This is a genomic window from Micromonospora alfalfae, from assembly GCF_022230925.1.
GTDB classification, from domain to species: domain Bacteria; phylum Actinomycetota; class Actinomycetes; order Mycobacteriales; family Micromonosporaceae; genus Micromonospora; species Micromonospora alfalfae.
Genome location: NZ_JAKKFH010000019.1, coordinates 115344 through 220942, shown reverse-complemented (window position 1 = coordinate 220942; position 105599 = coordinate 115344). Strand labels below are relative to the sequence as shown.

General features: G+C 70.3%; 90 protein-coding genes and 2 pseudogenes (1 of these 92 only partly in view). 48 read left to right on the top strand and 44 right to left on the bottom strand.

Annotation, left to right across the window (positions count from 1 at the left end):
* Positions 1-1231: 1231 nt before the first annotated feature.
* Both MED01_RS17000 and MED01_RS16995 read right to left on the bottom strand, forming a co-directional pair.
* Positions 1232-3115, bottom strand: a complete 1884-nt coding sequence (locus tag MED01_RS17000) for a Xaa-Pro dipeptidyl-peptidase (RefSeq protein ID WP_238669544.1) — start codon at positions 3113-3115, stop codon at positions 1232-1234.
* A 124-nt stretch (positions 3116-3239) separates the two neighbouring features.
* Positions 3240-3776, bottom strand: coding sequence for a helix-turn-helix domain-containing protein (locus MED01_RS16995; RefSeq protein WP_238669543.1), 537 nt, complete (start codon positions 3774-3776; stop codon positions 3240-3242).
* A gap of 291 nt (positions 3777-4067) precedes the next feature.
* Between MED01_RS16995 and MED01_RS16990 the strand changes: the two genes are divergently transcribed.
* From MED01_RS16990 to MED01_RS16940, 11 genes are all read left to right on the top strand, one after another.
* Positions 4068-5672 (top strand): ABC transporter substrate-binding protein, encoded by a 1605-nt coding sequence (locus MED01_RS16990; RefSeq protein ID WP_238669542.1) that lies wholly within the window; start codon positions 4068-4070, stop codon positions 5670-5672.
* A 10-nt stretch (positions 5673-5682) separates the two neighbouring features.
* On the top strand, positions 5683-6768 hold the full coding sequence (locus MED01_RS16985) for an ABC transporter permease (RefSeq protein WP_238669541.1): 1086 nt from the start codon (positions 5683-5685) through the stop codon (positions 6766-6768).
* Positions 6765-7664: an ABC transporter permease gene (locus tag MED01_RS16980; protein ID WP_238669540.1), complete on the top strand. Its 900-nt coding sequence runs from the start codon at positions 6765-6767 to the stop codon at positions 7662-7664. The genes MED01_RS16985 and MED01_RS16980 overlap by 4 nt, the downstream gene beginning before the upstream one ends.
* Before the next feature lies 1 nt (position 7665).
* Positions 7666-8643, top strand: a complete 978-nt coding sequence (locus tag MED01_RS16975; protein WP_238669539.1) for an ABC transporter ATP-binding protein — start codon at positions 7666-7668, stop codon at positions 8641-8643.
* Complete coding sequence (locus MED01_RS16970; protein WP_238669538.1) at positions 8640-9611, top strand: ABC transporter ATP-binding protein; 972 nt, start codon at positions 8640-8642, stop codon at positions 9609-9611. Before MED01_RS16975 ends, MED01_RS16970 begins: the two co-directional genes overlap by 4 nt.
* 14 nt (positions 9612-9625) lie before the next feature.
* Positions 9626-10858, top strand: a complete 1233-nt coding sequence (locus tag MED01_RS16965) for an amidohydrolase family protein (RefSeq protein WP_238669537.1) — start codon at positions 9626-9628, stop codon at positions 10856-10858.
* Positions 10855-12540, top strand: a complete 1686-nt coding sequence (locus MED01_RS16960; protein ID WP_238669536.1) for a DUF885 domain-containing protein — start codon at positions 10855-10857, stop codon at positions 12538-12540. Before MED01_RS16965 ends, MED01_RS16960 begins: the two co-directional genes overlap by 4 nt.
* The gene (locus tag MED01_RS16955; protein WP_238669535.1) at positions 12537-12908 is read left to right on the top strand and encodes a nuclear transport factor 2 family protein; all 372 of its coding nucleotides are present in this window, start codon (positions 12537-12539) and stop codon (positions 12906-12908) included. The genes MED01_RS16960 and MED01_RS16955 overlap by 4 nt, the downstream gene beginning before the upstream one ends.
* Positions 12905-13231, top strand: coding sequence for a TIGR04076 family protein (locus tag MED01_RS16950; RefSeq protein WP_238669534.1), 327 nt, complete (start codon positions 12905-12907; stop codon positions 13229-13231). Before MED01_RS16955 ends, MED01_RS16950 begins: the two co-directional genes overlap by 4 nt.
* Positions 13228-14220, top strand: coding sequence for an LLM class flavin-dependent oxidoreductase (locus tag MED01_RS16945; protein ID WP_238669533.1), 993 nt, complete (start codon positions 13228-13230; stop codon positions 14218-14220). The genes MED01_RS16950 and MED01_RS16945 overlap by 4 nt, the downstream gene beginning before the upstream one ends.
* 101 nt (positions 14221-14321) lie before the next feature.
* Complete coding sequence (locus tag MED01_RS16940; protein WP_238669532.1) at positions 14322-17663, top strand: S8 family peptidase; 3342 nt, start codon at positions 14322-14324, stop codon at positions 17661-17663.
* 59 nt (positions 17664-17722) lie between these two features.
* On the opposite strand, the gene MED01_RS16935 is transcribed toward MED01_RS16940, so the two are convergent.
* The 5 genes from MED01_RS16935 to MED01_RS16915 form a co-directional block, all read right to left on the bottom strand.
* Positions 17723-18205 (bottom strand): DUF2231 domain-containing protein, encoded by a 483-nt coding sequence (locus MED01_RS16935; protein WP_238669531.1) that lies wholly within the window; start codon positions 18203-18205, stop codon positions 17723-17725.
* A gap of 117 nt (positions 18206-18322) precedes the next feature.
* Complete coding sequence (locus MED01_RS16930) at positions 18323-18958, bottom strand: LysE family translocator (protein ID WP_238669530.1); 636 nt, start codon at positions 18956-18958, stop codon at positions 18323-18325.
* A gap of 2 nt (positions 18959-18960) precedes the next feature.
* Entirely contained in the window at positions 18961-19710 is a 750-nt protein-coding gene (locus MED01_RS16925) for a metallophosphoesterase (RefSeq protein ID WP_238669529.1), read from the bottom strand.
* 89 nt (positions 19711-19799) lie between these two features.
* Positions 19800-20840, bottom strand: coding sequence for an SEC-C domain-containing protein (locus MED01_RS36135; RefSeq protein ID WP_238669528.1), 1041 nt, complete (start codon positions 20838-20840; stop codon positions 19800-19802).
* A gap of 92 nt (positions 20841-20932) precedes the next feature.
* Positions 20933-21763, bottom strand: a complete 831-nt coding sequence (locus tag MED01_RS16915) for an NAD(P)H-binding protein (protein ID WP_238669527.1) — start codon at positions 21761-21763, stop codon at positions 20933-20935.
* Between the two features lie 103 nt (positions 21764-21866).
* Between MED01_RS16915 and MED01_RS16910 the strand changes: the two genes are divergently transcribed.
* Together MED01_RS16910 and MED01_RS16905 are read left to right on the top strand one after the other, a co-directional pair.
* Positions 21867-22793, top strand: a complete 927-nt coding sequence (locus MED01_RS16910) for an AraC family transcriptional regulator (RefSeq protein ID WP_238669526.1) — start codon at positions 21867-21869, stop codon at positions 22791-22793.
* Positions 22794-22928: 135 nt separating this feature from the next.
* On the top strand, positions 22929-24998 hold the full coding sequence (locus MED01_RS16905) for a phosphocholine-specific phospholipase C (RefSeq protein ID WP_238669525.1): 2070 nt from the start codon (positions 22929-22931) through the stop codon (positions 24996-24998).
* A gap of 159 nt (positions 24999-25157) precedes the next feature.
* Here MED01_RS16905 and MED01_RS16900 read toward each other — a convergent pair whose 3' ends face one another.
* The 12 genes from MED01_RS16900 to MED01_RS16845 all read right to left on the bottom strand — a co-directional run bounded on the left by MED01_RS16900 (position 25158) and on the right by MED01_RS16845 (position 38393).
* Positions 25158-25994, bottom strand: coding sequence for an aldo/keto reductase (locus tag MED01_RS16900; RefSeq protein ID WP_238669524.1), 837 nt, complete (start codon positions 25992-25994; stop codon positions 25158-25160).
* A gap of 62 nt (positions 25995-26056) precedes the next feature.
* Positions 26057-27856: a glycoside hydrolase family 15 protein gene (locus tag MED01_RS16895; protein ID WP_238669523.1), complete on the bottom strand. Its 1800-nt coding sequence runs from the start codon at positions 27854-27856 to the stop codon at positions 26057-26059.
* 70 nt (positions 27857-27926) lie between these two features.
* Positions 27927-28403, bottom strand: a complete 477-nt coding sequence (locus tag MED01_RS16890) for a hypothetical protein (protein ID WP_238669522.1) — start codon at positions 28401-28403, stop codon at positions 27927-27929.
* Positions 28404-28646: 243 nt separating this feature from the next.
* Entirely contained in the window at positions 28647-29333 is a 687-nt protein-coding gene (locus MED01_RS16885; RefSeq protein WP_238669521.1) for a hypothetical protein, read from the bottom strand.
* A gap of 125 nt (positions 29334-29458) precedes the next feature.
* Positions 29459-30673, bottom strand: coding sequence for an exonuclease domain-containing protein (locus MED01_RS16880; protein WP_238669520.1), 1215 nt, complete (start codon positions 30671-30673; stop codon positions 29459-29461).
* 14 nt (positions 30674-30687) lie between these two features.
* On the bottom strand, positions 30688-31383 hold the full coding sequence (locus MED01_RS16875) for a DUF6218 family protein (RefSeq protein WP_238669519.1): 696 nt from the start codon (positions 31381-31383) through the stop codon (positions 30688-30690).
* A gap of 118 nt (positions 31384-31501) precedes the next feature.
* Positions 31502-31903 carry a hypothetical protein gene (locus MED01_RS16870; RefSeq protein WP_238669518.1) on the bottom strand — a complete coding sequence of 134 codons (402 nt, stop codon included), beginning with the start codon at positions 31901-31903 and terminating at the stop codon, positions 31502-31504.
* Positions 31900-34353 carry an AAA family ATPase gene (locus MED01_RS16865; RefSeq protein ID WP_238669517.1) on the bottom strand — a complete coding sequence of 818 codons (2454 nt, stop codon included), beginning with the start codon at positions 34351-34353 and terminating at the stop codon, positions 31900-31902. Before MED01_RS16865 ends, MED01_RS16870 begins: the two co-directional genes overlap by 4 nt.
* 92 nt (positions 34354-34445) lie before the next feature.
* Entirely contained in the window at positions 34446-35273 is an 828-nt protein-coding gene (locus MED01_RS36130) for a ribonuclease HI (RefSeq protein WP_238669516.1), read from the bottom strand.
* A gap of 38 nt (positions 35274-35311) precedes the next feature.
* The gene (locus tag MED01_RS16855; RefSeq protein ID WP_238669515.1) at positions 35312-35929 is read right to left on the bottom strand and encodes a hypothetical protein; all 618 of its coding nucleotides are present in this window, start codon (positions 35927-35929) and stop codon (positions 35312-35314) included.
* 51 nt (positions 35930-35980) lie between these two features.
* Positions 35981-37741, bottom strand: a complete 1761-nt coding sequence (locus MED01_RS16850) for a DUF6119 family protein (protein ID WP_238669514.1) — start codon at positions 37739-37741, stop codon at positions 35981-35983.
* Positions 37742-37841: 100 nt separating this feature from the next.
* Positions 37842-38393, bottom strand: coding sequence for a DUF4352 domain-containing protein (locus tag MED01_RS16845; RefSeq protein WP_238669513.1), 552 nt, complete (start codon positions 38391-38393; stop codon positions 37842-37844).
* 219 nt (positions 38394-38612) lie between these two features.
* On the opposite strand from MED01_RS16845, the gene MED01_RS16840 reads away from it, so the two are divergent.
* From MED01_RS16840 to MED01_RS16810, 7 genes are all read left to right on the top strand, one after another.
* Positions 38613-40748: an N-6 DNA methylase family protein gene (locus tag MED01_RS16840; RefSeq protein WP_238669512.1), complete on the top strand. Its 2136-nt coding sequence runs from the start codon at positions 38613-38615 to the stop codon at positions 40746-40748.
* 28 nt (positions 40749-40776) lie between these two features.
* On the top strand, positions 40777-42390 hold the full coding sequence (locus tag MED01_RS16835) for a class I SAM-dependent DNA methyltransferase (RefSeq protein ID WP_238669511.1): 1614 nt from the start codon (positions 40777-40779) through the stop codon (positions 42388-42390).
* Positions 42383-43648 (top strand): restriction endonuclease subunit S, encoded by a 1266-nt coding sequence (locus tag MED01_RS16830; protein WP_238669510.1) that lies wholly within the window; start codon positions 42383-42385, stop codon positions 43646-43648. Before MED01_RS16835 ends, MED01_RS16830 begins: the two co-directional genes overlap by 8 nt.
* Positions 43645-46854, top strand: coding sequence for a type I restriction endonuclease subunit R (locus MED01_RS16825; protein WP_238669509.1), 3210 nt, complete (start codon positions 43645-43647; stop codon positions 46852-46854). The genes MED01_RS16830 and MED01_RS16825 overlap by 4 nt, the downstream gene beginning before the upstream one ends.
* A gap of 114 nt (positions 46855-46968) precedes the next feature.
* Positions 46969-48108 carry a restriction system modified-DNA reader domain-containing protein gene (locus MED01_RS16820; RefSeq protein ID WP_238669508.1) on the top strand — a complete coding sequence of 380 codons (1140 nt, stop codon included), beginning with the start codon at positions 46969-46971 and terminating at the stop codon, positions 48106-48108.
* Between the two features lie 2 nt (positions 48109-48110).
* Entirely contained in the window at positions 48111-48806 is a 696-nt protein-coding gene (locus MED01_RS16815; protein ID WP_238669507.1) for a DUF6308 family protein, read from the top strand.
* The gene (locus MED01_RS16810; protein ID WP_238669506.1) at positions 48803-49339 is read left to right on the top strand and encodes a hypothetical protein; all 537 of its coding nucleotides are present in this window, start codon (positions 48803-48805) and stop codon (positions 49337-49339) included. Before MED01_RS16815 ends, MED01_RS16810 begins: the two co-directional genes overlap by 4 nt.
* 65 nt (positions 49340-49404) lie before the next feature.
* Here MED01_RS16810 and MED01_RS16805 read toward each other — a convergent pair whose 3' ends face one another.
* Positions 49405-49608, bottom strand: coding sequence for a DUF397 domain-containing protein (locus tag MED01_RS16805; RefSeq protein WP_238669505.1), 204 nt, complete (start codon positions 49606-49608; stop codon positions 49405-49407).
* A complete protein-coding gene (locus MED01_RS16800; protein WP_372493670.1) occupies positions 49601-50464 on the bottom strand; it encodes a helix-turn-helix domain-containing protein in 864 nt (287 codons plus the stop codon). Before MED01_RS16800 ends, MED01_RS16805 begins: the two co-directional genes overlap by 8 nt.
* 254 nt (positions 50465-50718) lie before the next feature.
* Between MED01_RS16800 and MED01_RS16795 the strand changes: the two genes are divergently transcribed.
* The gene (locus tag MED01_RS16795; RefSeq protein WP_238669504.1) at positions 50719-51021 is read left to right on the top strand and encodes a DivIVA domain-containing protein; all 303 of its coding nucleotides are present in this window, start codon (positions 50719-50721) and stop codon (positions 51019-51021) included.
* A complete protein-coding gene (locus MED01_RS16790; RefSeq protein ID WP_238669503.1) occupies positions 51018-51269 on the top strand; it encodes a hypothetical protein in 252 nt (83 codons plus the stop codon). Before MED01_RS16795 ends, MED01_RS16790 begins: the two co-directional genes overlap by 4 nt.
* Before the next feature lie 68 nt (positions 51270-51337).
* Here the strand turns inward: MED01_RS16790 and MED01_RS16785 are convergent, their stop codons facing one another.
* From MED01_RS16785 to MED01_RS16770, 4 genes are read right to left on the bottom strand one after another with little or no spacing between them, the layout of a single operon-like run.
* Positions 51338-51682 carry a hypothetical protein gene (locus tag MED01_RS16785; RefSeq protein WP_238669502.1) on the bottom strand — a complete coding sequence of 115 codons (345 nt, stop codon included), beginning with the start codon at positions 51680-51682 and terminating at the stop codon, positions 51338-51340.
* Entirely contained in the window at positions 51682-52875 is a 1194-nt protein-coding gene (locus MED01_RS36125; protein WP_238669501.1) for a WXG100-like domain-containing protein, read from the bottom strand. Before MED01_RS36125 ends, MED01_RS16785 begins: the two co-directional genes overlap by 1 nt.
* On the bottom strand, positions 52872-53192 hold the full coding sequence (locus tag MED01_RS16775) for a type VII secretion target (RefSeq protein WP_238669500.1): 321 nt from the start codon (positions 53190-53192) through the stop codon (positions 52872-52874). Before MED01_RS16775 ends, MED01_RS36125 begins: the two co-directional genes overlap by 4 nt.
* On the bottom strand, positions 53179-53577 hold the full coding sequence (locus MED01_RS16770) for a YbaB/EbfC family DNA-binding protein (RefSeq protein ID WP_238669499.1): 399 nt from the start codon (positions 53575-53577) through the stop codon (positions 53179-53181). The genes MED01_RS16775 and MED01_RS16770 overlap by 14 nt, the downstream gene beginning before the upstream one ends.
* 207 nt (positions 53578-53784) lie before the next feature.
* Here MED01_RS16770 and MED01_RS16765 point away from each other — a divergent pair, with 207 nt between their 5' ends.
* Positions 53785-55719: a Na+/H+ antiporter NhaA gene (locus MED01_RS16765; protein ID WP_238669498.1), complete on the top strand. Its 1935-nt coding sequence runs from the start codon at positions 53785-53787 to the stop codon at positions 55717-55719.
* Between the two features lie 483 nt (positions 55720-56202).
* Here the strand turns inward: MED01_RS16765 and MED01_RS16760 are convergent, their stop codons facing one another.
* Positions 56203-57603, bottom strand: coding sequence for an MFS transporter (locus MED01_RS16760; protein ID WP_238669497.1), 1401 nt, complete (start codon positions 57601-57603; stop codon positions 56203-56205).
* A 113-nt stretch (positions 57604-57716) separates the two neighbouring features.
* Between MED01_RS16760 and MED01_RS16755 the strand changes: the two genes are divergently transcribed.
* Together MED01_RS16755 and MED01_RS16750 are read left to right on the top strand one after the other, a co-directional pair.
* Positions 57717-58283, top strand: a complete 567-nt coding sequence (locus MED01_RS16755) for a TetR/AcrR family transcriptional regulator (protein WP_238669496.1) — start codon at positions 57717-57719, stop codon at positions 58281-58283.
* 161 nt (positions 58284-58444) lie between these two features.
* Positions 58445-62473 (top strand): discoidin domain-containing protein, encoded by a 4029-nt coding sequence (locus MED01_RS16750; protein ID WP_238669495.1) that lies wholly within the window; start codon positions 58445-58447, stop codon positions 62471-62473.
* A gap of 65 nt (positions 62474-62538) precedes the next feature.
* On the opposite strand, the gene MED01_RS16745 is transcribed toward MED01_RS16750, so the two are convergent.
* Complete coding sequence (locus MED01_RS16745) at positions 62539-63234, bottom strand: NAD(P)-dependent oxidoreductase (protein ID WP_238669494.1); 696 nt, start codon at positions 63232-63234, stop codon at positions 62539-62541.
* A 64-nt stretch (positions 63235-63298) separates the two neighbouring features.
* Between MED01_RS16745 and MED01_RS35760 the strand changes: the two genes are divergently transcribed.
* The 8 genes from MED01_RS35760 (at position 63299) to MED01_RS16700 (ending at position 72681) form a co-directional block, all read left to right on the top strand.
* Positions 63299-63880 (top strand): TetR/AcrR family transcriptional regulator, encoded by a 582-nt coding sequence (locus tag MED01_RS35760; RefSeq protein WP_308193492.1) that lies wholly within the window; start codon positions 63299-63301, stop codon positions 63878-63880.
* Between the two features lie 150 nt (positions 63881-64030).
* Positions 64031-65242, top strand: coding sequence for an MFS transporter (locus tag MED01_RS16730; RefSeq protein ID WP_238669493.1), 1212 nt, complete (start codon positions 64031-64033; stop codon positions 65240-65242).
* 117 nt (positions 65243-65359) lie between these two features.
* On the top strand, positions 65360-67036 hold the full coding sequence (locus tag MED01_RS16725) for an ABC transporter substrate-binding protein (protein ID WP_238669492.1): 1677 nt from the start codon (positions 65360-65362) through the stop codon (positions 67034-67036).
* 6 nt (positions 67037-67042) lie between these two features.
* On the top strand, positions 67043-67999 hold the full coding sequence (locus MED01_RS16720; protein ID WP_238669491.1) for an ABC transporter permease: 957 nt from the start codon (positions 67043-67045) through the stop codon (positions 67997-67999).
* Positions 67996-68883: an ABC transporter permease gene (locus MED01_RS16715; RefSeq protein ID WP_091399349.1), complete on the top strand. Its 888-nt coding sequence runs from the start codon at positions 67996-67998 to the stop codon at positions 68881-68883. Before MED01_RS16720 ends, MED01_RS16715 begins: the two co-directional genes overlap by 4 nt.
* Complete coding sequence (locus tag MED01_RS16710) at positions 68880-69896, top strand: ABC transporter ATP-binding protein (RefSeq protein ID WP_238669490.1); 1017 nt, start codon at positions 68880-68882, stop codon at positions 69894-69896. Before MED01_RS16715 ends, MED01_RS16710 begins: the two co-directional genes overlap by 4 nt.
* Positions 69893-70894 (top strand): ABC transporter ATP-binding protein, encoded by a 1002-nt coding sequence (locus tag MED01_RS16705; protein ID WP_112589347.1) that lies wholly within the window; start codon positions 69893-69895, stop codon positions 70892-70894. Before MED01_RS16710 ends, MED01_RS16705 begins: the two co-directional genes overlap by 4 nt.
* Positions 70891-72681, top strand: coding sequence for a gamma-glutamyltransferase family protein (locus tag MED01_RS16700; RefSeq protein ID WP_238669489.1), 1791 nt, complete (start codon positions 70891-70893; stop codon positions 72679-72681). The genes MED01_RS16705 and MED01_RS16700 overlap by 4 nt, the downstream gene beginning before the upstream one ends.
* Here the strand turns inward: MED01_RS16700 and MED01_RS16695 are convergent.
* Positions 72678-73358, bottom strand: coding sequence for a GntR family transcriptional regulator (locus MED01_RS16695; protein ID WP_238669488.1), 681 nt, complete (start codon positions 73356-73358; stop codon positions 72678-72680). The genes MED01_RS16700 and MED01_RS16695 overlap by 4 nt on opposite strands.
* A 70-nt stretch (positions 73359-73428) precedes the next feature.
* On the opposite strand from MED01_RS16695, the gene MED01_RS16690 reads away from it, so the two are divergent.
* Positions 73429-74145: a YoaK family protein gene (locus tag MED01_RS16690; protein WP_238669487.1), complete on the top strand. Its 717-nt coding sequence runs from the start codon at positions 73429-73431 to the stop codon at positions 74143-74145.
* Between the two features lie 3 nt (positions 74146-74148).
* On the opposite strand, the gene MED01_RS16685 is transcribed toward MED01_RS16690, so the two are convergent.
* Genes MED01_RS16685 through MED01_RS16670 form a run of 4 tightly spaced genes read right to left on the bottom strand, consistent with a single transcriptional unit; the run spans position 74149 to position 77394 of the window.
* Positions 74149-74775, bottom strand: a complete 627-nt coding sequence (locus tag MED01_RS16685; protein WP_238669486.1) for a response regulator transcription factor — start codon at positions 74773-74775, stop codon at positions 74149-74151.
* Positions 74772-76013: a sensor histidine kinase gene (locus tag MED01_RS16680; RefSeq protein ID WP_238669485.1), complete on the bottom strand. Its 1242-nt coding sequence runs from the start codon at positions 76011-76013 to the stop codon at positions 74772-74774. Before MED01_RS16680 ends, MED01_RS16685 begins: the two co-directional genes overlap by 4 nt.
* 5 nt (positions 76014-76018) lie before the next feature.
* Complete coding sequence (locus tag MED01_RS16675) at positions 76019-76471, bottom strand: ABA4-like family protein (protein ID WP_238669484.1); 453 nt, start codon at positions 76469-76471, stop codon at positions 76019-76021.
* The gene (locus MED01_RS16670) at positions 76468-77394 is read right to left on the bottom strand and encodes a hypothetical protein (RefSeq protein ID WP_238669483.1); all 927 of its coding nucleotides are present in this window, start codon (positions 77392-77394) and stop codon (positions 76468-76470) included. The genes MED01_RS16675 and MED01_RS16670 overlap by 4 nt, the downstream gene beginning before the upstream one ends.
* A gap of 166 nt (positions 77395-77560) precedes the next feature.
* On the opposite strand from MED01_RS16670, the gene MED01_RS16665 reads away from it, so the two are divergent.
* Complete coding sequence (locus tag MED01_RS16665; protein ID WP_238669482.1) at positions 77561-78310, top strand: DUF8817 family protein; 750 nt, start codon at positions 77561-77563, stop codon at positions 78308-78310.
* A 19-nt stretch (positions 78311-78329) separates the two neighbouring features.
* Here MED01_RS16665 and MED01_RS16660 read toward each other — a convergent pair whose 3' ends face one another.
* Entirely contained in the window at positions 78330-78968 is a 639-nt protein-coding gene (locus tag MED01_RS16660) for a TetR/AcrR family transcriptional regulator (RefSeq protein WP_238669481.1), read from the bottom strand.
* 61 nt (positions 78969-79029) lie between these two features.
* On the opposite strand from MED01_RS16660, the gene MED01_RS16655 reads away from it, so the two are divergent.
* Both MED01_RS16655 and MED01_RS16650 read left to right on the top strand, forming a co-directional pair.
* On the top strand, positions 79030-79698 hold the full coding sequence (locus MED01_RS16655) for a class I SAM-dependent methyltransferase (protein WP_238669480.1): 669 nt from the start codon (positions 79030-79032) through the stop codon (positions 79696-79698).
* 200 nt (positions 79699-79898) lie between these two features.
* A complete protein-coding gene (locus MED01_RS16650) occupies positions 79899-81071 on the top strand; it encodes a lactonase family protein (RefSeq protein ID WP_238669479.1) in 1173 nt (390 codons plus the stop codon).
* Between the two features lie 59 nt (positions 81072-81130).
* Here MED01_RS16650 and MED01_RS16645 read toward each other — a convergent pair whose 3' ends face one another.
* Complete coding sequence (locus MED01_RS16645; RefSeq protein ID WP_238669478.1) at positions 81131-81997, bottom strand: aldo/keto reductase; 867 nt, start codon at positions 81995-81997, stop codon at positions 81131-81133.
* 182 nt (positions 81998-82179) lie between these two features.
* Entirely contained in the window at positions 82180-82482 is a 303-nt protein-coding gene (locus MED01_RS16640; protein ID WP_238669477.1) for a helix-turn-helix domain-containing protein, read from the bottom strand.
* Between the two features lie 65 nt (positions 82483-82547).
* Between MED01_RS16640 and map the strand changes: the two genes are divergently transcribed.
* The 4 genes and pseudogenes from map (at position 82548) to MED01_RS16620 (ending at position 86967) form a co-directional block, all read left to right on the top strand.
* Positions 82548-83321 (top strand): type I methionyl aminopeptidase, encoded by a 774-nt coding sequence (gene map, locus MED01_RS16635; RefSeq protein WP_238669476.1) that lies wholly within the window; start codon positions 82548-82550, stop codon positions 83319-83321.
* Between the two features lie 185 nt (positions 83322-83506).
* Positions 83507-84199 (top strand): annotated as a pseudogene (locus tag MED01_RS16630) (CDP-alcohol phosphatidyltransferase family protein); the annotation flags it as partial.
* Between the two features lie 275 nt (positions 84200-84474).
* The gene (locus tag MED01_RS16625; RefSeq protein ID WP_238669475.1) at positions 84475-86130 is read left to right on the top strand and encodes a sulfatase-like hydrolase/transferase; all 1656 of its coding nucleotides are present in this window, start codon (positions 84475-84477) and stop codon (positions 86128-86130) included.
* 36 nt (positions 86131-86166) lie between these two features.
* Positions 86167-86967 (top strand): FkbM family methyltransferase, encoded by an 801-nt coding sequence (locus tag MED01_RS16620; RefSeq protein ID WP_238669474.1) that lies wholly within the window; start codon positions 86167-86169, stop codon positions 86965-86967.
* A gap of 12 nt (positions 86968-86979) precedes the next feature.
* Here MED01_RS16620 and MED01_RS16615 read toward each other — a convergent pair whose 3' ends face one another.
* Positions 86980-87423 carry an NUDIX hydrolase gene (locus MED01_RS16615; RefSeq protein WP_308193490.1) on the bottom strand — a complete coding sequence of 148 codons (444 nt, stop codon included), beginning with the start codon at positions 87421-87423 and terminating at the stop codon, positions 86980-86982.
* A 24-nt stretch (positions 87424-87447) separates the two neighbouring features.
* Here MED01_RS16615 and MED01_RS16610 point away from each other — a divergent pair, with 24 nt between their 5' ends.
* The 3 genes from MED01_RS16610 to MED01_RS16600 all read left to right on the top strand — a co-directional run bounded on the left by MED01_RS16610 (position 87448) and on the right by MED01_RS16600 (position 90540).
* Positions 87448-87867, top strand: a complete 420-nt coding sequence (locus MED01_RS16610; RefSeq protein ID WP_238669473.1) for an ASCH domain-containing protein — start codon at positions 87448-87450, stop codon at positions 87865-87867.
* Positions 87868-87937: 70 nt separating this feature from the next.
* Positions 87938-88702 (top strand): ABC transporter ATP-binding protein, encoded by a 765-nt coding sequence (locus MED01_RS16605; RefSeq protein ID WP_238669472.1) that lies wholly within the window; start codon positions 87938-87940, stop codon positions 88700-88702.
* Positions 88699-90540 carry a hypothetical protein gene (locus MED01_RS16600; RefSeq protein ID WP_238669471.1) on the top strand — a complete coding sequence of 614 codons (1842 nt, stop codon included), beginning with the start codon at positions 88699-88701 and terminating at the stop codon, positions 90538-90540. Before MED01_RS16605 ends, MED01_RS16600 begins: the two co-directional genes overlap by 4 nt.
* Before the next feature lie 9 nt (positions 90541-90549).
* On the opposite strand, the gene MED01_RS16595 is transcribed toward MED01_RS16600, so the two are convergent.
* Both MED01_RS16595 and MED01_RS16590 read right to left on the bottom strand, forming a co-directional pair.
* Positions 90550-91542 carry a hypothetical protein gene (locus MED01_RS16595; protein ID WP_238669470.1) on the bottom strand — a complete coding sequence of 331 codons (993 nt, stop codon included), beginning with the start codon at positions 91540-91542 and terminating at the stop codon, positions 90550-90552.
* Between the two features lie 76 nt (positions 91543-91618).
* The gene (locus MED01_RS16590) at positions 91619-92005 is read right to left on the bottom strand and encodes a permease-like cell division protein FtsX (protein ID WP_238669469.1); all 387 of its coding nucleotides are present in this window, start codon (positions 92003-92005) and stop codon (positions 91619-91621) included.
* 128 nt (positions 92006-92133) lie between these two features.
* On the opposite strand from MED01_RS16590, the gene MED01_RS16585 reads away from it, so the two are divergent.
* The 4 genes and pseudogenes from MED01_RS16585 to nrfD all read left to right on the top strand — a co-directional run bounded on the left by MED01_RS16585 (position 92134) and on the right by nrfD (position 98351).
* On the top strand, positions 92134-92919 hold the full coding sequence (locus MED01_RS16585) for a PrsW family intramembrane metalloprotease (protein WP_238669468.1): 786 nt from the start codon (positions 92134-92136) through the stop codon (positions 92917-92919).
* 148 nt (positions 92920-93067) lie between these two features.
* Positions 93068-96316 (top strand): annotated as a pseudogene (fdh, locus tag MED01_RS16580) (formate dehydrogenase); the annotation flags it as partial.
* 29 nt (positions 96317-96345) lie between these two features.
* Positions 96346-97389: a 4Fe-4S dicluster domain-containing protein gene (locus MED01_RS16575; RefSeq protein WP_238669467.1), complete on the top strand. Its 1044-nt coding sequence runs from the start codon at positions 96346-96348 to the stop codon at positions 97387-97389.
* Positions 97386-98351, top strand: coding sequence for an NrfD/PsrC family molybdoenzyme membrane anchor subunit (gene nrfD, locus MED01_RS16570; RefSeq protein ID WP_238669466.1), 966 nt, complete (start codon positions 97386-97388; stop codon positions 98349-98351). The genes MED01_RS16575 and nrfD overlap by 4 nt, the downstream gene beginning before the upstream one ends.
* Positions 98352-98438: 87 nt before the next feature.
* Here the strand turns inward: nrfD and MED01_RS16565 are convergent, their stop codons facing one another.
* The 6 genes from MED01_RS16565 to MED01_RS16540 all read right to left on the bottom strand — a co-directional run.
* The gene (locus MED01_RS16565; protein ID WP_238669549.1) at positions 98439-99998 is read right to left on the bottom strand and encodes an OFA family MFS transporter; all 1560 of its coding nucleotides are present in this window, start codon (positions 99996-99998) and stop codon (positions 98439-98441) included.
* Between the two features lie 404 nt (positions 99999-100402).
* Entirely contained in the window at positions 100403-101983 is a 1581-nt protein-coding gene (locus MED01_RS16560) for an MDR family MFS transporter (protein WP_238669465.1), read from the bottom strand.
* Between the two features lie 73 nt (positions 101984-102056).
* Positions 102057-102677: an acyl-CoA-like ligand-binding transcription factor gene (locus MED01_RS16555; protein WP_238669464.1), complete on the bottom strand. Its 621-nt coding sequence runs from the start codon at positions 102675-102677 to the stop codon at positions 102057-102059.
* Positions 102678-102718: 41 nt separating this feature from the next.
* The gene (locus MED01_RS16550; protein WP_238669463.1) at positions 102719-103579 is read right to left on the bottom strand and encodes an alpha/beta fold hydrolase; all 861 of its coding nucleotides are present in this window, start codon (positions 103577-103579) and stop codon (positions 102719-102721) included.
* Entirely contained in the window at positions 103576-104448 is an 873-nt protein-coding gene (locus MED01_RS16545; protein WP_238669462.1) for an SDR family oxidoreductase, read from the bottom strand. The genes MED01_RS16550 and MED01_RS16545 overlap by 4 nt, the downstream gene beginning before the upstream one ends.
* Positions 104438-105599 carry the 3' portion of a flavin-containing monooxygenase gene (locus MED01_RS16540; protein WP_238669461.1) on the bottom strand. The gene runs 332 nt beyond the window's last position, so the window shows 1162 of its 1494 coding nt (coding positions 333-1494); its start codon lies off the right edge, out of view; it ends in the stop codon at positions 104438-104440. Before MED01_RS16540 ends, MED01_RS16545 begins: the two co-directional genes overlap by 11 nt.

The window sequence follows — 105599 nt, the reverse complement described above, 5'->3', positions numbered from 1 at the left end:
AGGGGGTGGGCGTCGGGACAGGGTGTAACCGTTCGCGGTGGCAGGTCATTCCTGCCCGCGGGGTTGGCCGTTGTGGTGCTCGGCCGTGCGGGGGATGTAAACCGGGGCGGCCTGGCGGGTGTTCCCGGCGACTGTCATGCCCGGCGGCTGCCATGCCCGGCCGCTGTGGTGCTCGGCCGTGCGGGGGGTGTAACTGGGCCGGCCTGCGGGGTGTTCCCGGCAGGGAGTTCCTGGCTGCGGTTGCCGGCGGGGTCGCGGACCACGACCCGGGCTGTTGCGGTGGTCTGCCAGGTATAACGACCCGGCCCGGCCCACGATTCCGCCGCCGGGGTGGCCCCGACCACCCGACATTCACCCCGAACCCGACAAACCATCCACCCCACCACCCCTGGAGAACCCGACACGGTGGTCAGCGCAGGGATGATCCACTCGGGTTCCTGGAAGTCGCGGTGTCCCGCTGCCCGGGATGCCCCGACATCACGAAACCCGAGTGGATCATGCCCGCGTGCACGTTGTCCCCGGACCGGGATTGACCAACAGGTCGGCGCGTCGTGAGGTCGACCCTGATCGGGTTGCCGTGTGGGGCGGTAGGGCTGGTTGAGGTTGAGCGGCGTGTCGGGCCTGGTTGGGGTTGGCCGAGTGGTCCGGTCGCGTCTGGTCGGGGTTTCCGCGTCCTGTGGCCGGGCCTTGTCGAGGTTGCGGGTGGTGCGGTGGGCCCTGGTTGAGGTTGCCGCGTCGTTTGGTGCGGCCTGGCCCAGTGCGAACCCGGCGCAAGATCGTGCTTGATCCAGGAAACAGGGCCTTCCTCGTGCCACGAGACCACTAGATCAAGGATCGAGCACGACCTTGCGGACTTGGGGCAGGGCACCGGCAAGCTCGCTCGATCCCCGGCCTGAACGCCGTCGCGCGAGGAGGGCGGCTGTTCGTCAACGCGGGGCCAGCGTCGATCAAGGAGTTGTGGTGGGTGACAAGATGCTCAGTCGTGGCCAAACCGGGCACCACAACTCCATGATCGCCTCGACCGGGCAGGGCAGCAGGCGCGGGGGGCAGCCACGCGCGGGGGCAGCACCGGCGAGGCGGCGCTCGCGGGGCGGTGCGGGCGGGGGTGGTCCCGACGTGCGGGTGGGCAGGGCGCCGGCAAGCTCGCACGGCGCGGCCGGAGCGGTTCCGACGTGCGGGTGGGGCAGCCCGAACGCGTCGGACTGCCCCACCCGGGAGCGCACTGACGAGATCAGAACCCGAGTACGGTCCGTCCGCCGACCACCGGCAGTCGCAGTTCGCTGTCGTTCGGTGCGACCCGCAGCTCGGTGCCGCCCAACGGCAGGAGTGTGTACTCCTGGTCGCTGGAGAAGACGACAACGCCGATCCGGTGTCCCGCCGGGAAGATGTAGTCCTTCGGCTCCATGGTCCACCGGTAGTCGTACATTTTGCCCTGCTTGATCGGCTCGGTGCGCGCGGCGCTCTTGCGGTTCTGCGGATCCATCCACCCTCGCGTCACCACGGTCGGGGCGGCGGTCGACCCGGCCGGACCGTAGTCGACAAGGTACGCGGTGAGGTTCGCGTCCGGCTTGTTGTCGACAGCCATCCGCAGCCGCATCTCCGGACGCCCGGAGATGCGTACGCTCTGCGTCAGCTCGGGGGAGCGGTAGGCGAGTCGGTTGGCGCTCGCGGTGTCCGGATTGGACATCAGCGTGTCCGGGTGGATGGTCCGGCCCTCGTCGACGAAGCTCTGCTCGATCTTGGCCTTCGGCGGCTTGCCGGTGGTGAGCGCGCCGGGTGCCGTGGTGTCGGTGGCCGCGAAGCGCAGGCCGACCTGCCGTGCCGCCGGGTCGGGCCAGTTGGCGTACGTGGTGTAGGCGCGGTCCTCGCGCTGGAGCACCGCGGTCGGCTCGTCCATGATGCCGTTGCGGACGTTCCACAGCCAGAAGTCGAACCAGCGGTTCTCGGTCTGCTTGTACGTCCACGTCTGACCGCTGGGCAGGGTCACCGACGCGCTGCTGCCGGGGCCACCGTGGCCGCCCTGGTGCAGCCAGATCTTGCGGGGGACGTCGCGCTTGGCGAGTTGGTCCCACCAGCCGGCGAAGTGCTCGGTCTTCACGTTCCAGTCGTTGAGGCCGTGCACGACGAAGACGCTGGCCTTGACGTCGCGGGCGTCGAGGTAGTCGCGGTCCTGCCAGAACTTCGAGTAGTCGCCGGTGACCCGGTCCTGTTTCGCGGTGATCTCGGCGAGCTCGTCGGCGCACTGCCCCTCGGCGCGTGCCTGCCCGGCGGTGTACTGGGCCAGGATGTCGAGGTCCTCGCCCTGGAAGGTGCCGGGCGCGACGACGAGGCCGTTGGCCCGGTAGTAGTCGTACCAGCTGCTGATCGCGGAGACCGGCACGATGGTCTTGAGCCCCTTGACGCCCGTGGTGGCCACCTGGTTGGGCAGCGTCCCGTTGTAGGAGACACCGGTCATGCCGACCGCGCCGGTGGTCCAGCCGGCGGTGACCGGGGCGCCGTTCACGTCGTACGCCTTCGCCCGGCCGTTGAGCCAGTCGATGACCGCCTTGGTGCCGAGCGTCTCGGCCTGGTCTCCGCTGGTCGGGCAGCCGTCCGAGTCACCGGTGCCGACGCTCTGGCCGAGCACCACCGCGTACCCGCGGGGCACGTAGTAGTCGTCCAGCGAGCCGGGCAGGTTGGCTTTCGCCTGGGCCCGTTGTGCGCCGGCGTCGAGGGCGCGACGCCCGTTGCGGTCGGTCAGGCCGTTCTGCGGCAGGTCGTCGACCAGCACGCTCGGGTACGGCACGTCACCCCAGGTGCCCTTGCGGTACGGGCTGTGCTCGAAGATGACGGGCACCTTGAAGCCCTGCGTGGCGGTCTCCCGGGGGCGGGAGATGTCGATCGCCACCCGGTCGGGTCGACCGTCGTGGTCGGTGTCCACCGGGGTCTGGACGAACACCCGCTCCTCGATCGCGTCGGCGAGCGAGAACACCGGTTGGGTCATGCCGTCGCTGACCACGATGCCGGTGGGCGTGGTGGGCGTGGGCGGAGCCGCAGCCGCGGGTGGGGCTGCGCTGAGGACCAGGGCGCCGGACACGCCGACGCTCAGGAGTGCCAGATGACGGGGTCGACGCATGCGCGTCTCCCTTCGGTTGGGCTGGTTGCCGGGTAGGCACTGGCCAATCTCGAAGATCCATTCGTCGCCATGCTAGGTCCGCCGGGGCGTCCCGTCGATCCCATCGGTTGTCCACTGTGGTCGGTCAGGGAGTCGGTGGCGTCACCGCGATGATCAGGTGGGAGCGCTGGTCGCTGGCGTTGCGGTAGAGGTGCGCCAGGCGCGAGTCGAAGGTGACCGATTCACCGGCGGTGAGGGTGTACGACTCACCGCCGATCTCGGCGACGACCTCACCGGTGATGACGATCGCGCATTCGGTCGACGGGTGCGCCCACGGTTCGGCTGAGCTGGCGTCGCCGGGTGCGAGGTGGGCCTGGAGCACCTCCAGGTCGCCGCGGCCGGGGGTGAGTCGTTCGTAGGTGATCTGGCCGGGTGGCGCGGCCAGCCTGGTCCGGGCGCCGACGCGGCTGACGTGCACGGGTGGCGCTTCCGGTTCGGAGAACAGCTCCGCGATCGAGGTGTCGAAGACCTGGGCGAGCTTCCGCAGTGTGGAGAGGCTGGGGTCGGTGGCGCCGTTCTCGATCTGGCTGAGCAGGGCGGGGGACACGTCGGCGGCTGTGGCGAGCTGACGCAGCGTGAGGGAGTGCTGCTGACGCAGGTCGCGGAGGCGGTCACCGAGCATGGGTCCTCGTTCCAAATACAGTGTGGCTGAATCTTGATTGACCAAACTATACGGCCCTGTTTAGGATCACTAAACATCAGGCGGCAATGTTCAGTTCAAGCGAACAAGCCGCACCGAGGCGCGAACCGGACGTCTCCGCCCGGTCTACATCCAACCCCGAGACGACGCCCCCGAGAAGCCCGCGACGCCCGTCCTCCCATCGGCCCGGCCGACGCGTGGTGTCGCCCGCCGGGCGTCGCACGCCCCGCGGATCCCGCACAACGGGCCGCGCGATACGAAGGTAGGAACAGCATGTCGGTGTCTCCCCGCCGGCTCCTCGCCGGAGCGTCCGCTCTGGCGACGCTGGCCGTCCTCTCCGTCAGCGCCTGTAGCGCCGGCGGCAGTGGTGGAAACGCGAACGGTACGGCCAAGACCCTCACCGTGAACACCTCGTTCGTGCTCAAGACCCTCGACCCCGGCCGGGTCTACGAGGCAACCGGTCTGACCGCCGTGCACGCCCTCTACGACACCCTGCTCACCTTCAAGGGTTCGGACGTGAGTAAGCCGGTCCCCGCGCTGGCCGAGTCGTACCAGGCGTCGCCGGACGCCAAGACGTTCACCTTCAAGCTCCGGCAGGGCGTGACGTTCGCCGACGGCAGCCCGCTCACCGCCGACGACGTCGTCTTCTCGCTCAACCGGCTGAAGAACATCAAGGGCAGCCCCGCTGTCACCGTCAGCGGCCTGACCGTGACCAAGACCGACGACAGCACAGTCGTGGTCGCCTCGGCCACCCCGGACCCGAACATCCCGGTGGTGCTGTCGATGCCGTCGACAGCGGTGCTCAACTCCACTGTCGCCAAGGAGCACGGCGCTCGCGACGGCGCCGACGCCGCCCAGGGCGACACCGCGCAGCAGTACCTGGACACCAACTCCGTCGGCAGCGGCCCGTACGTGCTGAAGTCCTACGACCCCTCGTCGCAGGTGGTGTTGGAGGCCAACCCGAAGTACTGGGGCACGAAGCCGCAGTTCTCCCGGGTGGTGCTGCGCAACATGGACGTGCAGACCCAGAAGCTGACCATGCAGCGTGCCGAGGCAGCCGAGATCTCCCTGGACATCTCCGGCAAGCTCCTCGACGGACTGCCGGGCAGCCTGCAGACCTCCGGCGTGCAGGACACCGTCTACTTCCTGTTCCTCAACGCCGACCCGGGCGTCTCGGCGGTCACCTCGAACCCGAAGTTCAACCAGGCCCTGCGCGCCGCCATCGACTACCAGGGAATCGCCGCCCTGTACGGCAAGGGCGCAGCCCCCGGCGCCGGGCTGGTCGCACCCGCCTTCCCGGGCGCGCTGCCGGCCGGCGAGGAGTCCAAGCGGGACGTGGCCAGGGCCAAGGCGCTGCTCACCGAGGCCGGCCTGACCAACCCGACGGTGAAGTTCACCTACCCGGCCATCACCTACAAGGGCGTGGACCTCGGCACGGTGGCCACCAAGGTGCAGGGCGACGCCGCCGAGGCCGGCATCAAGCTGGAGCTCAACCCGCAGCCGCTGACCACGTTCCTCGACGAGATGCGCGGCGGGAAGTCGCCTCTCGGATTCACCCCGCAGAGCCTGAACTACCCGGTCGCCGACTCACTGATCAACAACATGGCACCGGGCCAGGCGACAGCGTTGCGCTCCGGCTGGACGGTCGAGCGGGCCGACCCGGCTGTGGTGGCCGCCGGCAGGAAGGTCACCGCGACCCTCGACCTGGCCGGTCGGGCCACCGCCATGCAGGAGTGGCAGCGGCTGATGAACGCGTCCTCGCCGTACCTCGTGCTGGCCAGCAACTCCTCCATCGTCGTGGCGACCACGGACCTGACCGGGGCGGACTACACCGCCGCCGGTTGGCAGGTGGACGTCGCAGCGGTCGGCCGCAAGTAGTCCCGACGACATGACGACAGTCAACGACGGTGAGCCGGGCGCGGTCGCCACGACCGCGTCCCGGCCCCGGGGGGCCCACCCGCTGCTGACCTTCCTGGCCAAACGGGTGGCGGTCACCGCCGGCCTGCTGCTCGGCGTCACGGTGGTGACGTTCGGTCTGGTCAACGTGGTCCCCGGTGACCCGGTCACCGCCAACCTCTCCGACCAGGCGCTCAACGACCCCGCCGCGGTGGCCGCGTTCCGCGAGAAGTGGGGCCTGGACCAGCCGCTCTGGGCCCAGTACCTGCACTACCTGGGCAACCTGCTGCACGGCGACCTGGGTCACTCCCAGCAGACCGGGCGGGCCGTCCTGGACGACCTGCTGCACTACGTGCCGGCGACCCTGGAACTGGCCCTGCCGAGCATGGTGCTGGCGCTGCTCATCGGCACGGGGGTCGGCATGCTCGCGGCGGTCCGCAACGGCCGGCTCACCGACCAACTGGTCCGGGTCGGCGCCCTGCTCGGGCTCTCCACCCCACCGTTCTGGCTGTCCCTGGTCGTGCTCTACGTCTTCTTCTACCAGCTCGGCCTGGCCCCCAGCGGCGGGCGACTCTCCACGGACTTCAGCCCGCCGCCCACCGTCACCGGCATGTACACGGTCGACGGGGCGCTCGCCGGGCAGTGGGACGTCGCCTGGGACGCCGCCCAGCACCTGTCCCTGCCGGTGCTGGTGCTGACCTCGCTGACGGTGGCGATGCTGGTCCGCTTCGTCCGCTCGGCGATGCTCGAGGTGCTCCAGCAGGACTACATCCGGGCCGCGTACGCCAAGGGTCTGCCGACCCGGGTGGTGCTGCGCCGGCACCTGCTGCGCGCCGGCCTCGTCCCGGTGGTCACCGTCTCCGGCCTGGCGTTCGCCTCGCTGCTCTCCGGGACGGTGCTTGTCGAGAGCATCTTCGGCTGGCCCGGCGTCGGCCAGTACGCGTACCGCAGCGCCACGGCGCTGGACCTGCCCGCGATCCTCGGCGTCAGCCTCTTCGTGGCACTGGTCTACACGCTGGTCAACCTGACCGTCGACCTGCTGTACGGGCTCATCGATCCGAGGATCCGGTTGTCATGACGACACTTGCAGACCCGAAGGCGGAGCGGGCCCTGGGCCGACGCCGCTGGCTTGGCCGACTGCGCGGCGGCTCGACCAGTCGACCGGTCTGGCGTCAGCCGATCACGGTGGTGGCGTTGACGATCCTCGGTGGATGGTTGCTGCTGGCGTTGCTCGCCGACGTTCTCGCACCGTACGACCCGCTGGCGCAGAGCCCTGACACGTACGCGTCGCCCTCCGGGGCGCACTGGTTCGGCACCGACTCCCTCGGGCGCGACATCTTCAGCCGGGTCGTCCACGGCGCCCGTCTGTCCATCCCGCTGGCCCTGGCCATCGTCTCGCTGGCCCTGCTGGTCGGCGGGCTGCTCGGGCTGGTCGCCGGGTACGTCGGCCGGTTCGTCGACGAGGCGCTGATGCGCCTGACCGACCTGGTGTTCGCGTTCCCGCAGATCATCCTGGCCATGGCGGTGACTGCGGCGTTCGGCCCGAACACCCGCAACGCCGTGCTGGCCCTGGTCATCGTGTCCTGGCCGGTCTATGCCCGGGTGATCCGCAGCGCCGTGCTGAGCATGCGCGGCGACGACTACCTCAACGCCGCCCGCCTGCTCGGTGTCGGGCCGATCCGGGCGTTGCGCCGCGACGTGCTGCCCAACAGCATCGGCCCGGCGATAGTGCTGGCCACCCTGGAGCTGGGCAACGCTGTGCTGCTGCTCGCCGCCCTGTCGTTTCTCGGCCTGGGCCCCCGCCCGCCGGCCGCCGAGTGGGGCTCGATGGTGGCCCTCGGCGCGCAGGACCTGTCGATGTGGTGGGTGAGCGTCTTTCCCGGCCTCGCCATCCTCACCGTGGTGATGGCGTTCAACGTGCTCGGTGACGCGCTGCGCGACCGGCTCGACCCCCGCTACACGAAGGGACGCTGAGGTGGCACCGCTACTCGACGTAGACTCCCTGGCCGTCACCCTGCCCTCACCGCGTGGCCCGCTGCCGATCCTGCACGACGTGTCGTTGACAGTCGACGAGGGTGAACTGGTCGGCATCGCGGGGGAGAGTGGCTGCGGCAAGAGCCTCACCGCGCAGACCCTGCTCGGGCTGCTGCCCCCGGGGGCGGCGGTCACCGGCTCGGCCCGGTACGCCGGCACCGAACTGCTGGGCCTGGACGCCCGGGGCTGGCAGCGGGTCCGTGGCGCCGGCATCGCCATGGTCTTCCAGGACCCGAGCGCGGCCCTGCACCCGATGCTCACCGTCGGGCGGCAACTGACCGAACACATGCGGGTGCACCTGCGGATGGACCGTCGCGCTGCCGGCCGCCGCGCTGTGGAGCTGCTCGACCAGGTCCGCATCCCGGACCCGGAGCGGGCGCTGCGGGCGTACCCGCACCAGTTCTCCGGCGGGATGCGGCAGCGGGTCGCCATCGCCATCGCGCTGGCCGCCCGGCCCCGACTGCTGATCGCCGACGAGCCGACGACCGCCCTCGACGTCACAGTGCAGGCCGGAATCCTCGCCCTGCTGGAACGGCTGCGCGCCGAGACCGGGCTGGCCGTCGCGTTCATCACCCACGACCTCGGGGTGCTCAGCGCCCTGACCACCCGTGGCTACATCTTCTACGCCGGGCGGGTCGTCGAGACCGGCCCGACGGGCAGCCTGCTCACCGCCCCCACCCACCCGTACACGGCCGCGTTGCTCGGCGCCCGACCGCACGGCACCCAGACCGGCGCGACGTTGCGGCCCATCCCGGGCGCGCCGCCGGCACCCGGCGAGGCGCCGCCGGGCTGCCCGTTCCAACCCCGATGCGGGTACGCCGAACCGTCCTGCGGCGAGGCCCCGCCCCCGCTCACCCCCGCCGGCGTCGACCGGTCGGTGGCCTGCGTGGTCCGTCCGCACCTGGAGGTGGCAGCGTGAACACCCCCGCCCGACTGTCCTTCACCGACGTCGAGGTCGAGTACCGCTCCCGAGGACGTGGGCGGGTACGGGCCGTCGCCGGGGTCAGCCTGGAGGTGTCGCCCGGCCAGATCGTCGGGCTGGTCGGTGAGTCCGGGTGCGGCAAATCCACACTGGCCCGCGCCGCGGTCGGGCTCAGCGCTCCGAGCGCCGGCACCGTCGAGTACGCCGGCCGACCGGTCACCCCGCTGGGCTGGCGGCCCCGATCCGGTGCCGAGGTCGGCCTCCAGATGGTCTTCCAGAACCCGTACGCCTCGCTGAACCCCCGGCGCACCATCGGCTCGCAACTCCTCGACGGCGTGCCGGCCGCGGTCACCGGGTCGGCCCGCCGGGCCCGGGTACATGAGCTGCTCGAACGGGTGGCCATGCCGACCAGCGCCGCCCAGCGGTATCCGCACCAGTTCTCCGGCGGTCAGCGGCAGCGTCTGGCGATTGCCCGCGCGCTCGCCCCGGAACCCCGGATGATCATCGCGGACGAGCCGGTCACCGCGCTGGACGCCTCGTCCCAGGCGCAGGTGGTCAACCTGCTCGTCGGGCTGGTCCGCGACCTGGACATGGGCATGCTCTTCATCTCCCACGACCTGGCGTTGGTGCACGAGATCGCCGACGTGACAGCCGTGATGTACCTGGGCCGGATCGTCGAGGCCGCACCCACCCGCGAGCTGTGGCGCGAACCCCGACACCCGTACACCCGGGCGTTGATCGACGCGGTGCCGCAGATCGGGCCCACCCCGCGCCTGCCCGCCATCCTCGCCGGGGAGGTGCCCGACCCGGCCAACGCGCCCACCGGGTGCCGTTTCCGGCCACGCTGCCCGCACGCGTTCGCCCCCTGCGGGGAACAGCCCCCCACAGTCGACCTGGGTGACCGCAGCGTCGCCTGCTGGCTCACCGACTCCGCAACGGCCCCGACCGTCGCGCGCTCACTCTGAGGACACCCATGCGCATGCCCACCGAACAGGTCCTGGTCAACCTCGCCCTCTACGACGGTGTCCAGGACGCCCTCCAGCCGGATCGCGGCATCTGGATCGACGCCGACGGGATGATCCGTGCCGTCGGTCAGGTCGACGACGTCCTCGCCGAGGCCGGTGCCGCCCGGGTGGTCGACCTGGGCGGCGAGCACGTCATGCCGGGTCTGACAAACATGCACGTCCACCTCTCGTTGGGGTTGCCCGGCCACCTCGCCGACACTGTGCACAGCTCCAACCTGGCCGAGTTGGTGCTGCTGATGGCCGACTCGGCCCGGCGCACCCTGCACTCCGGTGTCACCACCGCCCGCCTCGTCGGGGAGAGCCGGTACGCGGACTTCGCCCTGCGCAGGGGGATCGAGGCCGGCGCTGTCGACGGCCCGCGCATCTTCACCGCCGGGCACGCGCTCTGCTGCACCGGTGGGCACGGCTGGGACGCCGACGCCTTGGAGGCCGACGGCGCGGACGGGTTCCGGCGGGCCACCCGCGAACAGCTCCGCGCCGGCGCCGACCTGATCAAGGTCTGCATCTCCGGGGGGATCGCGGGCCAGCACGAGGCGATCGACACCCCGCAGTTGCTCGACGACGAGATGGCCGCTGTCATCCGCGTCGCGCACGACTGGGGGCGCAAGGTCACCGCGCACGCCGGCCCGGCCGACTCGGTCCGCCGCGCCGTCGAGCTGGGCCTCGACTGCGTCGAGCACGGGTACGAGCTGACCGACGACGTCACCCGACTGATGGCCGAGCGGGGTGTCTGGTACGTGCCGACGATAGTGGTGAGCCGCTGCGAGCAGTTCTTCCGCGATTCCGGGGTGCCCGGCTGGCTGATGGACCGGGCCCTCGCGGCCGGGCCCCGGCACTGGGAGAGCCTTCAGCACGCCATCCGCAACGGCGTGCCGATCGCGCTGGGCAGCGACATGCCCCCGCACGCCGGCTACGACGAGACCACGGCGACCATCCGCGAGCTGGAGTTCATGGTGGACGCGGGGATGCCCGTCGCCGACGCGCTCAAGGCCGCCACCACCCGCCCCGCGCAGTGGTTGGAACGTGCCGACACCCTCGGCACCGTCGAGGCCGGCAAGCATGCCGACCTGCTGGTGCTGCGCGACGACCCGACCCGCTCGGTCTCCGCGTTGCGCACCCTGCACGCGGTGATGAAGGGCGGTGTGGCGTACCGCGACGACCACGGCCGGCTCGGCGTGCCGCGATGAGCAGCATCACGCAGGTCGCCGACGGGTACCTCGACGCGCTCGCCGAGCTGGACCCGCAGGCGGCCGAGGCGGTGGGGCGTACCCCTCGATCGCACGTCCCGGATCTCTCGCCGGACGGCTTCGACGCCCGTGCGGAGCTGGCCCGGCGCACCGCGACGGCCGCGGCGGCGGCGACCACCCACGACCCCGGCGAGCGGTCCCTGGCCGACGCCCTGCGCGACCGGCTGGCCAGTGAGGTCGACCTGTACGACGTGGGGTTCACCACCCGGCTGCTCGCCCCACTGGCCACGCCGGTGCACCTGCTCCGGCAGCTCTTCGACAATCTGCCCCGGCACACCGAGGACGACTGGGCGGTGGTGGCCGACCACCTGCACCAGGTGCCCGACGCCCTGGACCGGTACGCCGCAACGCTGCGCCGGTCGGCGCAACGCGGACAGTTGGTCGCCCGCCGCCAGGTGCTGGTGGTCGCCGACCAGTGCACCTCATGGACCACCGCCGACTTCTACGGGCGGTTGGTCGACGGCTGTCCCGGCGGCCCGCTCGCCGCTCGGCTGCACCGGGGCGCGCGGCTGGCGAGCGCCGCCACCGCCGGTTTCGCCGCGTTCCTCCGCACCGAGCTGGCACCCTCCTCGTCCACTGTGGATGGTGTCGGCGGTGACCTGTACCGGGTCACCGCCCGCAGTTTCCTCGGCGCGACAGTCGACCTGAACGAGGTGTACGAGTACGGCTGGGCGGAGTTGGACCGCACCGCCGCCGAGCTGCGGACCGTCGCGGTCGAGCTGGGCCACTCGCGGGTGACTGCCGCGCGGGCGGCCCTGGACGCCGACCCGGCCGGTCGGGTGACGGCCGGGCCCGCCCTGGAGGAGTGGCTGCGCCAGCGCACCGAGCAGCTGACCGACGCGCTCGACGGGCGCCACTTCGACATTCCGTCCGCCACCCGCCAGGTGCTGTGCCGGATCAGCCCCGCCACGTCCGGGGTCATGTACTACACGCCGCCCGATCCGGCGTTGACGCGTCCCGGCGCGATCTGGTGGTCGGTGCCCACCGGCGAGTCGACGGTGCCGGTGTGGCGGCACGTCGGCACGCTCTGCCACGAAGGGCTGCCCGGCCACCACCTCCAGCACGCCGTCACCCTCACCACCACCGCCCTGCACCCGTGGCAGCGCACCCTGTGCCAGGTGCACGGGTACGCCGAGGGGTGGGCGCACTACGCCGAGCGCCTCGCCGACGAGATCGGCCTGTACGCCGGCCCGGCCGAGCGGCTCGGCATGCTCGACGGTCAGCTGTGGCGGGCCGCCCGGGTGGTCATCGACCTGGGTCTGCACCTCGGGCTGCCGATCCCGGCCGGCAACGGGTTCACCGAGGAGCGCCGCTGGACGCCAGCGCTCGCGGTGGACGTCCTCACCCGCGTCGTCGGCCTGGACGCCGAGACCGCCCGCTTCGAGGTCGACAGGTATCTCGGCTGGCCGGCGCAGGCCCTGGCCTTCAAGGTCGGCGCGCGGCTGTGGCAGCAGGCCCGCCGGGACGCCGAGCGCCGCGAGGGCACCGCCTTCGACCGGAAACGCTTCCACCACACCGCGTTGGCGCTCGGGCCCATGGGACTGGATCCGCTGCGCGCCCGTCTGGCCGACCTGCCCTGCCCCCCGGCACCGCCGTACCCGATCGGAAGTGACAGCCGATGAGCGATGAGCTCCGCACCACCATCACCGACCTGTACCGGTCCCTCGGCGACCGGCCCGCCTTCGACGCGCACCTGCACCCCGACCTGACGTTCTGGGAGTCTGACGCCGACGGCCTGCTGTCCGGCCTGCCCGCGCTCGACGACCTGCGCGACCGGCGGGCGACCCGGGCGACGGGGTCGGCGCCGATCTCGGTGGCGCCGGAGCACCTGCGCGCCGATGCCTGGGGCGACACGGGTCTGGTCCGCTACGTGCTGCGGGCCCGCTTCGCCGACGCCCGCCCGGACGAGTGTTTCCGGGTGACCGACGTGCTGCGCCGCGAGGATGGCTCCTGGCGCATCGTGCACCACCACGCGGAGGCCGTGCGATGAGCGCCGAGGAACTCACCACCGATCTGTACGACCTGCGGGTCGTGGTGGAGCGGATCGAGGGCCGCTCGGTGTGCGGTCTGAAGCCGGGCGACCACATCGACCTGACCGGCTCCAACCGGCTCACCATCCCGGCCGGGGGGCACTTCTGCCTGTACGCCCTGGCGGCGTGCCTGCCGTTGCTGCCGGCGAAGCAGCGGGCGCTGGCCGAGGGCGACTGGATGGCCCGGGACAGCCACGTCGCCTGTCCGGACCCGGACGAGCGGCTCATCATGCGCATCGAACGGACCGGCCTTCAGCGCATCCCCACCGAGGAGTTGACGTGAGCGCTGGGCTGGTCGGCATCGGCCTACAGTCCGACAAGTCCGCCGACGAGTACGCGGAACTGGCCGAGCTGACCGAGCGGCACGGCTTCGACGTGTTGTCGGTCTTCGGTGACCTGATGTACCAACCGCCGATCTTCCCGCTGTTGGTGGCGGCCCGGCACACCCGGCGGATCCGCCTGGGCGCGGCGTGCCTCAACCCGTTCACCATGCACCCGGTGGAGGTCGCCGGTCAGGTGGCCGCACTGGACCTGGCCTCGCGGGGTCGGGCCTACCTGGGCCTGGCCCGGGGCACCTGGCTCAACGAGATCGGTGTGCCGCAGGTCCGTCCGATCCGGCGCATCGTCGAGACGGTCGCCGTCGTACGGCTGCTGCTCGCCGGCGACGACAGCGGTTTCCAGGGTCTGGAGTTCACAGTCGCGCCGGGCACGTCGCTGCGGTACACGCCGGCCCGTGCCGACGTGCCGGTCCTCGTCGGCACCTGGGGGCGGCAGACCGCCCGGGCAGCGGCCGGCTTCGCCAGTGAGGTCAAGGTCGGCGGGTCGGCCAACCCGGCGATGGCCCGGATGATGCGCGCCTGGCTGGACGACGCGGCGGTCGCGGGCCGGAACGGCACTGGTGTCGTGCTCGGCGCTGTCACAGTCGTCGACGAGGACGGTGCGATGGCACGTCGGGTGGCGCGCCGGGAGGTGGCAATGTACCTGGCGGTGGTCGCCGCCCTCGACCCGACGATCGAGGTGGACCCGGAGTTGCTGGCCCGGATCCAGCAGCACGTCGGCCGCCGGGAGGACGACCTCGCCGGTGCGCTGATCGGCGACGACCTGCTTGATCTGTTCGCCTTCTCCGGCACGCCGGAGCACGTCGCGGGGCAGGCCGCGGCGGTGTTCGACGCCGGGGCGAGTCGGGTGGAGTTCGGCACCCCGCACGGGTTGACGCCGCACGGCGGCATCGACCTGCTCGGCCGGCGGGTGCTCCCACTGTTACGCGGGTGAAAACTCCTCATCAAGGGCCTCGAAGATCACGTATTCCTGCATATGATCTTGCGGGAAGCCGCCCGAAGAGGCGCTTTCGTCCACATTAGACGAGGAGCGACATGCTCAGGAAAACGCGATGGCTGTTGGCCGTCGCCGTCACGGCCACGACGCTGACCGCCCTACCGGGCGGCGCTGCCACGGCCGGACCCAGCGACATCGGTCAGACCGGCGCACCCGCAGCCACTGCCGATCCGAAGACGCACACCGTCACCCTGCTGACCGGGGACGTGGTGACCGTACGGGACACCGGATCGGGCTGCCCACAGGCCACAATTCGGCCGGCGGACGACAACGCGGTGATCCACCAGAGCTGCGGCCCCGACGGTCACCTGCACGTCATCCCCACCCGCGTCGCGTCCCAGATCGGCCCGGTTCTGGACCCCGACCTGTTCGACGTCACCACGCTGATCGCCGACGGCTACGACGACGACAACTCCACCGAGCTGCCGCTCATCGTGCAACCCGCCACCGCGTCCGCCCGGGTGGCCGCGCTCGGTGACGTGCTGTCGCTGCCCAGCATCGGTGCGGTCGCCGGCCGCGTACCCAAGAAGAGCCCGGCCACGGCGAAGCTCGCGACCAACTCGCTGCTCGCCGGCGCGAAGAAGGTCTGGCTCGACCGCAAGGTCCGGGCCACCGCCCTGACCGACGGCGGACGCCCGGCCGGCCTGGACCGCAACCTGGGCCAGATCGCCGCGCCGGACGCCTGGAAGGCCGGCTACACCGGCAAGGGCGTCCGGGTCGCGGTGCTCGACACCGGCGCTGACTTCACCCACCCGGACCTGGTCGGCCGGGTCGCCGAGCGGGCCGACTTCACCGTCGAGAGCGGTGACGCCGTCGACCACAACGGCCACGGTACGCACGTCGCGTCGACCATCGCCGGCACCGGCGCGGCCGCCCACGGCCAGCGTCGCGGCGTGGCGCCGGACGCCAAGCTGGTGATCGGCAAGGTTCTCGACGACCACGGCTACGGCGACGACTCCGGCATCATCGCCGCGATGGAGTGGGCCGCCACCCGGGCCGACGTCATCAACATGAGCCTCGGCGGCAGCGACCCGGACGACGGCAGCGACCCGCTGTCGCTCGCCGTCGACGCTCTGAGCACGTCCACCGGCGCGCTCTTCGTCATCGCCGCCGGCAACAGCGGCGGCGCCATCTCCTCACCGGGCTCGGCGGCCAGCGCGCTGACCGTCGGCGCTGTCGACCGCGACGACAAGCTCGCCGACTTCTCCAGCCGCGGGCCGCTGGTCACCAGCAACGTGGCCAAGCCGGAACTGGTCGCGCCCGGTGTCGACATCGTCGCCGCCCGGGCCGCCGGCACCAACCTCCAGGACCCGATCGACAGGTACTACGAGGCGATCAGTGGCACCTCGATGGCGAGCCCGCACGTGGCCGGCGCCGCCGCGCTGCTCGTCCAGCGCCACCCGGACTGGACCGGTGAGCGACTCAAGGCCGCCCTCGTCGGCGCCGGCGACCCGCTCACCGGCATCGACCCGTACGCCGTCGGCGCCGGCCGGCTCAACGCGGCCCGGGCCCTCGGTGGCCCCACCAGCGACCAGCCGGTGGTCAACCTCGGCACCTTCGCCCACCCGCAGTCCGGGACCAGCGAGACGAAGCTGAGCTGGACCGGTGAGTCGACGACCGTTCTCGACCTCGACGTGTCGATCGTCAACCACGACGGCCAGCCGGTGCCGCGCGGCGCGGCGTCGCTCTCGGCGAGCCGGCTGACGCTCAAGCACGGCACCACCGCCTCGGCGACGCTGCGGGTCAACCGCGCGGCGCTGGCCGCCCGGCCGGGCTTCTACCTGGCCACCGTCACCGCTCGTTCCGGCCGCAAGCTGGTCGCGACGACCCCGGTGAGCTTCTACGTCGAGCAGCCCAGCTACGACCTGACGATCCAGACGAAGCCAATGCCGGGCCTGAAGGACGGCGCGGAGAGCTGGATCAACCTGATGGTCACCAACCTCACCGACCCGGTGATCTACTACGACGGCGCGGGCGGTACGCCCGGAGACACCTTCACGCTGCGGGTGCCGGCCGGCCGGTACGCGGTCCTCGGCTCCTCCGTCGCCTACTACGTCGACAGCGACGTGCTGGAGACGACCCTCGCCGCCGAGGCCGACCTGGACGTGCGCGCCGCCCGGAGCGTGACGCTCGACCCGGCGCGGGCCAAGCCGGTGACGGCGACCGTCGACGGGGTGCCCACCACGCCCACCCGCACCGACCTCACCAACGTGCAGACCGCGCCGAACGGCCTGTCCTGGTGGCACCAGATCAGCGGGTACGGGGCCAGGACGACGGTCCGCACCACAGCGCTGCCCAAGCCCACCGTCGGCTCCCGGCGCACCTGGGCGGCGGTCAACCTGGACTCGCCGGCCGGCACCACCAACCCGTACCGCTACAACCTTGTGCACGAGTACGCGGGCGGCGTGCCGGCCGACCCCGCCTTCCGGGTGAACAGGGCCGAGCAGGCCAAGCTCGCCCGGATCGAGGAGCGCTTCCACCAGGTGGACTCGGAGGGGATGGTCACCCAACTGATCCGCAGCGGCTTCACCGCGGACGGGGTGCCGGTGACGCAGACCCATGAGGGGAACCTGCCGCCGTACCGCACCGACTACCTCTCGGCCGGCTACCGCTGGGCCGACGAGGGTGTCTACGGCGGCCTGTCCGCTCAGGAGGCCCCCCGCACCTATCAGCCGGGCAGTCGGCAGACCAAGGTCTGGGCCCGGCAGCCGTTGCACTCCGGCTGGTACGACGACCCGGCCGGCGTCGACCACAGCTGCGCCACCGCGCCGTCACGGACCCGGGGCAACCTGCACATCGACCTGGTGTCGCTGACCGACCAGCACCAGCGGGCCGACTGCCTCCAGGGCGCCTCGATCGGCGTGAACCGCAAGCTGTCCTTGTACCGCAACGGGAAGCTGGTCGAGGAGCGGGACCGCCCGCTCGCCGACTTCACAGTGCCACAGCAGGTGGCCGACTACCGGCTGACCCTCGACGTCGACACGAGCCTGATCCTGCCGATCTCCACCAAGGTCAACACGTCGTGGACGTTCCGGTCGGCCGGGCCGGACGGCACCGGCAGCGTGCCGCTGCCGCTGCTCGCTGTGGACTACGCGCTGCCGATGGACACCAACAACCACGCCACCGGCGGAACGGCGGAACTGGCCGTCCGGCAGATGCGCGGCATCAAGGCGCAGAAGGTGACGTCGTTCCAGGTCTGGACCTCGACGGACGACGGGGCCACCTGGAAGTCGGCCCGGGTCACCGGCAGCGACGACGGCTACCGGGTCGCGCTGCCGACGGCCGCCGCCGGGCAACCCGTGTCGTTGCGGGTGAAGGCCGCCGCCAAGGGTGGTAGCGGAATCGAGCAGACCATCATCCGGGCGTACCACGCCGGCTGACCGTCGACACAGTGGTGCGACCCGGCTCCGGCCGGGTCGCACCACCAGGTGCCGGACCGTCACTGGCCCTCCCAGACCGCCTTCGCCCCGGAGTCGCCCGTACGGAACACGTAATACACGGTGACGGCCGCGGCCACCAGCGACAACACCTGCAACGCCGGGGTCAGCAGTCGGGGGCGCGCACCCGCGGCGGGACGCGGCGGAACGAGCCGGACCAGTGCCAGGGCCACCACCCCCAACCCGATGCTGGCGTAGAGCGTGATGTCACCGAACTCCTGGTGCGCCTCCAGCTTCGGCAGGAACTCGGGGGTGACCCGCTTGGCGGCGCGCATCCGCTCAAGGAAGGCGTCGCCGGAGAGCTTCGTCAGCAGGGCGGCGACCGGCGCACCCACTGCCAGCAACCCCAGCACCCACCGGGTGTGCGGCCGGATCGGCGGTACGAACGCGTAACCGACAGTCAGCAGAGCCAGCAGCGGCACGAACACGACAGCGGCGTGCAGCAGCAGAGGGTGGGCCGGGATGCCCATGAACTCCTCGAACATCGGCGTCTCCTCCGGTGACATCAGCCTGGACGTTGATCGTCCACACCGGGACGCTATCGGTACCACGCGGGCGTGTCATCCCCGTCGATCACTCACCTGTCGCACCGCAATGCGGACTCAGGTCGCCGCCGCACGTACGCCGAGGCCGACCAGGATCACGCCGGTCAGTCGATCGAGCATTCGTCGCACCGATGCGGTGCGGAGCAACCGGGCGGCGGCACCGGAGACGACGGTCCAGCCGGCGAGCCAACAGGTGTGCAGCGCGGCGTGCGCCGTGGCGAGCAGCACCATCGGCACCAGCACCGGTCGGCCCGGTTCGAGGAACTGCGGTGCCAACGTGAGGTAGATGGCGGCGGCCTTGGGGTTCAGCACGTTGCCGAGCAACCCTTGCAGGTACGGGTGGTCCACGCGCCAGGGCAGCCTTCGGGCGGAAACCGTCGGTCGCCGTTCCGCTTCCGTGCGGCGGCGCGACGCGGACCAGAGCATCCAGAGCCCGAGCCCGACCAGATAACCGGCCCCGACCAGCTTGACCACCCAGAACGCCTGCGACGAGCGGAGCACCAGCGCGGCCAGGCCGACGGCGGCCAGCGTGGCGTGCGCGTAGAGCCCGGTCACCGTACCCAGGATCACCCACCAGCCCTGCCGCCGCCCGCCGGCGGCCACCCGCGAGATGACCAGGGTCAGGCTCGCGCCCGGCGTGGCGGTGATCGGCGCGACGGCGAGCAGGAAACCGAGCACCGCGACCCCGTGCATGCTCAGACCACCACCCGGTAGTGGGTGGTGAACAGCCCGGCGTCGTCGTACACGTGGAACGCGACGCCGGGCGGTTGGGTCTGGGTGGCCAACGGGCCCTCGCCCTCCCAGGGCATCCGCAGTGTGGAGACCACACCCGGGGCGATCCGCAGTGGACGGCCCGCGAAGGTGCTCGCGGCGGCGGTGTGGAAATGCCCCGTCAGCACGGCGACGACCTGCGGGTGGGCGGCGACGAGCTCGGCCAGGGGGTCGGACGGCAGCAGCCGCATCGGGTCGATGACCGGGTGGTGCAGCACCACCGGCGGGTGATGCAGGGCGACGAACGTCGGCGTCCCGGCCGGCACCGAACCCAGCTCGTCTGCGAGCCAGGCCATCGTCTCCTCGTCCAGGTGACCGTCGTCCGCACCGGGCACCGACGAGTCGGCGAGGAGGAAGACCGCCCCGGCCACGTCGTGGCGGGTGTTGATCGGGCCGGTGCCGCCGCCGTCGTCGTCACCGAGCAGACCCTTGCGGTACGCGTCACGCACATCGTGGTTGCCGGGGCAGAGCATCACCGGCAACGGAGAGTCGAAGAGCTTCGCGGCGGTCTCGTACTCGGCCACCTCGCCGTGGTCGGCGATGTCCCCGGTGATCAGGATCGCGTCGACAGGCCGTGGCAGGCCGTGCAGGTAGTCCATGACCCGGGCGGTCCGCTCGGCCGACCGGGGGTGGCTGTCGAGGTGGGTGTCACTGAGATGCGCGATGACCAGCACAGGAGCTCTCCTAACGGCTACCAACATCAAGCCGTCAGGGGACACTACTCCCGGCCAGGTCGGCCGCCGCAGCGTGGTGTCCGTCGAGGTCAGCTCCGGGAACGCGGCAGGCAGTCCTTCTTGTACTTGAGGCCCGAACCGCACCAGCAGGCGTCGTTGCGCTCCGGCGGCCAGGCGATCCGTGCGCTGGGCCGCGCCGACACCTCGGCCGCGTAGCCGGCCCGGACCGCCGCGTCGGCCGGATCGCCGCCACGTCGACCGGCGAACGCGGTCAACCCGGCCACTGTCGCGCCGAACACGCCCAACCCGGCCTGACCTGCTTCCCTCAGCCGAACCAACTCCGTCTCCAGCCGGCCCCGGTGCGCGTCCCAGTCCGGCCCGTACACCTGGGTGAGGGCAGGGTGCTCGGCGAGCAGGCGATCGAACTCGGCCCGCGGCCAGAAGAGCAGATCCGACTCGGCGTCCCGACGCTCCCCGGCCCGACGCACGAGCTGGGTCTCCAGCCGGTCCGCCAGGTCGTCCTGCCGGTCGTGCGGCAGGTTCAGATTGCGGCGTACCCGATGCCGTTGTTGCAGCAGGAAGAAGGCGACACCCGGCGCGTCCGGCGGACCGAGCTCGACCACCGGGTCGACAGCGGTGCTGGCCGGCCCGGCCGCGGCAATCGCACCTTCGAGCACCGTGTTGACCGCCTCGCTCAGCCACGTCTCGGCGGTCGCCGAACGCCCACCGGCATCCAGCGCGGCACTGACGTAGGCGGGGGCGTCGGGCTGCACGAGCAGCAACGGGCGCAACGCCGTCAACTCCGCCAGCGCCTCGTCGTCGCGGCCGCCGGCCCGGAACAGCGCGCGGGCCCGCAGCGCGCGGGCGAACCCGGCCCGAGGGTCATCACCGGACGGGTACGCCGCCAGCGCCTGCTCCGCGTAGCGCAGCGCGGCCTCGGGCCTGGCCCGGATCTCGGCGATCTCGGCGGCCAGCGTGAACGCGTCCCCGGCGTCGTCCGGGTCCTCCAGCCGGCCCTGCTCGGCGGCCTCCGCTACGTCGGCGGCGACACCGAGCGGATCGGCGTTCCCGAGCGCCGAGCGGCGAAGTTCGGCGAGGTCAGCCTTGGTGAGTGTCTCTCTCGTCGGCACGATCTCACGGTACGTCGGGGTACGCGCGGAATGCGGGCAGATCACCTGTTACCCCGCTCTGACGCCGCGTCTTCTGCCCGCCGCCGGGCGGACTACGACCAGGCGCCGGCCGCCGCGGCCTGAGCGGCGTAGGTGTCGAAGTCGAGCGGGTCCCGTCCGAGAACTCGTCGTACCCCGTCGGTCGGTTCGGCGAGATGACCAGCCCGCATCCCGGTGAACAGGGCGTTCAGCGCCGTCGCCGCCTCCGCCGGATAGCCCTCGGCGAGCAGCTCCGCGTGGTACTGCTCGGGGGTGAGCTCCTCGTAGCGGATCGAACGGCCGGTCACCCGGGCGATCGTCGCCACCGCCGCGGCGAACGTGAGCGCACGAGGACCGGACAGGTCGTACACCTGTTCGTGGTGACCGGGCGACGTCAGCAGCGTCGCGGCCACGTCGGCGACGTCCTGGGCGTCGACGAACGGCTCCGGCGTGGCGCCCATCGGCAGGGCCAGCCGACCGTCGAGCAGCGGTTGGCGAAACAGGTCCTCGCTGAAGTTCTGGCTGAAGTTGTTCGGCCGGATGATCGTCCACTCGATGCCGGATGCGCGCACCGCCTCCTCCGCGGCGAGCATGCCGGGGGAGAAGTCAGCGACCCGGTCGATCCCCCGGCCGGAGAGCGCCACGATCCGGCCGACACCCGAGTCGACAGCCTGGGTCACGAAGTCGGTGGCCAGCGCCGGGTCCTCCGGAGCGAGCAGGTAGACCGCCGAGACGCCCGCCAGGGCCGGCTGCCAGGTGTCCCGCCGCGACCAGTCGAACCGCACCTCACCGGAGCGAGAGGCGGCCCGGGCGGACCGACCCGCAGCCCGCAGCGTCTGGACCAGCCGACGACCGGTCTTGCCGGTGCCAGCCATCACGAGTGTCGAAGATGCGTCCGTCGTCATGACCACCAGTCAACGCGCCCGGTCGAGGGCGGGACATGTCCTGTCGTACGCCAGGCATGTCCGATCGTCCGCGGTCCATCCTCCGCGCTCTATCGTCGGTGGCATGGACCCGTTCGACAGTCTGCTGCGCGGTCTGCACGCTAACGGCGCGGCCTTCGGCCGGTCGGTGCTGACGCCGCCGTCGGCGCTGCGGTTCACCGACGGCGCCCCGCTGACGCTCTGCGTCCCGATGCGGGGCGAGGGCTGGATCTCCCACCCGGAGAGCGACAAGCCTCGCCTGGTCCGGGTCGGCGAGGCGGCCACAGTGCGCGGGCCGGCGCCGTTCGTCTTCTCCGCCGAGCCCCGGTCGAGCTTCGAGCCCGGGGAACTGCGCGACGTCCGGCGCGGCCAGACCGGCCCGGTCGAGCCGGTGGGCGCGGACCACACCGACAGTCTCGTGCTGCTGGTCGGGGTGTACCACGTCCGGGGTCGGGTGCCCCAGCGGTTGCTGGGTGCGCTGCCGCCGGTGCTCGTCGTGCCCGAGGACCAGGACTGCGCCGCGCTGCGCGACTACCTGGACGCCCAACTCGACGCGGGGCGGCACGGACGACAGGTGGTGCTGGACCGCCTGCTGGACTGGTTGCTGGTGTGCACCGTGCGGGACTGGTTCGACCAACCGGAGGCCGAGGCCCCCGGCTGGTACCGCGCGCTGAGCGACGACACAGTCGGCCCGGTGCTGCGCGCCATGCACGACGCTCCCGGTCGCCAGTGGACCCTGGCCAGCCTGGCCGCGCAGGCCGGAGTCTCCCGGTCGACGCTGGCCAAACGGTTCACCGCGTTGGTGGGCGAACCGCCGCTCACCTACCTGACCGACTGGCGCATGACGGTGGCCGCCGACATGCTGTCCGAATCGAGCGCGACTGTCGCCGCCGTGGCACGTCACCTCGGGTACGCGGACGCGTTCGGGTTCAGCGCGGCCTTCAAACGTGTCCATGGCATGAGCCCGAGCCGGCATCGACGGCTCACCCGGGTCGACGCCACCGCGGCCTGAGCGGCTACTCGTCCAGGGCCCGGAGCCGGTCGACGAGTGGTCGCAAAACCAACTAACCACTGTCATCTGCCGTCAACCCGTCGTCGGTAGCGTCCGGTCGCCAGTTTCCCGACCAGGTCGCACAAAGGCGGAATTATGGGCACTGTGGATCGCCGTACGTTCCTGAAGGCGATGGGAGTTCCCGCGATCGGCGCGGCGCTTCCGATGGACCTCAGCAAGGCGCTCGCCATCCCGGCGAACAACCGGACCGGCTCGATCGAGGACGTCGAGCACGTCATCATCCTGATGCAGGAGAACCGTTCGTTCGACCACTACTTCGGCACCATGCGTGGTGTACGCGGATTCGGTGACCCCCATCCGGCGACACTGCCGTCGGGCAAGGACGTGTGGCACCAGCCCAACGGGACCGACGAGCTGCTGCCCTTCCGCCCCGAGGTGAAGGACCTCGGCCGGACCTTCCTGCCGGACCCGCCGCACGGCTGGAACGACGGGCACGCCGCCTGGAACGACGGCCGGTTCGACAAGTGGGTGCCGAACAAGGGCGTCACGGCGATGACCTACCACACCCGCCAGGACCTGCCGTACCACTACGCGCTCGCCGACGCGTTCACCGTCTGCGACAGCTACCACTGCTCGCTGATGGGCCCGACCGACCCGAACCGCTACCACATGTGGAGCGGCTGGGTCGGCAACGACGGCAAGGGCGGCGGCCCGGTCATCACCAACGCCGAGGCCGGCTACGACTGGTCCACCTACCCGGAGCGGCTGGAGCGCAACGGCATCTCCTGGAAGATCTACCAGGACGTCGGCACCGGCCTCAACGCCGCCGGCTCCTGGGGCTGGACCAACGACCCGTACATCGGCAACTACGGCGACAACTCGCTGCTCTACTTCCACCAGTACCAGAACGCGCAGCCCGGAACGCCCCTCGCGGACAAGGCCAAGACCGGCACCGAGGTCAGGACCCAGGGCCGCGACCCGGAGGCGCTCCTGGCCGACTTCCGCGCCGACGTCGAGGCGGGACGCCTGCCGGAGGTCTCCTGGATCACCGCACCCGAGGCGTACACCGAGCACCCGAACTGGGAGCCCGCCTACGGCTCCTGGTACATCTCGCAGGTCATCGACATCCTCGCCGCGAACCCCGAGGTGTGGAGCAAGATGGCGCTCTTCATCACCTACGACGAGGAGGGCGGCTTCTTCGACCACGTGGTCCCACCGACGCCCCCGCAGACCCGCGAGCACGGACAGTCGACAGTGCCGACCACCAACGAGATCTTCCCCGGCGACGCCGACCACCCGGCCGGACCGTACGGCCTCGGCATCCGGGTTCCCATGGTCATCGTCTCGCCGTGGACGCGCGGCGGCTACGTGAACTCGCAGGTCTTCGACCACACCTCACTGATCAAGTTCCTGGAGGCGCGGTTCGGGCCCGGCCGGCCGGACCTGATCGAGCAGAACATCACCCCGTGGCGGCGGGCCGTCGTCGGCGACCTGACCACGGCGTTCGACTTCCGGCACCCGAACCGCTCGCGCGAGGTCAGGCTGCCCGACACCGACGACTTCAAGCCCGAGGAACTGGTCCGGCACCCCGACGAGGTGCCGGTCCCGCCGGCCGACCAGCGGCTGCCGAAGCAGGAGCACGGGGTACGCCCGGCACGGCCGATCCCGTACACCCTGCACGCCGACGGGCACCGCAGTGATGACTCGTTCCGGATCGACTTCCGCAACTCCGGCGGTGCCGCCGCTGTCTTCCAGGTCCGCCAGGCGGGCCGCGCGGACGCCCCGCGCAGCTACACGGTCGAGCCGGGCAAGCACCTGGCCGACACCTGGCCGGTCACCTCCGGGTACGACCTGTTGGTGCACGGGCCGAACGGGTTCTTCCGCCGATTCGCCGACGGCCGGTCCCACCTCGACGTCACCCCCGCCTACGACGAGCACGACTACAAGCTCGCCCTCACGCTCACCAACCGCCTGTCGAAGCGGGTCGAGGTGACAGTCCGCGACGGGTACAACGCCCGACCGGTCACGCTGTCGCTGCGCCGCGGCGAGACCGAGCGCGTCACGTGGGCGCTCGCCCGCACCCACGGCTGGTACGACCTGACGGTCCACGTCGCCGGTGACGCCGACTTCGCGTACCGCTGCGCGGGTCACGTCGAGAACGGCAAGGACAGCATCAGCGACCCGGCCCTCGGCGGGCTCGTCTAAGCGACACCGCGTCACCCGGGTCGCCGACGGCCCGGGTGACGTGGCTCGGCGCCGCGATCGGCGGCGGATGTGCGGATGAGCGGATGAGCGTGATGACTCACAGGCATATCGATGCCGCACAGTCATCACGCTCGTCACGGCGCTCGTATGTCGGCTCGGTCAGAACTCCTCGTACACCGCCGGGTCCTGGTCCGAAAGCCGCCCGTCCGGGCGGCCCAGCGCGGTGATGGCCTCGACCTGCGCGTCGGTGAGCGTGATACCGAAGACGTCAAGGTTCTCGACCTGCCGCTGCGGGGAGGCGGCCTTGGGCAGCGGGATCACCTGACGGGCCACGTGCCAGGCGAGGATGGCCTGCGCCGGGCTGACGCCGTGCGCTGTCGCGATCTCCACGACGACGGGGTGCTGCTGCAGGTCGTTGCCGTGGCCGAGCGGGCTCCACCCCTGCACCAGGATGCCGTGCTCCCGGTGGTAGTCGAGCGCTTCCTGCTGCGGAAAGTACGGGTGCACCTCGATCTGGTTGACCACCGGGGCGACCCCGGTCTCGGCCACCAGCCGCTCGATGTGCTCGGGCAGGAAGTTGGAGAGCCCGATGTGCCGCACCAGCCCACGCTCACGCGCCTCGATCAACGCCCGCCACGCCTGCACGTACCTGTCGACCTTCGGGTTCGGCCAGTGGATCAGGTACAGGTCGATTCGGTCGAGGCCGGTGCGGAACACACTCTCCTCGATGGTGGTCAGCGCCTCGTCGTAGCTGTGGTGCCGCCCCGGCAGCTTCGAGGTGACGACCAGCTCGTCCCGCACGTCACCGGCCGACCGGGCCGCCCGGCCGACAGCGCCCTCGTTCTCGTAGTTCACCGCCGAGTCGATCAACCGGTAGCCGGTCCGGATCGCCTGGCCGATCGCGTCGACACCCGCCGAGCCGTTCAGCCGGTACGTGCCGAGCCCGATCGCCGGCAGAGTGGTGCCGTCGGCTGCCGTCAGATGGGGAATCGTCATGATCGGAACCCTACCCGCGCGAGCCGTCCCGCAGGCTGGGTCTCTTCCGCCCGGACGGTCCCTCAGGTGGCCCCGTCACCAGCGGGGGCGTCCCTGATGGCGAGTGCGGCCTGGATGAGCGCGGCGTGGGTCAGCGTCTGCGGGTAGTTGCCGAGGTGGGCACCCGTCGCCGGGTCCACCTCCTCGGCGTAGAGGCCAAGTGGGCTGGCGTGGTCGGCCATGACCCGGAACAGCTCGACGGCCTCACGGCGACGCCCGGTGCGGGCAAGGGCCTGAACGAGCCAGAACGAGCAGGGAAGGAACGCGCCCTCGGTGCCGGGGAGGCCGTCACGTCCGGGCGGGTAGCGGTAGAGAAGTGGACCGCCGGCGGACAGCCGGTCCCGGATGGCGTCGATGGTGCCGCGTACCCGGGGTGACTCGGCCCGGTCCATGCCCAGCAGCGGCAGGACGAGCAGCGCCGCGTCGAGATCGGAGGAGCCGTAGCTGCGGACGTAGCTGACCGCCGTCGGGTCGAAGCCGCGCGTCCGGACCTCGGCGGCGATCGCAGCACGGGCGTTCTGCCAGCGTCGACGTTGACCCTCCCGCAGGGGGTGCGTGTCGGCGATGGCCAGGGCACGATCCAGGGCGAGCCAGCCCATGAGCTTGGAATGGACGTGTTGGTCGGGCTCCCGCACCTCCCAGATACCGGCATCGGGCTGCTGCCAACAACCGGCGACGACGTCGGCGAAACCGCGCACCGCCCGCCACGTCTCGGCGGAGAGGCGGTGCCCGCCCTGGGCGAACGCCCAGGCGGCGTCGATCACCCAGCCGTAGCCGTCGAGCTGGTGCTGACCGGCGGCGCCGTTGCCCATCCGTACCGGACGGCTGTCGAGGTAGCCGGGCCAACCGGACAGCTCTCGCTCCGCCGGCACCTGCCTGCCGTGCAGGGTGAGCAGCGCCGGCAGGCGTGGCCGTTGCAGTCGGCTCGCGTGCAACAGCCACGCGAGGAAACCACGTGCCTCGTCGGTCTTGCCGACACTGAGGAAAGCGCTGACGCCGATGCTGGCGTCTCGGGGCCAGACATAGCGGTAGTCCCAGTTACGTCCCCCACCGGGATCCTCGGGCAGTGACGTGGTCGGTGCGGCCACCGGCGCTTTGCAGGGCGAGTAGGTCAACAGCCGCAAGGTGAGCAGACTTCGTACGACGTGTTCCCGGAACGGCAGCCGCTCGTCGATCTCCGCGGTCCAGGCCCGCCAACGGCTCTCGTCCTCAACCAGCAGGTCCCAGGCGGCCGTCGGCTCGACGTGGATCAGCGGTTCGCGGTGGGCCACGGCCAGCACGAGGGTGACCGGACGGCCCGGGCGGACGGTGATCGAGCTGGGCCGACCCGGTTCGATGCCGAACGCGGGCGTGCTGTCCAACGCGACCGCGAGCGCCCCCCACTCACACACGAGGGCCTGGCTCCGGTGGTGGGCTCGGGGCCGGCGGTGCCGTGCGCCGAGGCGGGGATCGAACTCCACCACCGCGTCGACCGGCGCCTGCTCGGCCGACAGCCGTCGCACGATCAGTGTCGCGGGCAGCAGGCGACCGCTGACCTCGGCCACCATCGCCTCGGTGAGGGTCAGCCGGCCGCCGCCCACCGCCCAGGTGGTTTCCAGGGTGGCGGTGTGCTGCCGGTACCGCCGTTCGACGACAGTGGCCGGCCCGGCCGGGCCGACCCGGAACGTTCCGGCTTCCGGGCCCCCGACCAGCCGGCCGAACAGGGGATCGCCGTCGAAGCGTGGCACGCAGAGCCAGTCCATCGCGCCGTCACTCGCGACCAGGGCGGCAGTGCGAGTGTCGCCCAGCAGACCGTAGTCGCTGATCGGCGGCCCGTCAGTCATCGAAATCGCCCCTTGACGGGCCGGGCTGGCGAACAGCGTGCGTCGGGCGGGGACAACAGTCGGACGTGGGTCACCGGGCTTGGAGGAGTAGCCCGAGAAAGACCCCGTAGATGACGTGGACGACAGCCGTGACCAGGGGCGTCTGGATGCCGTAGTTGACGGCGAACAGCCCGGGTGGCTCCAACACCGCCGTGCTGGCCGGCCCCGCCCGTTGCGAGGCCATCCGCGGGTGGACACCAGGAAGCAGCGGAAGAATCACCGTCAGCGCGATCCCGACGTGCACGATCCCGAGCAGTGCCCCGATCCACCAGGTGGCGCGGTGCAACAGCGCGAACGTGGCCGCGTAACCGAGGGCGAAACCCTGACCGGTGCAGAGGTGCAGGAAGAACCCGACGACCCGCGCCCGGTCGGGATCGTCGGTGACGAAGGCCCCGAGCACCAGGGGAAGGTCGAGCCGAGTGAGACCGGCCAGCTGAGCGGAGATCATCGCCGCGGTGAGCGCCGCGGTGGCGACCAACCCGAACAACGCCCATCCGGCCCAGTCCATCTCAGCAGTCGTCGACGCCGCGGGCGTTCTCAATCATCGGTCCACCCTCCGGCTGAACAGCGCGAATCCCACGGCGCGACCGGACACCCGCCCACCGGGTGCCCGGTTTCTCACCATAAGCCCACGAACCTGCCGCGCTGACCCGCTCGCGTAGATGTCCCTTGACGAGTTGACACCGGGTCGGTGCCGTGCCACTGCCTCAGGTAGGCGCTCCACCCATGCCGGCGGTGCGCCGCACGTCGGTCACGGCCAGGACGGCGGTGGTGGGCCGAATGCGCGACGACTGGCCCGCACGGCCAGAGCAGCGAGGGCAGCGTTGGCACCACCGCCGATCACCGCACCGATCCCGAACGGTGCCACTCGACCGAGAACGATGATTCCCTGCTTGGTTCCGTACTTCGTGATGAAGTTCCGCCCCAGGACCGTGTTGATCTGGCGCAACGTGGCGACAGGCACCTTGGCGACAACCTGACGCCCCCAGTGTTGCCCGGTGCGCTCGGCGACCCTCGTGATGGTGGCGGAGCCGGACCCGCCGAGCATGATCCCCATCACGATCGTTCGGCGGCGCTCGACCTCGTCGATGCGGACTCCGTGGACTTCAGCGATCGAGAGCGCGAAGAGCGCGCTCAGCTGAAGTGAGGACAGAGCCTCGCCGGCCGTCAGCGCCAGTGCGACGCCCGTGCCGACGCCCGGTGCCGCTGCGGTTCCGCCGACGGCGGCGCCCGCCCCGGTCAACGCGCTGACGTAGATCCGCTCCAGGTTGCGGATCACCTCGGCTGGTGTCGCCTCCGGGTTGCGCTGGCGGGCCCGGGCGAGGTTCTTCTGCACCAGTGGGGTCTGCAGGGCGATTGCCTTGTCCAGCAGGTCGAGGACCCGCTGCCCACGTGCGCCCGCCTCCGGCGCCGGTAAATCGAGGGCGTCGTCTGCCATGCCTTGAACTCCTTGGTTGTCACGTCTCAACTGGGCTGCCACTCGACCAACCGATCGGATCTTGCGTCACCTCATTGACCGGTGGACGCCCTACTGGGTGGGCGAGTTCGTTCCTTCAAGGCGCATTACTCAGCGAGGTCGGCGAGCATGCGCTGGTACGCGATGGGGTGCACGACCGGAACGGCGTACTGGCGGGCCTTCTTGGCCTTGCCGGACATCGAGTCGGGGTCAGCAGCCACCAGGAGGCGGGTCTTCTTGGTGACGTTGTCACCGACCTGGAGCCCTGCCGCCCGAGCATCTTCTTCCCAGGACCACCGCGGTGGTTCCATCGCCCCGGTGAAGACCACCACGTCGCCGGGTCGAAGCCGCCAACTCTTGGTCTGAGGCCGGGCCGGGCCGACGTCACGAGCGGCCTTGAGGGCATGGTCGACGTCGGAGGCTTGTAGCCCGAGCAACGAGGCAACCTGGTCCAGGTCGTGGCGTTCGGCCGACGTGAGGACGTTGTCCTCCAACGCCACGGCCGCCAGACTCGCCAGATAGCTGCGGTGCAGGTGGTCGACGTCGACTCGGGCGAGGCCGAGCTCTTCGGCCGTGGCGACGAGCGCGTCCGCTTCGCTGGCCGAGATATGCCGGTCAAGCAGTGCCTGGTCGAGCAGATCGAGGTACGCGTCCCCCTGTGGTTCACGGAGCCGCGGGAGCCGGTCCACCAGCCGAGCCAGGAAGTGCTCCTCCCGGTGCCCAGGCTCTCGGCGAGGCACCGGCACCACTGCTTCGGTAGCCAAGGGTGGCCAAGGCGCGGCCGCAGCGGCGTCAATGACGGACGTCCACGGCGGTGGCGTTCCTACGTCCCGCAGATAGCGGGCCAGAAGCTGCGAGGCTGCCCTCGCGTCATGCAGAGCGGAGTGGGCCTGGTGCGGCGGCAACCCCGCCGCGCGACAGCAGTCGTGCAGGCTGCGGCCGGCCGACGGGAGGAAGTGCCCGGCCAGCCGCATGGTGCACAGCCCCTCGGCCAGGCTGATCGGCAGTTCAATCCCCAACCGGCGGTACTCCGCGATGAGGAATGCGGCGTCGAAGTGCAGGTTATGAGCGACCAGCACCCTCCCGCGAAGGAGGCTGGCTACGTGACCTGCGAGCCGACCGAACTCCGGTGCGCGCCGTGCTTCGGCGGCCGAGATGCCGTGGATGAGTTGTGGACCGAGATCCCGGCCGGGGTTGACCAGGCTGCACCACTCGTGCGTCCCCTGCCCGGCGTCGTCAAGGTGGATGACGGCGACCTCGACCACGCGGTCGTGCCAACTGGTGCGCAGGCCCGTCGTTTCCAGGTCGATAACTGCGTACACGTCGGGTCGACTCCTTAGATCGTGGCCTGAGCGGAGTTGTCGGCGGCAGCACGCAACCAGGCCAGCCACCGTGGAGGCAACGGCTGTGGCTCGCCCAGAGCGCGCAGGTACTTTCGGCGATACCGTGCCTGTTCCGTGTCCTGCCAGAGCTGAGCGGTCATGGCGACAGCCGACGTCAGGGCCAGCGCCGACCCCGCGACCGGCGATGCGGCGCGGGGCTGCGCGGCGAGCCGGATCGCCAGATCCTCGTGATCCGGCACCTCGCTGGGCCAGGCGAGCGGGGCCAGCTTCGACTTGGACACCGCACGCTGCCGGTCGACTGCGTCGCTGTAGGCGGACCGGTGCTCGGTGATCTCCGCGAGTAGGTCGGAGACGGTCAGCACGTTCCCCCGCAGCATGTTGACCAGTTCCTGCGGCAGTACGTGAGCGATCCTCTCCAGGATCGCGACCGGAGCCTCCCGGTTCCACCCCACCAGGCACCGCCCCTGCAACATCCACATGATGCGAACAAGTTGGTCGTCCTGCGCGGCTTCATCGAGGCGTACCAGCCACGCCCCGCCGGCGCGTCCGGTCGGGCTGAGCCGCCACACCGCTACCGCCTCGACGCCGTCCGCGTCGGGGCCGACGGCGAGAACAGCATGACCACGCGCACCGGGCACGTAGTCAACGGAAATGGCCAGTTCGCTCTCGGATTCCTCAGGTTCTGCCATCCCACGTCCTTCATGATCGAAATCGGGAGCATCACAGTAGGTGTCAATGTGCTCACCCAGGCTCAGCCGGAGCGGCACCTCATCGCGCGTAGCGTCCAGACGCGAGTGTCTGAACAGATCACACGCGCGGGGTGAGCGGTTCAAGTCGCGCGAGCAGGGTGCTCACCTCGGCGTGCAGGCGACGCAGCTCCGCAGCCGTGGGGGCCAGCTCGTAGCAGTGGTGGTGCGTGGCGGCGGAGAGCGTCGCCCAGGCGAACGCCACCCGGCGGGCGGTTTCGCCGCCCGGACCGAGCCGGCCGCGCAGCATCAGCTGCTTCGCGCGGCCCTGCCGGCACGCCGCCACGGTCGGCTTCACCCGCCGCCAGTAGGCGTCGATGCCGCCTTCGAGGGCGAGCCGGATCAGGCAGGCGCAGGCCCGCGGCCACCAGCCAGCGGTCACGGCGGTGGCGCCGAGCAGACCGGACCCGCGCAGCAGTTGATCGGCCGCCGCCAGGCAGCGCTGTGGCGTCGGCGCGGTCACGACAGCGCCGCCGCGAGGAGGCGGGCGTCCGCGACCAGGCCGGGCAGGTCCGCCAGGTACGCACCGTGCACGCCTTCCCGACACGCCTGGTACGCGTTCACCGCACGTCGTCCGTGCCGGCGGCCGAGCCAGCCGAGCACGTCACCACCCTTCTCAGCGTCATCGAACACCGCCAACGCGACGGTGGTGGCGACCCGGCGGGACGCGTCCTCGATCGCCTCCTCGATGTCGGCGTGCCGGACACCCCGCGCCACCCGGTTCCGCCAGACCGAGCGGTGGCAGGCCGCTTCGACAGCAGAGCGGCACAGTTCCGCGACCACCGGTCCGCGTACCTCTGCGGGGATCTCCTCGTTGCGCGACAGCGCGTACGCGTCGTCCAGATAGCGGGTCACCGGGTCGGAGCCGGCCCGCAGCGTCACCACCGACCTCTCCGCGCGGGTCACCCCGATGATCCGCGCCTTGCCCAGGTCGAGCCGGCGCACCGCGTCCGGCAGGCGGGTGTCGTGGGTGAAGACGACCACCTGCCGCTGCTCGGCCAGCTCGGCGAGCACCCGCGCGAGACCATCCACCTTCGACGGATCCATGCTCTGCACCGGATCATCGACCACGATGAACCGGAACGGGCTCTCCGGGGCGCAGCTTCGCGGTAGGAACGTCGCCAGCCCGAGCGCCTGCATCTCACCCTGACTCATCACACCTAGCGCCGTGCCGTTGTCGGCGCCGTCCACGCTGACCGGGAAGACCACCCGCCGCCGGGTGTTCGCGCCTTCCAACGTCATCGACCCCAGCTCGACGTTGCTCTCCTGCCGCAGCTGCGCCCAGATGTGCTGCGAGTGCCCGGCGAACGGTGCTACCCGCTCGTTGCGGATCTCCGTACCGGCGTCCCTCAACCAGGCGCGCGCGGCCTTCAACCGGGCCACTGTCACCTCCCGCGCCGGCAGTGCGCCGGCGGCGGCCGTCCACTCGCGCACGTCGGCCGCCGCCGCCCGCCAGCCGGTGTCGCGTTGCCGCAGAAACCCCTCGGCGTACGCGCGGGCCGCGTCGACCGCCGCCACCACCGCCGGGTACCGCGCCGCCAGGTGATCGGCCAGGTCGGCCGGCTCCCCAGGTACGCGCCGCAGCGCGGCCACGGCGTCACGCAGCGCCCCGACCGTCGGCTCCGACCCGGTGCCCTCGGGCACAACCAGGTCATCGATCAGGTGGTGCGTCTGCCGCAGCAGGGCCGTCAGCCGGGTCGTCGCCGTCTGGGCGGCGACACTGCGCTGCCGAAGATCGCTGAGCGACTGCGCGGCGGCGGCACGCCAGCCACCGTCGAGGGTGCCGGTGGCACAGACCGGGCACGACCCGTCGCCCTCGTCCTCGTGATGTTCGAGGGCGAGGCGGAGCAGCTCGGCGCTCCGCAGCGCGGCCCGGGACCGACCACCGTCGTACCGCTGGGCCTCGACCGCCGCCTCCCGCAACTGACCGGCGAGCCGGGTCGCCTCGTCGACCGGCGGCGGGGCGAGGGCGGTGAGCTCCCGACAGAGCAGCACCTCCCGGTCGGTGGTCGCCTCGTCCGGCTCGTCGAGGATCGCCGTCACCGCGCCGAGGTCGACAGCGCCCCGGCCACGCAGCAGCACGGCAGCCCGCCCGGCCCGGTCGTCGACGATCCCGTCGAGCGTGCCAACCAGGGCGGCGCGCTGTGCGCGTACCTCCTTGATTGCCGCTTCGTGCGGCCGGATGGCGCGCAGCAGACGCTGGTCGGCGTCGCTGAGCGCGTCCAGCCCGAGGATCGCGAAGAGCGCGTCGAAGAGCTGACTCTGCGTCCCGGCGGCGAGCTTGCCCAGCTCGGCCGCGGTGAGGAACGGCCGATACAGCTCCAGGGGGCGGGCCAGACCCAGCTCGGAGAGGCCCGCGTGCCGGCCCTGTGCGCTGGTGACCGTCACCTCGGCGTCGGCCAGTTCGGCCCCGACCGGCCAGGCCCGGTTGACCCGGGTCGGGGTGGACACCCCGTCGACGCGCAGCTCCACGCCCACCCAGCACGGGTCCGGGTTGTGCAGGTTGCGCCACCCCGTACGCCACACGCTGGTCTTGTCGGCCCACCGGGCGCTGTCACCGGTGAGGGCGAGTTCGGCGGCCTCGGCGAAGCTGGACTTGCCGGAGCCGTTGCGACCCACGACCAGTGTGAAGCCAGGGCCGGGGCCGATCTGGATGGTCCGTTCCGGGCCGACGCCACGGAACCCGGCGACGGTCACCGACTTCAACCAGATCCGATCCGCCGGACCCTCATCGGCGGGGGAGCGGGGGGCGAGCCGGGTAGGGGCGCCGGCGAGCGCGGCGGTCAGGTCCTCCTCGCCGGTGAGGGCGGCGAGGACCAGCTCGGCCGTCTCGGTCGGTACGCCGTCAGCGGCGGCGAGGCGGTCGAAGATCAGCTCGATCAGCGGGGCGGCGGTCTGTGCGGGCTGGGTCATTGTCGTCTCCAGGCGTGTGGTGTCCGCGGGTCGACTGCATGTCGGCCCGCCCGGGGTGAGCGGTGGAAGTGCGGGTTACCGCGGTCGCGCGGTCAGACCGTGGCGTTCGCGTGCCAGTCGCGCAGGAACGCGTCGACCAAGGTGTGCGCACGAGGACGCAGGTCGAAGGACTCCTCCCGCCGGCGGCGGGCCATGTGCGACAGGCCGTCGGCGGCCTCGTTGAGGGCGTGGCCGCTGTGCCCCTTGACGTGCGCGAACGTAAGGTCGGGGCGGTGGGCCACCTGCTCGGCGAGCCGGACCAGGGTCGGTTTGTCTGACCAGCGCCGCTGCCGCAGGCTGTAGCCGACGGGCATCGCGTCGGTCTCACCGGCCTGCCAGCGGTGCAGATACCGCACGGCTGTCAGGCTGTCCAGCAGCACGGCCATGCCCGCTGGCACCTCGTCATACCCGGTGAGCAGATAGTCGACCGCACGCAGTTCGTCGACGAGCACCCGGGACCTGCCGGTCGGGTCGAGGCGGCCGGTGCCCCGCCCGAGCAGACCGTAGTGGCCGTCGCTGACCACGTACCCGATGCCACCGGCGCGGCCCTTCCAGCTGGCGTCGGTCGCCGCCACCAGCGGACCGGCCGCCTTCGCCCAGCGGAGTACCCGGCCGCGCCCGCGCTGCTGGTCCGAGCGCGGCGGCGCGTGCCCGGTGTGCTCGGTGTGCTCGGCAGCGCGCCGCTCGGCGGTGTCGAGCAGTTCGGCGGCGGAGGTCAGCTCGTCGTAGTGGGCTGCGGTGAGGGCGAGGTGGACCGCATCACCGATGCCCTGGCAGTCGTCGCAACGGGTGGCGCGGGTGTAGGGACGAAGGATGAGGACGCGGTCGCGCAGGGGCGGGGGGAGCTGGGTCAGGGCGCGGAGGAACTCATCGGGGCGCACGACGCCTCCTGACGTCCGGTGATGGGGACAGGCTCATCTCACAGCTCCGACACGTCGGTCGCGACGGCGGTCAGCTTGTCGCCGGAGCGTTTCGTGCTGGCCGTCTCCTCCTGCTGGACGGAGGCGGAGTCGCCGGTCACCTCAAAGGTGTTGATGATCGGGTCCTCGGCGCCCTTGACCTCGTACGTCACCTCATAGGTGCTGGACGGGTCGAGGCCGTCGCCGGTGTAGGTGACGTCAATCCGGTAGGTGATGTTGCATCCGGCGCTGCCGAAGCACTGCTTCCGCAGGGTCTTGACCTTGAGCTTGAAGTCGCCCTTCGTCGGGGTGTCGTAGACGGGTGCGGGCGGCGCCTTCGTCGCCGGCGCGGTGGTCGGCGCCGCAGCACTGGTCGGGGCGGACGTGCTGGGGCGCGACTGGGATGCGGCGGTGGGGGCGGCCTTGCCCTGGTCGGGCGACTCCTCACCGTTCGTCGTCGCCAGCAGCACGCCGCAGCCGCCGAAGCAGAGCAGCAGCACCAGAACGGCAGCACCGGCGATGACCCAGCGGACCTGGGACCTTTTGCGGATGACGGGCTGCGGGCTCGTTGCGCCCACGGTCTCGGGCTGAGCCGGGGGCTCGGCCGACGGGTCCGGCTGGTGGTGGGGCTCGGTCATGGTTCTCTCCTTTGTTGAGCGGGATGCTGTGGAGCTGATGTCGTGAACGGATCAGGCGGACGGGATGCCGACGACCTCGACCTCGACGCCCTCGTTGCGCAGGGACTTCATCGCCCGGTAGAGCGCGACCTGGGCGAAGGTGAAGAGCGACTTCACGGTGAGCGGCTTGCCGGAGCCGAGAGCGATCGCGTAGATGACCTTGCGGGGCCGGAAGCCGGGGTCGATGACGCGCGCCGACGGCTGCTGACGGACCATCTCGGCCAGAGTGGTGCGGGCGTCGGCCTCGTACCGCAGGGCGTCGACCGACACCTCGCCCTGTGCGAAGATGTGGCTCAACGCCGAGCTGCCCTTGGCCCGCTTGACGTGGATCAGTTCGTCGTCGGGTCCGAGCAGGTCGCAGGCCTCGATACCGCGGTTGTGCTGGCTCGTCCGCAGCAGCCGCCGGTCCAGCAGGGTCAGACCGCAGACCCGCGCAGCGTGGACGTTGTACTGCTCCTCGTCCGCGTGGTCGGTGGTCCAGGCCGGGAGTGCGATGCTGGCCGGCCTGGCCAGGATCTGCTCGATCTCGTCGCGGAGGAACGCGCGGTGCCGGTCGCCGATCTCGTACCAGCCGCCCTCGTGCAGCAGGAGCTGACTCGCACCGTGCGCGAGCTGCGCGGTGATCCATCGCGACACTGCCGTGGAGCCGATCTCCTCCTCGCCGGCCGCATCCGCGTAGAGGGTGACGCGTCCCTTGCAGAGCGACGTCCACCGCTCGCCGTCTGGGACGCCCTCGGTCTGCGCGAGCACGTCTGCCAGCGTGAGTTCCGTTAGGTGCACCGGGCGGAGGCCGGACTTCGGCACCCGAAGCTTGTACGACTGGATCCGCTCGATCTCGCTGACGATCCGGCCCGGTACGGCCAGCCCCACCTCCGCTGGATCCGGCAACCGGAGCAGCCGGTCCAGCTGCTCCTCCACTGTCGACAGCCGAGGGTCCCGGGCCGGCACCGGTCGGATCTGGGTGATGAACTCCAGGTCAGCGAAGGGTGCTTCCTGCTTGGAGACCCGGTCGATCTCCCGCAGGTCGGCGAGCAGGCTCGCGGGCTCGACGCCGAGGTGGATGCGCAGGGTGTCGCTGCCCTCGACCGGGGTGGCCTTGCCCGTGGACCGGCAGACGGTGAGGTTCGGGTTGAACGTCCGACCGCAGACCTGGCCGACGATCTCGCCCCACTTGTCGATGCCGTACATCCGGATGTGCTGACCGCCCGGGACCATGTTGCGGTCCACCCGGCCGGAGGTGCCGAACACCCGCCGGCGTACCTGCTTGATCTCGTCGGGGGCGAGCGACCGCACCGCGAAGCCGATCCCGAAGCCCGAGTTGGCCAGGTCCAGATCGACCATGTGACGGCCCACGGTGCCGTAGGCGAGGGCGTAGACGTGCTCGTCGACCGCGACGAGCAGCGCGGCACCGCCACTGCTGAAACCCAGGTCGATCGTCTCCCCGGTCAACGAGGCGAGCACGTCGCACCAGTCGGCCCGCTCGCGCGGCACCGTCCCGTGTACCAGCAGCGCCGGTGCACCGGCGACCAGGCGCTCCTCGACCATGAAGTCGTGCTGTCGCACGTAGCGGTGGTTCACCGCCTCATGCAGACCTTCGACGGTCGGCGTCACCCGTTCCAGCTGGTAGACCGACGTCAGATAGGTGCCCTCCGGCCGCTCGGGCAGGTCGAGGGCGAAGAGGGTAGGCACTTCGTAGGGCGGACGGGTGACGTCCTTGCGGACGACACGACGGTTGGTCGGTCTGGTCGTGGTCGGCTGGCTCGCACGGCGCACGTCGATCTCCTCGCGTTGAGAATCGGGGTGGCGGTGGCGGTGGTGCGGGGGAGGGGTGCACCGAGGGCGGCTTCGCGGGTCCCGCCCTCGGCGCGAGCGGTCAGCTCAGGGCGACGTCGACGCCGCCGGAGAACATCGAGTCGTGCAGCTCGAGCTTGGTGAGCTTGACGTTCTTGGGGATGTCGAAGACGACGACGCCGTTGACCTGGTTGCCGGGGTTGATGTCGTTGAGGAACGTCTCGGCGTTCTTGTTCGCGTAGATCGCCGCGCCGGAGTCGGCGGAGTACTCGGTGCCGTCGGCCGCGTACGCCTTCTGGCTGCTGCCGTCGAACATCTGCGCTTCCTTGCCGATGTTCTTCACGTTGAGCGTGACCAGGCAGAACTGGCCCTGCGCCTTCTGGTCGAGCGGGGCGCTGCCGACCTTGGCCACGCCGCACTTGGACGACTTGACCGTGAACTCGAACTTCCCGTCCCGTGCAGGCTCGCCGACCTTGGCGGTCTTCGGCTTGTCGTCGCCCTTGGCGCCGCCGGCGGTGTCGCTGGCGCCGCCCGCGTCGTTGCTGGAGTCGCTCGCGTTGTCCGTCGAACCAGCGCCGCAGCCGAGGGCGACGACAGCGGTGGCGAGCAAGGCGAAGGTGGTCATCTTGCGCATGGGGGTGCTCCTGTCGTTACGAAAAGGGGGATGCCGCGGCTCTGTGCCGCCGGCTCGGTGATGCCGCTGAATCAAAACAGCTACGAATGCGTCAGCGCGAGCAAAAACCTTCCGAACCACTGATAACCCGGGTTACCAGAGATTCGGGTAGACCGACGAGGAGCAGGCGTCTACTGTCGACGCGACCGTAGAAGGCGTTCCGAGAAGGAGGTGACGGCCGTGAAAACCCTGCTCACCGACCTGATCTCGCTGCCTGAGGTCGCGGCCTTGGCGGGCGTACGCCGCCCGGTCGTCACCACCTGGCGTCGCCGCCACCCAGCGTTTCCGGCACCGGCTGAGGTCGAGGCGGGGCGCCTGCTCTTCAAGGCGCGCGACGTCGTCGAGTGGTTGGTGGGGACGGGACGGGCGGAGCGCTCCACCATCGAACCCGACCTTCGGCTCCACCTGCTCGCGTGTCTTCCACTGCAGGCCGGCGTCTCGACAGGTATTGGCCGTCGCCGCAATCTGCGTCGCCATGAGCTGGTTGGCGCGATGACCGCGCTCATCTGCTTGTACCACCTCGATGACGAGCCGCTGCGTCCCGACGGCTACACGGACCGGCAAATGATCGACGCCCTCCGCGAGCGAGCGGCCGAGGCCGACTGGGACGACGAACTGCTGCGGAGCGAGATCGACACCCTCCCCCCGGACGCCGGCTGGCTCGCCGAGGTCGTCGACGAGCTGATCGAGGCCGCGTGGGGTTGCGCCCAGGCATACGAGCGGGTCCTCGCCGCCCGGCAGCGGTTCGGTATACCGGAGCTCTACGAGGACGCGATCACGCCGCAGCTGGCTCGATTGATGGCGGGCCTCTCCGGTGCTCGGGATCGTGCCGACGAGCACGGGCACCTTCAGGTGGCCGACTATCGGGCCGGTGCTGGTGATCTGCTGATGGCGGTCCGGCATGAGCTCGGCGACCACGACCCATTGGCGCTCCACGCGGCCGATCCCGACCCGTTCCTGGCGCGCGTCCTGCGCCGTCGGCTGGTCGTGCAGGGTCTGTCACGGGGCAGTTGGCAGGTGGAGATTGGCCCCGGCCCGGCGACGAGCACCTCGCCCGCCGACGTCGTGCTCCTACACCTGCCGTATCGACCGGCCGAGTCGCGCACCGACACCAACCCGTTCGCCGAGGTCAACAAGGTCACTCATGGGCTCGCTCCGGGCCAGACCGCCGTGGTGCTCGGGCCGGCGGAGCTGCTCGTGGACGCATTGCCGCCCTACCATCCGGCGGCCCGGTCTCGTAATGAACTGCTGACCACCGGTCGGGTGGAGGCAGTCGTGCAGCTTCCCGGCGGCCTCGTTTCCTTTCGGCCCGGCTACCGGACCGCGCTCTGGGTGCTCCGCAGGGAGGAGCCGTCACCGTTGCAGGGTCGGGTGCTGCTCGCCGACGTTTCGGATCGAGCCTTGACGGACCGTGTCGTGGACGAGCTCGTCGTCGACATCGTGACCTGGCGGCGGAACGGGCATCGTCCCGAGGAGCACCTGCGGGCGTACGCCAGCCAGGTGAACATCGCCGACCTCACGCCGCCCCGCCGCCCCCTTACCGCCCGGCGGCCCGCCCGTGTGCGGGACGTCGTACGCGATGGTCGGCTGACGGTCGCCGAGGTCGCCGAGATGGAGGTCGCGCTCGACGATCTCGCGGGCCCCCGACCGCGCCTGCGCAGCCGCCTGGCCGCACGAGACGAACGGGAGCAACCGGTCACGAGGTCGATCGGTGCACTGGTCCGCGAAGGGCACCTGCACATCCTTTCCGGGGTGCGCATCGCTGGTGACGATGCGGTGGCAGAGGGTCATCATCCGCTGGTCGGCCCGGACGAGATCAGCGGGCTGGCGCCGATCGGTTCCCGCCTGATCGACCGGGCGGTCTTCGCCGAGCGATACCCACGCGCGCGCCCGACCGAGCCGGGTGACGTGATCGTCAGCCTGACGCCCACACTTCGGGCCCATCACGACGCTGAGGGGTTCTCCGTTGTCGAGTTCCCGGCCCGGGTGGTTCGGATCCGACCCGACGGACGAGCCCGGTTCACGCCGCGGGTGCTCGCAGCCCTGATCAACGCCGCGCCGCAGCGACGGGCACCCGGCGCGGTACGACCCTCGTCCCGACTCACCGACCTACAGCTCCCACTACTGCCGCCGGCCGACGTCGCGCGCCTCGACGCGCTGCTCACTGCGTCGGAGGTGCGTCGTAACCTGGCACGCCGTGAACTCGAACTACTTGACGAACTCGGCCGCCGCGCTGTGGCCGGGCTCACCGACGGCATTCTGACCATCGCGGAGGGGGCGCTGGCTGGACCGCCTCGGGCCGAAGAGCAAGACTGACCGCACCGCAACGAACGCAAGGAGCAGCATGCCCCCCAGGAAGAGGGCTGCCGGGCAGAACGCACTGCCCGGCATGCCGACCATGGCCGACCTACGCGACACCCTCTGGAAGGCCGCCGACAAGCTGCGCGGCTCGATGGACGCCGCGCAGTACAAGGACTTCGTCCTTGGGCTGGTCTTCCTCAAGTACGTCTCCGATTCGTTCGAGGAGCGGCGCGAGCAGATCAGGCAGGAGGTGCTCGACCAGGGCATCCCTGAGGATCGGGTCGAGGCATTCCTCGACGACGCCGACGAGTACGCCGGGCAAGGTGTCTTCTGGGTGCCGGAGGAGGCGCGATGGACATACCTGGCGGAGAGGGCCAAGGGCGGCGAGATCGGGCTGCTGCTCGACCACGCCATGGACGTCATCATGAAGACCAACTACTCGCTGCTCGGCGTGCTGCCAAAGATCTTCAACCGAGACAACGTTGACCAGCGGCGCCTCGGTGAGCTTGTTGATCTGATTACTGACGCCCGCTTTACCGGCCACGGAGATCGCCCGGCTCGGGACGTGCTCGGCGAGGTGTACGAGTACTTCCTGGAGAAGTTCGCCCGCGCCGAGGGCAAACGCGGCGGCGAGTTCTACACCCCGCGCAGCGTCGTGGGTCTGCTGGTCGAGATGCTGGAGCCGTACTCCGGCCGTGTGTACGACCCATGCTGCGGCTCCGGGGGCATGTTCGTGCAGGCCGAGAAGTTCGTGCTCAACCATCGGGGCCGACGCGACGACATCGCCGTCTACGGCCAGGAGTTGAACGAACGCACCTGGCGGCTGGCGAAGATGAACCTTGCCATCCACGGCGTCACCGGCAACCTCAGCACGCGCTGGGAGGACACCTTCCACGCCGACAAGCACCCCGACCTGCGCGCCGACTTCATCCTGGCTAACCCGCCGTTCAACATGTCGGACTGGGCGCGCAGCGTTGAGGACCCGCGCTGGCGGTACGGCGTGCCACCGGCCGGCAACGCCAACTTCGCCTGGCTGCAGCACATCGTCTCGAAGCTCGGCGAGCGCGGCACCGCCGGTGTGGTGCTCGCTAACGGTTCGATGTCCTCGAAGCAGTCTGGGGAGGGCGAAATCCGAGCGGCGATGGTTGAGGCGGACCTGGTGTCGTGCATGGTGGCGCTGCCGCCGCAGCTCTTCCGCACGACGGCGATTCCGGTTTGCCTCTGGTTCTTCGCCAAGGACAAGGGGCCGCAGGGAGCGAAGAAGCTCGCTGACCGTCGCGGCGAGGTGCTCTTCATCGACGCCCGCAACATGGGCGCGATGGTCGACCGTACCGAGCGCATCCTCACCGACGAGGACCTTGCCAAGATCGCCGGGACGTACCACGCCTGGCGCGGCACAGCGTCCGCCCGAGCCAAGGACCGGAAGTACGAGGACGAGCTGGGCTTCTGCTATTCAGCAACGCTCGACGACATCCGTGAGCACGATCACGTACTCACGCCGGGTCGCTACGTTGGCGCGGCCGAAATCGACACCTCGGGCGATGAGCCGATCGCGGACAAGATTGATCGGCTGAGGAAGGAGCTGCACGCGCACTTCGACGAGTCCGTTCGACTGGAGCGCTCGATCCGGCAGCATTTGGAGGGCCTTGATGTCTGAAACGATCATCGGTGCCGTCCCGGACGAATGGCGTCTCACGACCCTCGGTGATCTTTGTAGATCGGGCGGCGGGGGCATTCAAACGGGGCCATTCGGTAGCCAACTACATGCATCGGATTATGTTCCGGCCGGCATCCCAAGTGTTATGCCGCAGAATATTGGGGACAACGTCATCCTGGAAGATGGCATCGCTCGCATAAATAACAATGATGCCCAGCGGCTATCACGCTATCTCCTGAGTGAAGGAGATATCGTATACTCACGGCGGGGCGACGTTGAACGTCGGGCACTTGTGAGGAGTCACCAAGATGGGTGGCTATGCGGTACAGGGTGTCTACGGGTGCGCCTCGCGGGATCGGCGGAACCGAAGTTCATTTCCTACTATCTTGGACATCCAGAGGTGCGTTCGTGGATTGTGCGCCATGCTGTGGGTGCCACAATGCCAAATCTGAACACGGCGATCCTTTCTGGCGTTCCTGTCGTCGTCCCGCCAGCAAATACACAGCGAGTTGTCGGTGAGGTGCTCGGGGCGTTAGAAGACAAGATCGCGGTCAACTCTCGGATCCTCGCAACTGCGACCGAACTGGCCGTCGCGCATGGGCAGCGATTGCTTTCGGAGGCGGGCGGGGCTGAGGTGTCTCTCGGAGATTACGCGGAGATCACCAAGGGGGTGTCCTATCGAAGCGCTGACCTTGGGGCTGGGGAGAACTTCCTGGTCACTCTGAAGTGCGTTGGGCGCGACGGGTCGTTCCAGCAAGTGGGCCTTAAACCGTACTCGGGCGAGCACAAAGGTTCGCAGGCTCTAGAGAGCGGCGATATCGTTGTAGCTCAAACCGATCTGACGCAGCGAGCAGAGGTCATCGGTCGTCCCGTGCGGGTGGTGCCCCTTAATCCAACGGGCCGACTTGTCGCGAGCCTCGACCTCGTGATCGTTAGGCCGGGCCCTGCCCTCTCGCGAGAGGTGCTTATTGCCCTTCTCGATAGCCAAGATTTTCGTGATCACGCTCTTTCCTATTGCAATGGAACGACCGTGTTGCACATGGGCGCGCGTGCCCTTCCTGACTATCGGTTTAAGATGCCGGACGGGGTGACGGTGGCAGCCGCTACCGAGTTCATGTCTCCTCTACTCCTGAAAGGTGATAGCGCAGCACGGGAGAATCGGACCCTTGTCCAGATGCGCGATACGTTGTTGCCGGGACTGCTGTCCGGGGCGATTCGGGCGCGGGATGCCGAGAAGATCCTGGAAACGGCGACATGAACGGCGAGGTTTTCGAGCCTGGGCCTGACCTAACGGAGGCGCAGTGGGAGGCCCTCGCGCTGGAGGCATTGGCCGAGCTCGGCTGGGAGCCCGTCGCCGGATCGTCGATTGCGCCCGGGACAGGGGAGCGTGAGTCGTGGTCGGAGCTGATCCTGCTCGGCCGGCTGCGTGACGCCATCGCTCGCCTCAACCCGCAGCTTCCTACGGCGCAGGTCGACGAGACGGTGACCCAGGTGCTCACCGTCCGCTCGCGGGACGCCGTGACCGAGAACCGGCGGCTGCACGAGCTGATGGTCAAGGGCCTCCGGTCCGTGGTCTACACCGACCAGCACGGCGCCGAGCACAACCCGACCGTGCGGCTCATCGACTTTCGGGACGAGGCGGCCAATGACTACCTGGCCGTCAGCCAGGTGTCCGTTACCGAGGGCGACCACAAGCGTCGCTTCGACGTCGTCTGCTATCTCAACGGGCTGCCGGTCGGGCTAATCGAGCTGAAGAAGGCCAGTGACGCGTACGCCGATCTGCGGGGTGCTCACCGACAGGTCGGCACCTACGTCGAGGAGTTGCCGTTGGCCTTCCGGGCGAACGTGGTCTGCCTGGTGTCCGACGGGATCACCGCCCGTTACGGCACCGCCTTTACCCCCTTTGAGCACTTCGCCCCCTGGAACGTTGATGACAACGGCGAGCCGGTGTCACAGCCGCCAAAGCACGACGACGACCTCGCGCTGAACCTGGCCCTCTACGGCCTGTTCACGCCGCGCCGGTTCCTGGAGCTGCTCCGCGGCTACGTCGCCTTCGCCGACGGCGGAGGCGGCGCGATCAAGCGGATTGCCAAGCCCCACCAGTACTTCGCGGTGGAGAAGGCCGTTCGCAAGACCATCGAGGCGACCCGTAGCGACGGCAAGGCCGGCGTCGTTTGGCACACCCAGGGCTCCGGCAAGTCGATGGAGATGGAGTTCTACGCCCACCAGGTCGCCACCCATCCGAGCCTTGGCAACCCGACCATTGTCGTCATCACCGACCGTACCGACCTGGACGAGCAGCTCCTGGAGGCGTTTGTCGCGAGCGAGTTGCTGCCGGAGCGACCGGTGCAGGCCGTCACGCGGGAGGGCCTCCGCACCGAGCTGACGAACCGCCGCACCGGAGGCATCATCTTCACCACGTTGCAGAAGTTCGGGCGTACGCGGGATGAGCGCGAATCGGGTCGCCACCACCCGCTGCTGTCGGATCGGCGCAACGTCATCGTCATCGTCGACGAGGCCCACCGCAGCCACTACGACAGCCTCGACGGATATGCACGTCACCTGCGCGACGCGCTGCCGCACGCGACGCTCATCGCCTTCACCGGCACGCCGATCTCGCAGGCGGACCGCGACACCCAGGCAGTGTTCGGCGACTACATCGACATCTACGACCTGACCCGCGCCGTGGACGACGGCGCCACCGTCCGCGTCTACCACGAGAGCCGACTCATCCCCGTCGACCTGCCCGCCGACATCGACCCGGAGACCATCGACGAACGGGCCGACACCGTGACCGCCGGTTTGGACGACGCCGAGAAGGCCCGCATCCAGCGCACCGTCGCGGTGATGAACGCCGTCTACGGCGCCCCTGACCGGGTGGAAGCCCTCGCCGCCGACCTGGTCGCGCACTGGCAGACGCGATCCGAGCAGATGCGTAAGTACATCGGCGGGCCCGGCAAGGCGATGATTGTCTGCGCCACCCGCGACATCTGTGCTCGCGTCTACGACGAGATGATCGCGCTGTTGCCCGACGGTTGGCACTCGGACGCCGACGATCTGGGCAAGATCAAGGTCATCTACACCGGTGGACCGGACGACGAGCCGCACATTCGTAAGCATGTCCGTCGGCCGTCCCAGACCAAGGTGATCCGGGCCCGGGCAAAGAATTCCGACGACGAGCTGGAACTCATCATCGTCCAGTCGATGCTCCTCACGGGTTTCGATTCTCCGTCGCTGCACACGCTCTACCTCGACAAGCCGATGCGCGGCGCGGCACTGATGCAGGCGCTTGCCCGGGTCAATCGGACCTTCCGCGGCAAGGAGGACGGCCTGCTGGTCGGGTACGCCCCAATCACACAAAGCCTGCACGAGGCGCTCGCCGAATACACCAAGAGCGACCAGGACACCAAGCCCGTCGGGCGGGACACCGACGAGGCCGTCGCCAAGCTGCGGGACCTGCACGACGTCCTCTGCGGCACGATCCTCGCCGGGTACGACTGGCGGGGTGTGTTGAGCTCAGGCGCCAAGAACGCCTTCATGAACGCCGGGTTCGGCACCATCGACTACCTGCGTGACCCGAGCCTACCGGAGAATCAGCCAGAGCCGGGCGAGCCGAACCTGGCCGAGCGCTTCCGGCGAGCCGCCGCCACTCTCGACCGGCTCTACGCGCTCTGCTCCAGCAGTGGCGACATCAACGACCTCCGTGACGACATCGCGTTCTTCCAGGCTGTACGCGTGTGGATGGCCAAGTTCGACGTGGAGGACCGCCGCTCGCGTGGGCTGCCCATCCCGGCGGAGGTGGCGCTATACCTGCGGCAACTGACCGCCGGCGTCATCGAGGCCGGTGGGGTTACCGACATCTACGCCGCCGCCGGCATCGACCGCCCGGACCTGTCTCACCTGGACGAGGCGTACCTGGAGCAACTGCGCGCATCCAAGACGCCCAACCTGGCGATCGAGGCGCTCCGGCGAGCCATCGAAATGACGATGCGCAAGGTGACCCGGCACAACATCGTGCGGCAGGAGGCCTTCTCCGCGCGGCTGCTCGAGCTGATGCGTCGCTACACCAACCAGAACCTGACCTCGGCGGAGATCATCGCGCAGTTGGTGGCGATGGCGAAGGAAGTGAGCGCCGAGGCCGAGCGGGGTCAGCAGTTCAGCCCCGCGCTCACCGACGACGAGTTGGCCTTCTACGACGCGGTGGCAGAGAACGAGTCGGCCGTCGTGGTAATGGGAGAGGGGCAACTCGCTGCCATCGCCCGCGACCTGGTCAAGTCCGTCCGCCGGTCCATCACCATCGACTGGACCTCCCGCGACGACGTACGCGCCAAGCTCCGCTCTACCATCAAGCGTCTGCTCGCCGTGCACGGCTACCCACCGGACGCCGCCGAGGAAGCCATCCGGCGTGTGCTGCTGCAGACCGAAACCTTCGCCGAGGAGTGGTCACCCGAGGCGCTAAGCTGACCGGTCTCTCCAACACCATCGAGAGGGCACCCTTCATGCCATCGCGTCCTCGATCAACGCCCGTTAAGGCCTTGTGGTTCCGTGAAGACTGGCTCGCCTTCAAGGCGGTCGCCGATGAGTGACCTGCGTGCCGTCGTCGAGCAGTGCGTGGAACGGCAACGGCGCTACCGCCGACCCGGTCAGCGGCTCAACGAGCAGAACACCAAGGCCGCGCTAATCGACCCGGTGATCCGGGCACTTGGCTGGGATCTCTTCGACACCGACGAAGTTCACCGTGAATACAAGCGGAGTGGTCACGAGAATCCGGTCGACTACGCCCTACTGCTGCTGCGTACCCCGCGGCTATTCATCGAGGCGAAAGGGTTAGGGGAGAACCTCGACGATCCGCGCTGGGCCAATCAGACCATCGGCTACGCGACGATGGCTGGCGTGGAGTGGGTCGCCCTGACCAATGGCGCAGAGTGGCGGGTCTACAACGCTCACGCCCCAGTGCCGATCGAGGACAAGCTTTTCCGTTCGGTGCGGCTGGAGGACGACATCGATGCCGCGCTCGAGTTGTTGTGTCTGCTCAGCAAGGAAAACATGGGGGACAACCGGATCGAGGAGCTGTGGAAGAGCTACTTCGTTGACCGGCAGGTCCACGCCAAACTGACGGATCTGTTCGCCGGATCGGATCCCGCGCCCGGACTGGTTGACCTGCTTGACAGCCGAATGCCGAGGCTGAGCCGCGAGGAAATCCGCCAGAGTCTTGTCCGGGCGCGGGCCACCTTCGACTTTCCGACGTCGGTGGCTGTAGCCGCGCAGGCCCAAGGGTCAGCCTCTCCGCCGCAGGGGTACGCGCCTCCCCTGCAGAGGCTGGCGCCCGAGCCGGACCGGCCGACGCCGGCGTATCAGTCACCCCCGACCAGAAGCTCGAAACGAGGATCGCCGGTGACGCCGGACGAGCGGAGGCTGAAGCTCGTGGATCTTCTTGCGGCTGGGCGGCTGCGGCCGGGGACTACGCTCTTTGGCCGCTACCTCGGTGAGCAACACACAGCGGAGCTGTTGGCGGATGGTCGGGTTCGCTATCGGGAAGACGTTCACAACTCACCCTCCCGCGCGGGGGAGGCGGTGAAGATCGCGATTCATGGCCGGGACATCGCCGATACCCGCAAGGCGACTGACGGGTTCGACTTCTGGCAGGCACAGGATGCGGTGGCGGGTGACGTGGTCAAGCTCAAGGAAATCCGCCGTCGCGTCGCCTCGAGCAGGTAGCAATGCCACCCGGTTGGCTTGCACTGTCCGACATCATCGCTGTGCTCGATGACGAGCGATCGCTCGACGATCTGCGGCGGTACTTCGCTACCGGCCCGAAGTTTTGCTTGTTCACCGGCAGTAAGTTTGAGGCGCTGGGCGGCGACTCTAAAGGCATGTTTCGTGACGTGGTGACCGCCGAGGACCTGATCGCTGTCGAGATGTTGAGCGTGCGCGTCCCTCCCATGGTCGCGCTCGAACTCCTGCAGGGTGAGCTCGGTCAGCAGATCAGTGATGAGCTACGCGAGATACCGATCGCCGTGGACCTGAGCGATGAAAGGGCAAAGCGGTACATCGACGACAGCGGACCGGCAGACCGTGCGTGGCACCTCCTTGTGGGCTGTCATGGCGTGAACAAGACCATCGCCGGGAAGCTCCTCGCCCGCAAGCGACCGAGGCTCATCCCGGTCTATGACAATGTTGTGGCCTGTGCCCTGCGCGGCCGCCGTGGATTCTGGCTCTGGCTGTACGACCAGCTCCGGGCCGACGGCTTCAGCCTGACCCATCGGTTGCGGAGACTTCGCGCCGAGGCCGGTATCCCAACTCTGGTTTCTGACATCCGAGTACTCGACGTCGTGATCTGGATGCGCCACCAGCCTCAACACCAGCGCAAGAACTGTCCTGGCATGACGGTAACGAGTAGGGCGGCGGAGTTGTGACGCTAGAGGAAGAGGACGAGGACTACACCACGAAGTCTGCGGATGCCAGTCGGATGGGAAAGGCCGCTGAGCATCTCGTGGCAGCGTTTTGCATCCTGGCCACCCGCGGGATGCTCAACGTGTCCACAGCGCTGGTCGACGACGAAGGGGTCGACCTCGTCTTTCACCGTCGCAACTCCACGGCGACGCTCGCGGTACAGGTCAAGGCCCGGATGTCGGACAGCAAGCGAGTGCGCTCCGAGGGCTTCGTCGCGTTCGTCCGTGCGCAGACCTTCACGCCTCGGCCGGCACTTGATCTGCTCTTCGTGGCGGTCGACGTTGCCCGCGGTGCGGTGATGAAAGCGTGGCTCGTGCCGAGCGAGATCTATGCGGCCACACTCACCGCACCCAACAGCCGGGGCCGGTACCGGTTTGTAGCCTCGATGAAGCCAGAGACCAACGATCGATGGCGTCCGTACCGTCTGGAGGCGGAGGAGTTACCCCAAGCCGTCCTCAAGCGCTTGGAAGAACTGGCGATGCCTAGTATCGCCTAGGAGGACGCGAATGCTGTAGCGGCGCGCGTCCTGCCTTTTATATGGCTGTCATCCCAGTCGCGCGATCATCGCGCAAGGCCCTCGCGCTTGATCGCGGCGAGGAACGATGTCCATGACCGAGAAGGATAGGACAATGCCGGGCCAGCGGGGTCCTTGGAGTCGCGAACGGCGACGAAGCCGGGGAGATTGTCGGCAACCTCGACACAGTTGCCGCCGTTGTCGCCGCTGCGGGTGCTCTTGCGCCAGACGGCGCTGGTCAGGTCAGTCATGCCGCATTTCTCCGACGGTTCGTTTGATCATGTCCCTTGAGTCTGCCTGACCGAGGGCGAGCGCATCCAGACCCTTCCAGACGTCTTCATAGGCCCGAAGCTCGTCGGGCTTGTCGAGGTAGAGCGCCCCGGTCAGCGACTCGCTGTAGACGACCGACGGTTCCGGTGTGGCCCGCCCGCCCTTGGTGGCCGGGAAGTCCAAGAGCACGAAGGATCCTGCGACCGCACCGGGATGTGGCCCTGCCGCGAGCGGCACGATACGAACCGACACGTTGGGCAGCTCCGAAGCTTCGAGCAGGTGGGCGAGCTGCTCACTCATCACGGTCGAGCCGCCGACGACACGGCGTAGCACCGCTTCCGAGAGAACGGCATCCAGGTGTGGCGGCTGTGGAAGCCGACGAGTGAGCAGGATCTGACGCTGCAGCCGCACCTCAACCGCCCGCTCGCGCTCCTCGATGCTCAACCGGCTCGTCGGTCGGAAAAGACCGAGTGCGTAGGCACGGGTCTGGAGCAGTCCGGGGATCAAGTTTTCACCGTACTCACGAAGGTGGGCGGCTGCCGATTCCAGCCCGACGTACAGCTCGAACCAGTTCGGCACCGCATCGCCGTACGCGTGCCACCAGCCCTTCGACTTTGTCTCCACGGCCAGCCCGCGCATCGCCTCGGTCATCTCGGGCGACACCCCGTACAGCTCGCACATCGCCTTGACGTCGAGCACCCGGACCGAGCCCTGGCCGCATTCGAGGCGCCAGATCTTCTGCCGGCTGTATTCGAGGGCTTCGGCGGCGGCGTCGAGCGTCACCCCGGCCTCGTCGCGGAACTGCCGCAGCAGCCGGCCGAGTTGCCGACGCGGCACTGTCGATCCGATGTCTTCGGGCATCCGCACACTCCCTGGTTCCAACACGCAACACCGCGTGACCTGCTCCTGCAACTCCTACGGGTTTCTGAAAAGAAAGTCAATGCACAACAGCGAAATTGCGTTGTGGAACGTTGCGCTTCCGCTCCGGACTGTCGCAGGCTGGTCACAGCACGGCGGCCGTCCGGTCCCCCCGAACGGCCGCCGTGCTCCCGGAACACCCCTTGTCCCTCCGCATCCGGAAGGCAGGCAGCGTGAACGCCAGAACCCAGCGACCGGAGCCGCCGAGCGGTGGCGCGACCTACCGCTCCGGCGCGTACATCGGTCTGTTGCCATGGCAGGTGCGCGAGCGCCGCTTCCCGCCGACCAGGCTCGGACGTCGCGGTCTGAACCCCGACGACGTGTACGCCTTCCTCGACCGCGTCGCCGGCGACATGGCCGCCGTCTACGCCGCCCTCGCCGAGAGCCGCCGTGAGACCGCCCGGATCAAGGCCGGCCTGCGTCGCTGGCAGACCGATCAGGCCCGCGCCCGCAACGAGCGGGACCAGGCCCGATGAGCCAGCGGTACGTCATCCACCTGCCGGTCGTTGCCACCGACCTGCCTGCCGCGCAACGCCTGGCCCGGGTCATCGGCCGGTGGATGCTGGTGCTGCCGATGACCGACCCCGGGGAGACCACCGTTTCCGAAGAGGACCATCAGCTCGTCCGGCACCGGGTCTTCTGTGACCTGCGCATGCCAGGCGGCCGGCGTTGCCTGCTCCGTGACGGCCACGACGGTGAGTGCTCGCGCCGCCTGCGCCGGTGACGTAAAGAACACCAGGGACGCCCGATTCACGGCGGCTCCCATAACCGGGTCGCACCACCAGCGTGACGTCATTCGCTACCGAGGTCACTCGAAGCCGCAAACCCGGCTGAGTAGGTTGCGTCCACCAGTTCCTGAAGGTGGCGAATGACGTCGATCTTGTGTTCGGTCTCCGGCAGCTGTTGCTGGCCAGTCGCCACCAGCCCGTTTCGCCAGTGCCTGATGATCTCCTGCTGCGCTGCGGCAGGCAAGCCGTCGATCCACAGTGATCCGAGGTTGTTGTCGACGATCTCCTGCAGGTGGTTGGCGGTCTGCCGGTCCGAGAGGCGGGAGATCAGGAACTCCAGTGTCCAGTCGAACAGCCCTCCGGTTGCGGTCCAGTCGACGCCGGGCTTCAGCACGATGAGGCCTGCCATTATTTCCCCACGATGAATACTCGTGGACCGAGGCTCCGGTCCGTAATGAACTGCTCGATTCGGGCCACCTGTTCCGGGTTGAACTGCGCGACGTCCACCGGCACCAGGTCTGCTTTGTCTAAATGTCGCTCAATCTGATACTGCAGTTGTGGCCACTGACGGTCAAAGAACTGGGCCGGAAAGTTGCCCACCGCATCGTAGGTCCGCCCGGCCTCGTCGACCCAGTCGGCAGAGGAGTCCGCTGGAGCGCGCTGCAGCCGTACGCCCACTTCCTGCTCCAACCGGACCGCCGTCTCTGCCTCGCCCGGACGAAATCTCCCGGTGGCCGGATCCATGCCGAGATCGTGGACTCGTTGCTGCTCCGTCACCGTATGGCCTGGAGTCTCGCGAGGCGGCTCAGGCTCTGGCGTGTTCCGGCTCGGCGGCGGCCCACCTTTCAGCAGTCGGCCCAGCGCCTGCTTGAGTTTCTCGATGAGGTCACCGAGCCGGCGCATCTCCGGAATCAGCCGTCGCAGGCTGGTCAGCAGCCCTCGCAGCAACCGCGCGATCCGCGCCCCCCACGACGCCACCAGGGTCGTCACCTGCTCCACCACCAGCGGCGCGGCCAGCCCGCCGGTGATGAGGAGTTCGCCCGCGTACACGATGATGCGGGACACGCAGGTGGCGATGGCGTCGCGGACCAGGAGCCGGACGGCGGCCACCAGGCCGGCGGCGCCTTCGGTGATCGTGGCCATGGTGTCGGCGCCCTGGGCGAGGCCGCTGATGGCTTGGCACTGTTCGTTGGCCCAGGCCCGGTAGGCGGGTCCGGCACTGCCGCCCCAGCGGGCGACGTCGGTGCGGACGGCGCGTGCCAGTTCGGCGGCGTCGTCGCGGAGCGAGCCGGCGACGTTGCGCCAGGTTTGGGCGTGCGCGGTGATCTGCGCCGGGTCGCCGGCGAGCCAGTCCAGCGCCTCGCTGAGTGGCTTGACGTGTTCGATGAGCCAGGCGATCCCGTACTGGAGCAGGGCGCCGACCGGGTCGGAGACGAACGCGAGAGCGTCAAGGCTGGCGCTCACGACGCCGATGCTGCCGTCGATCCAACTGCCGTTGCGGACGCCCTGGGCGATGAGTTCGATGTCCTCGCAGATCCACACGCCCGCCCAGGCGCTGGGCGGGGTGTCCACAGCGGCGGCGACGAGCGGGTTGGCCGTCACGGGCGCTGCCGCACTCCGTCGAGCAGGTGCTTGGCGTGGGCGTCGGACTCTCGGTACCGGTCCGCGCCGACCCGCAGCCTGCCGGCGGTGTCCCGCACCGATGCGGCGGCGCCGCCGATGCTGTCGACAAGGGTTCGTTGCAGGCCGTCGAGCAGCACCGGCATCATCGCGCAGAGCTGCCCGTAGGCGTCGGTGCCCAATCGGACGTGTTGGCCCGCCTGCTGGGCGGTGTCGAGGCTGCTGGCGCAGCGATCGAGGCGTGCGGCGTGGGCGGCCAGGTCGTCCGGGTCGACCTGGATGCCGTCACCGCCGGGCATCGTTCGATCCCTGGTCGGGGAGAAGCCGGCTGCGGTACGAGTCGACGATGGCCTGGGTGCTCGGGTCGTCGCCCAATGACTGTGTGGCCGCGTCGCTGACCTGTCGGAGCAGGTCGGCGCGCGCGGCAGTGGTGGTCTCCAGGATCTGTCGGGCGGTGTGCGCCGCGGGTTGTTGCCGGATGCGCTCGTCGAGCCGTAGGTCGATCAGTAGGCCGGCGGAGTCGACTGTGACGTCGACAGTCCGATCGGCATTGTGGGCGGCGCCGGTCAATTCGCGCATCGTCGCCGACAGCGTTTTCGCGTGTTCCGCCCGCTCGGCGAGCGATGACTCCCACTCGTCGAGTCGGCGCTCCGCCGCGTCCAGCGCAGCGTCGTCCGCCCACATGTCGACCCTCCCCGGGGGACCACTGCCGGCGGCAACCGGCGCGACATCACCGGCACGCTACCAACCGGTCGCCCTGCGTGCATGCCCTCGGGGTGAACGCCAAGGACGTTGCGCCAGGTGCAGCGAAGCGGCCACAGGAGTGTCGTCTTCGCCGAGGAGGAGTGGCAATCCGAACCACGTGACGGTCAGCTCGACGAAGATTGTCCCGTGACGAGCGACAACACGCAGCGGGGGTGGTCCGCCCGAACCATCTGGGACAGGCGGTTCGACGCCCCGCTGCGCTCGTTCCTGCGTACCGAGACCGGCGGCGCGCGGGTGGTGTTGATCGCCGCGGTGGCGGCTCTCGTCTGGGCGAACCTCAGCGCATCGTCGTACGAGTCGGTCTGGAGCACGTCTCTGTCGGTCCGGCTCGGCGACTGGCAGGTGGAGCATGACGGGCGTACCTGGATCAACAGCGGCCTGATGACGTTCTTCTTCCTGGTCGCGGGGCTGGAGTTGCGCCGCGAGTTCGACATCGGTGAGCTGCGGGAGCGGCGTCGTCTGGCGTTGCCGATGCTGGCCGGGGTCGGCGGCATGCTGGTGCCGATCGCGATCTACCTCGCCATCAACGCCGGGCACACCACGGCGGCGGGCTGGGGCGCGGTGATGGCCACCGACACGGCGCTCGCGCTCGGCGCGCTGGCCGTCTTCGGGCCACGCTTCTCGGAACGGCTGCGGGGTTTCCTGTTGACCGTCGCCGTCGTCGACGATGTGGTGGCGATCGCGGTGCTGGCCATCGCGTACCCGCATCACCCCTCGCTGACGGCGCTGGTCATCGCGGCGGCGATCTTCGGCGTCGTACTGCTCGTCCGGGGCCTCGGGGTGCGGTTCGGCCCCGTCTACGCGCTGCTCGGGGTGGCGGCCTGGCTCGCCGTCTCGATGTCCGGTGTCGACCCGGTCGCGGTGGGCCTGGTGATGGGGTTGCTGAGCTACGCCTACGCTCCCGGCCGAGGCGACCTGCAGCGGGCCAGCGACCAGTTTCGCCTCTTCCGGGAACAGCCCACCCCGCAACTCGCCCGGATGGCCCGGGCGGGGCTCACCTCTGCGCTGTCGCCGAACGAACGGTTGCAGACGCTCTACCACCCGTGGGCGAGCTACGTGGTGGTGCCACTCTTCGCGCTGGCCAACGTCGGCATCGTGATCGACGGCGACCTGCTGGCCAGGGCCGTGACCTCTCCGGTCACGCTCGGGGTCGTGCTCGCGTACGTCGTCGGCAAGCCGGCCGGGATCGTGGCCACAGCGTGGTTGGTGACCCGGCTCAGCGGCAACCGGTTCCGGCCACCAGTCGGTTGGGTTGCCGTCGTGGGGGTCGGCACGATCTCCGGCATCGGGTTCACCGTCGCGCTCCTGATCGCCACCCATGCCCTGAGCGGCCCGGCCCTCGACGAGGCGAAGTTCGGCATCCTCGTGGCGACGTTCGGCGCGTCACTCGTCACCTGGCTGGTGTTCCGCTCCGTCGGACGGCTCTCGCCAGCGCGGCGGACCCGCGCGCTGTTGGGCGTCACCGAGGGGATCGTCGACCTGATGCTGCCGGTCGACGGGGATCGCGACCACATGCGGGGGTCGCTTGAGGCGCCGGTGACTGTGGTGGAGTACGGCGACTTCGAGTGCCCCTACTGCGGGCAGGCCGAGCCGGTGGTCCGGGAGTTGCTGGCGGACTTCGCCAACATCCGGTACGTCTGGCGGCACCTGCCGCTCACCGACGTCCACCCCCATGCCCAACTCGCCGCCGAGGCCGCCGAGGCGGCGGGGGAGCAGGGCGCGTTCTGGGAGATGCACGACCTGCTGCTCGCCCACCAGGACGCGCTCAACCCCACCGACGTGCTCGGTTACGCCGAACAGCTCGGCCTGGACCTGGACGGGTTCCGGGAGCACATGGTGAAGCGTATGGGCGTGGACCGGATCGCCGAGGACGTCGACTCCGCCGACCTCAGCGGCGTCACCGGCACCCCGACCTTCTTCATCAACGGCCGGCGGCACCACGGCGCGTACGACATCACCGCGCTCTCGGCGGCGGTGAAGTCGGCGTTCGCGAGCGCGAAGCTCCGCCCCGAGTACCACCCTCGGGATCCCGGCCGCCGCGAGGGCGGGCCGGCGAGCTAACCGACGGGCACCGCGGTCGGTGCCGCCACGACCGCGGGTACGGGTGGACGCCTCGCTCACCCGCCGGCGGTCGCGGCGCCGTCGCTGGATCAACGGGGTCCGCCGCCGTGACCTCCGATCCGCCGCGGCGTCGCGGGGTGCGGAGGTGTTGGTCGGCTCCTTTGGAGCTGAATCGTTTGCGACATCACCGACGGGGCGGTGCTGCCGACTGCGGGTTTGCAGCCGGGAGGCGGAAGCGGCAGGCATTCGGTCTGATTCGTTTACGGCATCAGCTCCAAAGGCAGCGCGCCACAGCCCAGCCCTCACAGCCCAGCCCCCACAGCCCAGCCCCAGAGCTCAGCCCCAGAGCTCAGCCCCAGAGCTCAGCCCCAGAGCTCAGCCCCAGAGCCCAGCCCCAGAGCCCAGGGCCGTGCAAGCCGGGGCCCGGCAGCCAGGGTCCCGGCAGCCCCGCCGCAGCCCTCGCGGCCCAGGCGCCGCGGGCGGTCAGGTGACCGGGAGGGCGGCCAGCCGGTGGGCGCGGCGGCCCGCGACGGCCACGACGATCGCGAGGGCCAGGGCGATCAGGAAGAAGACGTCCGCGCCGGTGAAGGCCGCGTGGAAGCCCGCCGTCGGGTCGGTGGCGGAGCTGGCACGGGTGTACGCGATGGTGAGGATCGCGATGCCGAGTGAGCCACCGAGTTGGTGGGCGACGTTGACGAGGCCGGACGCGGCACCGGCGTCCTGCGGTTCGACTCCGGCGACGCCGCCCTGGGTCATCAGGATGATGGCGATGCCCTGGCCGATTCCGATCACCAGCAGGGGCAGCAGCACGTCCGGGAAGTAGCTGGAGCCGGTCGAGATCCGCGACAGCCACGCCATGCCGACCAGCGCGACGACGAGGGACGCCACCAGCAGGACAGGCCGGCCGAGCCGGTTCTGCAGGGGCCGGATGGCGTACACCATGGCGAAGAACATGCCGGTGATGGGCACGTACGCGAAGCCGGTCTGGAGGGCGCTGAGGTGCAGGACCTCCTGGAGGTACTGGCTGAGGAAGTAGAAGGTGGAGAAGGTCGCGCCGACGATGAGGATCCGCCCGGCGTACGCTCCGGAGCGCTCCAGGCTGCGGAAGAGTCGCAGTGGGGTGATCGGCTGCGGTGCCCGGTGTTCGATCAGCGCGAAGGCGCTCAGGAGGATGACGCCGAGGCCCAACGGGACAACGGTGCCCGGTGCGCTCCAACCGGTCGCGGCGGCCTGGATGAAGCCGTACACCAGGGCGGTCATGCCGCCGGTGGAGGTCAGCGCCCCGCCGAGGTCGAACGTGCCGGCGCGGCGTTCGGTCTCGACCAGGAACCGTGGGGCGAGCAGCGCGATGGCGATGCCGATCGGAACGTTGACGAGCATTCCCCAGCGCCAGGAGAGCAGGTCGGTGAAGACGCCGCCGATGACGATGCCGACGCTGCCGCCGGCGCCGATGACCGCGCTGTAGAGGGCGATCACTTTGGCTCGGGCCCCTGGTTGGGGGTGGTCGGCGACCAGCAGCGCGAGCGTGGAGGGCACCGCGAGCGCGGCGGCGAGACCCTGCACGACGCGGGCGGTGATCAGCCAGCTGCCGCTCTGGGCGAGGCCGGCGGCGAGGGACGCCGCGGTGAACACTGTGATCCCGGCGAGGAAGACGCGGCGGCGGCCGAGCAGGTCACCGGCTCGGGCGCCGAGCAGGAGCAGGCCGCCGAACGCCAGAACGTAGGCGTTCTGCACCCAGGAGAGCCCGGACTGGGAGAAGCCGAACTGCCGCTGCACGTGCGGCAACGCGGTCGTGATGATCGAGGTGTCCAGCGTCATCATCAGCTGCGAGCCGAGGATGAGCGCCAGGGCGATCCCGCGTCGGGAAGCGGGAGTCGGGGACATGGTCCGCCTTCTTTCGGGGCTAGACTGATAGGAGACCTCCGAATAAGTGGAGGCGCACTATCACTCTAGTGATAGTCGCCCTCCGGTTGCTAGCGCTGGGAGACATCGGCATCGTGACGGCCCTCACCCACCTGCGCGTGGCCCGCCCGCACCGGGCCGACGCCGCCCGCAACTACGACGCGATCCTGGAGGCTGCCCGGGTCGCCTTCGCCGAGCAGGGCGCGCAGGCTCCGCTGGAGGAGATCGCCCGCCGGGCCGGAGTGGGCATCGCGACGCTCTACCGCAACTTCCCGACCCGGGAGGTGCTGATCGAGAACGTCTACGTCACCGAGGTCGAGGCGGTGTGCGCGACGGCCGGGGAGGCCGAGGGGCTCGCTCCCCGCGACGGCCTGTACGCGTGGCTGCGGCGCTTCGTGCAGTACATCGGGGCGAAACAACCCCTGGCCGCCGGCCTGAACCGGGAGTCCACCGCCTACCTGGAGTGTCGGCGGGCGCTCTACGCCGCCGGTGGGCCGCTGCTGGATCGGGCCCAGCGGGCTGGCGAGGTGCGCGCCGACGTGACGATCGACGACGTCATGCGCCTGGCCAGCGCCATCGCCTCCGGGCACTTTCCCCGCGCCGACCAGCGCGATCACGTGCTCACTGTCGCCCTGGACGGGCTGAGTACGCAGCCGGAGTGACGAACCCCGCGCGTCGATGTCCGAAGTGGAACAGTCGCGGAACGTGTTCGGGGAATCACGATGGACTCGGGACCTTGACTCTCGGGAAACATCGGGCCACCATCTGACAACGTTGTCACAGACCCCCGCCATCTGACAACGTTGTCATGTCTGGAGGCAAGATGTCCGAGCCATCGCCGATCTCACGGCGTACCTTCCTCTCCGCCGGCGCGACGCTGCTGGCGTCGGTCGGGGTGACCGCTGCCCTCCCGGACGCCCTCGCGTCCGCCGCCGTGCCGGCGCCGACCGCCACCCCCACCGACCTTGCCCGGTACCGCCCGGTGACGGTCTCCTCGACCGACTACGCGCCGACGCCGGCCACCTTCGCCGTGGACGGCCTGCCGCAGGTGGGCGTCCGGGGGAGTGGATGGCGCGCCGCCAACGGCGATCCACAGTGGATTTCGGTGGACCTCCAGGCGCTGTGCCGGATCGAGGCCGTCTCCCTGGTCTTCGAGGCCACCCTCACCGACGGGCCGTTCGACGGCAACTACACCGACACCGACGGTGACGAGATCCTCTCCAGCGCCGCCACGGCGTACCGGATCGAGGTCTCCACCGACGGCAGTGCCTGGCGGTCGGTGTACGAGACCAGCGAGGGCCAGGGCGGCACGCAGACCATCAAGCTTCCCGAGCCGGTCACCGCCCGGTGGATCCGGATGACCGTCACGAAGCGCTCGAACAGCAACCCGGTGGGCCTCAACGGCTTCCAGGTCTACGGCGTACCCCTGGCGGGCCGGCCGAAGGCCGAGGGCTGGACCAGTTGGGAGGGTGGCAACACCGGCCCGGCCCCCGAGTTGAGGGTCGCCGCCGACGGCACTGTGCCGCTGGAGTCGGGCTGGTCGTTGACGATGGACGACTTCGCCGGCACCGCCGACGGCGCCGAGCTCTCCCGCGCCGGCGTCGACGTCCGGTCCTGGCTGCCGGCGACGGTGCCCGGCACCGTGCTGGGCACCCTGGTCGAGCAGGGCCACCTGCCCGACCCGGTGGCCGGCTTCAACAACATGCGCATCCCGGAGGCGCTGTCCCGGCACACCTGGTGGTACCGGCGCGCGCTGCGACTGCCGCGCGACCTGGACACCTCGGCCGGCCGACGGATCTGGCTGGAGTTCGACGGGATCAACCACGAGGCGACCGCCTGGGTCAACGGCGTGCAGGTAGGCAGCGTCAAGCACCCGTTCGCGCGGGCTGCCTTCGACATCACCGACGCGTTGGCCGGTCACCGCGGCGAGCATGTCCTCGCCGTCCGGGTCACCCCGATGCCCCACCCGGGCACCCCCGGCGACAAGGGCCCCGACGGTCGTACCTTCCTCCAGTCGGCCCACCACTACCTTGACGCGCCGACCTACCTGGCGGTGTCCGGGTGGGACTGGATGCCGGCCGTCCGCGACCGGGTCACCGGCCTCTGGGACCACGTCCGCCTGCGCAGCACCGGCGCCGTGGTCATCGGCGACCCGCACGTGCAGACCACGCTGCCCGACCTGCCCGGCACCGACACCGCCGAGGTCACCATCCGGGTGCCGGTCCGCAACGCGGCGGCCAGCGCCACCACTGTCACCGTCCGCGCGGAGTTCGACAAGGTACGCGTCGAGTCCACAGTGACGGTCCCCGCCGGCGGGAGCACCACAGTCACCTTCACACCGGAGCGCTTCCGCGCGCTGCGGCTGCGCAACCCCCGGCTCTGGTGGCCCAACGGCTACGGCGACCCCCACCTGTACGACCTCACGCTCACCGCCACCGTGAAGCGCTCGGTGAGCGACCGACGTGCGCTCCGCTTCGGTGTCCGCGAGTTCGCCTACGACTGGCACCAGCCGATCGTCATCTCGCCGCCCGGAAAGCCCGCGCTGGAGTTCGTCGACGGCGCGGCGACCCAGACGGTCACGTTCGACCGGCAGCACGCCCAGCACGTGCGCATCCAGGCCGGCCAGCGTGCCACCGGTTGGGGAATCTCGATGTTCTCGCTGTCGGTGGCCGACGGCGCCGGCCCGGATCTCGCCCTGCGCCGCGACGCCACCGCGTCGTCCTCGGAGAACGACGGCAACGGTCCCGGCAAGGCCGTGGACGGCGACGCGACGACCCGCTGGGCCTCGCAGGCCGAGGACAACCAGTGGATCCAGGTCGACCTCGGCGCGGCGGTCGACTTCGACCGGGTCACCATCGTGTGGGAGCAGGCGTACGCGCTGGACTATCGCGTCCAGGTCTCCGCCGACGGGGACGCCTGGACCGACGTGACGTCGGTCAGCAACGACACCCCGCTGGGCAGCCGCGCCACCCAGGTCGAGACGTTCGCCAGCCAGACCGCCCAGCACCTGCGCATCCAGACCGGCGCGCGGGTGACCTCGTGGGGCGTGTCCATGTGGGCGCTCTCCGTGCAGCGGCAGGCCGAGCCGGACGTCGACCTGGCCCTGGGCGCAACCGCCACCGCGTCGTCGTCCGACAGCGACTCGAACGGCCCGGACCGGGCCGTCGACGGCAACCCCCGCACCCGCTGGTCGTCAAAGTTCGAGGACAACCAGTGGATCCAGGTCGACCTGGGCGCTCCGGTCAGCTTCGACCAGGTCAGCATCGTCTGGGAGCAGGCGTACGCCCGCGACTTCGTCATCCAGGTCTCGGCCGACGGGCAGCGGTGGACCGACGTGAAGTCGGTCAGCAACGCCGTCACCCAACTCAAGATCAGCGTGAACGGTGTGCCGGTGTTCGCCCGGGGCGGCAACTGGGGCTGGGACGAGCTGCTGCGTCGGGTGCTGCCCGACCGGCTGGCCGACACGGTCGAGATGCACCGCGACATGAACTTCACGATGATCCGCAACTGGCTCGGCAGCAGCAACCGCGAGGAGCTGTACCAGGCCTGCGACGAGCAGGGCATCCTGGTGTGGAACGACTTCTGGCAGGCGGGCGCGTTCCTGCCCAACCCGCCCGGTTACGTCGACATCGCCGCCGACACGATCCGGCGGTTCCGCCACCACCCGAGCATCGTGGTGTGGTGTGGCGCGAACGAGGGTGACCCGCCGCCGATCGTGGACGCCGGGCTCAAGCAGGCAGCGGCCACCGAGCACCCGGAAATCCTCTACATTCCCAACTCGGCCGGCGGCATCGTCAGCGGTCACGGCCCGTACCACTGGGTGGAGCCGGCGACGTACAACAACAGGAACACCTACGACACTGGCGCGTTCGGTTTCCACACCGAGATCGGCATGCCTGTGGTGTCGGTGGTCGAGAGCATGCGCAACCTCGTGGGTGACGCGCCGCAGTGGCCGATCGGTGAGGTGTGGAACTACCACGACTGGTCGACCATCGGTAACCAGCGTGTCGGCACGTACCAGGCGGCGATCGACGCGCGGCTCGGTGAGTCCGCCTCGCTCGACGAGTTCGCCACAAGGGCGCAGTTCGTCAACTACGAGAGCCACCGCGCGATGTTCGAGGCGTGGAACGCCAACCTGTGGCAGGACGCCACCGGTCTGCTGCTGTGGATGTCGCACCCGGCGTGGCACAGCACGGTCTGGCAGACCTACGACTACGACCTCGACGTGAACGGCGCCTACTACGGCGCCCGCAAGGGGTGCGAGCCGGTGCACGTCCAGGCCGACCCGGGCACCTGGCAGGTCCGGGTGGTCAACCACACCGCCGCGCCGCTCAGCGGGGTCACGGTGAGCGCCCGACGCTACGACCTGAGCGGCAGGTCGTTGGGTTCGCCCCAGCGGCAGCGGGTGGACGTGGCCCGCTCGGCCACCACGGCGGTCTTCCCGCTCGCCGCTCCGGACGGTGGTGGGCTGCACCTGGTGCGACTGGAGCTGCGGGACGGCCGGGACCGGCTGCTCGCGGAGAACACCTACTGGCGCTACGACAAGGCCGAGCAGGTGCGGGCGCTCAACGACGTGCCGAGCACCCGACTGTCGACGTCGTCGAGCACCGTACGCGTCGTGGACGGACGCAACACCGTCACCACGACGGTCCGTAACCAGGGTCGTACGGTCGCCGCCCTGGTACGGCTCGCCGTGCGCGACCAGCGCGGTGAGCGGGTCCTGCCGGCCCGCTACGACGACAACTACTTCTGGCTCCTGCCGGGGGAGAGCCGCGAGGTGCGGATCTCCTGGCCCGCCCGGTCGGGCCTCGCCCGCCAGGTCACGGTGACCGCGCAGGCGTACAACTCCTAGGGGTACGCGGTGGGAAGCGGCGCGGCGCGGGCCGCTTCCCACCGCGTCCCCACCGGCGGGGAGGGTCACTTCTTCTTCATGACGGCTTCGCGCCAGATCAGACCGGCGATGCTCGGCCTCACCTCGGTGGTGATCACCGCCATCGCCCGCCGGACGTACCGGTCATCGGTCAGCTGCGCCACCATGCTCGCCGCCAGGTCCGCGCGCGCCGTGAACAGGCCGTCCGCGACGTCCTGCGCCACCTCGTAGCGGGTGACGGTCGGGTGGTCGAACAACCCGGACGGCCGGGTGATGGTCCAGTCCAGGTCGCTGTCACGAACGAGGGACTCCATCCGCCGCATGTCCTCGTGCGCGGTGCGGCCTGCCCTGCGGTTGAACAGCGGGTCCAGCACGTTGTTGAAGAAGAACTCGCCGGTCGGGCGCCAGGTGGGGTCCAGCACGCTGGAGCTGACGGTGATCAGGCGCTTGATCCCGTGGCGGTGCATGGCGGCCATGATGTTCGCGTTGCCCCGGGAGTAGACGGTGATCGGCCTCGGAGTGAGGGGGACGCCCAGGCTGGACAGGACGGCGTCGCCGCCGGCCACGGCCCGGTCGACGGCGTCGGGGTCCGCGACGTCCGCGCTGACCACTGTGAGGCCGGGGCGGGGTTGTACGGCGTGCGGGCGGCGGGTGACCGCGACGACCTCGTGGCCGGCGGCCAGGGCCTGCCCGGTGATCTGACGGCCGGTGGGGCCGTTGGCGCCGAAGACGACAGTGCGCATGTGTTCGCTCCTCGCTGTGGTTGACGGCGTTGACCGTGCCAGCGGGGGAGAGCATTATTCAACCGTGTTGAATAAAACGCGGGGTCGGCCCCGCGGCAACCCCGACACCAAGGCCCGCATCGCCGAGGCCGCCCGCGAGCTGTTCCTGAAGCACGGTTATCCGGGCACGACGGTTCGGGCCATCGCCGCCGCCGCTGGCGTCGACTCGGCGTTGATCAGTTACCACTTCGGCTCCAAGCAGGGCCTCTTCAGTCAGTCGCTGAACCTGCTGTGCGTCGATCCCACCGCGCTCGACCAGGCTCTGCGGGGCGACCGGGACCAGCTGGCCGACCGCCTGCTCGACTCCGTCACCGGCCTGTGGGACGCCACCGGGCCGGTGCAGAGCCGGATGGCGGTGCAGGATGACGACACGATGCGCGCCCTGCGGGACTACCTGGACGGTGAGCTACGCCTCCGCATCGCTGAATTTCTCGGCGGGCCCGACGCCACGCGACGCGCCACCGCCGCTGTCGGCGTGCTCGGTGGGCTGATCTTCACGCGCTACCTGAACCCGATCCGTTCGATCGGTGGGCTCTCACCGGTCGACGTCCGGCGGGTCTTCGGGCCGGCGCTGCGTGCAGCCCTGTCCGGCCGAGCCCTGGGCTGAGCGCGCGGCCACCTGATCTGGTCGTTTCGGGCTGTTACCGCATCTCCGCCAAGGTCGAGACCCATGCTGTACGCGGGCAGGGAGCCGCGACTCGGAGGGTGCGGGAGTCGGCGGCGCGCAGGCAGGGGTCCGATCCCGGGGAGACTGGTCATGTCCGACGCGAGCCGCGCCGGGGGCGCGACGCCTCGGTCGACGTCCGGCGCGGTGCGGGTCGCGTTCGCGTTCTGGATCACGCTCGTGGGCACCACGGTGCCGACGCCGCTCTACCCGCTCTACGAGGAGGAATTCGGCTTCGCGTCGTTGACAGTGACAGTGGTCTACGCGCTGTACGCGCTGGGAGTCGTCGTCGGGCTGCTGGTCTTCGGTCGGCTCTCCGATCAGATCGGTCGACGCCCGGTCATCCTCATCGCGCTGCTGCTCTCGGTCGCCGCCGACGCCGTGTTCCTCGCCGCCGTGGACCTGGCGATGATCATCGTGGGTCGGATCCTCGCCGGGCTGTCGGCCGCGCTGATCATCGGCACGGCGACGGCGGCGTTGGCGGAGCTGATCGACCCTCGGCACCCGAAGCGTGCCGCCACCGTGTCGATCTTCGCGAACCTGGGCGGCCTGGCCACCGGCACCCTGCTGTCCGGGATCGTGTCGGACGTGGCACCCGAACCGCTGCGGCTGCCCTGGGTGATCGTGCTGATCCTGGCGTTGATCGCGATCGTTGCGCTGCGCGGGGTGCCGGAGACGGTCCGGGAACGTTCGCCGGTGACGGTGCGGGTGCAGCGGTTGTACGTGCCGGCGAGCATCCGCGGCGCCTTCGTCCGCTCGGCGATCACCGCTGGCGCGGGCTTCGCCGCCCTCGGGGTGCTCACGTCGGTGAGCGGGCTTTTCCTCGGCATGGTCCTGCACGAGACCTCACACACCCTGGCCGCGCTCGTGGTGTTCGTGGCGTTCACCGGCGCGGCGTTCGGTCAGCTGCTGACCCGGGTGTTGTCCTCGCGCGCCGCGCTGGCCAGCGCCTGCGTCGGTCTGGTGGTGGGGGCGGGCCTGCTGGCGTTCAGCATGTGGATGACGTTGCTGGCGACGCTGCTGATCAGCGCGGCGATCATCGGGGTCGCGTCCGGGGTGGCGGTCGGCGACGGCATCGCGACGATCACGATGAAGACCGAACCGCGGCACCGGGCCGAGACGGTGTCGACGTTCTTCGCCATCCTGTTCGCCATGCTCGGTGTGCCGGCGGTCGGGGTCGGTCTGCTGATCCAGACGATCGGGCTGCGCCCGGCCGGCGAGGTCTTCAGCGTGGTGGTGGCGGTGCTCGCGCTGGTCGTCCTGCTCAGCCTGGTTCGGGGCGGCCGGACCCGGCCCGCGAACTGATCACCGGCCGGGCCTGTTCAGGGTGCCCGGGGTGCCTGGCGAGCCATTCACTGAGGTCTTGCGGCGGTCATCGTATACAACATACGCTCCCCGAATCGCCCACTCGAGGAGCTCTCCATGACGAACCTCTCCGTCCGCGACACGAACCTGCCCCGCCGCCGGGTGCTCCGGGCCGCCGTGGCGGCGGCCGCCGTCGTCTGCACGGTCGTCGCCTGCTCACCGGTGTCCAAGAACGACGGCGGCGACCCGTCCGGCGGCGACCAGGCGGCGGGCCAGGATTCCTTCGGTACGCCCGCCGACCCCGCCGCCGTGAAGCAGGGCGGCAAGCTGGTCATCGCCCTCTCCGCCGAGCCCGACGCGCTGGACCCGACGCTGTCGAGAAGCCTCTACTCCCGCTACGTCTTCCAAGCCATGTGCCAGAAGCTCTACGACGTCAACGAGCAGGCGCAGGTCGTACCGCAGCTCGCGACGGCCCTGCCCACCACGAGCGGCGACGGCCGGACGGTGACCATTCCGCTGCGGCCCGGTGTGCGTTTCGCCGACGGCACGGCGTTCGACTCGGCGGCGGTGAAGGCGACCCTGCAACGCCACCTCACCAACGAGCGGTCGGCGCGTAAGAGCGAACTCGGTCCCATCGACGGCGTCGACACCCCGGACGCGCAGACCGTCGTCCTGCGGCTGAAGCAGCCGTTCGCGCCGCTGCTCGGGGCTCTCGCCGACCGGGCCGGCATGATCATGAGCGCCAAGGCGTTGCAGAGCCTCGGCGACGACTTCGCCTCGGCGCCGGTCTGCGTCGGCCCGTTCAAGTTCGCCAAGCGGGTGCCGCAGAACTCCATCGAGGTGGTGCGGGACCCCAACTACTACGACGCGAGCAAGGTGCACCTGGACGCCATCTCGTGGCGGATCCTCACCGACGCCAGCATCCGCGCCGCCAACCTGCGCTCCGGCGACGCCCAGGTCGCCGACTCCGTCTCCACCCAGGACGTCGCCTCGCTCCGGCAGGACGCGGCGCTTACCGTCCTCCAGTCACAGTCCCTCGGCTACCAGGGCCTGACCATCAACGTCGGCAACGTCGACGGTGTCGGCACCGCCCCCAAGCCGATCAACCGCCCCCTCGCCCAGAACGCCAAGGTGCGGCAGGCCTTCGAGCACGCGATCGACCGCAAGGCCCTTGTCGACGCGGTCTTCAACGGAGTGCACACCGCCGCCTGCTCGCCCATCTCACCCGCCAGCCCGTTCTCGTCGCCCGAGGCGCAGACCTGCCCGGCGCACGACCCCGCCAAGGCCAAGCAACTCCTCACCGAGGCCGGCGTGCAGACGCCGTACCCGGTCTCGATGCTCGCCTCGAACACGCCCGACACGCTGCGCCTCGCCCAGGCGTTGCAGTCCATGGTCAAGGACGGCGGGTTCGACCTGAAGATCAACCCGGTGGAGTACTCGTCGCTCCTCGACGAGCAGGACCGTGGCAACTTCGAGCTGCTGCAGCTCGGCTGGAGCGGGCGGATCGACCCGGACGCCAACATCACCAACTTCGTCGGCACCGGCGCCAGCCAGAACGTCGCCGGCTACAGCAACCCGCAGCTCGACACTCTGCTGACCCAGGCCCGGCAGGCCGGCGACGTCGAGGAGCGCAAGAAGCTGTACGGGCAGGCGGTCACGCTGCTTCAGCAGGACGACGCCCTGATCTACCTCTACCGGCAGCGCAACCTGACCGCCGTCAGCAAGCAGATCCAGGGCCTGCAGGTCTACCCGGACGGCGTGATCCGGGCGGCCTTCGCCGGCTTCGGCAAGTAGGCAGTAGTGGCCCGCTATCTGCTCACCCGCGCCTGGCAGTCGGCGCTGACCCTGCTGATGTCGACGATAGTGGTCTTCGTCGGCGTACGGGCGCTGCCCGGCGACCCGGCCCTCGCCCTGGCCGGCGAGGACCGGTCGCCGGAGGCCCTGGAGGCCATCCGGCGGCACTACGGGCTGGACCAGCCGCTGCCGGTGCAGTTCGCCCAGTACGTGGAGCGCATGGCACAGGGTGACTTCGGGGTGTCCATCCGCACCGGCACCCCGGTCTCGTCGATGCTCACGACCGCCCTGCCGGTGACAGTCGAGCTGTCCGTCCTGGCGATCCTCATCGCGGCGGCGCTGGGCGTCGGCGCCGGGGTGCTCGCGGCGGTCCGTCGTGGACGCCCGGCGGAGTGGCTCGCCAACGGCCTGGCCCTGATCGGCCTGTCGGTGCCGCACTTCTGGCTGGGGCTGCTGGCGATCCTCTACCTGTCAGTGGCGACCGGGCTCTTCCCCGCCTCCGGCTTCGTGCCGATCCTGGAGGACCCCGTGGACAACCTGCACCACATCGTCCTGCCGGCGGTGATCCTCGGCACCGGCCTGGCCGCCATCATCATGCGACAGACCCGGTCGGCGATGCTCGACTCGCTCTCCTCCGACTACGTGCGGACGGCGAAGGCGAAAGGCCTGCGACCGCGCGCCGTCATCACCCGGCACGCCCTGCGCAACAGCCTCATCGTGGTGGTGACCGTCGTGGGTCTCCAACTCGGCGGGCTGATCTCGGGCGCTGTCGTCACCGAACAGATCTTCGGGCTGCCGGGCTTCGGCAAGATGACGATCGACGCGGTGTTCCAACGGGACTACCCGGTGATCCAGGCCGTCGTCCTGCTCACCGCGGCTGCCTACATCGTGATCAACTTCTTCGTGGACCTGCTCTACTCGGTCATCGATCCACGCATCCGGGTGACGGGAGATCCGGCATGACCGTCCTCACCGTACCGATGGCGGAGACCGGCACCGCCAGCATCACCCGGCGTACCCGGGTGCTGCGGCGGCTGCGGCGCAACCCGCTCGCCGTGGTGAGCTTCGTCGTGCTCGCGCTGGCGGGCGTCATCGCGCTGCTCTCGCCCTGGCTCGCGCCCTATTCGGTCGACCAGACCGACTTCGCCCGTACGTTCGCGCCTCCGGGCACCGCCGGGCACCTGCTGGGCACCGACGACCTCGGTCGGGACGTCCTCTCCCGCATCATGCTCGGCGCGCGGGCGTCGTTGCAGGTCGGACTCCTGGCGGTGGCCACGTCACTGGTCATCGGGGTGCCGCTCGGGCTGGCCGCCGGCTACTTCCGGGCCTGGGACGCGGTGATCTCACGCTTCACCGACCTGCTGCTGGCGTTCCCGTTTCTGATCATGGCGGTGGGGTTGGCGGCCATCCGGGGCGCCAGCCTCGGCAACGCCGCGGTGGCCATCGGCATCGCCCAGATCCCCGGGGTGATCCGGGTCGTCCGCTCGGACACGCTGCGCCTCAAGTCGCTGGACTTCGTAGCGGCGGCCGTCGTGGACGGCGCGAGCGACCTGTGGGTGCTGGCCCGGCACATCCTGCCCAACGCGACCTCGGTGATCCTGGTGCAGGCCACTGTCGCCATCCCGGCCGCGATCCTCGGCGAGGCGGTGCTGTCCTTCCTCGGCCTCGGCATCCAACCCCCGGCGCCCAGTCTGGGCACCATGCTGGCCACCGCCCAGCAGTTCGCCGCCCGCGCACCGTGGGCCGCCGTCTTCCCCGGCGTGGTGATCATGGGTCTGGCGCTGGCGTTCAACGTCTTCGGTGACGCCCTGCGCGACGCCCTCGACCCGAAGGGAGACCGGCGATGACCACCGCCTCCGCGCCCGTGTTGGAGATCCGCGACCTGTCGGTGTCGTTCCCGACCGAGACCGGCACCGTCTCGGCGGTCGACGGGGTCAGCCTTGACCTCGCAGCCGGGGAGATCGTCGGGATGGTGGGCGAGTCGGGGTGCGGAAAGAGCGTCACAGCGATGAGCCTCGCCGGGCTGCTCCCGGGCAGCGCCCGGGTCACCGGGTCGGTCCGCCTGGACGGCACCCAACTGGTCGGGGCCCGCGAGTCGGCACTGCGCCGGGTCCGTGGCCGGGAGATCGCCTACATCTTCCAGGAGCCGATGACGTCGTTGAACCCGGTGCTCAGCGTCGGGCGGCAGATCGGGGAGGTGCTCCAGGTCCACGAACGAATGTCCCGACGGGCGGCGCGGGCCCGCGCCGTCGAACTGTTGACGCTCGTCGGGATCCCGTCCGCAGCCCAGCGGGTCGACAGCTATCCGCACCAACTCTCCGGTGGCATGCGCCAGCGCGTGATGATCGCGATGGCGGTGGCCTGCGGCCCGAAGGTGCTGGTGGCCGACGAGCCGACCACCGCGCTGGACGTCACCGTCCAGGCCGGCATCCTCCAGGTGCTGCGGGACCTGCGCGACCGGCTCGGCACGAGCGTCCTCATCATCACCCACGACCTCGGCGTGATCGCCGACATCGCGGACCGCGTCGTCGTCATGTACGCGGGCCGGGTGGTGGAACGGGCGCCGGCGGACGACCTGTTCGCCCAGCCCCGGCACCGGTACACGGCCGGGCTCCTGTCGGCGTCACCGCAGCCGGGCCGGCACGCCGGCACCGACCGGTTGACCGAGATCCCCGGGCTGGTGCCCGTTCTGGCCAGCCAACCCGACGCCTGCACCTTCGCGGATCGCTGCCCGGCCGCCGACGAGCAGTGCCGGGCCGCCGCCCCGCCGTTGGAGGACGTCGGTGGCACCGACCATGTCGCTGCCTGTTGGCACCCCTGCGCGACGGCACCGACGGCAGCTCAGGAGGCGAACCGATGACACCGCAGCCGAACGCCCTGGAGATCGCGGACCTGGTGATGCACTTCGGCCCGGTGCGTGCCGTGGACGGGGTGTCACTGACCATCCCGCGAGGCCGGGTCACGGCCCTGGTGGGCGAGAGCGGTTCCGGGAAGTCGACAGTGGGCCGATGCGTGGTGCGGCTCGTCGAGCCGACAGCGGGAACCGTCCGGATCGCGGGCACCGACGTCACCCACCTGTCCCGACGGCGGCTGCGTCCCCATCGCGGCGCGGTGTCGATCGTCTTCCAGGACCCGGCCGCGTCACTGGACCCGCGCATGCTGGTGGGCGAGATCGTGGCCGAGCCGCTGCGGCTGGCCGGCAAGAGGATCTCCCGGCGCGAGCGGGACGCCCGCGTCGCCCCCCAACTCGAACGGGTGGGCCTGCGCGCCGAGGTGGCCCGCCGCTACCCCCACGAGCTGTCCGGCGGGCAACGCCAACGCGTCAGCATCGCGCGGGCCCTGATCTCCGAGCCCATGTTGCTCATCGCCGACGAACCCACCAGCGCGCTCGACGTGTCAGTGCAGGCGTCGGTGCTCAACCTCCTCGCCGACCTGCAACGCGACATCGGGTTCGCCTGCCTCTTCATCACCCACGACCTGTCCGCTGTCGAGTACCTGGCCGACGACATCGCTGTCATGTACCTCGGTCAACTGGTCGAGACCGGCAGCCGCGAGCGGATCTTCGCCCGCCCCGCACACCCGTACACGCAGGCGCTGCTCTCCGCCGCGCCGGTGGCCGACCCGGTGCGTCAGCGCCACCGTCAGCCGGTGCTGCTCGGCGACGACCTGCCGTCCGCGCTCGACCCGCCGTCCGGCTGCCGGTTCCGGACCCGGTGCCCGCTCGCCTTCGACAGGTGCGCGACGGAGGTGCCGGCGCAGACCGCCATCGGCGACGGCATGGCCGCGTGTCACCTGGTCCGGCCGGACGGCACCGGTCCCGACGTTCGTACCGCAGATCCCAGTGAGGTGTTGTCATGACGTTCACCACCCGACCCACGTTGCAGGGCACCTTCGGCATGGTGTCCTCCACCCACTGGCTCGCCAGCCAGTCGGCGATGGGCATCCTGGAACGCGGGGGCAACGCCTTCGACGCCGCGGTCACCGCCGGTTTCGTCCTGCACGTCGTCGAGCCGCACCTGAACGGGCCGGGCGGCGAGGTGCCGACCATCGTGGCCACCGCACGGGACCCCCGACCGAAGGTGCTGTGCGGGCAGGGCCCGGCCCCGGCCGGTGCCACCATCGCGCACTTCCGGTCCCTCGGAATGGACCTCATCCCGGGCGCCGGGCCGCTCGCGGCGGCCGTACCCGGCGCGGTGGACGCCTGGCTCCTGCTGCTGCGCGAGCACGGCACGCTCACCCTCGCCGAGGTGCTGGAGCCGGCGATCGGCTACGCCGCCGCCGGGCACCCGCTGGTGGGCCGGGTCGGTGACACGGTGGCGGCCGTCCGGTCGTTGTTCGAGGAACACTGGCCCACCTCCGCCGCGCTCTGGCTGCGCGGCGGCCGACCGCCGGCCGCGGGGGAGTTGGTCACCAACCCGGCGTACGCGGACACCCTGCGCCGACTCGTCGAGGCGGGACGGGCGGCCGGTGCCGACCGGGAGGCCCAGATCGAGGCCGCCCGCCGGGCCTGGAGCACGGGTTTCGTCGCCGAGGCGATCGACGCGTTCAGCCGGCGGCCGTTCCAGGACTCCAGTGGCCGCCCGAACGCCGGGCTGGTCACCGGCGACGACATGGCCGCGTACTCGGCGAGCTGGGAGACGCCCGCCACCCTCGACTGGCACGGCTACTCGGTGGCGAAGACCGGTTTCTGGGGTCAGGGCCCGGTGCTGCTGGAGTCCCTGGCCACCCTGGACGCGCTCGACGACCCGGGCGCGTACGACCCGGCGACCGCGGCGGGCGTGCACGCCCAGGTCGAGGCGCTCAAGCTCGCCTTCGCCGACCGGGAGGCCTGGTACGGCGACGGGGCCGACGTGCCCGCCAAGGCGCTGCTCTCGCCGCAGTACGCCAGGGAGCGGGCCGCCCTGATCGGCGATCGCGCGTCGGCGGAGTTGCGGCCGGGGCACCCGGACGGGGCGCAGCCGCGCCTGCCCGCCCACGTCCGACCCGGTGCCGGTCGGCGTACCGGGCCGACGGATGCCACGACGGGAGAGCCGACGGTCCAGTCTGACGGGGTCACCCGGGGCGACACCTGTCACGTGGACGTGGTCGACCGGTGGGGCAACATGATCTCCGCTACGCCCAGCGGCGGCTGGTTGCAGAGTTCCCCGACGATTCCTGAGCTGGGATTTCCGCTGGGCAGCAGGTTGCAGATGTTCTGGCTGGAGGAGGGGCTCGCCTCGTCGCTGGCGCCGGGCCGCCGCCCGCGTACGACGTTGAGCCCGACGATGGTGCACCGCGACGGCGAGCCGGTGCTGGCCTGCGGCACCCCCGGTGGCGACCAGCAGGACCAGTGGCAGTTGCCGTTCCTGTTGCGGCACCTCGTCGGTGGGCAGAGCCTTCAGGAGGCCATCGACGCGCCGGCGTGGCACACGGTCAGCCTGCCGGGGTCGTTCTATCCCCGCGACATGGAGCCCGGTGTCCTGGTGGTGGAGGACCGGCTCGACGAGGGTGTGCTGGCGGCCCTGCGGGCGTACGGGCACGAGGTGCGGGTCACCGACGGGTGGAGCCTCGGTCGGCTCTGCGCGGTGACCCGTGATCCGGCGACGGGCGTGCTGGCGGCCGGTGCGAACCCCCGGGGGATGCAGGGCTACGCGTGCGGTCGTTAGCGGGCGCCGTAGCCGCCTTCGGCGTTCTCGTACGCCGCTGCGGATGCCGCGTCGAGGTGGTCGAGCGCGGCCCGCTCGGCGCGGTCACCGTCGCCCGACTCGATGGCGTCGACGAGTTGGATGTGCTCGGCCCACGAGTGTGGCGCGCGTTCGGCCGCGCCGAGCCGGAAGACCCACTGGACATGGAGGTAGAGCGACTTGGCGATCGACGACAGCCAGGGGTTTCCGCTGATCTGGAGGATGCGCAGGTGCAGCGTGCTGTTCAGTTCGGCGACGCGGGCCAGGTCGTGGCGCTGCGTCGCCTCGCGGCCCTGGTCGAGCAGGGCGCGCAGGGACGCCACGTCGGCTGCTGTGGCCCGCTCGGCGGCCAGCCGGGCGGCCAGTGTCTCCAGCCGCTGGCGCACGGCGAACATGTCGGCGATGGTCCCGCTGCTCGGTGAGGCGACGACCGCTCCCCGGCGGGGGAGGATCACGACGAACCCCTCCGCCTCGGCGACGCGCAGCGCCTCCCGGACCGGGTTGCGGGAGACGCCGAAGTCCTCGGCGAGCCGGTCCTCGGTCAGCCGTTCTCCGGGAAGGTAGTCGCCGTCGATGATGGCGGTCCGCAGCGCGGCGAGGACCTGATCGCGTAGCGGCAGGTGTTGCGCGCCCAGCTTGTCCCGTAGGTCTTCAGCCACCTGGTTGCCTCTCCGTGAACGTGTCCGGACAAAGTGTATACGAAGAACAATTATTGGAAGGTGGCCGACAGTGTCGAGCACAGCGCCCCGCGTCACCCACCCCCACGTCGCCCCGCGCCGAGACGAGCGCCTGCTGCGGCGACGGCAGGCGCTCGTCGTCGTCCTCACCTTCCTCACCGGGAGCGCCGACGCTCTCGGTTTCCTCGCCCTCGGCGGCGCCTTCGCCAGCGTGATGACCGGCAACATGGTCCTGCTCGGGCTCTCGGCCGGCCGGGGCGAAGCCGACCTGGCTCTGACGTCGGGCTGCGCCATCGCCAGCTTCATCGTCGGTGTCCTCGCGGGCGCCCGCGTCGTCGGCTCGGCACAGCCCGACGATCCGGTCTGGCCCCGGCGGGTCACCTGGGCGCTGGTCCTGGAGCTGTCGGTGTTCGTGGTGTTCGCCGTCGTCTGGGAGGTCACCCTGCACACCCCCGACGCGGCTGTCCACCTGGCGTTGCTGATGCTGTCAGCGGTCGCGCTGGGTGTGCAGAGCAGCGCGATCCAACGCTTCGGGGTGTCCGGCCTGTCCTCCACGTACCTGACCGGCACGCTCACCAGCCTGATCGCCGGGGTCGCCGCCCGCAGCCCGTGGGCCAGCCTGCGCCCCAAGGCCCAGGTGCTGCTGGCCCTCATGGTCGGCGCGGCGGTCGGCGCCCTTGTCGCCGTGCACCTGCCGGTCGTCGCCCCGGCACTGCTGATCGTGCCGCTGGTGCTCGTCATCGCCGTGTCCGCGCGGATGCGGGCGTGAGCGTCAGACGCCGCGAGCGAACAGGGCCAGGCGTACCCGGTTCGGGCTGTCGGTCTTGGTCATCAGGCTGGTGATGTGGGTCTTGACGGTGGTGACACCGATGTGGAGCTGGTCGGCGATCTCGGTGTTGGACAGGCCCTCGGCGACCAGGTCGAGCACGTCCCGTTCCCGGGCGGTCAGGCCCGGCAGGGCCGGCGGTGACCCCGGGCGGGCGTGCACCGCGCGCTGCACGAGGCGACGCAGCACCTCCGGACTGAACGGGCTGTCACCGACGGCGGCCCGGCGGATGCCGTCCAGCAGCTCGGTCGGGGGCGCGTCCTTCAGCAGGAACCCGCACGCTCCCGCGGTCAGCGCGGGGTAGAGGTGGTCGTCGTCGCCGAACGTGGTCAGCACCAGGACTCGGGTGGCGGGGCGTTCGGCGAGGATCCGGCTGGTCGCGGTGATCCCGTCGACACCGGGCATCCGCAGGTCCATGACGACGACGTCGGGGAGCAGCCGCCCGGCCAGCGGAATCGCCTCCCGGCCGCTGTCGGCCTCCCCGACGACCTCGATGTCGGGTTGGGCGTCGCAGAGCATGCGCAGCCCGGCCCGGATGAGGTGCTGGTCGTCGACCAGCAGCACCCGGATCACGCCGGCTCCGGCGCGGGCGACCCGGCCGGGGCCTCCCGCTCGCGGGGCACCGACCCGACCGGCGCGGCGGCGGCCACTGCCGGAAGGACGGTCCGTACCCGCCATCCGGTGCCGGTAGGGCCCGCCTCCAACCGGCCGCCGAGGACCTCGACACGCTCGCGCATCCCGGTGATGCCGTGCCCGCCACCGACCGGCACGCCCGCCGGCACCCCGTCGCGCCCGTTGTCGGCGACCTCCCAGTGCACGGAGCCGTCCCGGACAGCGACCACGAGGTGCGCGAGCGCCGACGTCCCCGCGTGTTTGGCCACGTTGGTCAGCGCCTCCTGGGTCAGCCGCAGCACCGCCATGCCGCGCACCGCGTCGAGTGAATCGATCGCCGGGTCGAGATCGGCCTCCACAGTGACACCCGCCTGCCGGGCCCGGTCGATGGACGCGCCGATCGCCGCCGGCAGCGCGGACGGTTCGATGGCGGTCAGCGCCGCGTCGCCGCGTACCCCGTCGGGGTTGCGCAGCACCGCGACCAGCCGGCGCAGTTCCGCGAGGGCCGCAGTGCCGGTGCCGTGCACGTCGTCGAAGACCTCGCCCACCCGCGGGTCCAGGTCGGTGAGCACGTGCCGGGCCACGCCGACCCGCAGCACCATCGACGCCACATGGTGCGCGACGACGTCGTGCAGCTCGCGGGCGATGGCGCTGCGTTCGTCGGCGCGGGCCGCGCGACTCTCCGACTCGTGCTGGCGTTGCTCGGCCACGGCCCGTTCCACGGCCTGCCGACTCAGCTCCCGGTTGGCGCGGATGACGAGGCCGAGCAGCACCGGCACGCCGACCTCCAGGGCCAGGCCGACGACGCCCGAGGCGACCTGGCGGGCCGTGTCGCCGACCGAGTCGGTCAGGTCCACCACCACCAGCAGCACGGCGGACAGCCAGATGGTCCGGGGGCGGCGCGCCCGCATGGTGATCTCGAGCAGTGCCCAACTCGCGCCAACCTGGTTGATGGTGAAGTCGTCGACCAGGCAGATCGCGACAGTCAGCAGGGCGGCCTGCGCCACCAGGTTGACCACCGGTCGACGGTGCGCCGCCAGCGCCACGGCGAACGCGAGCACCGCGAGGATCCACTGTGGTGTCGTGGGCGTGCTGGTGGAGTGCGGAACGAAGAGCAGGTAGCACAGCCCGCTGAGATCGAGCAGCACCATCCGCACGAGGGTGTCCCGCACGTCGAACAGTCGCCCCGGCCAGCTCACGGTGGTCAGCCTAGGTGCTGCGGGCCGGTGGCGACGGCCGCCGGCCGCCGCCACCGGGTCCGGACCGCGAGGTACGCGGCCAGACCGAGCGGTCCGAGCAGGATGGTCAGCAGCAGCACCGGAGCCATCACCAGCGCCGGCACCCCCCGATCGCGGCTGTCCAACCACGCCCACCGCCCGACGAACAGATCGAACGCGATCATGTGCGCCCAACCCGCCGCGGCCCCGTCGGAGGTGCCGAGCAGGTCGCGCACCCCGGCCAAGGTCGGCGACCCCACGGCCGGCAGCACGTCGCCGAACGCCGGCAGCACCAGCAGCGCATAGATCACCACGACCGGCGCCACGATCAGCGGCGAGGCGATGATCCGGGCGGTCCACGACCAACGCGGCAGCAGGATCATCAGCGCCCAGAACGGCGCGGCCACCGCGAACGTCAGGGAGAACAGCGTCGCGGTCACGCGGCCAGCGCCAGTTCCGGGCGACGTCGGCGGGCCAGCACCAGGCCGGTGGCGCTCGCCGTCGCGACCACCAGTGCCGCGAGCGCGGCGAGCGTGACGGCGTCCGGCCGCAGCAGCGGCTGTTCGCGCAGGGCCTGCCAGGTCAACAGCACTGTGAGTACGCCGTACGCGCCGCCCGCGACGACCAGCAGCCGGGCGCGGGTGCGCTCGTTCAACCGTGTCGCGAACCGGCTCAGCAGGATCGCCAGGATCGGCAAGGCCTGGAGGGCGTGCAGCCCCACGAAGTGCCCGATCCGCAGGTCACCGCCGGTGGTGCTCCATCCCACCAGTGGCAACCCCGGCCCACCGTCGGGCACGCCGACGCTGTGCGCCCCACCGATGCCCTCGATCCCCGGGTCCTGCATCGGCAGCGCCATCGGCACCGCCGCGAGCATGCCCAGCAGGGACAGGCCGAGCCCCCATCCGACGGCGGTTGCGGCGACCCGATCGGGGATCCGCTGGATCAGGACCACGATCCCGATGACGAGGTGCGCGAAGAACAGCACCATGATCGCCGCGCCCATCGCCGCGAACAGCGCGGTGTTCACCGGGGTGCTGTCGTTGAAGTGGCTGGTCTGCCCGCGGATCACCTGACCGACGATCACCGCGTTCTCGACGACCGCCACCGCGACGATGACGACGGCCGCCCTCTCGACGGCTCGGCTGCGTCGCGGCAGCAGGGAGAGCATCCAGGCGAGCGTGGCGCCGTAGAGCACGAACGACACGGCGAACTTGAACGGCTTGAGCCAGATCGGCGCCCCGGTCAGGACGCGCGAGTCGACGAGGATGCCGACCACGGTGATGACGGTGAGCACCGCCATCACGGATACCAGGAACATCAGTGGGCGGTTCCAGCGCGTCGCCCGGCGCACAACGGTAGTCATGTCTGTAGATGGTCGTAGCCGCGTCCGCCGATCGCGTCCGACCCCGAGCCCCGGTTGCGGCCGCTGGTCGGAGCCCGCCTCCTCCCTGGGTAGGAGACGAAACCCGTCGAGGTCGCTCGGTGGTGCTGGCACAATGGCCGGCCTGCCGACCGGACGGGGATCGACGATGACGACCAATGCGGACCGTGTCCAACCGAACGAGACCACAGTGCCGCTGCTGCACTGCCCGGCCCCGGAGGAGACCCTGGCGTTCTGGCGGGCGCTCGGCTTCGAGGTGGCCTACGAGCAGCTCAAGCCGTACGTGTACCTGGCCTTCACCTGGAGTGGGTTCCAGCTGCACTACGGCCCGGCGCCCAAGGACCTGGACCCGGCGAAGGAGCATTCCGGCGGCTGCCTGGTGATGGTGGACGCGGTGGCGTCGTACCACGCGGTGTTCACCGAGGCGATGCGCCGCAGCTACGGCAAGGTGCTCGTCAAGGGCCTTCCCCGGATGACCCGCTACCGCGCCGGGGCGTCGCGGTTCAGCATCGTCGACCCGTCGGGCAACACCATCGTGTTCATCCAGCGGGACGAGCCGATGGAGGTGGAGTACGGCGGGTCGCAGGAGCTTGACGGGCTGGCCCGGGTGCTCGACAACGCGCGGATCCTGCGCGAGTTCAAGATGGACGACCGGGCGGCCTACCGGGCGCTCGACTCGGGGATTCGCCGCCGCGCCGAGGACGCCCCGGTGGTCGAGCGGGCGACGGCGCTGGCCGGCCTGATCGAGCTGGCAACCGCGTTGGGCAAGGCCGACCGGGTGCCTGAGTGGGGTGCCCGACTCCGGGCGCTGTCCCTGACCCCGGAGCAGCGGACGCAGGTGGCGCAGTACGTCGCCGACCCCACCCTCCTCGAACCGTGGTGGCCCGACCCGAGCTGACCCCTGACCTCCCCGCGCCTCACGCGCCGTCGGTGCAGAGTTGGGAGGTCAGGGCGGTGCGGGCCCACTCCTCCCACGCGTCCGGTGACCAGTCGCGGTCGCGGACGAAGATCAGGTAGAGCTGCGGGCTGAGCAGGCCGAACAGCAGGTCCGCGGCCATCTCGACGGAGAGGCCGGGACGGGTGTCGGGCTTGCCGACCAGGGCTTCGGCCGCCGCGTACTGCACCGTGTAGCGCGGGTCGGGGCCGTCCGGCCACTGTGCGGCGATCTCCGGGTCGGTGGCTGCGGCAGCCGCGATCAGCGGCATGATCGGGGCGACCCGGCCCAGGATCTCGCGGGTGCCGTGGACGTGCGCGCGCAATTGCCCGGCTGCGGTGGGCTCGGCGCACGCGGCGCGAAACCACTCCCGATCCATTGTGGCGACCGGCTCGGTGTCCCCGGCGATGGACGTATCGACGACGTCCTTGAACAGCGTGCGCTTGTTGCGGAAGACGAAGTAGACAGTTTGGACGGCCACGCCCGCCCGGTCCGCGACCTCCTGCAGGCTCGTCGCCCCGTAGCCCTGCGCGATGAACAGCTCGCGAGCCGCCTCGACGACCTTCTCGCGGGTGCGGCGGGAGCGCTCGGCTCGCTTGTCGGGCCGCTTGACTCTGTCCATATTGCGAGCCTACCTTTAGAGTCAGTCACTAGAGTTGCACTCTAAATTCTTGGAGGAGACGATGAACCAGCCCCACGCCACCCCGAACCCGGGACCGGACCTGGCCTCGACGCGGCGCGACACGGAGGAGGAGTCCGTCCACCGCGCGCTGGAGGGCTACTACCGCACCGGCAAGCCACCGTGGGACACCGGCGTGACTCCGCCCGAGCTGATCGACCTGGTGGAGGGGCGCGGCGCACTACCGCCCGGCCGCGCCCTCGAACTCGGCTGCGGCACGGGGACCAACGCCACCTACCTCGCCCGGCACGGCTGGGACGTGGCGGCCGTCGACCTGATCGACCGCGCCGTCGACCAGGCCAGGGAGAAGGCCGCGGCGGCGGGAGTGGCCGTACGGCTGCTGCACGGAGACGCCACCCGCCTCGACGAGCTGGACCTGCCAGGCCCCTTCGACCTGTTCTTCGACCTGAGCTGCTACTGCGGGGTCCCACTGCACCGCCGCGACGCCTACGCCGCCGGGCTCACCCAGCGCGCCGCCCCCGGAGCGCTGTTGCTGATGTTCGGGTACGGCCCCGAGCCGCTCGGCAGTCCGATCCCCGAGGTCACCTCGTGGGCGGCGGGCGTCACCGCCGACGAGCTCCGAGCCAGGTTCACCGGCTGGGAACTGATCGACGTCACGCCGGGCACCAACTCGGTGCCGACCTTCTGGTTCACGCTGCGCCGCGACGCCTAGCACCCTGCGGAATTCCGCCCCGACGCGCCGAAGGTCCGCTTCGCCGTAGGCCAACGTCCGCCTGCCCGCCCGGGGATTCCACAGAACGGCACGAAATTACCGCTTTAGGGTAAGTATGGCCAACCCGCCTAGCTGCTCCGATACCTTTTGAAGGAGAGGAAAACTCGTATTCCTCCCTTCGGGTGCATAAGGAGTCAGAGATGAAGCGCAGCGTCGCGCTCGCGGCAGCCCTCCTGGCAGGCCTGACCAGCGTCGGATCGATCCCGGGGACCGCCTTCGCCGATGGCGGCGGCCCTGGGTACCACGACGACCGCAAGGGGGGTGATCACCACCACGGCGACGAGGGCGCGGTCTTCGTCCAGACCAACAAGGCCGAGGGCAACACCATCAAGGTGTACGACCGCGACGAGGACGGCCGTCTCACCAAGGCCGGCGAGTACGAGACCGGCGGGCTGGGCGGCTTCACCATCGGCGCGCCACTCGACGCGCTGGCCTCGCAGGGTTCCCTGACCTACCACAAGGGGCTGCTGTTCGCGGTGAACGCCGGCAGCAACACCGTGACGGTCTTCCGCGTCGAGGGCACCCGGCTGCACAAGCTCCAGGTCATCTGGTCCGGCGGTCTCCTGCCGGTCAGCGTCGCGGCCCGTGGTGACCTCGTCTACGTGCTCAACGCCGGTGGCGAGGGTTCTGTGCAGGGCTTCGAGCTGCAGAAGGGGCGGCTGTCCCGGATCGAGGACGCCAACCGGTCGCTCGGGCTGCACAACGGCAACCCGCCCGCGTTCGGAACCGCCCCGGCCCAGGTCAAGATCGACCCGGACAGCGAGTTCGTGCTGGTGTCCACCAAGGGCGCCAACGTCATGTTCAGCTACGAGATCGGTCGCCACGGCGAACTGTCCCGCAACCCCGTCATCAGCGACGCGGGCAACACCCCGTTCGGCTTCACCTTCGACACCGAGGACTCGCTGCTGGTCACCGAGTCGGGCGCTAACGCGGTGAGCCGGTTCGAGCTGGAGGACGACGGCGCACTCGACCAGGTCGGCCCGTCGGTGCCCAACGGCCAGCAGGCGCCGTGCTGGATCCAGCGCGTCGGCGACTACTTCTTCGTCGCCAACGCCGGCAGCTCCACCATCAGCTCCTACCGGGTCAACGACGACGGCAAGCTGGAAATCGTCAAGAACGTCGCCGCCGACACCAACGGCGGGTCGATCGACATGACCACCAGCGACGGCTTCCTGTACGTGCAGAACGCCACCGCCGGCAACGTGCAGGGCTACGAGGTCAACGACGACGGCTCTCTGAAGCTCGTCACCACAGTGGAGGGTCTGCCGAAGTTCACCGACGGCATCGGCATGGAGGGCATCGCCGCCTCCTGAGCACGCCACCCGCTGGTCCCGGTCGCTCGTCGACCGGGACCAGCTCCTGTCGGGGGCCGCTAGTCGAGGCTGGCCAACTCGTCAGGCGACAGGACCAGCGCCCCGGCGGCCAGGTTCTCGACCAGGTGATCGGGGTTGCCGGTACCGGGGATGGCCAGCAGGTGCGGGCCGCGGCTGAGGGTCCATGCGATCCGCACCTGTGCCGGCGTCACGCCGTGCGTGCGCGCGATGGCCTCCACTGCCGTGTTGGCGGCCACGCCGCCGGTCTCACGTCGGTCGCCGGCGATCGCGAAGAACGGCACGAATGCGACGTTCTGTTCACCGCAGGTACGCACGAGCTGATCCTGCGTACGTCGGGTGTCCACACCGTACGTGTTCTGCACGCAGACCACCGGGGCGATCGCCTGCGCCTGCGCGAGGTGGTGCGGACGGATGTTGGACAGGCCGAGATGCCGGATGAGGCCGGCGTCACGGAGTTCGGCCAGCGCGCCGAAGTGCTCCGCCACCGAGTCCAGCCCGTCCTGGCGCAGGTTCACGACATCCAACTGGTCGCGGCCGAGTTGGCGCAGGTTCTCCTCGACCTGCCCACGCAGCTGATCCGGCCGGGCCAGCGGCTGCCACTCGCCCGAGGGGTCGCGGCCCGGTCCGACCTTCGTCGTGATGACCAGGTCGTCGGGGTACGGCGACAGCGCCGTGTTGATCAACTCGTTGGCCGACCGGAGCGGCGAGAAGTAGAACGCGGCAGTGTCGATGTGGTTCACCCCGAGGTCGACCGCCTGGCGTAGCAATCCGATGACCCGCGCGCGGTCGCTCGCCGCGCCGGCGCTACCCGTCAGGCGCATCGCGCCGAATCCGATCCGATTGACGGTGAGATCGCCGAGCGTCCAGGTGCCAGCGGATTCCGCACTGATTGTGGTGGTGGGCATTGGGCGAACCTAGCCACCGCCGCTGACCTGCGCAGTCGGGCGTCTGCCCGATACCGATCGGGAAGGATCGCTGTTAGGTTATCTATCGTGGGAAGCGCTTTTCCGGCGGCACAGTGACAGCCTGCGGTTCAAACGGATCCTGACCGCATTCGCGTTTGGCGCTGGCGACAGGCCGTCGCGCGCTAGGAGGCCAACCGCTCGCGCGCGGGGCGCGTCGGTCGAGGCAGTTCGGCACCGCCGTCCGGCTTGTTGATCTCCGACCAGACGGCGTCGAGGGAGAGGCCGAGGACGTCGGCGATCGCCGCGATGGTCGGGAAGGCGGGGGTGGCTATCCGGCCGGACTCGATCTTTCGAAGGGTCTCTGGTGAGACGCCCGCGTCCAGCGCGGTGAGGAGCATCGAACGCTCTCCACGGGCTCGACGCAGGAGCGCGCCGAGGCGCTGTCCGCGTTCGAGCTCTTCGGGAGTGAGCGGCAACCTGACCATGTCCCGATTCTAGTACCGGGATAATATGGCCGGGATACTTATTGGTCGCCCGAGGAAGGCGCTGCATGATCGAGATCCTGAGCCCCACCGACGTGCTGCGAGCGAAGGACACCGGCGCGCTGGTCGCCGGCATCCTGCAGACGTTGAAGAGCCGCTGCGTGGTCGGCACCAACCTTCTGGACATCGACCGGTGGGCGCAGGCCATGATCACCGAAGCCGGGGCGCAGTCCTGCTACGTCGACTATGAGCCGTCCTTCGGGCGGGGGCCGTTCGGCCACTACATCTGCACGTCGGTCAATGACGCAGTGCTGCACGGGTTGCCGTACGACTACCCGCTCGCCGACGGCGATCTGCTCTCGCTCGACCTCGCCGTCTCCCACCGTGGGGTCGTCGCGGACTCGGCCATCAGCTTCATGATCGGCGACGTCCGACCACCGGAGAGCGTCGCGCTGATCGACGCGACCGAGCGCGCGTTGCGGGCGGGGATCGCCGCCGCCGGCCCCGGCGTTCCCATCGGTGACATCTCCCACGCGATCGGCTCGGTCCTCAACGCGGCGGGATACTCGGTCAACACGGAGTTCGGCGGCCACGGCGTCGGATCGACGATGCACCAGGACCCGCACGTCTCCAACACCGGGCGCCCCGGTCGCGGCTACCGGCTACGCCCGGGGCTGCTGCTGGCGCTGGAACCGTGGGTGATGGCGGACACCGCCACGCTCGTCACCGATGCCGACGGCTGGACCCTCCGCAGCGCGACGGGCTGCCGGACGGCGCACAGCGAGCACACCATCGCCATCACCGACGACGGTGCGGATGTGCTCACACTGCCGACGCCCTGACCCGTACGGCACGATCGACGCCCTCATCGGTGAGCCGACGACGGGCCACCCACGATGGGCGATTAACCGCCCGTCGAAGGGGCACGTCCTCCGTGGCGCCCTGCCGGGTCGCGTTCAGAATGAACCGATCGGTCATATTTTCCGTGATGACGGTCAGGGTCACCCACCAGAGTCACGGAGGCACGATGTCAACGGTTCGAACTGGTCCGGTCATCGGACTGCTCGTGCAGATCGTCCTGCTGGCGGTGCTGGCGGAGACGGTCGGTCTGGGCACGGCGGGCTGGGTGGCGGGTCTGGCGTACGGGATGGTCCTGTGCGCCCTGCTCAGCAAGGGGATGTCCCGCTCGGGCGCGGGCGCGCTCAGCCCGGCGGACCGGGTGACCCTGAGCCGGGCGATCCTCGTCGGCGGCGTGACGGCCCTGGCCGCCGACTCGTTCGGCCGGTCGGCGCCGGTCACAGTGATGGTCGTCCTCACCAGCGTGGCGTTGGCCCTCGACGCCGTGGACGGATACACGGCCCGCCGCACCGGGACCACCAGCGAACTCGGCGCGCGCTTCGACATGGAGATCGACTCCTTCCTGGTCCTGGTGCTCTGCCTGCACGTGGCACCCACGGTGGGTGCCTGGGTGCTCGTGATCGGCGCGATGCGCTACCTCTACGGCGCCGCGACCTGGGTGTTGGAGTGGATGCGGGGATCCGCGCCACCGCGGTACTGGAACAAGGTCGTCGCCGCGACCCAGGGCGTGGTGTTGACGGTGGCGATGGCCGACATCCTGCCCGCGCCGCTGACGACCCTGGTGCTTCTGGCGTCGGTGGCACTGCTTGTCGAGTCGTTCGGGCGTGACGTCGCCTGGCTCTGGACGACCCGGCGCCTCCGCCACACCGTCATCCACTGCGCCCCGGACGCGACTGTCCAACCGGCCAGCTCGGCGAGCCACAGCACCCCGAGGGCCGCAGCAGGCCTGGCCGAGCTGACCCCGGGCCAGACCGATGGGCTGCAGTGGTCGGACCGTCCCACTGTCACGGTGGCCCGACGCGGGATCGCCCGCGTCTGAGCCGCCCGGACGCCGCGCCCAACAAAGATCATGGAAGGATGCCCGGGTTGTCGCTCTTGACGCGCGTACGGCAGCTGCCGAGCCAGGGACGGAGGGCGATGACTGGCGGAACCTCCGGCGGGACCGCCGACGGCACCGATGTCGAGGAACGGCCGAGACGCTCCGTCCCCGCCCGGCTGACGACAGTGCTGGCCGCGCTGCTCGTCCTCCTCGTCCTCACCGTGCCGTACGACTTCGGCCGGCTCAGCCCGGCGGCGTTCGCGCGGATCCCCCTGGAGGCGCTGCTGGTAGTGGCCCTCCTGCTCGCTCTGCCCGCTCGCGGCAGCCGACTGGTCGCGACGGTGGCCGGCGCGGCACTCGGCCTGCTCGGCCTGTTGAAGCTGCTCGACCTGGGCTTCACCGCCGCGCTGAGCCGGGCGTTCGACCCGGTGCTCGACTGGGCGCTCCTCGACGAGGGGTTCGCCTTCCTCAGCGAGTCGTACGGCCGACCGGCCGCCATCGGCGTCGCCATCACCCTGGCGGTGGTGCTCGTGGGCCTGCCCACACTGGTCACGCTGTCGATGCGGCGACTGCGGCGGCTGGTGGTCCGGCACCGCACCGGGACCACCCGGATCGTGGCCGCGCTGGTGGTCGTCTGGGTGGCCTGCGCCGCGTTCAACGTGCGGGTGGTCGAGGGCGTGCCGGTCGCCGACACGTCCGCGACCACACTGGCCAACGGTCACGGCTTCCAGGTGCGCCTGCGCCTCGACGACCGCGAGACGTTCGGCGCGCTGATCGAGGCCGACAGGTACGGTGACACCCCCGGTGACCAGCTACTGACCGCGCTGCGCGGCAAGAACGTGGTCGTCGCCTTCGTGGAGAGCTACGGCCGGGACGCCGTCGAGGACCCGGAGTTCGCGCCGCAGGTCGGTGCGGTGCTCGACAGTGGCACCAGCGAGCTGAGCGCGGCGGGTTTCGCCGCGCAGAGCGGCTTCCTCACCTCGCCGACCTTCGGTGGCGGCAGTTGGCTCGCGCACGACACGCTGCTCTCCGGCCTCTGGATCGACAACGACCAGCGGCACCGCACCCTGCTGGCCAGTGACCGGATGACCCTCAACGGCGCCTTCCGCCGGGCGAACTGGCAGACCGTCGGCGTGATGCCCGCCGTCACCAGGGCCTGGCCGGAGGGTTCCTTCTTCGGCTACGACCGGTTCTACGACGCCAGGAAGCTCGCGTACCGTGGCCCGAAGTTCAGCTTCGGCACCCCGCCCGACCAGTACACCCTGGCCAGCTGGCAGCGCCTGGAGCAGGCGAAGCGCGACGGCAATGTGATGACCGAGCTGGCACTGGTGTCGAGTCACGCGCCCTGGACACCCGTCCCGCCGCTGCTCGACTGGGCCGACGTCGGCGACGGCGCGGTCTACCGTGGGGCCGGCGTGGGCAGGTCCGACGACAAGCGCCGCAACACCGCCCAGATCCGGGCGGACTACCGAAAGTCCATCGAGTACACCCTCGGCGCGCTCATCTCCTACGTGCGGACCCACGGAGACGACGACCTCGTGTTCATCGTCCTCGGTGACCACCAACCAGCCGCAGTCGTCACCGGCGAGAACGCCAGCCACGACGTCCCGATCTCGATCATCACCCGGGACCGGGCCGTGTTGGACCGGATCTCCGGGTGGGGCTGGCAGGACGGGCTGAAGCCCGGGCCGCAGGCGCCGGTCTGGCGGATGGACGCCTTCCGGGACCGGTTCCTGACCGCTTTCGGACCGTAACCCGGCCACCTCTCTCACGGACTGGACCCCAGACAGATGACGGCTACCACCGACACCAGGATCGCCGCGCTCCGGACCGACCCGACACTGTCGCTGCTGCACCGGTCCCTTGACGTCTACTACGGCGATCCCGAGCGGGACGCGAGGATGGACGCGTTCTACTCCCGCTTCGTCAGCGGCGGGGACCTCGTCTTCGACATCGGCTCCCACGTGGGCGACCACATCGCCAGCTTCCGTCGCCTCGGTGCCCGGGTCGTCGCTGTGGAACCGCAGCCGCTGTGTCTGCGCGCCCTGCGGGCGATCTACGCCGACGACGACAAGGTGACAGTTGTGGACGCAGCGTGTGGCGCGCTCTCTGGGCGCACCCGGTTGCACGTCAACTCCGCCAACCTCACCGTCTCGACCGCCTCACCGGACTTCGTCCGCGCCGCGAGGGGCGCGGGCGGATGGGAGGGCGAGGTGTGGGACACCGACATCGAGGTCGCGGTGGTCACCGTCGACGCGCTGATCGAGACGTACGGCGTGCCGACCTTCACCAAGATCGACGTTGAGGGTTTCGAGGACGAGGTGCTGGCCGGCCTGAGCCGCCCGCTGCCCGCGTTGTCGTTCGAGTTCACCACCATCGCGCGTGCGGTCGCCGACAGGTGTCTCGATCGCCTGACCGCGCTGGGCTTCGACGGGTTCGACGTCGCGATGGGCGACGACAAGTCGATGACGTTCCGACGCTGGATGTCAGCGGCCGACCTGGCGACGCACCTGCGCGACCTGCCGCACTCCGCTAACTCCGGCGACGTGTACTGCGTGGCGCGCGACAGGCAGACCATCACCACGCCGTAGCCGTACCCGACGTCAGATCATGCGCAGGACGAGCGCGGCGGAGACCGCCAGCTCACGATCGAGCACCTCGTCCCGGGGGACGAACACCATCGCCTGCCCCTCACCGAGGACCACGTCCTCCTGACGGGCCGTGGTGGTGCCACGGAACACGTGGACAGTCACGGTGTGCGGGAAATCCGCCTCGTACGGGCGCGGTCCGCTCCACAGCGGGTGCAGCTCACCCACTGTCAGACCAGTCTCCTCCAGTAGTTCGCGGCGGGCCGCCTCCTCCGGTGACTCGCCGGGCTCGACATGGCCACCCGGCAGGCTCCACTGGCCCGGCGAGACGGCCACATCCTCGTCGCGGTGCTGCAGGAGCACCGCGCCCGACGGATCGACGAGCAGCACGAGGGCGACGCTGTAGGTGGCCATGACGAAACCGTGCCACGTCGCCGCGAGCATGTCGACGACGGCCACGCCCGGGTCGCGTAGGCTCCGCGGATGGACCTCGATGATCTTCCGCTTGCCGAGTTCGCGTTTCCGGGGCCACTGCGGGACAGGCTCGTTGACGCGATCCTGTCCGGGGCGAAGACGTCGACGACCGGTCTGCTGGTCGGGTACGAGTGCGCGAACGAGCCGCTGCCCGAGGTGGGTCAACTGTCCGCCGTGGTGGACTCCGCCGGCCGCCGGGTCGGGGCCATCGAGCTGACCGATGTACGGGTGGTCCGCCTCGCCGACGTCGACCTGCCACACGCGCTGGCCGAGGGGGAGGGCGACGAGTCGCTGGCCCAGTGGCGTGCGGGGCACGAGGAGTTCTGGCACAGCGCCGAGGTACGCGCCGAGCTGGGCGATCCGGCGTTCACAGTGGACGATGACACGCTGGTGGTGACCGAACGCTTCCGGCTGCTGCACGTGGCCTGAGGGTGTCCGACCGCTGTGGAGGTCCGAGCAGTGGGCCACGCCGTCGTGCACTGTCACCTATGCTCGGCGCGTGATCCCCCCGGCACTCGAGATCCGTGGCCTGGTCAAGACCTTCGCGGCGCATCGCGCTGTGGACGGCGTCGATCTGACCGTGCACCCCGGCACCTTCCACGGCATTGTCGGGCCCAACGGCGCCGGCAAGTCCACCACCATCGGGATCGCAGTCGGTCTGGTCACCCCGGACTCCGGGCAGATCCGGATCCTCGGCCACGACGCGCTGCGCGACCGCCGTAGGACCCGCGCGCTGACCGGCGTGCTGCCCGACGGCCTCGACTTCCCCGAACGCCTCACCGGCGCCGAACTGCTGCGCTACAGCGCCGGCCTGCGCGGGCTGCCCCGGGCTGCGGCCACCGACCGTGCCGCCGAGCTGATCGAGGTGCTCGGCCTGGCCAAGGGCGCCGGCACCCCGTTGGCCGACTGCTCCACCGGCACCCGCAAGAAGCTCGGCCTCGCCCAGGCGCTGCTGCACGCGCCCCGGCTGCTCGTGCTCGACGAACCGTTCGAGGCGGTCGACCCGGTCTCCGCGGCCACCATCCGCCGGGTGCTGCGCCGGTTCGTGGCCGGCGGCGGCACCTGCGTGCTGTCCACCCACTCGATGCTGCTCGTCGAGCAGATATGCGACGAGGTCACCGTGATCCATCAGGGCCGGGTGGTCGCCGCCGGGACGGTCACCGAGGTCGCCGCCGGCAGCAGCCTGGAGGACCGGTTCGTCGAGTTGGTCGGCGCCGAAACCTCCGGCAGCGCCGGTCTGGACTGGCTGACCGGGGCACGATGAGCGCGGAACTGACCGCCCCCGACCGGTTGGGCGGCACCCTCGGCGCGATGGCGGTACCGGCCCGGATGCGCGCGACGATGCTGCGTCGCTCGTTGCGCGAGCACCCCGGCCCCACGGTGGCCGGTCTGGTCGGTCTGCTCGCCGCCGCCTGGTTGATCCGGTACGCGCTCCGCGGTGACCAGCACACACTCGGCCTGCTCGCCGGGGCGTGGGTTCTCGGCTGGATCGTGTTGCCCCTGCTGCTCGGCGGCGGTCGTGGCCGGGTCCGCCCGGCCCACCTGCGGTTGGAGCCGATCGGCGGGGTTCCGGCCGCGATCGGTCTGCTCGCCGCGTCGGCGATCGGTATCGGTCCGGCTGTCTCGCTGGTGGCACTCGCCGCGCTGCCGGTGCACGCCACCCGGTACGGCACCGTCGCGGTCCTCGTCACCGCCGGCGGCGCGGTGCTGCTCTGGCTGCTCGGGCTGATCGGCTCGGCCATCGCGCTGGAGGTCGTCGGCCACGCCGGCGGTCCGGCCGGGGCGCTGCTCACCGGCGTCTTCACCGGTACGGCGATGGGTGTCGCCGGGTCGCTCTGGGCGGTCTTCCCGTGGGTGTCGGTCCTGCTCGTGGCAGCGCCGGGAGAGGTGGTCCGGGCCATGGCGTACGTGCCGAGCGCCTGGCCGGTCGCCGCCGTGACCGGGCCAACCGGGCAAGGGGTGCGCCTGATGGCGACCCTGGTGGGAATCGTGGCGCTCTGCGCCGCCGCGTACATCATGCTTGTCCGAAGGGTGATCGCCGCCGGCGCGGCGTTCCGGCCGCGCCGGACCGTGGCGGCGTCGACGGCCGCGGTTGAGCGCGAGTGGTGGGCGTGGGTGCCGGCCGCGACGCGGGCGGTCGCGGGCCGTGAGTTGCGGGCCTGGACGCGGCATCCGCTGCGGTTGCAGTATCTGGCGTTCGCTGTGGTGTACGGGGCGCTGCTCGCCGGGCTGCCGCTGCTGTCCGACGTGGACCTCCTGCTGCCGTGGGCCGGGCCGCTCGCCGTGCTCGGCGCGGCGGCGATGTCGGCCGGGCTGGTCGGGCTGGACGGCACCGCGCTGTGGCTGCCGCTCACCACACCGGGCGGCGAACGGGCGGAGGTCCGGGGACGGGCAGTGGCCTGGCTGGTGCTGGTCACCCCGATCGGGGTGCTGCTTGCCGTCGCCGGTGTCCTCCTCGCGCCCGACGTCGACCCGCTGGCAGCACTCTCCACCCTGCCGGCCCTGCTCGGCGCGGGCGCGTCGGTGCCGGTGTGGGTGTCGTTGCTGCGCGTACGCCCGGTGGCCGACCCGCGGCATCCGACCGCGGCCGACAACCCGACCGACATCGTCAGCGTGCTGGTTGCCACAGCGGCCGGGCTGCTCGCCGCCGCGCCGGTGCTCGCCCTGGCCTTCTGGGGCCCGTCGGCGGTGGCGCCGCTGTTGCCGCTGGTCGGGCTGCTCGGAGGCGCCGCCGCCTGGTGGGGTGGCGTGTGGTTGGCCGACGAGCGGCTCGCCCGGCGCGGCACGACTGTGCTCGCCGCGGCCGGTCAGCGGAGCCGCCCCCCGGAGACGGCGCTCCCGCTGACGTGGGACGCGCAGTGGTATCGGGAGAACAAGTCGACAGCGTGGGCGCTGGGGTTGCTGACCGTCGGGTGGATTCCGGTGATCCCGCAGGGGTTGATGCCGCTGGCGTTCGGAATCGACAGCGGGTGGATCGTGGCCGGTCACCTGGGCGGGAGCGCGCACACGGCGGTGGGGTTGGCAATGGTCGGTCTGGGCGTCGCGATGCTGCTCACCGGCCTGGTGCTGTGGGATCGTCGAGCGCAGCCCGGCGGCTCCTGATCCACAGCTCTACCACAGCGCCAGTTGACCCTCGACCTCGTCCGTGTGTGGCTCCCGGAGCTGCCAGAGGCGGAGCACCCCGAGGCGGGCGTCGTGCGTCATCCACCGCCCGTGTCCACCGGCGGACCGGATCGAGTTCTGGGGCATGTCGACGCCGTACTCCAGCACGGTCTGCGGGCGCAGCGTGCGGGTGGAAAGCAGGAGATGCTGCTCGGCGTCACCCTCGTCGGTCGCGACGCCGACAATGACCCAGTCGTCGGATACGACGGCCGCGGTCTCGTGCATCCGGTAGTCGTCGGAGTCGCCGAACTCCGGGATGTCGTCGTAGCGGCGCTCCACCCGGGCACTGTCGTCGGCGACATCGCGTATCGCGATCCGGCCGCTGCCGTGCGGCATGGAGAGGTAGAAGCTCCCGCTGGCGTTCATGTCGGCCAGACAGCCGTTCAAGCTCTGCCCGGCGGCCAACCGCCGATCGCCAGTCGTCCAGCGGTAACTGAGGCAGGTCTCCGATCCCACAGCGACATGCAGCCCGACGTGCTGTCGATTGGCGTCCAGGATGAATGTGGCGAAGCCCTCAACGGTCTGAAGGGGGCGCCGGTCCACCTCGGACCCGCCCCCGGACGCGTCCAACACGACGAGTTGGTCGCCGGCAGCGTCGGGCAGAAACAACCAGAGAAGGTCGTCCCCGGCCAGGTGACAACTCGGCCGGGGCCAACCTGTCGAGAAGACAGTGCCGTGGTCGACCTCCCACAGGACCCGGCCATCGGCGCTGCGGACCTGCACCTGGCGGGGTCCCACGAGCGCGAACCGCGACAGGTCCGCAGCCACGCCGACGGCCAGGCTCGGGTCCTCGTCGGAGGACTCCCACGCCAGCGCGACGGTCAGGTCCGAGTGCAACACGCGCAGCGAACGATGGCTCCACGCCAACAACCCCGTGCCGGTCAGCCACTCGACGACGGTCGGCGGCGTCATCACTGTCTCGGCGATCAGCAACGGGCGCACAGCCGTGAGCCTACGCACGACGAGGAGCTGTGGTCGTGCTCGCAGTCAGGAGCCATGGCAGTGGATGCCGCAGGCGTTACAGCATCGCCAGAGGGGCCAGGGGTACGCCGTCGACTCCGTCGAGCCTCATCAGCTCGCCCACGCCAGATCCTTGTCCGTTCAGGGGCATCTCGAACCGCCACGACTCGTGCGTCATCTGCGGTTGGAGCTGCGTGGACAGGTCACCCTTGCCCTGGCACCGCTTGCGCAGGCGCTCGTACGCCTGCTCGCGGGTTTCCAGGGACACCTCAGTGACACTGGGCATCGACCGGAGCTGCTGCTCCACGCTGCCCTTCTGCGCCACGGTCACGTCGTTGTCGAGGAAGACGGTCAACGCCACGTCCCCGGGTTCCTCTGGTTTCGAGGTGCAGGCGGGAAGGGCGAGCAGGACGACGAGTGACAGTAACGGTGCTCCGCGGCGCATGGGCGCAGATCGTAGCCATCACTCGCGCGCATCGCCGTCCCCTGACAGCTGACGTCGCCGCTGGGAGGTCGTCAGGATCTCGGTGCCGGGGCTGGTCTTCGTAACAGTGGTCCGCCAGACTGCGCGGTATGCGTGATCGGTGGCGCCGGTGGGCGTGGGTCGGAGTGCTCGTCATCGGGTTGATCCTCTATGTGGCGGTGCTGCGGACCTTGGTCAGCACCAAGAATCCGAACTTCGTACCGGCGTTGATCCTGCTCGGGTCAACGCTTGTGCCGTTGACGTTCCTGACGTTCGCGCAGGCCCGGACCGGGCGGTGGCAGGTGCCGGCGTCGGTGCTGGTGACGTCGGCGTTCTTCGGCGGTGTGATCGGCACTGTGGTCGCCGGCACCCTTGAGTACGACACCCTGCGCGGCCTCGGCACCCTGCCGATGCTGTTCGTCGCGTTGATCGAGGAGTCGGCGAAGCTGATCGTTCCGGTGGTGCTGCTGTTCACGGTGGTGGCCCAGCGTCGCCGCCGGGTGCCCTCCGACGGGCTGATCATCGGCATCGCCGCCGGCATGGGGTTCGCCGCGCTGGAGACGATGGGCTACGCCTTCAGCGCGCTGCTGAGTTCGCAGGGCAACATCGGCGCGGTGGAGCAGACGCTCTTCATCCGGGGCCTGACGGCGCCCGCCGGTCACACCGCGTGGACCGGGCTGACCGCCGGCGCGCTCTGGGCGTTGCTGGCGAGCCCGAGCGTCGCTCGGCTCTTCGGGTTCATCGGCACGTTCGTGGGTGTCGTCGTCCTGCACACCCTTTGGGACACGTTCTCCGGTTCGCTGGTCTTCGTCGTGTTGGCGATCATCAGCATCGGCTGGTTGTTCTGGGAGCTGCGCCGCTACCGGACCTTCAGCGACCAGCTGCAACCGCACTGACCAGCGCCGTACTCCCATGCCTCTCCCGGCCCTCGCACCACACTGCCGGGGGAGGCATGACTGTTGGTGATCTCGCTGCGACCGGGCCGGCACCTCATCTAACGTCAGAGTGTTCATATTTGGCGGGATAGGTCGGGAAGGTGCGGCGATGGGGGTGCGCAGCTGGTTCGAGGGCTGGCCGGTCTACCGCCAGCTCACCGGCACGGACCCGCTGGGCCGGGGTGCCGCGGCGAAGTCCGACGGGTCCCGCGCGCTCACCGCCCGCACCGATACCGCCGATTCGATGGCGCGCTCCGTCTGCCCGTACTGCGCTGTGGGTTGTGGTCAGCGGGTGTTCGTCAAGGACGGGCAGGTCAGTCAGATCGAGGGTGATCCGGACAGCCCGATCTCGCGGGGTCGGCTCTGCCCGAAGGGTTCGGCGAGCAAGAGCCTGGTCACCAGTCCGCTGCGGCAGACCACTGTCCGCTACCGCCGGCCGTACGGCACCGAGTGGGAGGACCTCGACCTCGACACGGCGCTGAACATGATCGCCGATCGGGTCCTGGCCGCCCGGGACGAGACCTGGGAGGACGTCGACGCCGAGGGTCGACCGCTCAACCGGACGCTGGGTATCTCCAGTCTGGGTGGGGCGACGCTGGACAACGAGGAGAACTACCTCATCAAGAAGTTGTTCACCGCGATGGGGGCGTTGCAGATCGAGAACCAGGCCCGTATTTGACACTCCTCCACCGTCCCCGGTCTGGGGACCAGCTTCGGTCGTGGCGGCGCCACCCAGTACCAGCAGGACCTGTCGAACTCCGACGTCATCGTCATCCAGGGTTCGAACATGGCCGAGGCGCACCCGGTGGGCTTCCAGTGGGTGATGGAGGCCAAGCGTCGGGGGGCGAAGGTCTTCCACGTCGACCCGCGGTTCACCCGTACCAGCGCGCTGGCTGACTCGTACCTGCCGATCCGCGCGGGCACCGACATCGCGCTGCTCGGCGGGGTGGTGCGCTACATCCTCGACAACGAGCTGGACTTCCGGGAGTACGTCGTCGCCTACACCAACGCCGCGACGATCGTGACCGAGGAGTACGCCGACACCGAGGACATGCACGGCCTCTTCTCCGGCTTCAACGACGACAACGCCACCTACGACCAGGCCAGTTGGCGGTACGAGGGTCACTCGCAGAACCAGACGACCCGCGACAGCGAGACGCAGCGGGAGACGGCGGCCGGACTGGAGAACGAGTCGCACGGCGCGCCGGTCGGCGGCGAGACCCAACGTGACGAGACGTTGCAGCACCCCCGCTGCGTCTACCAGATCCTCAAGCGGCACTTCGCCCGCTACACCCCGGAGATGGTGGAACGGGTCTGCGGCATCCCGCAGGAGAAGTTCTTCGAACTGGCCCGGGCGTGGACCGAGAACTCCGGCCGGGACCGCACCGGCATGCTCGTCTACTCGGTGGGTTGGACGCAGCACAGCGTCGGCGTGCAGTACATCCGCACCGGCGCGATCATCCAGCTCCTGCTGGGCAACATGGGCCGCCCGGGTGGCGGGGTGATGGCGCTGCGCGGGCACGCCAGCATCCAGGGCTCGACCGACATTCCGACGTTGTTCAACCTGCTGCCGGGCTACCTGCCGATGCCCCACCACGCCGAGCACCCGACCCTGGACAAGTGGGTGGACAGCATTGCGCACCCCGGGCAGAAGGGCTTCTGGGGCAACGCCCGCACCTACGGCGTCAACCTGCTCAAGGCGTACTGGGGTGACGCGGCCACCGCCGACAACGACTACTGCTACGGGTACATGCCGCGGATGACCGGCGACCACGGCACCTACCAGCAGGTGCTCGACATGATCGACGGGAAGATCAAGGGCTACTTCCTGCTCGGGCAGAACCCGGCTGTCGGTTCGGCGCACGGCCGGGCGCAGCGTCTCGGCATGGCTAACCTCGACTGGCTGGTGGTCCGGGACCTGTTCATGATCGAGAGCGCCACCTTCTGGCAGAACGCGCCGGAGATCGAGACCGGCGAGATCGCACCCGAACGGTGCCGCACCGAGGTGTTCTTCCTACCGGCCGCGTCGCACGTGGAGAAGGAGGGCACCTTCACCCAGACCCAACGGCTGTTGCAGTGGCGGGAGAAGGCCGTCGAGCCGCCAGGCGACGCCCGCTCCGAACTCTGGTTCTTCTACCACCTCGGTCGCGTCATCCGGGAACGGCTCGCGACGTCGACGAAGCCACGCGACAGGGCGCTGCTCGACCTCGCCTGGGACTACCCCACGCACGGCCCGAACGTCGAGCCGAGCGCCGAGGCGGTGCTGCGCGAGATCAACGGGTACGACGTGGCCACCGGCCGGCCGCTGGCGTCGTTCACCGAGATGAAGGACGACGGCTCCACCGTCGGCGGTTGCTGGATCTACACCGGGGTGTACGCCGACGGCGTCAACCAGGCGGCCCGCCGCAAACCCGGCTCGGAGCAGTCCCTGGTGGCGCCCGAGTGGGGTTGGGCGTGGCCGGCGAACCGGCGCATCCTCTACAACCGTGCCTCCGCCGACCCCGACGGCAACCCGTGGAGTGAGCGCAAACGATACGTCTGGTGGGACGCGGACAAGAGCGAGTGGACAGGCTACGACGTGCCGGACTTCGAAAAGACCAAACCGCCGTCCTACCGACCGGAACACGGCGCCTCGGGTGTGGCGGGCATCGCCGGCGACGACCCGTTCATCCTCCAGGGAGACGGCAAAGGCTGGCTGTACGCGCCCACCGGCGTGCTCGACGGACCGATGCCCACCCACTACGAGCCGGTCGAGTCGCCGGTGCGCAACCCGCTCTACCGACAGCAGGCCAACCCGACCCGCAAGGTCTACACCCACCCGATCAACACACTCAACCCGAGCCCGCCGGAACCGTACAGCCAGGTGTTCCCGTACGTGTTCACAGTCAGCCGGCTCACCGAGCACCACACCGCCGGTGGGATGAGCCGGACGGTGTCGCCGCTCGCGGAGCTGCAACCGGAGATGTTCGTCGAGGTGTCGCCGGAGTTGGCTGCCGAACGTGGTCTCACCCACCTGGGGTGGGCACACCTGGTCACCGCCCGTGCGGCCGTCGAGGCGCGGGTGCTGGTGACCGACCGGCTCACCCCGTTGCGGGTGGACGGTCGGGTTATCCACCAGGTGTGGTTGCCGTACCACTTCGGTTTCGAGGGTCTGGTCACCGGTGACTCGGCGAACGACCTGTTCGGCATCAGCCTGGACCCGAACGTGCTGATCCAGGAGAGCAAGGTCGGCACCTGCGACATCCGATCCGGGCGGCGCCCGCGAGGCGCCGAGCTGCTGGCTCTCGTCGTCGACTACCGGCGACGGTCCGGCGACCTCAACCCGCACTATCCACCGCAGGTCACGACCGACTCCGCGGACAGCGGCCCGGACCAGGAGGTCTGACCATGCCCCACACCAACGCCCTGTACGGGCCGCTGGACCCCGCACCGGACGCCGGCTACGAGAACCCGCCGCCGCGGATGGGGTTCTTCACCGACACCAGCGTCTGCATCGGCTGTAAGGCGTGCGAGGTGGCCTGCAAGGAGTGGAACGGTGTCCCGGAGAGCGGGCTCGACCTGCTGGGAATGTCGTACGACAACACTGGCGCGCTGACAGCGAACTCGTGGCGGCACGTCGCGTTCGTGGAGCAGCCCCGTTCGGCCGGCTGGGCGACTCCGGCGTTCGCGGGGGACCCGGACGGGCCGGCGATCAGCCCGGTGACGGCGGCGGCCGGTGCGCGTACCAGCACCGACACCGGAACGGACCCCGGCCTGCCCACCGGCTCGCCCGCCGCGGCGGCCCGCATGTCGGGCGGACCGGAGTTTCTGGGGATGCCGGGTGCGCAGCCACCGGGGAGGGGCTCGGGCGCGGAGGGGCGGACGGATTTCCGCTGGCTGATGATGTCGGATGTGTGCAAGCACTGCACCCATGCGGCCTGCCTGGATGTCTGCCCGACGGGTTCGCTGTTCCGGACGGAGTTCGGCACAGTGGTGGTGCAGGAGGACATCTGCAACGGCTGCGGTTACTGCATCTCCGCCTGCCCGTACGGCGTCATCGATCAACGCAAGGATGATGGTCGGGCGTGGAAGTGCACGCTGTGCTACGACCGGTTGGGCGCGGGCATGACCCCGGCGTGTGCGCAGGCGTGTCCGACGGAGTCGATCCAGTACGGGGAGCTGGACGAGTTGCGGGAGCGGGCCGCCGCGCGGGTCGCGAAGCTGCATGAGCGCGGAATGCCGGAGGCCCGGTTGTACGGGCACGACCCGAACGACGGTGTCGGTGGTGATGGTGCGTTCTTCCTGCTGCTCGACGAGCCGGAGGTGTACGGGTTGCCACCGGACCCGATCGTCACCACCCGCGACCTGCCGGCCATGTGGAAGCGCGCCGGCCTGGCGGCGATGACGATGGCGGCCGCCACGGCCGTCGCGTTCCTGGGCAGGCGGCAATGACCCGCGGCGGCGAGCAGCTCACCGTGCCGCCAGCCGACTTCGCCTCCTACTACGGCCGCCCGGTGCTGAAGCCGCCGGTGTGGAAGTACGACATCGCCGGCTACCTGTTCACCGGAGGCCTCGCCGCCGGAAGTGCGCTGATCGGCGCGGGCGCCCAACTGACCGGACGACCCGGGCTGCGCACTGTGGGCCGTTGGACAGCTCTCGGCGGTGTCGCCGCCAGCACGTACCTGCTGGTCCACGATCTTGGCCGACCGGCCCGGTTCCATCACATGCTCCGGGTGGCCAAGGTGACCTCGCCGATGTCGGTCGGCACCTGGATCCTCGCGGCGTTCGGCCCGCTGGCCGGTGTGGCCGCGGTCGCCGAGCTGGCGCCGCTACTCCCGCAGCACGGTGTGCTCGGCCTCGCCCGTCGGATCGCACCGCCCGTCGGCAACGTCGCCGGCCTGGCTGCCGCGGCAAGCGCGCCAGCGCTGGCGACGTACACCGGGGTGCTGCTCGCCGACACGGCCGTGCCGTCCTGGCACGACGCCTACCCGTCGCTGCCGTTCGTTTTCGCTGGCAGCGCGCTCGCCGCCGCGTCCGGGGTCGGCCTGATCGCGGCACCGGCCGCCGAGACCGCCCCACTGCGACGACTCGCCCTGGCCGCCGCCGCCATCGAGTTTGGCGGAGGGCACCAACTGGAGCGACAGGGCCTCACCAGCGAGCCCTACAGGCACGGACGCAGCGGCCGGCTGGTCAAGGCGGGACGCGTCCTGCTCGCCGTGGGCACCGCCACCGCGCTGCTCAGCCGACGCAGCCGGGTCCTGGCGGCGATCTCCGGCGCCGCCCTCGTGGCATCGTCGGTCGCCACCCGGTTCGGCGTCTTCGAGGCGGGCCGGGTGTCGGCCCGCGACCCGAAGTACACGGTCGTGCCACAACGGGGGCGGCTCGACGAGAAGCGGTCGGCTACCCAGCTCTGAGCGGATCGGCGCAACGGAAGGCGCCCCCTTCAAGGGGACGCCTTCCGTTGCGTTGCAGGAGGTCTGGCCGCTATGGGCCACCGCGCTTCAGCCGGTGAACAGCTTCGCGGCGGTGATGGCGGTCTGAACGATGCCGTACCCGAGCAGCACCGCGACCAGCAGCCACGACAACCAGAGCCGCCCGGTCTGGCTACCGACGCGCGGCGGCGCGGGCGGCTGGCTGTCGCGCCCGAGAGCGACAGGCTCGGTGATTGTCGCCTTCGCCACGGGCGAGGTCGGTCCCCGGTTCGGTTCGTGGAACCGCTCGGGCACGGAACGCACCAGCAGGTTCGCGATGAACCCGATGGCGAGGATGCCGACCATTGTGAACAGCGCGGGCCGGTACGCCGCCGCGGTGAGGGTGCCGGGCTTGCCCTGCGTGTCGAGGATCCCGTTGACGATCAGCGGACCGGCGACACCCGCAGCCGACCAGGCGGTCAGGATCCGGCCGTGGATCGCCCCGACCTGGAAGGTGCCGAACAGGTCACGCAGGTAGGCGGGCATGGTGGCGAAACCGCCACCGTAGAAGGAGATGATCGCGGCGGCGATCAGCACGAAGACCGCTGTCGCGGAGTGGCCAGCCACGGCGAGCAGCAGGTACAGCACCATGCCGACGCCGAGGTAGACCATGTAGATGGGCTTGCGGCCGATGAGGTCGGACGTCGTCGACCAGACGAACCGCCCAGCCATGTTGAACAGCGACAGCACTCCCACGAAACCGGCCGCCGCCGACACCGAGACAGTGGTGGCGGTCCCGTTGTCCCGGAAGAAGTCCTGGATCATCGGGCTGGCCTGCTCCAGGATGCCGATGCCCGCTGTGACGTTGCAGAACAGCACGATCCACAGCAACCAGAACGACCGGGTACGCACGGCGTTCGACGCCGACACGCTCGCCGTCGTCACCAGCGGTTTGGCGGCGACGCTGGCGGGGTCGAACCCGGCGGGCCGCCAGTCCGGTGCCGGAACCCGGACGTTGAACGGGCCGAACATCATGATCACGAAATAGCCGATGCCGAACGTGACGAAGAGCGCCACGAGGGCATGCCCCGACGCGACGGCGGCCGGGTTGTCGGGGTTGTAGCCGGAGTCGTAGAGGGAGAGCAGTTGGCGCGCGAGCGGGCCGGCGACCAGGGCGCCGCCGCCGAACCCCATGATGGCGAGCCCGGTGGCCAGGCCGGGGCGGTCCGGGAACCACTTGATCAGGGTGGAGACGGGCGAGATGTAGCCGATGCCGAGCCCGATGCCGCCGATGACGCCGTACCCGAGATAGAGCAGCCAGAGCTGCTGGGTCGCGATGCCGAGCGCGCCGACCAGGAACCCGACGGCCCAGAAGCACGCCGAGACGAACATCGCCCGGCGCGGTCCGTTCCGCTCCACCCAACGGCCGCCCACCGCCGCTGACGAGCCCAGCATGACGATGGCGATACTGAAGATCGCCCCGATCGCCGTCTGGCTGGTGTCGAAGTGCGCGATGAGGGAGTTCTTGTAGACACTCGTCGCGTAGACCTGGCCGATGCACACGTGCACGGCCAGGGCCGCGGTCGGGATGAGCCAGCGGCTGTATCCCGGGGGAGCGACAGTGTGCCGAGGATCGAAGACCGACAGCATGGGCATCGTCCACACCTCCTGCGGCCGAACAGGCCGCGACGTTGCCGAGCTGTCGACCCGGCAGTTGGCCGAGCGGCGCCGCCGCAGTGGCGGCCCGGCGCACGTCTGGCGTCAGCCGTTGACCGGCTCAATCTCACGTTACGTGGCAAGACGTTCACGTCATGTCGTTACCGGGAAACGCGGAACCGGAGACGTCGGCTCGTCACCGGCGGCGGCCGGTGGGTCAGCTCGCACGCTTTGCTCTGCTTCAACCGACGCAACAGTCAGGGCCCGAAACCGCTGCGCGGGCTGAAGCAGAGCAAAGGTGGCGGCAGGGAGAGTGCCCTCGCTGATTCGCCAGTTCCGGCCTGGGCGCAGAGCGGGGGCGGGCCAATCGGCCCGCCCCCGCCCTGCTGGCGTACGGCTCAGTGAATCGCGGCTTTTGCCGCCGCCTCCTCCTGGGCGCGTCGTTCGTCCCCGCTGAGGGTGTGCAGCGGCTTCTCCTTGATGAACAGCACGACGATCAGCGCGAGCAGCGCGATCGGCGCGCCGACCAGGAAGAGGTCCGCGGTGGCGATGCCGTACACGTCCTGCACGATGCGCAGCACCGGCTCGGGCAGGGTGGACAGGTCGGGCACCTCGGCGGAGCCACCGCCGGCGGTCGCCGCCGGGCCGAGCCGGTCGGTCGTCAGCGAGGTCACCCGACTTGCCAGGACCGCGCCGAGGGCGCTGACCCCGATCGCGCCGCCCATGCTGCGGAAGAACGTCAGCACGGAGGTGGTGGCACCGAGTTCGTGGGCCGGCACGTCGTTCTGCGCGGCGAGCACGAGGTTCTGCATGAGCATGCCGACGCCGACGCCCAGCACGGCCATGTAGATCGACAGCACGAGGACGCTGGTGTTGGCGTCGATGGTGCCCAGCAGCAGCATCCCGACGGTCATCACCGCGGCGCCGGCCACCAGGTACGCCTTCCACCGGCCGTACTTCGTGATGAGCTGGCCGGCCACCGTCGACGAGACGAGCAGACCGAAGATCATCGGAAGGCTCATCAGGCCCGCGACGGTGGGCGACTTGCCCAGCGAGATCTGGAAGTACTGGGACAGGAAGACGGTGCCGCCGAACATCGCGACACCGACCAGCACGCTGGCGATGGTGGCCAGGGAGACCGTGCGGTTGCGGAAGATGCTCAGCGGGACGATCGGCTCCGCCGCCCGCGACTCGACGAACACGGCCAGCGCCAGCAGGACCAGACCGCCGATGACCATCACTGCCGTCCAGCCGGAGGCCCAGTCGAACTTGTTGCCGGCCAGGGACGACCAGATCAGCAGCGTGGAGACGCCCGAGGTGATGAGCAGGGCCCCCAACCAGTCGATCTTCGCCTTACGACGGACGACCGGCAGGTGCAGGGTGCGCTGAAGCAGGGCGATGGAGATGATGCTGAACGGGACGCCGATCAGGAAGCACCACCGCCAGCCCAGCCACGACGTGTCGACGAGCAGGCCGCCGATCAGCGGGCCGGCGATGGTTCCTACACCGAAGACCGCGCCGAAGATGCCGGCGTAGCGGCCCAGCTCACGCGGCGGGATCATCGCCGCCATGACGATTGTGGCCAGCGCCGTCATGCCGCCGGCGCCGATGCCCTGGACGACCCGGCTGAGCAGCAGAACCTCGACGTTCGGCGTGAAGCCCGCGATGAGTGAACCCACCACGAACAGTCCCAGCGACAACTGGATCAGCAGCTTCTTGCTGTACAGGTCGGCCATCTTGCCCCACAGCGGCACCGTCGCCGTCATGGCGAGCAGTTCGCTGGTGACGATCCACGTGTAGACGGTCTGGCTGCCGTTCAGATCCGCGATGATCCGCGGCAGCGCGTTCGCCACCACTGTGGAGGCGAGGATGGACACGAACATGCCGACCATCAGGCCGGAAAGGGCCTGGAGAACCTCCCGACGCGACATGCGCGTGCCGACCTCGGCGGTGTCGGCGGGCGGGACGGTGGTGGTCATTGACGCTCCCTTGTCGGGTTTCTGGCGGAGTGGCTGGCCCCGGAGCTGATGCGGCGGGGAGGAGACTGGCGGGTCAGGAGGGGGACGGCGGATCCGGCAGGCCGGCGGCGATCGCGGCGAACGCCTCGTCGACGAAGTCGTGCAGCGGCCGGGCGTCGTCACCGGCGGCCCAGCGCAGCATCGCGGTGCGGAAGGCGGCACCGGCGACAGCGACGACCAGCGGCGGATGGCCGTGGTCGAGGCCGACGCCGAGGCGGGTGGCGACGACCGCCACCATGGCCTGCTCGGTGGCGCTGTTGCCGGCCACCAGCCGGGGCAGCAGCGCGGGGTTCTGGGTGATGACAGCCAGTCGCAGCCGCCACAACTCCCTGTCGGCCTGGATCGAGTCGACCGCCTCGTCGAGGGCGACCCGCACTGCCTGCAACGCCGACACCTGCGCGGGGGCGGCCGCCAGACGCGCCACTACCGGGTTGCCGTCGAGCGCCGGATCGTCGGTGAGCGCCTCGTCCTTGCAGGTGAAGTAGTTGAAGAAGGTCCGTGAGGAAACGTCCGCGGCCTCGCTGATCTCCTCCACCGTGACGTGCTCCAGGCCGCGTTCGGCGACCAGCCGCAGCGCGGCGGCCGTCAACGCCGCCCGCGTCTGCGCCTTCTTGCGGTCGCGACGCCCGGGCGCAGCGTGGTCGGTGTCGGTCACGCTGGCGAGGTTAGGAGCGAACTTGCAGAGTCTGCAAGTTTTTAAAGTGTGAAGTGATCTTCCTGACTCGTGACCTGGACGGAGACCGAGGGAGCCGGTCGTTCGGTGTGGGGCACGGCGCCGGTGGTCTCCAGGATGAGCGCGGCGACCAGGTCCGGGTCGTCGCTCATCGGCACGTGCCCGCAGCGGGGCAGCGTCACCACCCGCGCCGCCGGCAGGCCCGCGCGGGCCCGCTCGGCCTGGTGGACGCCGAAGATCCGGTCGCGGTCACCCCAGCCGATGGTCACCGGCACCGTCGCGTCGGACAGCCGAAGGCAGTCGAAGCGATAGTCGCGGGCGGCTCGGGCCACGGCGTTGAAGCCGACCCCGCGTCGCAGGGCGAGCGCGTCGCCCAGCGCGCGCTCGACATCCAGCAGTGTCGGGCGGGCCATCAGCGGCGCGAAGCACAACGCCCGCAGGTACGCCGAGCGCAGCGCGACCCGCATGATCGGCGTGGGCAGGTACGAGTTGGCCCGCAGCATCCGGAGGATGGCCAGCGCCCGGCGGCGCTCCGCCGGGGTGAAGAAGCCGGCGGGGGAGAAGGCGGTGGCCGAGGCGACCGCCCCGGTGGCGGCAAGCTCCAGGGCGATCGCCCCGCCGAGGCTGTAGCCGGCGACGTGCGGACGCTCCAGCCCCCACTCGGTCAGCGCCGGCAGGACCCCGGCCACCGTGGCGGCCATGTCGGCGGGCATGCCGGTGCCGGGCACCGGGGAGTTCCCGAAGCCGGGCAGGTCGAGCGCGATCACCTCGTGGTGGGCGGTCAACCGGTCGAACACCGGCTCCCACGCCTGATGGCGGTGACCGATGCCGTGGATGAGCACGAGCGGCTCGCCGCTGCCCGCACGGCGGAAATGAATGCTCATGGCCGCTCTCCCACCGAGGTCCTGCCGAAGGAACGCCCGAGCTGGCGTACCTCGTCTTCCATCTGGCCGACCATGGTTTCGCCGCCGAGACGGGTGATCAACGCGTCCGAGAGGCCGCTCAGCACCACCGGCCGCAGCGCCTGCACCAGGGCGAGCGCCCGGGGCACGTACACAGTGCGCTTGCGGCGCTCGATGCCGTGCAGCAGGGCCTCGACGCACTGCTCGACGGGTACGACGGCGGACAGCGGCCACGGCAGCCGGCGCAGCGTGGTGCGGAACGACGCGAGGTCGGCACGGATGTCGCGGACCAGGTCGGTGTCGGTCCAGATCGGATGCGCCGTGCCGACGGTGACGCCGCGTGAGCGGGTCTCCAGGCGCAGCACGTTGGCGAACTGCTCCACACCCGCCTTGGACGCGCAGTAGGCGGCCATGCCGGGCATCGCCGTGAAAGCGGCAGCCGACGAGACGATCAGGACGTGACCACGGGCGGCGGTGACGTGGGGCAGCGCCGCGCTGACAGTGCGGATCGCGCCGCAGAGGTTCACCTCGACGGTACGGACCAGCGCGTCGACCGGTCCCACGGCGACTGTGCCCAGGTTCGCGATGCCCGCGTTGGCCACGACCACGTCGATGCCACCGAAGCGATCCACAGTGGAGGCGACGGCGGCGTCCAGCGCCGCCTGGTCGGTGACATCACACTCGTACCAGTGCGCGTCGAGGTCGGCGCTCAGCTGCTGGAGCAGCTCGCCTTCCAGCCCGACGAGGGCGACCCGGGCTCCACGGGAGACGGCCGCACGGGCCAGTTGCGCCCCGATGCCGCGCGCCGCGCCGGTGATGAACAGGGTCCTGCCCGTCAGGTCATACCGCATCGGCGTGCTCCCGCTCCGATTCGTTGGGGGTGCCGCCGGTCGAGGCGACCTGGTAGTCGGCCGGGCGGAACCGGCGCAGCCGCATCCGGAAGCTGGTGGCGAAGCCCGGCCAGATGGTGGCGTTACGGCCGGTGGCGTCGAGGTACCAGCTCGAACAGCCGGTCTGCCAGACGGTGCCGGCCATTTTCTTGTCGACCCGCTCGGTCCACCGTCGTTGCGCCAGCGCGGTGGGCTCGATGGCCTGGATGCCAGTGGCCCGCATGTGACGCAGGGCCGCGAGCACCAGATGCAGCTGCGCCTCGATCATCAGCACCACCGAGGTGTGCCCGAGCCCGGTGTTCGGGCCGAGCAGGAAGAACAGGTTGGGGAAGCCGGCGATGGTGGTGCCCCGGTACGCGTGCATGCTGGGGGTCCACGCGTCGCCCAGGCTGCGCCCGCCCCGACCGTGGATGCGCCGGACGACGGGGGAGTCGGTGACGTGGAACCCGGTCCCGAGGATGATCGTGTCCGCTCGGTGGTGGACGTCGTCGTCGGTGACGAGACCGTCCGGCACGATCCGAGCGATGCCGGCGGTGACCACGTCGACGTTCGGTCGGGTGAGCGACGGCCAGTAGTCGTTGGAGATCAGGACCCGCTTGCAGCCCATCGCGTAGCGGGGGGTGAGCTTGTCGCGCAGGTTCGGGTCGGGAACCTGGCGCCGCAGCGTACGCACTGACAGGCGCGAGGCGAGGCGGTTGACCGCCGGGTGCAGGAAGCCCAGGCCCATGCTTTCGCGGACCAGATAGAGCCCTGCCCGGGCGGCCCGCTGCGCACCGGGCACGGTGCGGAACGCGGCCTGCTCGACCCCGCTGATCCGGCGCGACAACCTCGGCATGATCCAGGCGGGACTGCGCTGGAAGAGCGTCAGCCTCGCGACAGTCGGCTGGATCTGTGGCACGAACTGGACCGCCGAGGCGCCGGTGCCGATCACCGCGACCCGCCGGCCGGTCAGGTCGTGGTCGTGCCGCCACCGGGCGGAGTGGAACATCGTCCCGGCGAACTCGTCGATCCCGGGCAGGTCGGGGATGGCCGGGTCGCTGAGCGGGCCGGCGGCACAGATCAGTACCCGGGCGCTGTGGTCGCCGCCCGAGGTGCGCAACAGCCAGCGTTGG

What these genes read in the sequence shown, in the direction of transcription:
- MED01_RS17000 (WP_238669544.1), bottom strand. Translation starts at nt 3,115, where the DNA reads ATGCGTCGACCCCGTCATCTGGCACTCCTGAGCGTCGGCGTGTCCGGC.
- MED01_RS16995 (WP_238669543.1), bottom strand. Translation starts at nt 3,776, where the DNA reads ATGCTCGGTGACCGCCTCCGCGACCTGCGTCAGCAGCACTCCCTCACG.
- MED01_RS16990 (WP_238669542.1), top strand. Translation starts at nt 4,068, where the DNA reads ATGTCGGTGTCTCCCCGCCGGCTCCTCGCCGGAGCGTCCGCTCTGGCG.
- MED01_RS16985 (WP_238669541.1), top strand. Translation starts at nt 5,683, where the DNA reads ATGACGACAGTCAACGACGGTGAGCCGGGCGCGGTCGCCACGACCGCG.
- MED01_RS16980 (WP_238669540.1), top strand. Translation starts at nt 6,765, where the DNA reads ATGACGACACTTGCAGACCCGAAGGCGGAGCGGGCCCTGGGCCGACGC.
- MED01_RS16965 (WP_238669537.1), top strand. Translation starts at nt 9,626, where the DNA reads ATGCCCACCGAACAGGTCCTGGTCAACCTCGCCCTCTACGACGGTGTC.
- MED01_RS16960 (WP_238669536.1), top strand. Translation starts at nt 10,855, where the DNA reads ATGAGCAGCATCACGCAGGTCGCCGACGGGTACCTCGACGCGCTCGCC.
- MED01_RS16955 (WP_238669535.1), top strand. Translation starts at nt 12,537, where the DNA reads ATGAGCGATGAGCTCCGCACCACCATCACCGACCTGTACCGGTCCCTC.
- MED01_RS16950 (WP_238669534.1), top strand. Translation starts at nt 12,905, where the DNA reads ATGAGCGCCGAGGAACTCACCACCGATCTGTACGACCTGCGGGTCGTG.
- MED01_RS16940 (WP_238669532.1), top strand. Translation starts at nt 14,322, where the DNA reads ATGCTCAGGAAAACGCGATGGCTGTTGGCCGTCGCCGTCACGGCCACG.
- MED01_RS16935 (WP_238669531.1), bottom strand. Translation starts at nt 18,205, where the DNA reads ATGTTCGAGGAGTTCATGGGCATCCCGGCCCACCCTCTGCTGCTGCAC.
- MED01_RS16930 (WP_238669530.1), bottom strand. Translation starts at nt 18,958, where the DNA reads ATGCACGGGGTCGCGGTGCTCGGTTTCCTGCTCGCCGTCGCGCCGATC.
- MED01_RS16915 (WP_238669527.1), bottom strand. Translation starts at nt 21,763, where the DNA reads ATGACGACGGACGCATCTTCGACACTCGTGATGGCTGGCACCGGCAAG.
- MED01_RS16910 (WP_238669526.1), top strand. Translation starts at nt 21,867, where the DNA reads ATGGACCCGTTCGACAGTCTGCTGCGCGGTCTGCACGCTAACGGCGCG.
- MED01_RS16905 (WP_238669525.1), top strand. Translation starts at nt 22,929, where the DNA reads ATGGGCACTGTGGATCGCCGTACGTTCCTGAAGGCGATGGGAGTTCCC.
- MED01_RS16900 (WP_238669524.1), bottom strand. Translation starts at nt 25,994, where the DNA reads ATGACGATTCCCCATCTGACGGCAGCCGACGGCACCACTCTGCCGGCG.
- MED01_RS16895 (WP_238669523.1), bottom strand. Translation starts at nt 27,856, where the DNA reads ATGACTGACGGGCCGCCGATCAGCGACTACGGTCTGCTGGGCGACACT.
- MED01_RS16890 (WP_238669522.1), bottom strand. Translation starts at nt 28,403, where the DNA reads ATGGACTGGGCCGGATGGGCGTTGTTCGGGTTGGTCGCCACCGCGGCG.
- MED01_RS16885 (WP_238669521.1), bottom strand. Translation starts at nt 29,333, where the DNA reads ATGGCAGACGACGCCCTCGATTTACCGGCGCCGGAGGCGGGCGCACGT.
- MED01_RS16875 (WP_238669519.1), bottom strand. Translation starts at nt 31,383, where the DNA reads ATGGCAGAACCTGAGGAATCCGAGAGCGAACTGGCCATTTCCGTTGAC.
- MED01_RS16865 (WP_238669517.1), bottom strand. Translation starts at nt 34,353, where the DNA reads ATGACCCAGCCCGCACAGACCGCCGCCCCGCTGATCGAGCTGATCTTC.
- MED01_RS16855 (WP_238669515.1), bottom strand. Translation starts at nt 35,929, where the DNA reads ATGACCGAGCCCCACCACCAGCCGGACCCGTCGGCCGAGCCCCCGGCT.
- MED01_RS16845 (WP_238669513.1), bottom strand. Translation starts at nt 38,393, where the DNA reads ATGCGCAAGATGACCACCTTCGCCTTGCTCGCCACCGCTGTCGTCGCC.
- MED01_RS16835 (WP_238669511.1), top strand. Translation starts at nt 40,777, where the DNA reads ATGCCCCCCAGGAAGAGGGCTGCCGGGCAGAACGCACTGCCCGGCATG.
- MED01_RS16830 (WP_238669510.1), top strand. Translation starts at nt 42,383, where the DNA reads ATGTCTGAAACGATCATCGGTGCCGTCCCGGACGAATGGCGTCTCACG.
- MED01_RS16825 (WP_238669509.1), top strand. Translation starts at nt 43,645, where the DNA reads ATGAACGGCGAGGTTTTCGAGCCTGGGCCTGACCTAACGGAGGCGCAG.
- MED01_RS16820 (WP_238669508.1), top strand. Translation starts at nt 46,969, where the DNA reads ATGAGTGACCTGCGTGCCGTCGTCGAGCAGTGCGTGGAACGGCAACGG.
- MED01_RS16815 (WP_238669507.1), top strand. Translation starts at nt 48,111, where the DNA reads ATGCCACCCGGTTGGCTTGCACTGTCCGACATCATCGCTGTGCTCGAT.
- MED01_RS16805 (WP_238669505.1), bottom strand. Translation starts at nt 49,608, where the DNA reads ATGACTGACCTGACCAGCGCCGTCTGGCGCAAGAGCACCCGCAGCGGC.
- MED01_RS16790 (WP_238669503.1), top strand. Translation starts at nt 51,018, where the DNA reads ATGAGCCAGCGGTACGTCATCCACCTGCCGGTCGTTGCCACCGACCTG.
- MED01_RS16785 (WP_238669502.1), bottom strand. Translation starts at nt 51,682, where the DNA reads ATGGCAGGCCTCATCGTGCTGAAGCCCGGCGTCGACTGGACCGCAACC.
- MED01_RS16775 (WP_238669500.1), bottom strand. Translation starts at nt 53,192, where the DNA reads ATGCCCGGCGGTGACGGCATCCAGGTCGACCCGGACGACCTGGCCGCC.
- MED01_RS16770 (WP_238669499.1), bottom strand. Translation starts at nt 53,577, where the DNA reads ATGTGGGCGGACGACGCTGCGCTGGACGCGGCGGAGCGCCGACTCGAC.
- MED01_RS16760 (WP_238669497.1), bottom strand. Translation starts at nt 57,603, where the DNA reads ATGTCCCCGACTCCCGCTTCCCGACGCGGGATCGCCCTGGCGCTCATC.
- MED01_RS16750 (WP_238669495.1), top strand. Translation starts at nt 58,445, where the DNA reads ATGTCCGAGCCATCGCCGATCTCACGGCGTACCTTCCTCTCCGCCGGC.
- MED01_RS16745 (WP_238669494.1), bottom strand. Translation starts at nt 63,234, where the DNA reads ATGCGCACTGTCGTCTTCGGCGCCAACGGCCCCACCGGCCGTCAGATC.
- MED01_RS16730 (WP_238669493.1), top strand. Translation starts at nt 64,031, where the DNA reads ATGTCCGACGCGAGCCGCGCCGGGGGCGCGACGCCTCGGTCGACGTCC.
- MED01_RS16725 (WP_238669492.1), top strand. Translation starts at nt 65,360, where the DNA reads ATGACGAACCTCTCCGTCCGCGACACGAACCTGCCCCGCCGCCGGGTG.
- MED01_RS16715 (WP_091399349.1), top strand. Translation starts at nt 67,996, where the DNA reads ATGACCGTCCTCACCGTACCGATGGCGGAGACCGGCACCGCCAGCATC.
- MED01_RS16710 (WP_238669490.1), top strand. Translation starts at nt 68,880, where the DNA reads ATGACCACCGCCTCCGCGCCCGTGTTGGAGATCCGCGACCTGTCGGTG.
- MED01_RS16705 (WP_112589347.1), top strand. Translation starts at nt 69,893, where the DNA reads ATGACACCGCAGCCGAACGCCCTGGAGATCGCGGACCTGGTGATGCAC.
- MED01_RS16700 (WP_238669489.1), top strand. Translation starts at nt 70,891, where the DNA reads ATGACGTTCACCACCCGACCCACGTTGCAGGGCACCTTCGGCATGGTG.
- MED01_RS16670 (WP_238669483.1), bottom strand. Translation starts at nt 77,394, where the DNA reads ATGACTACCGTTGTGCGCCGGGCGACGCGCTGGAACCGCCCACTGATG.
- MED01_RS16665 (WP_238669482.1), top strand. Translation starts at nt 77,561, where the DNA reads ATGACGACCAATGCGGACCGTGTCCAACCGAACGAGACCACAGTGCCG.
- MED01_RS16660 (WP_238669481.1), bottom strand. Translation starts at nt 78,968, where the DNA reads ATGGACAGAGTCAAGCGGCCCGACAAGCGAGCCGAGCGCTCCCGCCGC.
- MED01_RS16655 (WP_238669480.1), top strand. Translation starts at nt 79,030, where the DNA reads ATGAACCAGCCCCACGCCACCCCGAACCCGGGACCGGACCTGGCCTCG.
- MED01_RS16650 (WP_238669479.1), top strand. Translation starts at nt 79,899, where the DNA reads ATGAAGCGCAGCGTCGCGCTCGCGGCAGCCCTCCTGGCAGGCCTGACC.
- MED01_RS16645 (WP_238669478.1), bottom strand. Translation starts at nt 81,997, where the DNA reads ATGCCCACCACCACAATCAGTGCGGAATCCGCTGGCACCTGGACGCTC.
- MED01_RS16640 (WP_238669477.1), bottom strand. Translation starts at nt 82,482, where the DNA reads ATGGTCAGGTTGCCGCTCACTCCCGAAGAGCTCGAACGCGGACAGCGC.
- map (WP_238669476.1), top strand. Translation starts at nt 82,548, where the DNA reads ATGATCGAGATCCTGAGCCCCACCGACGTGCTGCGAGCGAAGGACACC.
- MED01_RS16625 (WP_238669475.1), top strand. Translation starts at nt 84,475, where the DNA reads ATGACTGGCGGAACCTCCGGCGGGACCGCCGACGGCACCGATGTCGAG.
- MED01_RS16620 (WP_238669474.1), top strand. Translation starts at nt 86,167, where the DNA reads ATGACGGCTACCACCGACACCAGGATCGCCGCGCTCCGGACCGACCCG.
- MED01_RS16610 (WP_238669473.1), top strand. Translation starts at nt 87,448, where the DNA reads ATGGACCTCGATGATCTTCCGCTTGCCGAGTTCGCGTTTCCGGGGCCA.
- MED01_RS16600 (WP_238669471.1), top strand. Translation starts at nt 88,699, where the DNA reads ATGAGCGCGGAACTGACCGCCCCCGACCGGTTGGGCGGCACCCTCGGC.
- MED01_RS16590 (WP_238669469.1), bottom strand. Translation starts at nt 92,005, where the DNA reads ATGCGCCGCGGAGCACCGTTACTGTCACTCGTCGTCCTGCTCGCCCTT.
- MED01_RS16585 (WP_238669468.1), top strand. Translation starts at nt 92,134, where the DNA reads ATGCGTGATCGGTGGCGCCGGTGGGCGTGGGTCGGAGTGCTCGTCATC.
- MED01_RS16575 (WP_238669467.1), top strand. Translation starts at nt 96,346, where the DNA reads ATGCCCCACACCAACGCCCTGTACGGGCCGCTGGACCCCGCACCGGAC.
- nrfD (WP_238669466.1), top strand. Translation starts at nt 97,386, where the DNA reads ATGACCCGCGGCGGCGAGCAGCTCACCGTGCCGCCAGCCGACTTCGCC.
- MED01_RS16565 (WP_238669549.1), bottom strand. Translation starts at nt 99,998, where the DNA reads ATGCTGTCGGTCTTCGATCCTCGGCACACTGTCGCTCCCCCGGGATAC.
- MED01_RS16560 (WP_238669465.1), bottom strand. Translation starts at nt 101,983, where the DNA reads ATGACCACCACCGTCCCGCCCGCCGACACCGCCGAGGTCGGCACGCGC.
- MED01_RS16550 (WP_238669463.1), bottom strand. Translation starts at nt 103,579, where the DNA reads ATGAGCATTCATTTCCGCCGTGCGGGCAGCGGCGAGCCGCTCGTGCTC.
- MED01_RS16545 (WP_238669462.1), bottom strand. Translation starts at nt 104,448, where the DNA reads ATGCGGTATGACCTGACGGGCAGGACCCTGTTCATCACCGGCGCGGCG.